The organism is Myxococcus sp. NMCA1, assembly GCF_026810205.1.
Taxonomy (GTDB): domain Bacteria; phylum Myxococcota; class Myxococcia; order Myxococcales; family Myxococcaceae; genus Myxococcus; species Myxococcus xanthus_A.
Window position 1 is genome coordinate 6,432,832 of sequence record NZ_CP113950.1, and the last position, 115,343, is coordinate 6,548,174.

Annotated in this window: 93 protein-coding genes and 1 tRNA gene (2 of these 94 only partly in view); 48 read left to right on the forward strand and 46 right to left on the reverse strand. The window is 68.4% G+C overall.

Annotation, left to right across the window (positions count from 1 at the left end; translation table 11 throughout):
• From OZ403_RS26365 to OZ403_RS26375, 3 genes are all read right to left on the reverse strand, one after another.
• A protein-coding gene (locus tag OZ403_RS26365) for an alpha/beta fold hydrolase (RefSeq protein WP_268782076.1) crosses the window boundary here: on the reverse strand, positions 1-741 show its 5' portion. Its footprint begins 132 nt before the window's first position; the window shows 741 of its 873 coding nt (coding positions 1-741); the start codon lies at positions 739-741; the stop codon falls past the left edge of the window.
• A 111-nt stretch (positions 742-852) separates the two neighbouring features.
• Entirely contained in the window at positions 853-1,419 is a 567-nt protein-coding gene (locus tag OZ403_RS26370; RefSeq protein ID WP_140794092.1) for a TetR/AcrR family transcriptional regulator, read from the reverse strand.
• A 35-nt stretch (positions 1,420-1,454) separates the two neighbouring features.
• Positions 1,455-2,213: an alpha/beta fold hydrolase gene (locus tag OZ403_RS26375; protein ID WP_268782077.1), complete on the reverse strand. Its 759-nt coding sequence runs from the start codon at positions 2,211-2,213 to the stop codon at positions 1,455-1,457.
• Positions 2,214-2,300: 87 nt separating this feature from the next.
• Here OZ403_RS26375 and OZ403_RS26380 point away from each other — a divergent pair, with 87 nt between their 5' ends.
• From OZ403_RS26380 to OZ403_RS26395, 4 genes are all read left to right on the forward strand, one after another.
• Positions 2,301-3,032, forward strand: coding sequence for a helix-turn-helix transcriptional regulator (locus tag OZ403_RS26380; RefSeq protein WP_140799381.1), 732 nt, complete (start codon positions 2,301-2,303; stop codon positions 3,030-3,032).
• A gap of 58 nt (positions 3,033-3,090) precedes the next feature.
• Positions 3,091-3,957, forward strand: coding sequence for a DMT family transporter (locus OZ403_RS26385; RefSeq protein ID WP_174258893.1), 867 nt, complete (start codon positions 3,091-3,093; stop codon positions 3,955-3,957).
• A 101-nt stretch (positions 3,958-4,058) separates the two neighbouring features.
• Positions 4,059-4,607, forward strand: coding sequence for a hypothetical protein (locus tag OZ403_RS26390; RefSeq protein WP_140794100.1), 549 nt, complete (start codon positions 4,059-4,061; stop codon positions 4,605-4,607).
• Positions 4,604-5,188, forward strand: a complete 585-nt coding sequence (locus OZ403_RS26395) for a tRNA-uridine aminocarboxypropyltransferase (RefSeq protein ID WP_140794102.1) — start codon at positions 4,604-4,606, stop codon at positions 5,186-5,188. Before OZ403_RS26390 ends, OZ403_RS26395 begins: the two co-directional genes overlap by 4 nt.
• A 93-nt stretch (positions 5,189-5,281) precedes the next feature.
• Here the strand turns inward: OZ403_RS26395 and OZ403_RS26400 are convergent, their stop codons facing one another.
• Together OZ403_RS26400 and OZ403_RS26405 are read right to left on the reverse strand one after the other, a co-directional pair.
• Entirely contained in the window at positions 5,282-6,331 is a 1,050-nt protein-coding gene (locus OZ403_RS26400; protein WP_268782078.1) for a hypothetical protein, read from the reverse strand.
• Positions 6,328-7,227, reverse strand: coding sequence for a VanW family protein (locus OZ403_RS26405; protein WP_237077419.1), 900 nt, complete (start codon positions 7,225-7,227; stop codon positions 6,328-6,330). Before OZ403_RS26405 ends, OZ403_RS26400 begins: the two co-directional genes overlap by 4 nt.
• Positions 7,228-7,377: 150 nt before the next feature.
• Here OZ403_RS26405 and OZ403_RS26410 point away from each other — a divergent pair, with 150 nt between their 5' ends.
• Both OZ403_RS26410 and OZ403_RS26415 read left to right on the forward strand, forming a co-directional pair.
• Positions 7,378-7,806 carry a thiol-disulfide oxidoreductase DCC family protein gene (locus tag OZ403_RS26410; RefSeq protein ID WP_140799384.1) on the forward strand — a complete coding sequence of 143 codons (429 nt, stop codon included), beginning with the start codon at positions 7,378-7,380 and terminating at the stop codon, positions 7,804-7,806.
• Positions 7,803-8,189: a DUF1648 domain-containing protein gene (locus tag OZ403_RS26415; protein ID WP_268782079.1), complete on the forward strand. Its 387-nt coding sequence runs from the start codon at positions 7,803-7,805 to the stop codon at positions 8,187-8,189. Before OZ403_RS26410 ends, OZ403_RS26415 begins: the two co-directional genes overlap by 4 nt.
• 119 nt (positions 8,190-8,308) lie before the next feature.
• Here OZ403_RS26415 and OZ403_RS26420 read toward each other — a convergent pair whose 3' ends face one another.
• On the reverse strand, positions 8,309-9,751 hold the full coding sequence (locus OZ403_RS26420; RefSeq protein ID WP_140794110.1) for a protein-disulfide reductase DsbD family protein: 1,443 nt from the start codon (positions 9,749-9,751) through the stop codon (positions 8,309-8,311).
• Between the two features lie 57 nt (positions 9,752-9,808).
• Positions 9,809-11,710, reverse strand: coding sequence for an SPFH domain-containing protein (locus tag OZ403_RS26425; RefSeq protein WP_268782080.1), 1,902 nt, complete (start codon positions 11,708-11,710; stop codon positions 9,809-9,811).
• A 347-nt stretch (positions 11,711-12,057) separates the two neighbouring features.
• On the opposite strand from OZ403_RS26425, the gene OZ403_RS26430 reads away from it, so the two are divergent.
• The 7 genes from OZ403_RS26430 (at position 12,058) to OZ403_RS26460 (ending at position 17,401) form a co-directional block, all read left to right on the forward strand.
• Positions 12,058-13,419 (forward strand): IscS subfamily cysteine desulfurase, encoded by a 1,362-nt coding sequence (locus OZ403_RS26430; RefSeq protein WP_237078457.1) that lies wholly within the window; start codon positions 12,058-12,060, stop codon positions 13,417-13,419.
• 96 nt (positions 13,420-13,515) lie between these two features.
• A complete protein-coding gene (gene iscU, locus OZ403_RS26435) occupies positions 13,516-13,917 on the forward strand; it encodes a Fe-S cluster assembly scaffold IscU (RefSeq protein ID WP_002634235.1) in 402 nt (133 codons plus the stop codon).
• 25 nt (positions 13,918-13,942) lie between these two features.
• Entirely contained in the window at positions 13,943-14,341 is a 399-nt protein-coding gene (locus OZ403_RS26440) for a HesB/IscA family protein (RefSeq protein WP_002634234.1), read from the forward strand.
• Between the two features lie 112 nt (positions 14,342-14,453).
• On the forward strand, positions 14,454-15,011 hold the full coding sequence (gene hscB / locus OZ403_RS26445) for a Fe-S protein assembly co-chaperone HscB (RefSeq protein WP_140856062.1): 558 nt from the start codon (positions 14,454-14,456) through the stop codon (positions 15,009-15,011).
• Entirely contained in the window at positions 15,008-16,855 is a 1,848-nt protein-coding gene (gene hscA / locus OZ403_RS26450) for a Fe-S protein assembly chaperone HscA (protein WP_140799388.1), read from the forward strand. Before hscB ends, hscA begins: the two co-directional genes overlap by 4 nt.
• 1 nt (position 16,856) lies before the next feature.
• A complete protein-coding gene (locus OZ403_RS26455; protein WP_011554983.1) occupies positions 16,857-17,234 on the forward strand; it encodes a 2Fe-2S iron-sulfur cluster-binding protein in 378 nt (125 codons plus the stop codon).
• Positions 17,235-17,317: 83 nt separating this feature from the next.
• Positions 17,318-17,401: transfer RNA gene (locus tag OZ403_RS26460), tRNA-Leu, on the forward strand.
• 56 nt (positions 17,402-17,457) lie between these two features.
• On the opposite strand, the gene OZ403_RS26465 is transcribed toward OZ403_RS26460, so the two are convergent.
• The 4 genes from OZ403_RS26465 to OZ403_RS26480 form a co-directional block, all read right to left on the reverse strand.
• Positions 17,458-18,546 carry a lysylphosphatidylglycerol synthase transmembrane domain-containing protein gene (locus OZ403_RS26465; RefSeq protein WP_140794121.1) on the reverse strand — a complete coding sequence of 363 codons (1,089 nt, stop codon included), beginning with the start codon at positions 18,544-18,546 and terminating at the stop codon, positions 17,458-17,460.
• Positions 18,543-20,105: an alkaline phosphatase family protein gene (locus tag OZ403_RS26470; RefSeq protein WP_174259430.1), complete on the reverse strand. Its 1,563-nt coding sequence runs from the start codon at positions 20,103-20,105 to the stop codon at positions 18,543-18,545. Before OZ403_RS26470 ends, OZ403_RS26465 begins: the two co-directional genes overlap by 4 nt.
• Positions 20,106-20,416: 311 nt before the next feature.
• Positions 20,417-22,105, reverse strand: a complete 1,689-nt coding sequence (locus tag OZ403_RS26475) for an FG-GAP-like repeat-containing protein (RefSeq protein WP_268782081.1) — start codon at positions 22,103-22,105, stop codon at positions 20,417-20,419.
• A 110-nt stretch (positions 22,106-22,215) separates the two neighbouring features.
• Positions 22,216-23,625, reverse strand: coding sequence for a trypsin-like serine peptidase (locus tag OZ403_RS26480; RefSeq protein ID WP_268782082.1), 1,410 nt, complete (start codon positions 23,623-23,625; stop codon positions 22,216-22,218).
• Between the two features lie 484 nt (positions 23,626-24,109).
• On the opposite strand from OZ403_RS26480, the gene OZ403_RS26485 reads away from it, so the two are divergent.
• Both OZ403_RS26485 and OZ403_RS26490 read left to right on the forward strand, forming a co-directional pair.
• Entirely contained in the window at positions 24,110-24,610 is a 501-nt protein-coding gene (locus OZ403_RS26485; protein ID WP_268782083.1) for a hypothetical protein, read from the forward strand.
• The gene (locus OZ403_RS26490; protein WP_268782084.1) at positions 24,544-26,379 is read left to right on the forward strand and encodes a pyridoxal phosphate-dependent decarboxylase family protein; all 1,836 of its coding nucleotides are present in this window, start codon (positions 24,544-24,546) and stop codon (positions 26,377-26,379) included. The genes OZ403_RS26485 and OZ403_RS26490 overlap by 67 nt, the downstream gene beginning before the upstream one ends.
• A gap of 160 nt (positions 26,380-26,539) precedes the next feature.
• On the opposite strand, the gene OZ403_RS26495 is transcribed toward OZ403_RS26490, so the two are convergent.
• The 8 genes from OZ403_RS26495 to fni all read right to left on the reverse strand — a co-directional run bounded on the left by OZ403_RS26495 (position 26,540) and on the right by fni (position 34,223).
• Entirely contained in the window at positions 26,540-27,139 is a 600-nt protein-coding gene (locus OZ403_RS26495; RefSeq protein ID WP_268782085.1) for a hypothetical protein, read from the reverse strand.
• A gap of 96 nt (positions 27,140-27,235) precedes the next feature.
• Positions 27,236-27,490: a hypothetical protein gene (locus tag OZ403_RS26500; RefSeq protein WP_268782086.1), complete on the reverse strand. Its 255-nt coding sequence runs from the start codon at positions 27,488-27,490 to the stop codon at positions 27,236-27,238.
• Between the two features lie 556 nt (positions 27,491-28,046).
• A complete protein-coding gene (locus OZ403_RS26505; protein ID WP_140794127.1) occupies positions 28,047-28,436 on the reverse strand; it encodes a hypothetical protein in 390 nt (129 codons plus the stop codon).
• 355 nt (positions 28,437-28,791) lie between these two features.
• Positions 28,792-29,871, reverse strand: a complete 1,080-nt coding sequence (locus OZ403_RS26510) for a mevalonate kinase family protein (protein WP_268782087.1) — start codon at positions 29,869-29,871, stop codon at positions 28,792-28,794.
• Entirely contained in the window at positions 29,871-30,857 is a 987-nt protein-coding gene (gene mvaD / locus OZ403_RS26515; protein ID WP_140794131.1) for a diphosphomevalonate decarboxylase, read from the reverse strand. The genes OZ403_RS26510 and mvaD overlap by 1 nt, the downstream gene beginning before the upstream one ends.
• Before the next feature lie 8 nt (positions 30,858-30,865).
• On the reverse strand, positions 30,866-31,798 hold the full coding sequence (gene mvk / locus OZ403_RS26520) for a mevalonate kinase (RefSeq protein WP_140794133.1): 933 nt from the start codon (positions 31,796-31,798) through the stop codon (positions 30,866-30,868).
• Between the two features lie 4 nt (positions 31,799-31,802).
• A complete protein-coding gene (locus OZ403_RS26525; protein WP_140799393.1) occupies positions 31,803-33,131 on the reverse strand; it encodes a hydroxymethylglutaryl-CoA reductase, degradative in 1,329 nt (442 codons plus the stop codon).
• A gap of 33 nt (positions 33,132-33,164) precedes the next feature.
• Positions 33,165-34,223 (reverse strand): type 2 isopentenyl-diphosphate Delta-isomerase, encoded by a 1,059-nt coding sequence (gene fni, locus OZ403_RS26530; protein WP_268782088.1) that lies wholly within the window; start codon positions 34,221-34,223, stop codon positions 33,165-33,167.
• Positions 34,224-34,405: 182 nt separating this feature from the next.
• Here fni and OZ403_RS26535 point away from each other — a divergent pair, with 182 nt between their 5' ends.
• A complete protein-coding gene (locus OZ403_RS26535; protein WP_011554998.1) occupies positions 34,406-34,792 on the forward strand; it encodes a hypothetical protein in 387 nt (128 codons plus the stop codon).
• A 33-nt stretch (positions 34,793-34,825) separates the two neighbouring features.
• On the opposite strand, the gene OZ403_RS26540 is transcribed toward OZ403_RS26535, so the two are convergent.
• Positions 34,826-37,228, reverse strand: coding sequence for a TonB-dependent receptor family protein (locus tag OZ403_RS26540; RefSeq protein WP_268782089.1), 2,403 nt, complete (start codon positions 37,226-37,228; stop codon positions 34,826-34,828).
• A gap of 125 nt (positions 37,229-37,353) precedes the next feature.
• Positions 37,354-38,832: a hypothetical protein gene (locus OZ403_RS26545; protein WP_268782090.1), complete on the reverse strand. Its 1,479-nt coding sequence runs from the start codon at positions 38,830-38,832 to the stop codon at positions 37,354-37,356.
• Between the two features lie 188 nt (positions 38,833-39,020).
• On the opposite strand from OZ403_RS26545, the gene OZ403_RS26550 reads away from it, so the two are divergent.
• The 4 genes from OZ403_RS26550 to OZ403_RS26565 all read left to right on the forward strand — a co-directional run bounded on the left by OZ403_RS26550 (position 39,021) and on the right by OZ403_RS26565 (position 44,201).
• Positions 39,021-40,259, forward strand: a complete 1,239-nt coding sequence (locus OZ403_RS26550) for an imelysin family protein (RefSeq protein ID WP_268782091.1) — start codon at positions 39,021-39,023, stop codon at positions 40,257-40,259.
• The gene (locus OZ403_RS26555) at positions 40,252-41,706 is read left to right on the forward strand and encodes an HTTM domain-containing protein (protein WP_140799396.1); all 1,455 of its coding nucleotides are present in this window, start codon (positions 40,252-40,254) and stop codon (positions 41,704-41,706) included. Before OZ403_RS26550 ends, OZ403_RS26555 begins: the two co-directional genes overlap by 8 nt.
• Positions 41,707-42,031: 325 nt before the next feature.
• Positions 42,032-43,015 carry a zinc metalloprotease HtpX gene (locus tag OZ403_RS26560; RefSeq protein WP_140794149.1) on the forward strand — a complete coding sequence of 328 codons (984 nt, stop codon included), beginning with the start codon at positions 42,032-42,034 and terminating at the stop codon, positions 43,013-43,015.
• A gap of 151 nt (positions 43,016-43,166) precedes the next feature.
• Positions 43,167-44,201, forward strand: coding sequence for a cell envelope biogenesis protein TolA (locus tag OZ403_RS26565; protein WP_140794151.1), 1,035 nt, complete (start codon positions 43,167-43,169; stop codon positions 44,199-44,201).
• A gap of 81 nt (positions 44,202-44,282) precedes the next feature.
• On the opposite strand, the gene OZ403_RS26570 is transcribed toward OZ403_RS26565, so the two are convergent.
• Positions 44,283-44,738 carry a MarR family winged helix-turn-helix transcriptional regulator gene (locus tag OZ403_RS26570; RefSeq protein ID WP_140794153.1) on the reverse strand — a complete coding sequence of 152 codons (456 nt, stop codon included), beginning with the start codon at positions 44,736-44,738 and terminating at the stop codon, positions 44,283-44,285.
• Between the two features lie 119 nt (positions 44,739-44,857).
• On the opposite strand from OZ403_RS26570, the gene OZ403_RS26575 reads away from it, so the two are divergent.
• Genes OZ403_RS26575 through OZ403_RS26585 form a run of 3 tightly spaced genes read left to right on the forward strand, consistent with a single transcriptional unit; the run spans position 44,858 to position 50,563 of the window.
• Positions 44,858-46,246, forward strand: a complete 1,389-nt coding sequence (locus OZ403_RS26575) for a TolC family protein (RefSeq protein ID WP_140794155.1) — start codon at positions 44,858-44,860, stop codon at positions 46,244-46,246.
• A gap of 5 nt (positions 46,247-46,251) precedes the next feature.
• Positions 46,252-47,394, forward strand: a complete 1,143-nt coding sequence (locus OZ403_RS26580; RefSeq protein WP_237077426.1) for an efflux RND transporter periplasmic adaptor subunit — start codon at positions 46,252-46,254, stop codon at positions 47,392-47,394.
• Between the two features lie 22 nt (positions 47,395-47,416).
• Positions 47,417-50,563, forward strand: coding sequence for an efflux RND transporter permease subunit (locus OZ403_RS26585; protein ID WP_268782093.1), 3,147 nt, complete (start codon positions 47,417-47,419; stop codon positions 50,561-50,563).
• A gap of 81 nt (positions 50,564-50,644) precedes the next feature.
• Here the strand turns inward: OZ403_RS26585 and OZ403_RS26590 are convergent, their stop codons facing one another.
• Positions 50,645-51,127, reverse strand: coding sequence for a hypothetical protein (locus tag OZ403_RS26590; RefSeq protein ID WP_268782094.1), 483 nt, complete (start codon positions 51,125-51,127; stop codon positions 50,645-50,647).
• Between the two features lie 590 nt (positions 51,128-51,717).
• Here OZ403_RS26590 and OZ403_RS26595 point away from each other — a divergent pair.
• Together OZ403_RS26595 and OZ403_RS26600 are read left to right on the forward strand one after the other, a co-directional pair.
• Complete coding sequence (locus tag OZ403_RS26595) at positions 51,718-53,265, forward strand: sensor histidine kinase (protein ID WP_268782095.1); 1,548 nt, start codon at positions 51,718-51,720, stop codon at positions 53,263-53,265.
• Positions 53,262-54,593 (forward strand): M16 family metallopeptidase, encoded by a 1,332-nt coding sequence (locus tag OZ403_RS26600; protein WP_140794165.1) that lies wholly within the window; start codon positions 53,262-53,264, stop codon positions 54,591-54,593. The genes OZ403_RS26595 and OZ403_RS26600 overlap by 4 nt, the downstream gene beginning before the upstream one ends.
• On the opposite strand, the gene OZ403_RS26605 is transcribed toward OZ403_RS26600, so the two are convergent.
• Entirely contained in the window at positions 54,574-55,899 is a 1,326-nt protein-coding gene (locus OZ403_RS26605) for a tetratricopeptide repeat protein (RefSeq protein ID WP_140794167.1), read from the reverse strand. The two genes, OZ403_RS26600 and OZ403_RS26605, sit on opposite strands and share 20 nt — an antisense overlap.
• Before the next feature lie 40 nt (positions 55,900-55,939).
• Here OZ403_RS26605 and OZ403_RS26610 point away from each other — a divergent pair, with 40 nt between their 5' ends.
• A complete protein-coding gene (locus tag OZ403_RS26610) occupies positions 55,940-56,284 on the forward strand; it encodes a hypothetical protein (protein ID WP_011555013.1) in 345 nt (114 codons plus the stop codon).
• A gap of 337 nt (positions 56,285-56,621) precedes the next feature.
• Here OZ403_RS26610 and OZ403_RS26615 read toward each other — a convergent pair whose 3' ends face one another.
• From OZ403_RS26615 to OZ403_RS26625, 3 genes are all read right to left on the reverse strand, one after another.
• Positions 56,622-57,059: a DUF779 domain-containing protein gene (locus tag OZ403_RS26615; RefSeq protein WP_140856088.1), complete on the reverse strand. Its 438-nt coding sequence runs from the start codon at positions 57,057-57,059 to the stop codon at positions 56,622-56,624.
• Positions 57,059-58,579 (reverse strand): aldehyde dehydrogenase, encoded by a 1,521-nt coding sequence (adh, locus tag OZ403_RS26620; RefSeq protein WP_140856090.1) that lies wholly within the window; start codon positions 58,577-58,579, stop codon positions 57,059-57,061. The genes OZ403_RS26615 and adh overlap by 1 nt, the downstream gene beginning before the upstream one ends.
• Positions 58,580-58,755: 176 nt before the next feature.
• Positions 58,756-60,903: a sigma-54-dependent Fis family transcriptional regulator gene (locus OZ403_RS26625; RefSeq protein ID WP_268782096.1), complete on the reverse strand. Its 2,148-nt coding sequence runs from the start codon at positions 60,901-60,903 to the stop codon at positions 58,756-58,758.
• 355 nt (positions 60,904-61,258) lie between these two features.
• On the opposite strand from OZ403_RS26625, the gene OZ403_RS26630 reads away from it, so the two are divergent.
• The 3 genes from OZ403_RS26630 to OZ403_RS26640 all read left to right on the forward strand — a co-directional run bounded on the left by OZ403_RS26630 (position 61,259) and on the right by OZ403_RS26640 (position 71,012).
• On the forward strand, positions 61,259-63,100 hold the full coding sequence (locus OZ403_RS26630) for an OmpA family protein (RefSeq protein WP_268782097.1): 1,842 nt from the start codon (positions 61,259-61,261) through the stop codon (positions 63,098-63,100).
• 20 nt (positions 63,101-63,120) lie between these two features.
• The gene (locus tag OZ403_RS26635) at positions 63,121-67,218 is read left to right on the forward strand and encodes a DUF4215 domain-containing protein (protein WP_268782098.1); all 4,098 of its coding nucleotides are present in this window, start codon (positions 63,121-63,123) and stop codon (positions 67,216-67,218) included.
• 122 nt (positions 67,219-67,340) lie between these two features.
• On the forward strand, positions 67,341-71,012 hold the full coding sequence (locus OZ403_RS26640; protein WP_268782099.1) for a serine/threonine-protein kinase: 3,672 nt from the start codon (positions 67,341-67,343) through the stop codon (positions 71,010-71,012).
• A gap of 5 nt (positions 71,013-71,017) precedes the next feature.
• Here the strand turns inward: OZ403_RS26640 and OZ403_RS26645 are convergent, their stop codons facing one another.
• From OZ403_RS26645 to OZ403_RS26655, 3 genes are all read right to left on the reverse strand, one after another.
• A complete protein-coding gene (locus OZ403_RS26645) occupies positions 71,018-71,368 on the reverse strand; it encodes a hypothetical protein (protein WP_237077430.1) in 351 nt (116 codons plus the stop codon).
• A 184-nt stretch (positions 71,369-71,552) separates the two neighbouring features.
• A complete protein-coding gene (locus OZ403_RS26650) occupies positions 71,553-71,900 on the reverse strand; it encodes a hypothetical protein (protein WP_140794183.1) in 348 nt (115 codons plus the stop codon).
• Positions 71,901-72,085: 185 nt separating this feature from the next.
• Entirely contained in the window at positions 72,086-73,699 is a 1,614-nt protein-coding gene (locus OZ403_RS26655) for a sigma 54-interacting transcriptional regulator (protein ID WP_140799404.1), read from the reverse strand.
• Positions 73,700-73,867: 168 nt separating this feature from the next.
• On the opposite strand from OZ403_RS26655, the gene OZ403_RS26660 reads away from it, so the two are divergent.
• The 3 genes from OZ403_RS26660 to OZ403_RS26670 are packed head-to-tail and all read left to right on the forward strand — an operon-like array spanning position 73,868 to position 75,774.
• Positions 73,868-74,641: an alpha/beta hydrolase gene (locus tag OZ403_RS26660; protein WP_268782100.1), complete on the forward strand. Its 774-nt coding sequence runs from the start codon at positions 73,868-73,870 to the stop codon at positions 74,639-74,641.
• A 50-nt stretch (positions 74,642-74,691) separates the two neighbouring features.
• Entirely contained in the window at positions 74,692-75,219 is a 528-nt protein-coding gene (locus OZ403_RS26665; RefSeq protein WP_268782101.1) for an SHOCT domain-containing protein, read from the forward strand.
• A 21-nt stretch (positions 75,220-75,240) separates the two neighbouring features.
• Positions 75,241-75,774, forward strand: coding sequence for an SHOCT domain-containing protein (locus OZ403_RS26670; protein WP_140794189.1), 534 nt, complete (start codon positions 75,241-75,243; stop codon positions 75,772-75,774).
• 12 nt (positions 75,775-75,786) lie between these two features.
• Here OZ403_RS26670 and OZ403_RS26675 read toward each other — a convergent pair whose 3' ends face one another.
• Genes OZ403_RS26675 through OZ403_RS26690 form a run of 4 tightly spaced genes read right to left on the reverse strand, consistent with a single transcriptional unit; the run spans position 75,787 to position 86,178 of the window.
• Positions 75,787-77,286, reverse strand: coding sequence for a DUF4388 domain-containing protein (locus tag OZ403_RS26675; RefSeq protein ID WP_268782102.1), 1,500 nt, complete (start codon positions 77,284-77,286; stop codon positions 75,787-75,789).
• Between the two features lie 19 nt (positions 77,287-77,305).
• Positions 77,306-79,156: a GGDEF domain-containing response regulator gene (locus OZ403_RS26680; RefSeq protein ID WP_140794192.1), complete on the reverse strand. Its 1,851-nt coding sequence runs from the start codon at positions 79,154-79,156 to the stop codon at positions 77,306-77,308.
• 38 nt (positions 79,157-79,194) lie between these two features.
• A complete protein-coding gene (gene dapF / locus OZ403_RS26685) occupies positions 79,195-80,046 on the reverse strand; it encodes a diaminopimelate epimerase (protein ID WP_140794193.1) in 852 nt (283 codons plus the stop codon).
• Between the two features lie 24 nt (positions 80,047-80,070).
• Positions 80,071-86,178, reverse strand: coding sequence for a methyltransferase domain-containing protein (locus OZ403_RS26690; protein WP_268782103.1), 6,108 nt, complete (start codon positions 86,176-86,178; stop codon positions 80,071-80,073).
• Here OZ403_RS26690 and OZ403_RS26695 point away from each other — a divergent pair.
• The 4 genes from OZ403_RS26695 (at position 86,166) to OZ403_RS26710 (ending at position 94,304) form a co-directional block, all read left to right on the forward strand.
• The gene (locus OZ403_RS26695; protein ID WP_140794195.1) at positions 86,166-87,119 is read left to right on the forward strand and encodes an IF-2 protein; all 954 of its coding nucleotides are present in this window, start codon (positions 86,166-86,168) and stop codon (positions 87,117-87,119) included. The genes OZ403_RS26690 and OZ403_RS26695 overlap by 13 nt on opposite strands.
• Before the next feature lie 438 nt (positions 87,120-87,557).
• The gene (locus OZ403_RS26700; RefSeq protein ID WP_268782104.1) at positions 87,558-90,074 is read left to right on the forward strand and encodes a ribonucleoside-diphosphate reductase subunit alpha; all 2,517 of its coding nucleotides are present in this window, start codon (positions 87,558-87,560) and stop codon (positions 90,072-90,074) included.
• A 76-nt stretch (positions 90,075-90,150) separates the two neighbouring features.
• Positions 90,151-91,161, forward strand: a complete 1,011-nt coding sequence (locus tag OZ403_RS26705; protein ID WP_268782105.1) for a ribonucleotide-diphosphate reductase subunit beta — start codon at positions 90,151-90,153, stop codon at positions 91,159-91,161.
• A gap of 2,222 nt (positions 91,162-93,383) precedes the next feature.
• Positions 93,384-94,304, forward strand: coding sequence for a YecA family protein (locus tag OZ403_RS26710; protein ID WP_268782106.1), 921 nt, complete (start codon positions 93,384-93,386; stop codon positions 94,302-94,304).
• A 71-nt stretch (positions 94,305-94,375) separates the two neighbouring features.
• On the opposite strand, the gene OZ403_RS26715 is transcribed toward OZ403_RS26710, so the two are convergent.
• From OZ403_RS26715 to OZ403_RS26745, 7 genes are all read right to left on the reverse strand, one after another.
• On the reverse strand, positions 94,376-95,428 hold the full coding sequence (locus OZ403_RS26715) for a hypothetical protein (protein ID WP_268782107.1): 1,053 nt from the start codon (positions 95,426-95,428) through the stop codon (positions 94,376-94,378).
• 128 nt (positions 95,429-95,556) lie between these two features.
• Entirely contained in the window at positions 95,557-96,267 is a 711-nt protein-coding gene (locus OZ403_RS26720) for an SMI1/KNR4 family protein (RefSeq protein ID WP_268782108.1), read from the reverse strand.
• Between the two features lie 8 nt (positions 96,268-96,275).
• The gene (locus tag OZ403_RS26725) at positions 96,276-97,436 is read right to left on the reverse strand and encodes a PAAR-like domain-containing protein (protein WP_268782109.1); all 1,161 of its coding nucleotides are present in this window, start codon (positions 97,434-97,436) and stop codon (positions 96,276-96,278) included.
• A gap of 11 nt (positions 97,437-97,447) precedes the next feature.
• Entirely contained in the window at positions 97,448-98,497 is a 1,050-nt protein-coding gene (locus OZ403_RS26730; protein WP_268782110.1) for a hypothetical protein, read from the reverse strand.
• Positions 98,494-99,504 (reverse strand): DUF2169 family type VI secretion system accessory protein, encoded by a 1,011-nt coding sequence (locus OZ403_RS26735; protein WP_268782111.1) that lies wholly within the window; start codon positions 99,502-99,504, stop codon positions 98,494-98,496. The genes OZ403_RS26730 and OZ403_RS26735 overlap by 4 nt, the downstream gene beginning before the upstream one ends.
• Before the next feature lie 6 nt (positions 99,505-99,510).
• Positions 99,511-100,803, reverse strand: coding sequence for a TIGR02270 family protein (locus OZ403_RS26740; RefSeq protein WP_268782112.1), 1,293 nt, complete (start codon positions 100,801-100,803; stop codon positions 99,511-99,513).
• Between the two features lie 424 nt (positions 100,804-101,227).
• Entirely contained in the window at positions 101,228-102,403 is a 1,176-nt protein-coding gene (locus OZ403_RS26745) for an IS256 family transposase (protein WP_268782113.1), read from the reverse strand.
• A gap of 346 nt (positions 102,404-102,749) precedes the next feature.
• Between OZ403_RS26745 and OZ403_RS26750 the strand changes: the two genes are divergently transcribed.
• A complete protein-coding gene (locus tag OZ403_RS26750; protein WP_268782114.1) occupies positions 102,750-103,397 on the forward strand; it encodes a hypothetical protein in 648 nt (215 codons plus the stop codon).
• Positions 103,398-103,400: 3 nt separating this feature from the next.
• Here the strand turns inward: OZ403_RS26750 and OZ403_RS26755 are convergent, their stop codons facing one another.
• The 5 genes from OZ403_RS26755 to OZ403_RS26775 form a co-directional block, all read right to left on the reverse strand.
• The gene (locus OZ403_RS26755; protein ID WP_140876475.1) at positions 103,401-104,036 is read right to left on the reverse strand and encodes a LysE family translocator; all 636 of its coding nucleotides are present in this window, start codon (positions 104,034-104,036) and stop codon (positions 103,401-103,403) included.
• A gap of 83 nt (positions 104,037-104,119) precedes the next feature.
• A complete protein-coding gene (aqpZ, locus tag OZ403_RS26760; protein WP_140799416.1) occupies positions 104,120-104,956 on the reverse strand; it encodes an aquaporin Z in 837 nt (278 codons plus the stop codon).
• 372 nt (positions 104,957-105,328) lie between these two features.
• Complete coding sequence (hpt, locus tag OZ403_RS26765) at positions 105,329-105,862, reverse strand: hypoxanthine phosphoribosyltransferase (protein WP_011555045.1); 534 nt, start codon at positions 105,860-105,862, stop codon at positions 105,329-105,331.
• An 11-nt stretch (positions 105,863-105,873) separates the two neighbouring features.
• Complete coding sequence (locus OZ403_RS26770) at positions 105,874-106,689, reverse strand: uracil phosphoribosyltransferase (protein ID WP_140794211.1); 816 nt, start codon at positions 106,687-106,689, stop codon at positions 105,874-105,876.
• A gap of 15 nt (positions 106,690-106,704) precedes the next feature.
• Positions 106,705-107,304 (reverse strand): thymidine kinase, encoded by a 600-nt coding sequence (locus OZ403_RS26775; RefSeq protein WP_140794212.1) that lies wholly within the window; start codon positions 107,302-107,304, stop codon positions 106,705-106,707.
• A 194-nt stretch (positions 107,305-107,498) separates the two neighbouring features.
• Here OZ403_RS26775 and OZ403_RS26780 point away from each other — a divergent pair, with 194 nt between their 5' ends.
• The 11 genes from OZ403_RS26780 to OZ403_RS26830 form a co-directional block, all read left to right on the forward strand.
• Positions 107,499-107,879 (forward strand): DUF5658 family protein, encoded by a 381-nt coding sequence (locus OZ403_RS26780; RefSeq protein ID WP_174258895.1) that lies wholly within the window; start codon positions 107,499-107,501, stop codon positions 107,877-107,879.
• A gap of 134 nt (positions 107,880-108,013) precedes the next feature.
• Complete coding sequence (gene spoVG, locus OZ403_RS26785) at positions 108,014-108,313, forward strand: septation regulator SpoVG (protein WP_002634160.1); 300 nt, start codon at positions 108,014-108,016, stop codon at positions 108,311-108,313.
• A gap of 47 nt (positions 108,314-108,360) precedes the next feature.
• Entirely contained in the window at positions 108,361-109,311 is a 951-nt protein-coding gene (locus tag OZ403_RS26790) for a ribose-phosphate pyrophosphokinase (RefSeq protein WP_002634159.1), read from the forward strand.
• Positions 109,312-109,484: 173 nt separating this feature from the next.
• Positions 109,485-110,147, forward strand: a complete 663-nt coding sequence (locus tag OZ403_RS26795; protein ID WP_140794214.1) for a 50S ribosomal protein L25/general stress protein Ctc — start codon at positions 109,485-109,487, stop codon at positions 110,145-110,147.
• A gap of 81 nt (positions 110,148-110,228) precedes the next feature.
• The gene (pth, locus tag OZ403_RS26800; RefSeq protein WP_140794215.1) at positions 110,229-110,804 is read left to right on the forward strand and encodes an aminoacyl-tRNA hydrolase; all 576 of its coding nucleotides are present in this window, start codon (positions 110,229-110,231) and stop codon (positions 110,802-110,804) included.
• A 271-nt stretch (positions 110,805-111,075) separates the two neighbouring features.
• Complete coding sequence (rpsF, locus tag OZ403_RS26805; protein WP_140794216.1) at positions 111,076-111,552, forward strand: 30S ribosomal protein S6; 477 nt, start codon at positions 111,076-111,078, stop codon at positions 111,550-111,552.
• 51 nt (positions 111,553-111,603) lie between these two features.
• The gene (gene rpsR, locus OZ403_RS26810) at positions 111,604-111,999 is read left to right on the forward strand and encodes a 30S ribosomal protein S18 (protein ID WP_090491552.1); all 396 of its coding nucleotides are present in this window, start codon (positions 111,604-111,606) and stop codon (positions 111,997-111,999) included.
• Between the two features lie 27 nt (positions 112,000-112,026).
• Positions 112,027-112,470, forward strand: a complete 444-nt coding sequence (gene rplI / locus OZ403_RS26815) for a 50S ribosomal protein L9 (RefSeq protein WP_140794217.1) — start codon at positions 112,027-112,029, stop codon at positions 112,468-112,470.
• A 173-nt stretch (positions 112,471-112,643) separates the two neighbouring features.
• Positions 112,644-113,807 carry an acyltransferase family protein gene (locus OZ403_RS26820; RefSeq protein ID WP_268782115.1) on the forward strand — a complete coding sequence of 388 codons (1,164 nt, stop codon included), beginning with the start codon at positions 112,644-112,646 and terminating at the stop codon, positions 113,805-113,807.
• A gap of 8 nt (positions 113,808-113,815) precedes the next feature.
• A complete protein-coding gene (locus OZ403_RS26825) occupies positions 113,816-114,931 on the forward strand; it encodes a sensor histidine kinase (RefSeq protein WP_268782116.1) in 1,116 nt (371 codons plus the stop codon).
• Positions 114,928-115,343, forward strand: partial view of a LytR/AlgR family response regulator transcription factor gene (locus tag OZ403_RS26830; protein WP_268782117.1) — the 5' portion only. It continues 355 nt past the right edge of the window; the window shows 416 of its 771 coding nt (coding positions 1-416); it begins with the start codon at positions 114,928-114,930; the stop codon falls past the right edge of the window. Before OZ403_RS26825 ends, OZ403_RS26830 begins: the two co-directional genes overlap by 4 nt.

The window sequence follows — 115,343 nt, forward strand, 5'->3', positions numbered from 1 at the left end:
ACGGCTCAAGGCCACGCCATGCGCATGGTCGATGACCGGGTCCACAGAGCCGTGGATGACCAGCAGCGGCGCTTCAATCTCACGAGTCCGGCCGTACCACTCCAGGCCACCGGACAGCCCCGCGTGGTTCAATGCACATTGAGGCGCGAGCGCGCGCCGGTAGTCCTGGACTGCTCGCGCCCGCACCCGGGCCTCGTCGAACGACCTCCGCGCACGGCCCACGCACAACCGTGAGAGTTCGACCTGGAAGCCGATGGCCTCCGCCTCGTCGGCCCAGTTCAGCGTGGCGGCCCGCTGGAAGTGCGCGAGCACTGCCGGGTCCATGCCCGGGTCCTCGAAGTCCGGCTCCGAGAAAATCTGGGCGCTGATGAGCGTCAGCGAGCGGACTCGCTTCGGGTACTTCAACGCCGCCATCTGGCAGAGCAGGCCCCCCAATGACATTCCCACGAGGTGCGCGCGCTCGATGCCATATCCATCCAGCACGGAGATGGCATCGGAGGCGAGGTCGTCCAGCGTGTAGGGCGTGGCGCCTGGCACACCGTGCGAGGAGCGCCCCGTGTCGCGGTGGTCGTAGCGGATGACGAAGTGACCCGTCCGCGCGAGTTGCTCCATGAGCCCGTCGGGCCACCCCAGCATCGAGCTGGCCGCCCCCATCAACATCAGCACGGGGGCGTCGCCCTCGCGTCCGAAGTGCTCGGTGCAGAGCCGAATGTCGCCCGATTCGATGATGCGCTCGGACATCCAGGAACCCCTTTCGACGGCCAGGAACTGGCGTGGATGACGAGTTAATAACCGACGCGTCGGTTATATTCAACCCGCACCTTTCGGGTGCCCCTCCAGGCGACACAACCTTCAGTCGAAGGACTCTCGTGGAAACACGCACCCGAGCAACGTGCGCAAGCGAGCGAGGACGTACTCCGTCAACGGCGGCGTCCGCTCCACCAACCACTGCATCGTCGCACCCGCGATGACGTCTTGAAGCAGGGCGGACACCGCGCCACGGTCGACGCTGGGAGGAAGCCGGACGGCGATGGCGTCGCGCACGAGCAGATTCCGCTCATGCGCCATCCGCCTCAACGTGGGGTCTCTCACGTCCTCCCAGGCCAGGAGCAGGTGTGCGTCGAGCGCCTCACCCTCCCCCATCACCGAGACCAGCGTCTTCAGGAAACGCCAGAGGCCCTGTGCTCCGACTTCCACGGGCAGACCGGCGAAGTACTCGCGCTTCTGCTCGGCGGTCCGCTCCATGAGCCGGAAGTAGAGGTGCTCCTTGTTCTTGAAGCGCTGGATGAGCGCCGCGCGGGACATGCCCACCGCGACGGCCACGTCATTCAGCGTGAATGCGCCCGGCCCGCTCCGAAGCAACACGGACATGGCGGCGTCGAGGATGGCTTCGTCGCTGTGCAGCTTGGGCCGGGGCACGGGCCGTAGATAACACGCGCGGCGAACGCGCGCGCTCAGCGCACCGTGGCGAGAAAGCCGTCCAGCAGCCGATTCACCTCGTCCGGAGCGTCGAGTTGCACCCAGTGCCCCGTGCCCTCCACCTTCGCGTGCGGCAGCTCTGGCACCAGGTGGTGATACGAGCCCGGTTCCTCGTTGAAGGCCGTCACGACCGACAGACGCGGCCCCGAGTAGCGCCGCAGCGGCGTCACGGGGTCGAAGTCCAACAGGGCTCCCAGTCCGCCCCGGACACCCTCTTGGGACGTGGCGCGCATCTCGGAGAGCACCCGCTCGCGGACCTCCGGCCGGGACGGCGCCAACATGGGGCCCCAGGCCTCCTCCACCACCGCGCTCCAGGCCTCGGTCGCCAGCACCGACATCAAGCCCTGGGCCTGCTCCGCTGGCATCGAGCGTCCATCCGAGGCCGGGTCGAGGAGGAACAGCCCCGCGACGCGGTCCGGATGCGCCCCCGCGTAGGCCACGCAGACGGCCCCGCCCAGGCTGTGCCCCACCAGCACGAAGCGCTGAAGCCCCAGCCCCTCCACCACCGTCCCCACGTCCCGGACGAAGTCCTCCACGGTGAAGCCGCCGTCCCGTGGCAGCTCGGACTTCCCGTGGCCTCGCAGGTCCAGTGCCACGGCACGCCGGTGCTCGCGCAGGTACGACAGTTGCGCGGCCCAGTGCGTGGTGTTGCCGGCACTCGAATGGACGAACACCACCGGCAGTCCACCCACGCCCCCATCGTCGACATTCAGCATTCCCTTGGAACCCATCATGACGGCCTCCTCTGGCCTCGAAGCGCGCGGTCATGCGCGACCTGATGCTTGTGGAGTACGGCCCATCCCTGACAGAAACTGTCAGCAATGGCTCGAGTCGACCGGGTGATGCGGCTGCTGGACTTCCTGCGGGGCAGGGACGGGACGACGGTGGCGGAGATCGCCGAGGCGCTCGACGTGAGCGCACGAACCGTCCACCGGGACCTGGCCACGCTGCGGGAACAGGGCCTTCCCCTGAGCAGTGACACAGGCCCTGGGGGCGGCGTCCGGCTGGAGCGGGACCGGGGCGTGGCGGCCGTCCACCTGTCGCAGGAGGAGGTGGTGGCGCTCTGGCTGGCCGCGAACCTGTCCGCGACGGGCAGCACGTTGCCCTGGGGCAGCGCGGCGCGCTCGGGGCTCCAGAAGCTCTTCGCCAGCGTCCCCAAGGAGCGGGGTCGGGGCATGCGTGAGCTCTGCCGCCGCGTGGTGGTGGGACGGCCGGCGAGCGCCCGCGTGCTGGCGGACGTCGGAACCCCGCCGGAGGAACTGCTCGCCGTCTTCGAGCGGGCCTTTCGCGAGCAGGTCTGCCTGTCCTTCGAATACCGCGACCGGCACGGCAAGGCGACCCGCCGCATCGTGGAGCCGCACGGGCTGCTGGTCGAATCGCCCGTCTGGTACGTGCTGGCCCGGGACGTGGAGAAGGCCGCCGCGCGCATGTTCCGCATGGACCGCATCCGCCGGGCTCGCCTCGTCCCCGACCGCCCCTTCACGCCCGACATGGAGGGACTGCGAGCCCAGGCCGAGGCCCAGCGCGCGGACGGTGCGCGCGCCTCTAGCTGAGGTAGGCTGCGCGCCCGCCGGAGCCGGAGTGCGCGCCGGAGTCACCAGGAGTCACACGGTGCGGTACTTCGCCATGGTCGCGGCCGGGGCCACCCTCTGGGGGTGCTGGGCGCTCTTCTTCCGTCCAGCGGGGCTCGCCGGGCCGCAGAACGCATTCCTCGTGCTCCTGGCCATGTCGCTCCCGGCGCCCTTCCTGTTCCGGCGCGAAGCCCTGCGCGACCGCCGAGCCACCCTGGCGATGCTCGTCGTGGCGCTGGCGGACGCGGCGAACACGGCCCTCTTCTTCGCCGCCATGGAGCGAGGGCCGGTGTCCATCGCCGTGCTGACGCACTACCTGGCGCCCTTGCTGCTGGCGCTGCTGGCCCCCTGGGTGCTGGGCGAGGAGCGCTCCACCCGGGCCCTGATAGGCGGCCCCGTGACGCTGGTGGGCCTGGCCCTGCTCATCGGCCGGCCCGACGGTGACTTCTCGGGGCTGACGGCGCTGCTGGGCGCGGGCAGTGCCTGCTTCTACGCCATCATCGTCCTGGCCGCGAAGCAGGCGGCGCGGGCCTATTCACCCATGGCCGTGACATCACTGCATGCCCCCATCTCCGCGGGCGTGCTGCTGCTCTGTTTCGGAGACCGGGTACTGCCACCCACGGTGGATGGAGGCACGCTCCTCGTGCTCGTGGGCGGCATCGTTTGCGGCCTCATTGGAAACATCCTCTTCCATACCGGTCTGCGGCACGTTCCCACCGCGGCCACGGCGGCGCTCACGTACCTGGAGCCGCTCACCGCTTCGCTGGTGGGCTGGGCCTTCTTCTCGGAGACGCTGACGCCCGTCGCCCTGGGCGGAGGCCTGTTGGTGCTGGTGACGGGCGCATGGGTGGCGGCCGAGCGACGCGCCACCCTCCAGGCCGTGCCGCTGCGCGCCGCGCCACGCTGAACGCGTGCGCCAAATCACCGCTTGCATGCTTGGGGAGTCCTTTGGTCCTCTTGGGCCCCCGCACACACTCTTCCCTCCGTTCCTGGCGACGCCGTATGCCTATGGAAACCGCAGCCGACAGCCGTGAGTATCGCGTCGTCTTCTTCTGCCCCGCGTCGAGCGCCCGGCTCGAGCGGCTGGAAGTGCCCGTGCGACGGCTGCTCTCGCGTATCCACGCGCCGCCCGCGGAGCTGGCGCCGCTCCAGGAAGCGGGCGCGCTCACCGAGGCTGGCTGGCAGGTGTTCCTGGTCCGCTCGCTGACGGAGCGCTCCGCGGCGCAGGCCATGGCGGCCTACGTCAGCGAGGCCACGTGCGCGCTGGCCGCGGAGCTGGACGCGGAGGTGCTGGGGCTCTACGTGGACGTGTCCGGTGACTCGGCGCGCATCTGCCGCTGCGGTCCCGAGGACGGTCCGGAGACATTCGCGGGCCGCCGTCAGGCCGCGCTCAACCGCACCGCCGAATGGTTGGAAGTGACGCCCGTCAGCCTCTCCGCCCTCTTCCACCTCGACCTGCCCGACGCAGAGTACGAGCCGGACGCGGATGACCGCTTCGTCGAGGAGAAGCTCCGCGAGGCCCGGACCCTCATGGAGCGATACCGCCAGGGCAAATGAGGTCTCGAACGCCCGAGGACCTCGCGGGTCGCTGCCCGCGCTGCTTCCTCCCCATTGCCCTGTGTCTCTGCGCCGAGGTGCCGTGCGTCTCCACGCGCACGGAGTTGCTCATCGTCCGGCACCACAAAGAGACGCTCAAATCCACCAACACCGCGCGCATGGCGGCGCTCGCCATTCCCCGGTGCAGCATCGTCTCCTATGGCTCGCCGGGCGTCCCCTTCGACGCCTCCGTCCTGGAGGGCGATGACACGTGGCTGCTGTTCCCGGACGCGCACCAAGAGCCCGAGCCCGGTGCGGCCTTGCCCAGCAGGCTCATCATCCTGGATGGGAGCTGGGGACAAGCACGCCGCATGGTGCAGCGAGTCCCCGCGCTGCGGCGACTGCCCGGCTTGAAGCTGCCACCGCCCGCTCCGGACTCGCGGCGCCTGCGTCGCCCGCCCCACCCGGATGGCATGTCCACGCTGGAGGCCATCGCCGGTGCGCTTGCGTACCTGGAGGGCGAACACGTCGCCCAACCGCTCCACGCGCTGCACGAGCAGATGATTGACCGCGTCCTCGCGAGCCGGGGACGGCACACCTAGCGCGCTCGACTGCAAGGGGCCGCCCCGGCCGGCGCTTCGCGCTGAGCACGACCAGTCCACTCAGGATGGGGTTGGCGCCAACACGCGTGGGCTTCAGCGCGCGGTCAGCGCGTCCAGTTCGGCGATGAGGGCGGGCACATCGCCGCGAGGAATCGCCCGACAGGGCCAGAAGCCCGCGGCGCGGTCCGTGGCGATGATGGGGATGCCTTGCTCCCGTGCCTGCGCCAGCTCGCTCAGATGGCTCTCACACCACGCTGGCGCGAGCACCACGTCCACCTGATGGAGCGTGCGCTGGACCTGAGCCGTCACCTTCCGCACTCGCGGGTGGTTCAGGTGTCGTGGGTCCGTGCCCTCGGCGGGGCGCACCCAGAGGCTCCACTGGGGCCGTTCGTCGAGCACCGCCAAGGCTTCTCGCAATCCGCCGCGCGCGAGAGCGGGCCCGGCGAGGAGGGCCACGTGCGGGCCGTGGTGCTGGGGCAGACGGGGCGCCTGGGGCGGTTCGCGGTCCGATGGAAAGTGCAGCCTGCGGAGCTTCTCCGGAGCGTGTCCGGCCAGCCGCAACCGCTCGAGGGCGAGCTCGCCTCGCACCCAGATTTCATCCGCGAGGACTCGCTCCGCCTCCTGCCGCGCGACGTCCTCCGCGGAGGCGCGGTGGTTGCGAAGGAAGGCCTCCTCCGGGTGTCTCGCGGCCGCGGCGTCCAGGTCCGCGTGCAGTGCCCTCAACGAGGGCAGGTCCTCCACCAGCACGCAGCGCGCGCCCCGGCGGCGGGCCACCGCGAAGACCTCCCGGGCACCGAGCGCTGGCGCGAGCACCGTCTCAACCGACGCCGGAAGCAGCGCAGAGGCAGCCTGCGCCCATCGCTTGCGAAGGGTGAAGCGGGCCTGCAGTGTCGCCGCCGTCGAGCGCGCCGCGACGCGCATCCCCGCCTCCACGGCCCCCCAGCCTGGCAGACCCCAGACGCGGAAGCCCTCGGGCACCGGTAGCGTCCGGCGGGTCCAGGCGTGGCGCAGGCGGGTGGGAAGGGGGCCCCAATCGGGCAGTCTCGGCAGCGCCCAGGGGGCCAGCACCTCTGCCTCGCGCGTGAGCAGCGATGCGAGGTGGGAGAGCCAGGGGGCGGGCTCCGGTGCGAGAACCAGGTTCATGGCGCCCGGGCCTCCGACCGTGGGACTTCGACACGGGCGTGGCATGCGGTCTCCCCGCACGTCAGGCACGTCCGCTTCCGCGCCTCGGGGTTCAGCAGGCGTCGCCGGTTCTCGGCGATGGTGCGCTCCTCGAGCACGGCGCCAGAACCGGTGTCTTCGACTCGGCGCACGACGCGGTTGATGCGCAGGGTTCCCTCGGGAAGCTCGAGAAGGGACTCGTCCTCGGACCACAGCCGTGAGCGTGTCCGGGGGGCGTCCGCCCCATGGATGGAGAGCCGCAGCTTCCCGTCCGAGACGCGGGCACCGAGCCGCACCGGTCCCTCACGAGGCGCCACCACCAGGTCCACATAGGGCCAGGCCACCGTGGCATCCATTCCCCACAGCGCGCCTGGCGGCGGGGGCACCGCCTCCATCGTGTGCCCCCAGCGCTCCAGGATGTGCCAGCCCTGGCGTGCGGCGAACTCGAAGAGCGCATTGGCCAGAAGGCAGATGCCGCCCCCGATGGACGGGGTGAGACAGCCACCGCTCAGCGCCAGCCCATGCCGGTAACCCTTGCGCTCCGTCAGCCGGCCAAGCGTGCGCCAGAAAGAGAGGGGCCTGTCCGGAGCGAGGAGGAGGCCATCGAAGGCCGGTGCCGCCAGACGTACGTTGTGCTGCTTGCCCGCTTCGAGCACAGGGTCCGCGTCCGAGTCCGCGCGCTCCAGATTCACGGTGTGCGAGCCGAGGAGCACGCCCTTCTCGTGAGTGGGCGCCAGGAGCGGGCGCGGCCAGCGCTCGGGTGTCGCGGACCACCGCACCAACCGGTTCGCCTGGAGCATCAACTGCTTGCTTCGCCTCCACAGCAGGGCGTGGGCGGATAACTCCAGGAGTCGGGGAGCGATGGGAGGCGAGGGCATGTCCGAACATTCTGCAAGGGCGGCGCCAGGGAAGGAAACACCGGGGTCTGACACCACTCATGCACGGGCGCGGCTGCAGGGACACCCGCCTGGAATTCCCCCGCCTCTTCGGCGTCACCCGACGGTGTGGGCTGTTAGACTTGCCGCATCATGACCCGCGCCCAGCCCTCGGACACCGTGGTCCTCTTCGACGGCGTGTGCAACCTGTGCAACGGCACGGTCCTCTTCATCATCGACCGGGACCCGGACGCGCGCATCCGCTTCACGGCGCTGCAGTCCCAGCGGGCCGCCGCGCTGCTGGCGCCTCATGGCGTCGTGCCCAAGGAGGAACCGGACAGCTTCGTCCTCCTGCAGGACGGCAAGCTGTACGAGCGGTCCACGGCCGCGCTCCGCGTCGCGCGGATGCTGAAGGGGCCGTGGCGATTTCTCTACGCCTTCATCGTGGTGCCCCGGCCGCTGCGCGACCTCGTCTACCGAATCATCGCGCGCAACCGCTATCGCTGGTTCGGCCGGGAGGCGCAGTGCCGCATCCCCACGCCCGAGCTGCGAGCCCGCTTCCTTCCGGAGACCGCGCCATGAAGACCCGCATCGCCCACGTGGTGAATGCCGTCACCATTGTCGCCGCCGTGGGAATCGCCGGAGCGCTCTACTCGAAGCTGCCGGACCCGGTGCCCACCCACTGGAACTTCCAGGGCCAACCGGATGGGTTCACGCCCAAGCCGCTCGGCGCGTTCCTGGGGCCCGCGGTGATGACCGGTGTGTGGCTCCTGTCCCTCTTCACGTCGCGAGCATCCGCCCGAGCCGCCACGCGCCGGGGCCCCGCGGTGCTGGTGCACGCGCTGGTCATCGTCATCATCGGCGTCGTGAGCTCCGCCTCGCTGCTGGCCGCGGTGAAGCAGTCCGCTCCGGAAGGCTCGCTGGTCCGGGCCCATGGCATGAAGGACGTGTCGGAAGAGGACTGACGCGCGCCAACGCACAGCAGGCGTTGGCGTCGGTAAAGCAGGCCGCGCCGAAAGGACCTCGGGTCCAGGCGTCGGCGAAGAGGCACCCTCCAGCGAAAATCTCGCGAGCGCCTCCGCCCTCAGCAAGCGTTGACGTCGGTGCAGCGCGCCTTCTTCATCTCCGTGGCGAAGGGGCTGGGCGCCAGGAAGCCGGTAACACGTGGCTGGGTGAGCACCTTGCCCTCCGGCGAGATGAACGCCACGGTGGGCAAGCCCTCCACACCAAAGCGCTCCAGCAACGCGTCCAGCGAGTCCTCGCTGTTCGTCGCGTCAATCTTGATGTTGAGGAAGCGCCCCTCGTCGGACTCGGAGATGACCTGCTGCGCGGGGTACGTGTCGCGGTCCAGCTCCTTGCAGGCCGCACACCAGTCCGCGAAGAAGTCGATGAGCACCGGCCGGCCCTCCGCCTTCGCCTGTGCGAGCACCTGGTCGAAGGCCTCCGGGGAGAAGGTGGCCTGCTTCGCCGGCATGACGTGGTGCCACTGCCAGGACGGTGCGCGCGGCGGCTCGGCGAGCCCCAGGCTCACCCACAACGTGCCCACCGGGCCCGCGTCCAGCGCACCGCCGCGCAGCACCAGCGCCGCGACGACGAGCGCCACGCCCAGCGCCTTGAACGAGAACTCCCGCGCGCCTTCCTTGAACGAGCGATGCACCGCGCCCAGGGCCACGCCCACCACCACCAGCAGCGCGGCGATGACGGCTCCTGGCACCCGGCCGACCTGAAGGCCCAGCCCCTTCACCACGTCCCGCGCCCAGGGGAAGGCGTCCTTGAGATAGCTGAAGGCCAGGGCCACCAGCATGATGCCCAGCACGCTCTTCACCCACTCCATCCACACGCCGCCGCGCGGCAGCCGGACGGTGAAGACGCCGATGAGGAAGAACGGCACGCCGATGCCCAGCGCGTAGACGAACAGCAGCGACGCGCCCAGCGTGGTGTTGGCCGACTTCGCCACGAAGGCCAAGAGGCCTGTCAGCACCGGGCCGGTGCACGGCGCCGCCAGGAAGCCGGACACGCTGCCCATCAGGAACGCGCCCGCCACACCCGCGCCGCCCACGGCGTTGAGCTTCGTCTGGAACGACGACGGCAGCGCCAGCTCGAACGCGCCGAACATGGACGTGGCCAGCAGCAGCAGGAACACCGCCAGGCCCGTCACCACCGCCGGGTGCCCCAGCATCGACCCGAACGCCTGGCCCGTCTTCGCCGCCAACACGCCCAGCGCGCTGAACACCACGCCCATGCCCACGATGTAGGAGGACGTCAGGAGCAGCGCGCGGCCCCGGCCCTCCGTCTTGCGCGCGCCGAAGACGGACACGGTGATGGGGATGAGCGGATAGACACACGGCGTCAGCGCGGTGAGCAACCCACCCGCGAACACCACCGCCGCGCCCACCGCGAGGCTGCCGGATTCGAGGAACCGGGCCGCATCCAGGTTGGCATTGGGGCCCGTGGGCAGCAGCCATGGCACCACGGCCACCGCCACTCCGGCCAGCACCGCCATCACTCCGAGCTTCTTCGCATCCATGCGCGCGTGACTCCGTGGTCCCAGGCCCCCTTGTATACGCAGGCCCGGGGCCCCGGGCTACTGCGCAGGAGGAGCAAGCGGGGAAGCAGGCGTCTTCAGTCCGGCGGAGCGTGCCAGCCCCATGACGCCCTCCACCGCCGCGGCGATGTAACCAAACGGATTGGCCCCATCCACCGCGGTGACGTGCACCTCGCCCATCTTCTGCTGGAAGGCCGCGGCCACCTGGGGGAGCTGCTGCGCCAGGGTCATCTGGATGACCTCCGGGCTGACGCTGTTCTCGATGTCGCGCAGCGCGCGCGCCTTGCCCAAGTCCAGCTCCTGCTGCGCCTGGTCCTTGCGCACACTCAGCTCGGCGATGGCCACCTCCGTCTCCACGATGAACCGCCGGGCCTGCACCACCTGGAGCTCCGCGTGGAGCCGTTCGGCCTCCTGCTGGTGCGCGGCCATCTGCACCTCGTGCCACGCGGTGGCCTGTTCGTGCTCACGGCGCAGACGCTCCAGCTCCAGCTGGGCCTTCGCGCCGGCCTCCTCCTGTTCGCGGCGCAGCTTCGCCAGCTCCACCTCCTGCTCGTGCCGCTGGCGTGACAGCTCCAGTTCCTGCTCACGCTGCTGCCGCGCCAGCTCCATCTGCGCCTTGGCGTTCTCCGCCTCCTGCGCGCGCTGGAGCCGCACCAGCTCGATTTTCGCCTGCGCGGCCTCGGACTCCTGCGCCAGCTTCAGCTTCTCCAGCTCCAGCTTCGCGCGCCCGGCCTCCGTGTCCTGCTCGCGCTTGAGCTTCTCCAGGGCCACGCGCTGGCGCGCGACCTCCGCGTCCTGTTCTCGCTGGAGCTTCTCCATCTCCACCTGCGCGCGGCTGACGGCCAGCGCCCGCTCGGAGACGATTTTTGCGTCGGCCAGACGGGACTCCGCGGACAGCGCGTCCAGCTTCGCCTGTTCGTCGGCCACCTGCTTCTTCTGGCGCACCTCCTGCTCGGCGGCCATCTTGGCCAGCGCGACCTCGCGCTCTACGGTGGCCTGCTCCTGCTTCAGCGTGCGCTCCTGGGCGAGCTTCGCCTCGGCCACGCGCGCCTCCACCGCCAGCGCCTCCAGCCGGGCCTGCTCCTCCGCCGTCTGCTTCGTCTGGCGCACCTCCTCCTCGGCCGCCAGCCGCTGGAGGCTCAACTGACGCTCGGCTTCCGTCTCCTCGCGGTGGACGAAGCGCTCCTTGGCCAGCTCCGCCTCGCGCGCCTGCCGCTCCTGCTCATGGCGGAAGCGCGCCTGCATGTTGGCGAAGACGGTGGAGGACAGGACGCGCACGTCCTGGATTTCAATCGTGTCCAGGATGACGCCCCAGCCCGCGTCCGTCTGGTCCTCCAGGCGCCCCCGGCCCGACAGCACCGGCGCGATCTCCCGCACCAGCTCCGCGGCGATGCCCTCCTTGCGCTTGGAGAGGCACTCCTCCACGGACATGTTCGCCACCAGCCGCCGCGCGGCGCCGACGAACATCTCCCGCAGCAGCTCCGCCAGCTTCTCCTGCGCGCGCTCCGGGAAGGAGAAGTTGAGCATGCGGAAGGCCACCAGCGGGTCCGAGATTCGGTACACCGCCAGACCCGTCACCTGCACGCCCACCTTCTCGTGCGTCACCTGGTCCGCGGTGAACTGGAGTCGCTGGATGCTGGTGGGGACAATGGCCACCGAGTCCCCCGGCAGCTTGAAGCAGCTGGCGCCCTGGCCGCTGACCTCCCGCACCCGGCCGCGCCGCATGTGGACCAGGAACTCACTGGGCCGCGCGGTGACGAGCCCCCAGCGCTTCATCTTCTCCGGATCCTCCGCGGGCTTGCCGGCACGCCACCCGTCCACGTAGCGCGGCTGTTCCAGCTTGCCTCCACCCCCTCCGTCCATCCGGGCCAGGTGGGTCCTCCCGCCGCCCTCCCCCGTCTCCTGCGCCTCCTTCGTGCGGGCCGTCTGCTTCGCGCTCATGTGCGTGCCTCCCTGTGGTGGCCCCCACCCGTGCAGGCGGCCGGCCAGGGAGGGGCTCGCCGGGAAATCAAGAGGTTGGCCGGAGGGCGTGCGCCATTCTGGGGCACCTCGTCCCAGGACGGCGCGCCCGGACTGATCCACGACGGCGCGGCGTTGACTTAAGACGTCCTATTGGGAGCACGCACCCACACCCGCAGCGCTCCTGATGTTCGCTTGACCCGAAGGCGCCCCTTTTTATATTTGACCAGTCCGGTCCACATTCAGGTGTGACGGTGTAGGCTCCCCTGCGGCAAAGGCGCTCCGAGGCGCCGGTCGACGTCCCCTCCAGGAAGGTGTTGGAAGCAATGGTGAAGCTGCCGATCTACATGGACAACCACGCCACCACCCCGCTGGACCCGCGGGTGCTGGAGGCGATGCTGCCCTACCTGCGAGAGGACTTCGGTAACGCGGCCAGCCGTAATCACGTGTTCGGCTGGAAGGCCGAAGCGGCGGTGAACAAGGCCCGGCAGCAGGTGGCCGAGCTCATCGGCGCGGCCGAGCAGGAGATCGTCTTCACCTCGGGCGCCACCGAGTCCGACAACCTGGCCATCAAGGGCGTCATCGAGTTCTACAAGTCCAAGGGTGACCACATCATCACCCTCAAGACGGAGCACAAGGCCATCCTGGACACCTGCAAGCGCCTGGAGCGCGTGCGGCAGGAGCGGCTGGACGAGCTGAAGCTGCTGCGGCTGGCGCAGCTGGCGGGCCAGGACGTCACCGAGGACAACCAGTCGGAGCTGCTGGCGAAGTACGACGTGGACTCCGACGAGACGTACCGGAAGTGGGCCGAGCTGCCCACCGGCGGCGCGCGCGTCACCTACCTGGACGTGGAGCCCGACGGCCGGGTGAGCCTGGAGAAGCTGGCTGCGGCGATGACGCCGAAGACGGTCCTGGTCTCCATCATGTTCGCCAACAACGAGATTGGCGTGGTCCAGCCCGTCGCGGAGATTGGCGCGCTGTGCCGCTCCAAGGGCGTGCTCTTCCACTGCGACGCGGTGCAGGGCATCGGCAAGGTGCCCTTCGACGTGGAGGCCATGAAGGTGGACCTCGCCTCCATCACCTCGCACAAGATGTACGGCCCCAAGGGCATTGGCGCGCTGTACGTGCGCCGCCGGCCGCGCGTGCGCATCGCGCCCATCATCGACGGCGGCGGTCACGAGCGCGGCATGCGCTCCGGCACGCTGAACGTGTCGGCCATCGTCGGCTTTGGCATGGCGGCCGAGCTGGCTCGCAAGGAGCTGCCCGAGGAGTCGGCGCGCATCCTTCGCCTGCGTGAGAAGCTGCGCAAGGGCCTCACGGACGCGCTGGACATGACCATCATCAACGGCTCGATGGAGCACCGGCTGCCGGGCAACCTCAACATCTCCTTCGCCCACGCGGAGGGTGAGTCCCTGATGATGGGCATCAAGGACGTGGCGGTGTCCTCCGGCTCGGCGTGTACGTCCGCCTCCCTGGAGCCCTCCTACGTGCTGCGCGCGCTGGGCGTGGACGAGGAGCTGGCGCACAGCTCCATCCGCTTCGGCCTGGGCCGCTTCACCACGGAGGAGGAAGTCGACTACGTGGTGAACCTCGTAGTGGACAAGGTCCGCAAGCTGCGCGACATGAGCCCGCTCTACGAGATGGCCAAGGAAGGCATCGACCTCAAGAGCATCGAGTGGACGGCGCACTAGCGCCTTCCCAGGTAGACAGGGGGGCCCAGGCCCCCTCGCCCGGAGGGCGTTGCCCGCCGGAACCTTTGGTGAGAAGCATCCGTTGAAGGAGCAGGCATGGCTTACAGCGACAAGGTCATCGAGCACTACGAGAACCCCCGGAACGTCGGGACGCTCGACAAGGAAGACCCGAACGTGGGCACCGGCCTGGTGGGCGCGCCCGCCTGCGGCGACGTGATGCGCCTGCAGCTCAAGATTTCCGAGGACGGGCTCATCGAGGACGCCCGCTTCAAGACGTTCGGCTGCGGGTCGGCCATTGCCTCGTCGTCGCTCGTCACCGAATGGGTGAAGGGCAAGACGGTGGACCAGGCGATGACCATCTCCAACAAGGACGTGGCCCGCGAGCTGTCGCTGCCGCCGGTGAAGATTCACTGCTCCGTGCTGGCCGAGGACGCCATCAAGGCGGCCATCGAGGACTTCAAGAAGAAGCGCGCCGCGCGTCAGGCCAAGGCGTCCTGACGTTCGGGAAAGGGAGAGGCGAACCATGAGCGAGCAGGCGACCCAGGAGACGACGCAGCGCCAGGCGCCTGCCACCGCGCCCGTGGCCAAGCCCCCCAAGGGCATCACCATTGCCGACAGCGCGGTGGCTCGGCTGAAGGAGTTGCTGGAGCAGCGGCAGACCCCCGAAGCCGGCCTCCGGCTGGCCGTGAAGGGTGGCGGCTGCTCGGGCCTCCAGTACTCCATGGAGTGGTCGGAGAAGTCCCGCGAGCGCGACAAGATTTTCGAGAAGGACGGCGTGCGCGTCTTCGTGGACCCGAAGAGCTACCTGTACCTCATCGGCACCGAGCTGGTGTTCGAGCAGACGCTCATGGCCTCCGGCTTCAAGCTGAACAACCCCAACATCAAGGCGGCCTGCGGCTGCGGAGAGAGCTTCTCCGTCTGACGCGGCACCACGCGCTCCGCCCCCCTCGCCGGGGTGGAGCCGCCGCCACGCGGGCCCGGCCAGCCGCCGGGCCCTTTTCGTTTGTCCCCTCCCTGCATTGGAGAGCCCCCCTTTGAGGACCCACTTCGACGTCTTCGGCCTGAAGCGCGCCTATGACGTGGACGTGCCGGCGCTGGAGAAGCAGTACCGCGAGCTGTCGTTGCAGCTCCATCCGGACCGCGTGGCACAGGCCAGCGCGCGCGAGCGCCTGCAGGCCCTGGAGGGCACCACCGCCCTCAATGAGGCCTTCAAGACGTTGAAGGACCCGGTGCGCCGCGCCTTCTACCTGCTCAAGCTGCACGGCATCGACCTGGACCGCGAGGACGCGGGCGCGCAGAAGGACATGCCCCTGGCCTTCCTGGAGGAGGTCATGGACCTGCGCGAGTCGCTGGACACCGCCATGGCGAAGAAGGACCTGGGCCGCGCCCGGGCCATGGCGGACGACGTGGAGGCCCGGAAGAAGGCGGCCCTCACCGAGGCGGCGGAGTCGCTTCGCACCCTGGAGGCCGACGCGCCAGGGGCCGGCGGGCAGGAACTGGTGAGAAAGGCATCGCACGCGCTGGGGCGGGTGCGCTACTTCACGCGCTTCCTCGAGCAGGTGGACGCGTTCGAGGAGGAGATTCAGGCGTGAGCAAGAACGGCTACCTTCAGATTCACGACCCGCTGAAGCCCAAGGGGCAGGCGGTGGGCATCGACCTGGGCACGACGAACTCGCTGGTGGCGGCGGTGGTGAAGGACCAGCCCGTCTGCGTCCCAGTGGACGAGGGCGACGCGCTGTTCCTCCCCTCCGTGGTGCACTACGCGAAGGACGGCGGCGTGGTGGTGGGCGCCCGGGCCCGGAAGCTGGCGTCCGAGCACCCCACCGACACCATCGCCTCCGTGAAGCGCTTCATGGGGCGCAGCCCGGACGACGCGGAGACGCGGAAGCTGGGGCACTACAAGTTCGCGCCCGGCGCCAAGGTGGTGCGCTTCGACGTGGCGGGCGGCACGCCGGTCACGCCCATCGAAGTCTCCGGTGAGGTGCTGCGCGCCCTCAAGCGCCGCGCGGAGGCCCACTTCTCCACCAAGGTGGAGCAGGCCGTCATCACCGTGCCCGCCTACTTCGACGACGCCCAGCGGCAGGCCACCAAGGACGCCGGCCGGCTGGCCGGTCTTGAAGTGCTGCGGCTGCTCAACGAGCCCACCGCCGCCGCGCTGGCCTACGGCCTGGACAAGGGCAGCCAGGGCACCTTCGCCGTCTACGATTTGGGCGGCGGCACCTTCGACATCTCCATCCTCAAGCTGGTGGACGGGGTGTTCGAGGTGAAGTCCACCGGCGGCGACTCCGCGCTGGGTGGCGATGACTTCGACCGGGCGATTGCTCAGCGTGTACTGGAGACGCTGGGCGCGTCCGAGGCGCCGGCTCCCGCCTTGGTGGCGGAGGTGCTGGCGGCCTCGCGCAAGGCCAAGGAAGCGCTCACCGACGCTTCGTCGGTGGAGTTCACCGCGGGTGGGCAGACGCACTCGGTGAAGCGCGAGGACTTCGACGCCTGGGTTCAGCCCTACGTGCAGAAGACGGGCACGGTGTGCCGGCGGGCGATGAAGGACGCGGGCGTCACGGCCGGGGAGCTGGACGGCGTCATCCTGGTCGGCGGCGCCACGCGCGTGCCAGCGGTGCGCCGCTACGTGGCGGAGCTGTTCGGCCGCGAGCCGCTGGGCGACATCGACCCGGACCAGGTGGTGGCGCTGGGCGCGGCGGTGCTGGCCAACCTGCTCACCACGGCGGACCGTCAGGACGACGTGCTGTTGCTGGACGTGATTCCCCTCTCCCTGGGCCTGGAGACGATGGGCGGCATCGTGGAGAAGCTGATTCAGCGCAACTCCACCATCCCCACCACCGCGGGCCAGGTGTTCACCACCTTCAAGGACGGGCAGACGGGCCTGGACGTCCACGTGCTCCAGGGCGAGCGCGAGCTGGTGGAGGACAACCGCAGCCTGGCGCGCTTCACCCTGTCCGGCATTCCGCCCCTGGCCGCGGGCATGGCCCGGGTGGAGGTCCGCTTCCAGGTGGACGCGGACGGCATCCTCTCCGTCAGCGCCCAGGAGCAGAGCACCGGCGTCAGCCAGTCGATTACGGTGAAGCCCAGCCACGGCCTCACGGATGAGGAGATCGAGCAGATGCTGCTCGACTCCATCGACTACGCCGAGGACGACATCCAGGCCCGGCAGGTCCGTGAGCAGCGGGTGGACGCCGAGCGCGTCCTGGCCGAGGCGGACCGGCAGTTGGGCGAGCACGGCTCGCTGCTCCAGGAGGGGGAGCGCGCCGTCATCGATTCCGCCATCGCCCGCGTGCGCGAGCTGATGAAGGGCGAGGACCACCTGAAGCTGAAGGAGGCCGTGCACGCGCTGGACGAGGCGTCCCGCCCCTTCATCGAGCGGGTGATGAATCAGGCCATCACCCAGGTGGTGGCTGGCCACTCCGTGGAGGACTACTGACGTGCCCAAGGTGACTTTCAAGAGCCCCCTGGCCGAGGTCAGCGCCGACGTGCCCACCGGCACCACCCTGCTGGACGCCGCCGAGGCCTGCGGCGCCCAGGTGGGGCATAGCTGTGGCGGGGTCTGCGGCTGCTCCACCTGCCATATCTGGGTCCGCAAGGGCCTCGACTCGCTGAGCGAGCAGACGGACGCGGAGGCGGACCGCCTGGACATGGGCTTCGACGTCCGCCCCTATTCCCGGTTGAGCTGCCAGACGGAGCTGGGCGCCGAGGACATCCTGGTCGAAATCACCGAGGAGTCCCTCACCGCCTTCATGGACGAGAACCCCGTCCTGCGCCGTTCGCTCGAGGCCGAGGGAAAATGGCCGCTGAAGAAGTGAGGTTGTTACGTAGTGCTTGACGGGGCGGGGCAGTGGCTCTATACGTCCGGCCCATCGCAGCGCCGCACCGCGATGCCCCACCTGCCCAGGTGGTGGAATTGGTAGACACACTAGATTCAGGGTCTAGCGCCTGCAAGGGCATGGAGGTTCGAGTCCTCTCCTGGGCACAAAGTTGAGAAGGGGCCCCGGTTTCAAACCGGGGCCCCTTTTCGCTTTTCAGGGGTCAGGAACGCGCGGGCTCCACGGCATCGTGCGCCACGTGGTTCGCGGCCTCCCGCGCGAGGCTCCCGCCCTTGCGCAAGTCGCGGATGCGAATCTTCCGCAGGTGGACGGAGACGGCCCCCACCGCGACCTGGCTGATGACGGTGCCCAGGTGCGTGAGCGTGGAGAAGGCCGCCGCGTCCTCCGGCGAGGCCCCCAGGCTGCGAGCCGCCCAGCTCGTCACGAAGTAATAGATGCCCATGCCCGCGGGGACGCCCGGGAGCGACTGCCCCAGGGAGATGGCCCCCAGCACCACCGCCCCGGCGAAGAGTCCGCCGGAGATGCCGATGCCGTGCAGCGCCAGGCCATAGGCCAAGGCGGAGGCCAGCACTGGCGCCACCGAGAAGACGAACACCTTCGCCATGCCGGTGAAGGAGCGCGCGGTGCCCAGGCCCTCGCTGACGTGATGGAGGAAGCCCTCCACCCGGGGGAGCTTGTGGCGGCGGTGCAGCGCGAAGGCGAGCGGGCCGGACCAGTGCGCCAGCAACACCACCAGCGCGACCAGTCCCACGCAAAGTGACACGGCCACCTTCAGCTCCCCTTGGAAGCGGGACAGCGTCTGGCCGAAGGGGCCGAGCAGCGACAGCGTGACGAGCAGCATCAGCGCCGCGAACTCCATCAGCTTGCAGACGCCCACGGTGCCCAGACACCGGAGAAAGGGGATGCGCTGCGTCCTCGACAGGAGGAAGGAGCGCATGACGTCGCCCAGCTTTCCCGGCAGCGCGTTGTGGACGAAGGCGCCGATGGCCACCAGGTGGTAGCGCTCCTTGAAGGGCACCGGCCGGCGGAGGGTGCGCTGCCACTGCACCGCGCGCAGCGGGATGATGGAGGCCTGGAGCAGCATGAAGGGCACCAGCCACACGAGGTGACCGGGCAAGTCCCTCACGAAGTCCCCCAGCGGGAAGCGTGGCTGGAGCAGCGGCCCCGTGCCGCTCAAGTTCCACTTGAAGAAGGCAGTGGACAGCAGGACGACGGACAGCACGAGCCCGAAGACGGCGAGCAGCGCCTTGATCAACGCCCGGCCTCCGGCGTGCCTCGCCCTCCCCTTCACGGCACCAACCGGAGTCGTGGGGTGTTTTCGAGATAGGCCGCCGCGAGCCGCTCATGGAGCTGTACGCAGTGCGAAAGGCCGGACAGGTCCACGGGAGCCTTCGCGGGCCAGCACACCAGGCTGTTGGCCTCCGTGCGCGTCAGTCCACCGTGCGAGCCGAACTCCCAGGCGAAGCCCACGGTGCCTCCGCGCTTCACGGCTTCGCCGAAGAGGACCATGTCCCCCGCGGTGGACATGGTTGGGAGTACGCGGAGGAAGTCCGCCACCGCGCGCTTGCTGAACTCGGTGGACAGTGGGGCCCGGTCCAACGTGTCCAAGGTGTAGACGCCGTCGCGTACGAGCGCGACCGCGCTATTGCCCCGTCGCAGCGCAACAAGGCCGATGTCCGGGCTCCGCGTCACCCGGGCGAGGACATCGGGGTGGCGCGCGAGCAGGGACATGGCTTCCAGCGGCTTGGGCTCGCCGGACAAGTACACATGGGCGAAGTTGCCGCAATCGACAGCCACCGGCGTGAATGGCGCTCGCGGCTGAGTGTCCGGCTCCGGTCGAGTCCTTCCGTCGCAGAGTCCGCGGACCACGTCGTCGGAGAGGGGTCCGTCACCGTGGGGCGCCATCAACCACTGCTCCAGAGGTTGGCCCCTCCGCTGCTCCCAGGGCAGACAGTCCACGTGCCCGTGGTCGGAGAGGAAGACGACGTCGTAGGGCTGCTCCACCGCGCCCGCCACGGCGTACAACTCCGCGAGGTACGCATCCACGCGGTACAGCTCGGCGCGGGATTGTTCGGAGCGCGGCCCCCGACGGTGGGCCACCTCATCGTAGTTACCGTAGACCAGATAGATGACGGGCACACCCCGCGCCATGTCCACCAAGGACTTGGTGAAGGCGAAGCTCCAACCCAGCCGCTGGAGGAAGACGTGGCTGAAGAGGAACGCCGGCTCGTGGCGCCAGTCGTGGAGCCCACGAGCCCAGTGGACGACTTCGCGCGCCGCGGCCCAGGTGTCCATGCCCAGGGAGCGCAGGTAGTCCCAGATGCCGCGCGTGCGCGCGCTGAGCAGCCCCAGCATCTCGTATGAGAACGAGCGAGACATCTGCTCGAAGCTGGCCAGCGTGCTCATGCTCAGCGCGTTCTCGGCCCCCGCGCGGAACAGGGAGAAGTACCCGTGTCCCCCACCGTCGAGCAGGCTGGTGCGGCCCGCGCCGCGCAGACGCTGATCAATGGCCAGCGCATCCGCCGGGGTGTTCATCTGGACCTTGCGGCCCAGCTCGCGGTCGAACCACGAGTACGCCGGCAGGTTGGAGTGGCGCATGCCGTAGAGCAGGCCCGCCTGGAAGTAAGGCGTGGACGTGGGCGCTCCCCAGAAGGCCTCGTCCAGATGAAAGGCCCCCGAGCGGACGAGCCGCGACAGGAAGGGCATCCGCCCCGCGACGAGCGCTTCATCCAGCAGGCTCTTGGGGACGCCATCCAGGTGGACGAGGAGCAGCTTCCTCGCCCTGCGTCCTGGCGAGGGCGGGACCGTCTCCTGGACCTGGCGCACGAGGCCGTGGGCCCATAGGTGCATCGCTGGTGGAAGCACAGCGCTCACGGGTGTCGCCTCCCCTCCTCCGGCAGCCAAGATGGGCACTTGAGAGGACAGCCGCCCCAGGGTGTGAGCCGCCTTCCAGGAGAGCGGGCGGGCAACCGCCGACGTTTCCTGGGAGAGGCCGACCCTGGACAAGAACGGAAGCAAGCGGGCGGGCGCCGTGAGCCACCTCCCCCCCTACTGTCGCGTCAACCTACACGCGGCAGCCACCCGGCCATGGTTGTGACTGGACGGGTGGCGCAGCGCCGCATTCCCCGCGTCAGGAGCACAAAGCACGCGGCTCATCTGGCTCAGCGCAGCTTCACGTACTCACCCAGGTCGCCAAAACCGATGAGGTCGGCTCGGCCATCGTTGTTGATGTCCACGGCGAAGCGAGGGTGCCTGTTCACACGCCAGTCTCCGACGCCGTAGACAAAATCCGGCGACATGAGCGTGGACGCAGAGAAGCTGGAGCCCGTCGACAGGGCGGCGCGGGTCTCACTCTCTCCAAACCCAACAATGTCGGCCCTGCCATCACCATCGACGTCCGCGACGGTGCGCACATGGCGATCCACACGCCATCCCTGGTCCCAGGTGAACTCAGAAGTCCATTGCTGGGTTGGATTGAAGCCAGTGCCCGTGTTGTTGGCCAGCGCGACGTATACGCCACTCTTGGAGAAGCCAACGATGTCCGCCCTACCATCGCCATTGACGTCCGCGACGGCGCGCACGGAATTGGGCACAAACCACTGCTGGTTTACGCCAAAATCTCCCAACCAGAGCCTGGAAGCACCGAACGAAGAGCCCGTGGAAAGAGAAACATATACACCCGCATCACCAAACCCAACGACATCTGCCTTACCATCACCATTGACGTCCGCGACGGTGCGCACATGGCTCTCCACTCGCCATTGACCGGCATTGTAGCCAAAATCCCCCACCCAGAACTGGGGCGCACCAAAGCCGAGGCCATTCGACAGCGCGACGTGTACGCCAGCGTCATGGAAGCCAATGAGATCCGCCTTGCCATCGCCATTGACGTCCGCGACGGTACGTGGGTGCCGGTCCACGCGCCAGTTCTGAGCATAGCCGAAAGCTTGAAGATGGAGCAGCGAGGGAGCGAAGTAACCGGCATCTAGAGATGGGGGCACGTACACGGTCCGGGAGACAAACACGCCCGAATAGCCGAAGCCGACGATGTCGGGGAGTCCATCACCAGTGACATCCCCCATGACACGCTCGTGGTGGCCCACCTCCCACCCTCCAGCGCTCTGGTCAGCGCCAAACTGGCGCCCCCACATCGAGTCACCGTAGAGCAGGGCGGCGCCCTTGATGTCATACTGACTCAACCGACCGCCCCGACGCCAGCGACTGTCGCCACACTCATACATGACCGAATCGAAATCGACGTCTTCCCCGAACACCGTATCGGCGTCGTCAGCCCCCCTCCCCCGACAACTGGACGAACTGATTCTCGCCTCCTCATTGGCGAAGCCGAGCGCATGACCGAATTCGTGGACCGCCATGGCACGGATGCAGCGCTCCCGCGTGTCCTGACAGTCCTGCATCCAATGCTGGAAAGAGAGGTTGAGCACCATGGCGCCATAGAGCGCCTCATTGAGCCACCCCAAGCCATTCGTAAAGGAGCCATCGGAGGTATCTTCAATGAGGATGCGGATGCTCCCCGGATTCCCGAGACACGCCCCCCAGCCAGTGAAGTCGAGCGGCGTGACCAGGCCCCAGGTGCCCTCGACCGCGCTCCGCACCCATTCTCGTTCGACATCGCCAGCGGCCGATGGGTTCTCCCAGCAGACGGAGATGGTTCGAGAATCCCAAATGTATGTCGAGGCAGCGTAAAGCCCTGCCGAGTCAGCATCGATGGTCGCCTCCTGATCGAACGATGTCAGCGCATCGTCGGATCCACCACAACCCGTGACGAGGAGGCCTCCCACGAACGTCAGGATGAGAGGCAGAGCATGGAAGGTCAGGGTTCGCCGCACGAGGCTCTCACTTGTCTGGACGGGAACCGTCCGGCTCCGGAATGGGGGTATCAACGGCGGAAACAATGCATTGAAGCGCGAAGGATGGACACACACCTGCTGCTCAACCCCTAACGGATGATATACGACACCCTGCCAGCACAGGCGCTGTCCCGAGCACAGCCAACGCGAATCCGGTACGTACCCGCGACCTTCGCCGTGTACCGGATGTGGGAGAGGCTGTCATAGGCATCGTCGTTGCTCGCGACCCCGGTATACGTATTGGTGCTGGTCTCGTATCGATCCAGGTGCAAGTACGTGTCCCCCCTGGCGGTGGCGTACATCACCATGGCTGTCCCCACATAGAGGGTCTCTCCCGCCGACAACGAGACGTTCTGGGCGACAGTGTTACGCGTCGCATTGTTGGTGCCGCTGGTCGCGAAATCAAACGTCACCGGTGTCGCTGGCCCTTGAGCAGGACACAGCCGCGTGTTGGTCGCCACAGCGCAATACGCATCGATGGCGGGCCGCACGTAGTTGATGGATTCAGCGTTGCAATTGGCATCCGTGCAACTACCAATGGACGTGACGACATTGACGGCATAGCATTCGCCCGCCGGTCCGACGCGCTTGACGTAGTCCTTGTTGCCACGCACGAGGATACCAGCCAGCAAATAGCTGCCGTCGATTTTCGCATAGACGCCCGACCCTGAGTTGCCTCCGAAGGTATCCGTGTCGCCGAAGAAAAAGTCCAACGTGGAAGCACGCGAGGCAAGCACCTTGCCCCCCGAATCAATCTTGAAGGGGATGCCGCTACCCGAGCCGATCACAGCCAACTGGGTCGTCGTCGACAGCGCCACGCTGTCCATGCGAACAGGTGCTGGAACAGCACGCAATGCACTGACAGGGCGGTCCAACTGGACGATGGCATAGTCCAACTGACGGCCACCCACCGTGGATGCGTTGCGCACGACGACGCGACTGCACCTGAAGACGTCTTCCGACGTCACCGGCTCCAGGGTGGTCGCTCCCGTTCGGTAATATTTGAAGACGAAGCGCGTGGATGCACACGACAGCGGCCCCTTCACACAGTGGCCCGCCGTGAGCACCAGGTCGTTATCAATGAGCGTGCCTGAACAAAAAGCAGCCGTCGGGTCATTCAAGAACCTCTGGTCGGAACAAAGGCCCTGGGCTTCCTGTAGCGTCTGCGAGAAGAAGCCGATGCTCGAGGGGTTGCTCGTGTCGAGGTCCGCGACGTCCACCAACGCCACGGTCGATTCCCGGGTGAACTTCTTCAGAGTCGCATCGGAGTGCGCGTAATAGTCCTTGCGGTCATCAACGCCGTAAACCACGCGCTGCCGCAGCGCGTCCGTGGGGGCGGACGTGTCGCCTCCCTTTGTCATGGGGCCAGAGTCCTGCACGCACGCCACTGAAAGGGAACAGAGCAGCACGCCGAAGAGCTTCCGTCGCACGTGAGTGAGAATGACCTGCATGGAGGGCGGCCCCTGCTGGAGTTGAGAACCTGGAATGTCGAGCAGCAAACATTCCAGGAACTACCAGTATTTATCGAAAGTCCGCAAGCATCTTTGAACGAATTTCAGCATGAACCTGGACCTAATTCGAGCTGCGGCACGCGGGCATCCATGATTCGAAAAGAAGACAACTTGACACACGGAGCCCCCATGCCCCGTACGCCATCAGCGTCCGTTCGACGAAATGTGCGCTGCGCCAGAAGTCGGCGCACGGAAAGATGCACGTAGAGTCATTGCATCTGGCTAGCAGCCGTTCCAGCAATGACGGTTGGCCGTCATCGAAGCGCGCGGATTTCTGGCCATGACCGGCCAGACGTTCCCAATGAGCGCAATTGCGGCCTGCCGACCCTGAAGGGCAGGAAGCTGCCATCTACAGACAAAAGCGCAACATATCAAAAGGGGTTGCAAACGCATCATGTATATCTGATCGCCCCGTGGCTGAATACGTCCCCCGCGCCCGGCCATGGTCCGTCCCCGCCGCAAGGAGCCCCACATGGCCCACAAGTCCCAGCCGGACTACTCCAGTCATGCCCTTGATGGATTGAAGCAAGCTTTGCGCGAGTGCCTGAAGACCAACCAACTCGCGCACAGAGAGTTGCTGTGGGAGTCAACCCACGGCAGGGAGGCACCGCTTGAGAACGAGCGGGACGTCGAGGCCTGGTTCCTGGGCCCCCGCGCGGAGAACGCGGACATCTTCGAGCAACTGGTGCTGGAGGCCCTGAGAGACCACTCCTTCTGGCGCCGGAACTTCCACCCGATGGACCCACCGGCCATCACCCAGAGCATCAAGAGAGACCCGGGCTACCTCCGGGCGCTCGACACACTGCACACCGAGTTCGACAACCTCCTGGCCGAACTGAAGAAGTCCGCGCCGTTCTTCAGCATGCGCTACCAGGGCCACAGACATGGGAGCAGACGCTCCCGGGCATGGCCGGCTACTTCGCGGCCATGCTCTACAACCAGAACAACGTCGCGCTGGAGGCCTCACCGCTGACGACGGTGCTGGAGGTCCGGGCTGGCGAGGACCTGTGCCGGATGGTGGGCTACACCCAGCAGAACGGCATCCGGCCCTGGAGCCATCTGACCAGCGGTGGAACCACCGCCAACATCGAGGCGATGTGGGCCTCGCGAAACTTGAAGTTCTATCCCCTGTCCCTGCGCGAGGCCATTCAGCGGGAGTCCACGCTTTCCGCCGCGAAGGCCCTCAAGGTAACGCTGCCCTCGGGAACCCAGGCACGTCTGGTTGACCTGGATGTGTGGCAAGCGTTGCACCTGGATGTGGACGAGGTGCTGGGCCTCCCCACCCGCATCCATGAGCAGTTCAAAATCCCGCCGGAGACCCTGACGGCGAACGTGAGCAACTACATGCTCCAGGATCTGGGGCTCGTGGAGTTCACCCGCCGCTACCTGGGAGACCTCCCTGCGCCCGTGTTCATGGTCCCCGGCTCGAAGCACTACTCGCTGCCCAAGGCGGCGGCGATTCTGGGCATCGGCGCGGACCACATGTCCAGCATCCCTCTGGATGAAGAGGGGTGCATGGACGTGTCGGCCCTGGAGGCGCGGCTGGACCAATGCATGAAGGACAAGCAGCCCGTCATCGCGGTGACGGCGATGATGGGGACGACGGAGGAGGGGTTGGTGGACCCGCTCGCGTCCGTGCTGGCGCTTCGCCGGCAGAAGTACCATCCGCAGGGGATGTCATTCTGCGTGCACGCCGACGCGGCCTGGGGCGGGTACTTCGCCTCACTCCTCCGCGCGCCGCCGAGTTCAAACAAGCGCCTCGCGGGGCCTCCCGCCCCCGTGCTGTCACTGAGCCGCTATGTCACGGAGCAGTTCGAGGCCCTCCCGGAGGCGGACACCATCACCGTGGACCCGCACAAGACGGGCCACCTGCCCTACCCCGCCGGTGCGCTGTGCTACCGCAATCAGTCCATGCGCAGCCTGGTGGCCTTCGAGGCGCCCTACATCAACACAGCGGGGAGCCAGGAGGACCTCACCGTGGGCAAGTACGGCATAGAGGGCTCCAAGCCCGGTGCCGCAGCGGCGGGCGTGTACCTCAGTCATGCCGTCGTGCCACCCGACCAACGTGGCTACGGGAAGATCCTCGGAAGGGCGCTCTACAACTGCAAGCTCTTCCATGCCCGGCTACTGACGATGAACACCGTGGCGAGCGACTTCGTCGTGGTACCGGGACCGCGATTCAAGCTCTCCGACTCCCTCAAGCGCAAGTACGGCGGAGAGAAGCAGGCGCTGGAATTCCTGCTTCAGCAAATCCAGGGCATGCGTCAGGAGCAGCTCCTTATCGCCTCGGGTGAGGAGGAACTGGAGCTGCTGCGCGAAACGGGCGCGGACCTCAACATCCTCACCTACGCCTTCAACTTCAAGACCGAGAAGGGACTCAACGCGAGCCTGGAGGAGGCAAACACCTTCAACCGGAAGATCTACGAGCGCCTGGGTGTCAAAGCCGATGGCCGCGACATCTACGGCTACCGGCTGCTGGTGAGCACCACGGACTTCATCGAGGAGGACTACGGCAATAAGTTCTTCGACGACTACAAGACGCGCTTGTTGGGGAGCGGCGCGGCGTCGGGACGTGGTGAGGAGGGCCGCATCACCGTGCTGCGCTCCGTCATCATGGACCCCTGGATTACCGAAGACCTCCAGGGGCGGCCGTTCCTCGACACCATCATCGAGGAGCTGCGAGCGGCCGTGATGGACGCGCTCAACGAGATGCGCGGCACCTCATCGAAGCGCTCGCGCTAACGCGCTTCAGGGAGCTCGGTCAGCGGCGAGGTTGTTGAGCCCGTGAGGCATTGGATTTCTCAAGGCCCGGCAGCCTCGTCGTCTTCGGAAAACCTCGTCTGCATCCGCGAGAGCGGGGCGCTGGTGCTCAGCACGCACCGGCTTCAGTCACGGACTTCCCTTACCGCCTGATGCGCAGCGTGACGGAGGTGAACACCTCGATGCGCTGTCCGCCTTCCTGGATGAAGCGGCTGGTGTAGCTCACCGGCTTGATGAAGATTCCGAACGCATCATGCTCGGTGTTGGATTTGACGCTGAACCACGCCATCTGAAGCGCCCCCATGCATGCGCCCGTGCAGCCCACGCCCTTGGCGCTGCGGTGCACGAACACCGTGCCTCCCTCAATCTGGTTCGAGTTGTTGGTGCGCGGCTTCGGCACGGAGATGAACAGTCGCCGCCCGGTGCTAGGATCTTCCCAGACGGCGCCCAGCAGGAGACCGCCGGTGCTGTCGGCGTTGGTGCCCATGGGGCGGAGCGTGACGTCAATGGAGCCACCGTTGTCGATGGCCGAGTTGACCTGGACGAGTTCCTCCTTCGTGGTCCACCCCAACCAGTGGAGTTGCGGGAGGCTGTAGTTGCCTGACGGACTGATGCCCATGTACGTGCTCGTGTCGCCAGAGGTGTCGTGCTTGCCGGTTACAGGGGCTCGCCGGTCGCCATGCGCGAGACCGAGAACGTGCCCCGCCTCGTGGGCGTAGTCCCGGAACAGATTTCCTTTCATGTAGATGCGCCGCCCCGCGAAATGCGGGGATCTGCACATCCCGCTGGGCAGCACATACACGGTCATGAACGCGTTCGAATTGGACTTCTGGATGGCCTACCGTTTGGCCTTTCCGCAATCGGCGGTCGTCACATGCACCGCCTGCGAACCGATGAGCTCCAGGTCCACCTGGTTCCGAGACGCGATGGAGTAGAAGTCGCGCAGATTTCGGATGTCGTTTTGGATGGCCGCCATCGGCTGTGCGCGCAGCGAGGACCAATTGGCCGCCGTGCAGCCATCAGACTGCACCGCTTCAAGGAAGACACCATCCTCGAGCTCCGGGTGCTCGAAGGTCTCGCACGTCGCCCACATCTCACTCCAGTGCGCCCAATCGCAGTGACGTACGTCTCGACACAGGAGAGCGCCACATCGAGGGCCGGAGAGACGACCGCTTGGCCCGAGGACTCGACGGACGCCGCGATATCGGGGCCGCCCGACTGCTCGGAGGTGGGCGGCTCCTCTTCTCCTCCATTGCATCCTGACACGAGTGTTCCGCACAGCATCACGAGAGTAATTGACAGCTTTGGCATACGCCCCCACCGCGCAGCCCTTGGCTGCGTACCACTGCACAGCATGTGCAATGGAAGGACTGTCGTAATTCAATCAATGGACCAATCCATGGGTGTGCCATCGGGACTGGATTGTTAGTGGGTTACGTGGCCGGCGCTCTCCTGGTGCGAATGGCTTTACGCGTTTGCCCGCAAATTACGACTCACAATGCGAAGAGCTTTACACGCCGAGCACCACAACCATCAGGTGCTGAGAATATGATTCTCCCTGGGGCGTCGAACCAGCCCTGCCATGTCCGGCAGAAAGAGCAAGGCATTTGCTGAAGCACTGCAAATCATTGCCAATCACCCCACGTCTCTCACCCGGGCCAAGAAGCCTTCATCACGAACTCAGCGAGGATCTCGCGCGCCTCGATGACGCTGGTATCCCTCGGATCGATCGCCGCGACTGTATCGTTGTATGGGTCGAGGGAGAGATAGACCATGCCCGACGGCTGAACGAGCGCCTTGTACCCAGAAACGAAATAGAACTCCTGTTCCTCAGACCATCGGAAGTCGATCCGAGTCGCACCCGTAAAGCGGATGCGCAACTCTGACACGGGGCTGTCCGGCCGTGGGGAGCACACGAGTTCCAGTAGCACTCCGCCGCGCTCTGCGACACGCGCCGCTATCGACAGAATCCTCCCGTCGTGCAGCGCCCACCGTCTTGCAATCTCATCAAGCGCTCGCGCACCCTCGAAAGTACTCATTCACTCCCCGTGAGTCACCCAAGTCCGGCCAACTCCTGCATCCTCACAGAAGTTTTGCCCGCTCAGGCGTCCGGAGGCGCCAAAGGCGGCTCAGTAGGGGAGGGTTTTTCACCAGCCGCGGGCGCGTCCACCGCATATCGGCCGGCTCCCGGGTGGAGTAGGCCCCCTTCAAGGCAACTCGTCCAGGCATCCTATTCCTGGGGGTCTCCATTTCATGACAACAAGACCCTTGCCAGCTCAGCCCCCAATAACAAAGTGGTCGTCCGCGCCGAGCATCTTCACCGCCAAGTCAACTGTTCCCACCTTGGGCTGCAAGGCAGATGGCCAGAGCCGGCGGGTCACTGAAGAGGCGCGCTCAGGTTAGAGCGTCGACCCAGGTCCGCAGCCGGGGAGCCACCTGAGCCTCGCCACGCACGCCGGGTTCGGCATCCAGGAGGAGCGTGTGGAAGCCTCGGGCTTCCAATCCCTTGCACATCTCCGCACGGACCTGCGCATCCGGCGTGAACAGGATGCAGCCGTCCCCTCCGCCCGCGCCGGACAGCTTGCCCGCGGCGCCGTACGTGGCCGCCAGCGCCAGCACGCGGCGCATGCCTTCCGTCTCCAGCGGCCCCAGCTCCAACAGAAGCGCGTGCTGCGCCTTCACTGCCTCTGAAAAGGCCCGGAAGTCACCGCCGCTCAGCCCGTCCTCAATCGCATGGCCCAGCGTGTCCGAGCGCGCCACGAAGCTCCGGCGGCCTGACTCCTCCAGACGCGCTTCCACCTGGCCAATCAACACCCGCGTCGAGGCGCTCTCACCCGTGAAGGCATACGCCATGGACACCCGAGGCGAAGGCAGCCGCCACACGTCCACCGACGGCGACTCTGCCAGCGCCGCGCGCAGTCGCCCGGCGTTGCTCGCCTCAATCAGCGGCGCTACGTCGTAGCGCCGGTAGCGCAGCACGCCTCCGGCGAAGCTCGTCGCCACGTCCCCGCCACTGCCCTTGCCGCCCTGCCCCAGCGTGTGCGACAGCAGCGCCAGCTTCAGCGCGTCGTAACGCTCCTCCAGCACATAGCGCGCGCCTTCCGCCGCCAGCACCGTCGCGCACGCACTGCCGCCCATGCCCAGCTTCTGCCCGTTCGGGCCCACCGCGGACGGCGCCACCGCCAGGTCGAAACCCTGACTCGCGCGGCCATGTGCCCGCAGCGCCTCGTCCAGCGCCCGCGCAACGAAGGCGAACCCCGCCGGGACTTCACGCTCCCAGCGCACCCCCAGCGGCGTGGTGCTCCCCGCCAGCGTCCCCTCTTCCAGGCACACGTGCACGCGGGCATCCGCGCGGCGGCGGACATACGCGGCGGTGCGTGGCGCCACCGCGGCCAGGCGCGCCACGCCGCCCCACAGCACGGCGTACTCCCCGGAGAGGAACAGCTTGCCCGGCGCGGAGAGGGCGCGCTCCATCAGAAGAGGTGCTCCGCCTTCAGCTCCGCGTCACCACCGGGCACGCAGCGAATCACATCCACCGCGCCGCACGCGCGGGCCAGCGCCTCCGCGGCCACCTCGTGCGCGGCGTCCGTCAGCAGCACCGGGTTCGGCCCCGCGTCCAGCGTGAACCACACCGGGATGCCCTTCTTGCGCTGCTCCTTCAGGTGCTGGATGAGCGCCAGCGTGCCAGGGCTCATGTAGCTCAGCGGCGGATTCGCGGCGAAGGACGTCGCGTGCATCCGCCACGCGTTCCGCTCACACAGCTCACCCAGGGCCTGCAGGTCACGCCGGGCGATGTGCTCGCGCACCTGGACCACCTCCGCCTCCGCGTCCTTCACCCACGCCGGGTAGTACGGGCTGGTGTCCACCGTGTGCTTCATCCCGTCCCGCGACTTCACCTCTTTCTCGCCGCGGTCGAGAATCGCCACCACCATGCGAACGTCCGGCCAGTGGGCCGCGTCGAAGCGCTGCACCGCGAAGCTGTCCTCACCATCCGGACGCTCGCCGCGCTGCCACTCGCAGAACCCACCCTGCACGCTCCGACACGCCGAGCCGCTGCCCATGCGCGCCAGGATGCTCGCCGCGCGTGGCTCCGCGGGCAGACCCGCCGCAGCGCGCCCCGCCACCGCCAACGCCGCGAAGCCCGCCGCGCTGCTGGCCAACCCGGCCGCCATGGGGAAGTCCCCGCGCGACACCACCTTCGCGGGGCCCAGGTCGGCCTTCGCCTGGGCACGCACCAACTCCAGCAGCCGCAACACGCGGTCGCGCTCGCTGCCCTTCGCGGTGTGCCCGTTGAGCTCCACCTGGTCGCTCGCGGCGCCGAACTCCACCGTGGTCGTCACCGACAACGGCGACAGCGTGAGGGACAGGCTGGACTGGTGCGGAAGAATCAGCGCGTCGTCCCGCTTCCCCCAGTACTTCACCAGGGCGATGTTGGGATGCGCCAGAGCTGTGGCTTTCATGGGAAGACTCACGACGCCCGCGGACCCGCGAGCTGGCTGCTGAAGCAGCGCACGCCCATCCGGGTGAGCTTCGTCACCACGGGCTTGGGCTCCAGGAACAGGCCAATGACGGCCCCACCATCTCCACCGGCCCCGGTCAGCTTGGCGCCCAGCGCCCCCAGCTCCCGCAACCGGTAGATCATCTCTTCCAACTGCGGCGACGACAGGCCTAGCGCCGCGAGCAGGCCCTGGTTGACGTTCATCGCGTCGCCCAGCGCCTCCAAATCTCCCGCCGCCACCGCCTTCGCGCCCTCCGAGGACACCCGTCCAATCTCCGTGAACAGGCGCTCGTAGCGCGACGGCCAGCGAGCCTGCCGCTCCCGCAGCGCGCCCACCGTCTTCTTCGTGGGGCTGCGCTCACCCGCGAGCGTCACCACCACGTGCAAGGGCTTGGGGCACTCCACCACCTGCCCCGTCCCCTTGGCGGCCCCCGGCTTGCGCCGATAGAGGACCAGTTGCTCCGCCGCGCTCGTGGTGTGGTCCACCCCGGACGGCGTGCCGTGGAACTCCTGCTCCATCGCCCACGCCACGCGCGCCGCGTCCTTCGGCGTGGCCACCTTCCCCGCCGCCTGGAGAAGCAACCGCGCGCACGCCACCGACAGCGCCGCCGAGCTTCCCAAGCCCACCGCCAGCGGCAGGTCCGCCTCCAGCGACACCTTCACCGGCGGCGCGCCCGTCACCTCCGCTGCACGGGCGAACGCCGCCGTGAGCTGCGCCCGCTGCGGGCGGCTGAGCGTGGAGGGCAACGCGAGTTGACACGCCTTCGCGGGCACGGCGCGCGCCGTCACGCCCTGCGACAACGGACCGGCCAGGGCCGGGTGCCCATACACGACGCTGTGCTCACCCAACAGGATGACCTTGCCGGCGCCAAAGGCCGACAAGGATTCAGGACGAGGAGCCACGGCGTCAGACCGTGGTGCCGGTCGCGGCCGCGGCATCCTCGGCGGGGAGGCTGGCCAGCAGCTCGCGGGCCTTCTCCACCTTCACGTGGCCCGCCTTCACCAGCAGGTTGGCGATCTTCTCCACCCAGTCGCCCCGCGCGCCCGCCGTCACCGCCACGCAGCGCGCGTGCATCGCCATGTGGCCCTTCTGGATGCCCACGCTGCCCAGCGCCCGGAGCGCCGCGAAGTTCTGCGCCAGGCCCACCGCCGCGAACACCATGGCGAGCTCTCGCACCGACGTGGTCTGCATCAGCTTGAGCGCCATCTGCACGCCCGGGTGGATCTTGATGGGCCCGCCCACCGTCCCCAGCGCCATGGGCAGCTCGATGCGGCCCACCAGGTGGCCCTCTTCCAGGTACCAGGTGGACAGCGGCCGGTACTGCCCATTGCGGCAGGCGAACGCGTGCGCGCCCGCTTCAATGGCGCGCCAGTCCTGCCCCGTGGCGATGGCCACCGCGTCAATGCCGTTCATCACACCCTTGTTGTGCGTGGCCGCGCGGTACGGGTCCGCCTCCGCGAAGCGGCTTGCCTGGGCGATGCCCTCGGCGATCTCCTCGGCCGGCATCTCAAAGTCCGCCAGCAGCGGGATGGGGATACGGCACATGGCGCGCGCCAGACGGCGGTCCGCCAGGTTGGAGAGGATGCGCAGGTACACCTTGCCGTCGGTGATCTGCTCGATGAGCGGCGCCACGCCCTCCGCCATGGTGTTGATGAGGTTGGCCCCCATCGCCTCCTGGGCGTCGATGATGAGGTGGACGATGAGCAACGGCTCGCCGCGCGGTCCCTCGGGGGCCGGCAGCACGCGAACCTCGACGTCCTTCGCCCCGCCACCACGCGCCACCATGGCCGGGTGGAAGCTGTTGGCCAGCGCGAGAATCTGCTCCTTGTGCTCCAGGATGCGCTCGGTGGCCACCGTCGGGTCGCCGTAGCGCGACACCTGCACCTGGCCAATCATCAGCGACGGGTCGGCCTCGCCGATGAACCCGCCCGACTCCCGGACGATCTTCGCCGCGAAGGACACCGCCGCCACGACGGACGGCTCCTCCACCGCCATGGGCACCAGGTAGTCCCGCCCGTTGACCTGGAGGTTGAGGCCCAGGCCCAGCGGCAGGGAGAACGTCCCCACCGCGTTCTCAATCATCTGGTTCGCCAGGACAGGCTGGAGCGCCTCCGAGCCCAGCAGCTGCTGCAGGTCCTCGGGCGTGAGCCGGAACATGCGGGAGAGGTGCGCGTGGCGCTCCTCCATCGGCAGCTTGTGGAACCCGGGAAGCCGGGACGTCACGGTGTCAGACATGTTCTTCCTTCCAGACTTCGGCGCGGCCACCCTCTACAGCGCCGCCAACCAATCCTTCAACTCTCCGGTGACCACTCGGGGCCGCTGTCTCAGTTCAGCGCAGCTTCTGCTACCCGTCAGGACGAGCGCCTGCCGCAGGCTGGCCAGGATGACCTCCAGCGCCGCCTCCGCCGCCTCGAGGCCGCCCACCTGCTGCGCGCGGAACAACGGCAGCGCCATGCCTGCCAGGTTCGCGCCCAGCGCCAGCACCTTGGCGGCATCCAGTCCCGTGCGGAGGCCGCCGCTCGCCACCAGGTGGACGTCCGGGCCCACGGCACGGCGCACGGTGGCCAACGCGGCCGCCGTGGGAATGCCCCACGCGCTGAATTCCGCTCCCAGCTGTGCCTGTACGCCCGACGCGCGAAGTTGTTCCACGCGCACCCAGGACGTCCCGCCAAGGCCGGACACGTCGATGTTCCGCACGCCCAGGTCCACCAGCCGCCGCGCGACGTCCGGGCCGATGCCGCAGCCCGTCTCCTTCACCAGCAGCCGGTCGCCAAAGGCCCGCACCAGCAGCTCCACCACGCGGTAGCCGCCCTGGAAGTCCCGGTCGCCTTCCGGCTGCGTCAGCTCCTGGCCCGCGTTGAGGTGCAGCGCCAGCCCGTCCGCGCAAATGCCGTCCACCAGCCGGCGCGTTCCATCCACGCCCAGCCGGATGGCCTGGAACATGCCGATGTTGCCCAGCAGCGCCACCGTGGGCGCCACCTGCCGCACCTGGAAGGACGCGGCCCGCGAGGCGTCCTCCGACATGGCGCGCTGGCTGCCCACACCGAAGGCCAGGCCGTGGCGCTCGGCGAGCAGCGCCAGGTCGCGATTCACCGCGCCCGCACGCTCCGTCCCACCCGTCATGCCGGTGACGAGCAGCGGGTAGCGCAGCCGCTTGCCCAGGAACGCCGTGGACAGGTCCACGTCCTCCACGGACATCTCCGGCATCGCGCAGTGGACCAGCTTGACGCACTCCAGCAGGGTGCTGTTTCCGCTGGGTTCGACGTCGCCCGTCGCGCAAAGGTCGAGATGCGCGTCCTTGCGTCTGGCTGTGATGTCGTCGCCCATCTCGATGAAGTCCGGTCCGCCCAGGTGCCACGGCGCGTAAGTGCCCGAATGACCGGGGTTTCCTAGCAAGCACGGCGGCCAAGGCGCAAGCCAAAGGGCCCGGGCGGTCAGTCTCGGCGTGTGGGTGGACGCTGGCGCCTTGTGGGCGGTATGAGCGCCGCGTGAGCGCCACCCCGACCCACGTGGTTGTCTTCCTGCACAGCGGCGACTACGACCGCGTGCATCAAGGCCTGTCCATCGCCGCCGCTGCCGTGGCGTCTGGCCGCAAGGCGGAGGTTTACCTCTTCTGGTGGGCCCTGGAGCGCTTCCTCGATGGGGCGCTCGACGACCCAGACTTCATGGGTCGCGATGACGTCACCAACCGCTTCGAGTCGCGTGGGATGCCCACGTTGCGCGCCCTCCTCACACACCTGACCGATTCAGGACGCTTCACGCTGGCCGGGTGCACGGGCTCGCTGGGAGCCCTGGGGGCGGAGGCGCGGGCGGATGCCAGTGGCATCGCCCTGTGGCTGGGCTGGAGCGCCATCCTGCAGCGCACCGCGGGCGTGACGGACCGCTTCTACCTCTAGAAGCGAGACGCCGCCCGCGGTGGGGGCCGGGCTTCAGATGGACAGCTTGGCGCCCAGGATGATGGTCCGGGGCGCGTTGGGCCGGGCTCCGTAGGGGCGGCGCGACACGATGACCTGCTCGTCCAGGATGTTGCGCGCGCTCAGGTACAACTGCCCCCAGCGAGAGAAGTTCCAGTTCGCGTTGACGTCGAACGTCAGCAGCGCGCCCGTCAGCTCGCCTGGAGGTGCCTCGCCCTGCCCCGCCCGCTCGCGCATGGCATCCACGTAGAAAGCGCTCAGTGCCAGGCCGCCCCAGGACGACTCCACGCCCGCGGTGGCGTAGATCTGGTGCCGCGGAACGTAGGGCAGTTCGTCTCCCGCTCGCACGTTGCCGAACTGCGGGTCCGCGGACTGGAAGTCCTCGCGCAGCCGCGTGCGGGTGAAGGTGTACGCCAGCGAGACGGGGAACGTCAGGCCGCCACCCGGACGGAAGGTCTTCTCGCCGAAGATCTCCAGGCCATAGATGAACGCCTTGCCCGCGTCCGTCTGCCGGTCGAGGTCGTCATTGAGGCATCCGCTGGAGAACGTGCAGATGTCGGTGAGGTTCGAGTAGTCGTTGAAGAAGCCCAAGGCCTCGAAACGCTCTCCGCGGCGTGTCCACCGCGCGCCGCCCTCGTAGTTGATGCTCTTCTCCGGAAGCACCGCGGAGGGCTGTCCGGGCGCGGGGGGCGAGAAGCCGCGATAGGCGCCCGCGAACAGGCCCAACTCTCGCGTCAACGCACCGTAGACACCCATGCCCGGCATGAGCACTTCCAGCGCGCCGCTCGACGCTGTCCCCACCAGCCGGTTCACGGAGTTGGAACGGATGATCTCCAGGCGGACACCCGGCGTCAGCACCAGGGGCCCCCACGCAATGGCGTCCGTCGCGTGCAGGGCAACGGCGTGCGTGGAGTCCCTGTTGTTGGCCGTCGTGTACGTGGGCTCGTTGGTACGCACGAGCTGGCCGCCCTGCATGAGGTAGGCATCCTCGGTGTGAAGGCGGTCGATGCTGTCGTAGTGGAAGCGGGCGCCGAGCTCGACGTTGTGACTCAGCGGCCCCGTGACGGCGGACCACCGGGCAATGCTCTGGAGGCCCTGAGACACGAACGTCCGATCATTGGGACCGATGAGCAGCGCGTCCTGGGTCGACGACGTGTCGACCGTTCCGGTAAGCACGCCGTAGTAGATGGAGTTGCGCGCGCTCGTCGGGTCCGCGAGCACGCTGGCGATGGATGCGCCCCGAAAGCGGTTCACCTTCCTCCAGGCCCGGCTCAGGTCATGCCGGTAGACGGATGTCGTCACCGCCAGCCCGCCGGCCTCGAGTTCGTGGCTCAGAACGACCTGAGTGCGGTGCCACTTCATGTGGTCCAGGGCGCTCGCGATGTAGCGCCGCAGCGGCGCAGCGGCGAAGTCCGCGTCGCTCAAGCCCAGGTACGTCTCGTTGGCGTCCTCGTCGGAGTAGCCCAGCTTGACCTGGAGCGTCTGGCGGACGGGCCCCTCGGGAACGAGCAGGTAGCGGCCCTTGGCCATCCACTCGTTGCGGGTGAAGCCCGTGTTACCGCCCACGGTGTCCAGTTCCTTGAAGCCGTCACTGCGCAGGTGGAGACCTTCCAGCAGGAAGCCCGCACGCTCGGTGCTCGCGCCGAAGACGCCATGGACCTTGCCGTAGAGGTACCCGCCACCCGCCACGTCCAGCCAGATGGACTCCGCCGCGGGGATGTCTCGGGTGAGGAAATCCACGGAGCCGCCCACCGTCTGCGGTCCCTGCTGGATGGCCGAAGGGCCCTTGAGTACGCGGATGCTCTGCATGCGCGTGGCCAGCGGGAAGTAATAGGCCGCCGGCGCGGAGTACGGCGCGGGGCCGAAGAGGATGCCGTCCTCGAGCAGGGTGACCTTCTTGCTGCGGTCCGGATTGACGCCGCGCAGGCCCACGTTCGGCCGCAAGCCGAAGCCGTCCTCGCCTCGTGCATACACACCGGGAACCGTCTGGAGGATGGCCGCCGGGTCATCGCGCTCGAAACGCTCGAGCTGCGCGGGCTTCAGCACGTGGATGGAGCCGCTGGTGCGCGCCTCCGACGTACCCACCACCACGCTCTCGAACTTCTTCTCGACGGCCTCGGGCGCAGGCTCCAGGACGAGCGGCTCGCTCGCGGGAACTTCGGAGGCCAGCGGCGCGTCGCCCATGGGGGACGGCTCGGGCTGTGCCAACGGCTCGGCCGGAGGCGACTCGGGAGCGGCGGCGGTGTCCGGTGCCAGGGGCGGCTCGGGTGCCACCTGCTCCCGCGACGGCTCGGGGACCACGGCGGCGGCGTCCTGGGGCGGCTCGGACTGCGCCGCGGCCGGGGAGGCCCATGCCAGCAAGAGCGCCGGAAGTGTCCAGCTCCGCGCCCACATCAGCTTCTGCTCGAACAGTGCCATCTGAAGCGTTTCGACCTTGTCTCGACCGGGATGTCCGACGACTCAAGAAGCCAGGAGCCGGGGATGGAGGCCCGCCCGCGCGCGGACCACCCTCCCCGGCTCCTGCTTCTACACTGCGCCAGCGACTACTGCTTCTCGATAGGACCGCCGATGACGATCTTTCCATCCGTCTGGATGGCGATGCCGCGAGCGGACTCCTCGGTGGCCGCGGTCGCGACGTTGATCTTCGCGATGCCGCCGGTGCCGAAGGTCGGGTCGAGGTTGCCATCGGTGGTGAAGCGCGCCACCACCATCTGGTTGTCGCCACCCTCGGTCACGAAGCCCGCCGCGTAGATGCGGTTGGTCGCGTCGAAGGCAACGGACCAGAAGCGGTCGTTCTCCGTCGCGGAGATCGGCGTGGCCTTGATGATGACCTCCTCCGCCGTGCCATTCGTCGGGATGATGGCCAGGATGCCGTCGTCGTTCCCGCTGCCGCCGGCACGGTAACCCACCGCGGCCGCCCAGTTGCCGTCCGCCGACTTGGCCACGCCGAAGAAGGCCTGCTCCGGGCGCTCCAAGCCGTAGGTCTTGTAGCCTTCCGGCGCGAAGGTCGTGTCCGGCTGGCCGTCCGGCGTCTGCATCAGGAGGAGGGCCTGGATGTTCTGCGCGCTCGGCGTGCCGCTGCCCACGTGCAGGACGCGGTCGTCGTTCAGGACCACCAGGTTGCGGCCACGGTCATTGTCACCGGCCAGGTCCAGCACCACGGAGCCACCCGTGCCCCACGTCGGGTCGAGCGCGCCCGTGGCGGTGTAGCGGAAGGACACCAGGTCCACCGTGCCGGAGGACGCGGAGCGGCCGTAGCCGGTCGTCACGTAGCTGCCGTTGGACTGCATACCCGCGGCGTAGGCCTCGGCCATGCCCCACTCGGGGTTGGTCTCGCTCTGGGCCTGGAACGGCGCGGACGTCACGACGCCCTTCCAGCCGAAGGCATCATCCGCCGTGCCGTTGTCGTTCAGGCGCTGCAGCACGATGCGGTTGGCCGCCTGCGCACCCACGCCCGTGGGCATGGACGTGTAGCCGGACGTCATGATCTTCCCGTCCGGCTGGATGAAGCCGTAGCGCATGCCGTCGTTCAGGTTGGACAGGTTGAGGACGCTGAACCCGTTGGGCGTCCCGGCTGAGCCGAACGTCGTGTCCAGCGCGCCCGTCGCCGTCAGGCGGGCCACCACGCGGTCGGTGTCCGCACGCGTGCCGTCCGCGCGCTTGTTGCCGAACAGCACGATGCGGTCCGTGGCGTCCACGCGCACGTCCCACAGCGAGTCACGCGTGCCGTCGCGGCCGGTGCCGAAGTCCACGTGCGTGATGCCGCCCGCACCGAACGTCGTGTCGTGCGTACCGTCCTCGTTGAAGCGGACCACCGCGATGTCGCTGTCCAGCGCGCCGGTGCCCGCGTCGGGCGTCGGGTTCGTGCCCGCGTCCGTACCGGCGTCCGTGTTGGTGCCCGCGTCAGGCGTCGGGGTCGGCGTGGGCTCGTCGTCGTCGCCACAACCCGTCATGCACGCCAGCGTGAGCGCCAGCGCGGCTCCACGCACCAGGAAGCTGCGGTGCTTCACCGTCTTCAACATGATGTCTTCCCCTCCTCGGGATTTCGTCGAACTGCAAACGATAATCGTTATCAGTTTCTTCGCGTCCGCCTCGTACTCCGGAAGACCGCGACCGGTCAACAGCCAACCTGTGGGAACCCACACGTTTCTCCGGGCAAACTTTGAAGTTGATTGTCATTAACAACATCGGCGTGTTAGCGAGCCCGGCCATGAACACCGAGTCATCGCGCCCCCTCTACGTCCTGCGTGCGCGCGCCATCGCGCTCGCGGTGCCCGCCCTCCTCTCGCTGTCCGCGTGCAAGTCGGACAAGGTGACTCCGGCGGACGCCGGCCCGGACAATCCCGACAACACGGTGGCCGCGACGCGCGCCGCGCTGCTGGAGGCATCCGGAGCTTGTGTGCTGCAGACGGCACGTGAGTTCCAGACGGTGGCCACCGCGATGGAGAGCGCTGTCGCGGCCCACGCCGCCACGCCGGATGCCACCACGCGAGACGCCGCGCGCGCGGCCTACCACCAGGCCATGGACGCGTGGCAGGTGGCGGAGGTGATGCAGTTCGGTCCCGCCGCGCCCCGCAGCCTCCCGGGCGGCGCGGAGATTCGTGACAACATCTACTCGTGGCCCCTGGTCAGCCGGTGTGCCATCGAGGAGCAGATCGTCAACCGCGGCTACGAGTCGGCGAGCTTCGACAGCTCGCTGGTGAGCCGCCGCGGCCTGTACGCGCTGGAGTACCTGCTCTTCTTCGAGGGCAACGACACCGCCTGCCCCGGCACCTCCGTCATCGTGTCCCAGGGCACGTGGGCGGCGCTGTCCGCGGACGAGCGGGCCGCGCGCAAGCGGGCGTACGCCGCAGTGGTGGCCGCCGACGTCCACCGCCGCGCGGACGCGCTGGTGAACGCGTGGGCCCCGGACGGGCAGAATTTCAGCAGGACGCTGACGACGGCGGGCTCCGGCAATGCCGTGTATCCCTCCACGCAAGCTGCGCTGAACTCCGTGAGCGACGCCATCTTCTATTTCGAGCGCGAGGTGAAGGACCTCAAGGTGGCACGGCCGCTGGCGCTGCGTGACTGCTCCACGTCGACGTGCCCCGAACACCTGGAGTCACAGTTCGCCGCGCGCTCGAAGGCGAACATCCGGGCCAACCTGGTGGGCTACCGGCGCATGACGGAAGGCTGTGGCGAGAACTTCTCCGGCACGGGCTTCGACGACCTGCTCGAGGCGTCGGGCGCCGACGCGCTGGCGGCGAAGCTGCGCGAGCGCAACGCGGCGGCGGCGGCGGGCATCGACGCCGTTCCGGGTGAAGACCTGGCGGCGGTCCTGGCTCAGGACAAGGCCTCGATGCGTACAATGTACGACGCCATCAAGGGCGTGACGGACGTGCTCAAGACGGAGCTCGTCACCGTTCTGGACCTGGAGCTGCCCCAGTCCGTCGAGGGGGACAATGACTGAGGTGGCGTCCGGCAAGCGCCCCGCGTCCGGGCGCCTCTGGCAGGTGCTGCTGGCGCCGCGAGACATCGCGGCGCTGGTGGCGTTCCGCGTGGCGCTCGGACTGCTCATCTTCGTATCGGCGGTCCGGTTCCTCGCCTACGGCTGGGTGGACGTGCTGTTCACCGGCCCCCGCTTCCACTTCACCTACTGGGGCTTCGGCTGGGTGCCCGCGCTGCCGGCGCCGTGGATGCACGCCGTCTTCGGGGTGCTCGCGGTGCTCGGGCTCTGCATGGCGGTTGGCCTTTTCTACCGCGTGACGGTGGGCCTGCTGTTCGTCGCCTTCACCTACGTCCAGCTCGTGGACGTCAGCAACTACCTCAATCACTACTACCTGGTGAGCCTGCTCCTCGGGCTGATGCTCCTCGTGCCGGCGCACCGGGCCTTCTCGGTGGATGCCTGGCGCAAGCCCGCGCTGCGCAGTGACTGGCTGCCCTCGTGGTGCACGCTCCTGCTGCGATTCCAGGTGGGGGTGGTGTACGTCTTCGCGGGGCTGGCGAAGCTGACCGGTGACTGGCTGCTCCATGCCCAGCCCCTCAGCATCTGGCTGTCGGCTCGGACGAGCCTCCCTCTCGTCGGCCCCATGCTCGACGAGCCCTGGGTCGCCTACGTCGCGGCCTGGTCGGGATTCCTCTTCGACACCACCATCGTCGCCTTCCTCCTCACCCGGAAGCTGCGGCCCTTCGCCTATGTGGTGGTGCTCGGGTTCCACGCGGCCACCTCCGCGCTGTTCCCCATTGGCATGTTCCCCGTCATCATGGTCACCGGGGCCCTGGTCTTCTTCGAAGCCTCCTGGCCACGGCGGCTGTTCCGCGGACTGCGCGCCCGCCTTGCCCGGTCGTCCGTCGCGAAATCGGCCGCCCCTGCAATGCCCGCGACGCTGGCCCTGAGCGCTCCCGGCTGGATGGGACAGGTGGCGCTCGGACTGGCCCTGACCTACGCCGTCGTGCAAATCGCCGTGCCCCTCCGCACACACCTCTACGGTGGCAACGTCCTGTGGCACGAACAGGGCATGCGCTTCTCGTGGCGGGTGATGGCGCGCGAGAAGAACGGCAGCGTGACGTTCATCGTCCGCGACCCGGCGTCGGACCGGGAGTGGCACGTCGCGCCCAGCCAGTACCTCACCCGCCTCCAGGAGCGGGAGATGTCGGTGCAGCCGGACCTCATCCTCCAGTTGGCGCGGCATATCGCCCGGGACTTCGAGGCGCAGGGCAAGGGGCCGGTGCAGGTTCACGCCGAAGCGCACGTGTCCCTCAACGGGCGTCCCGCGGAGCTACTGGTGGACCCCGACGTGGACCTCGCCCGGGAGGTGGACAACCTCGCGCCCAAGCGGTGGATTCGCCCCGCCCCGGAGTCACCGCCCATCCGCTTGCGCTCTCCGCTGCGCAGCGCGACGGCCGAGCGCCCCTAGGCGCGTGCTTTTTGGGAGGGACGAGGGGCTGGGTAACGGGCTCTCCGTTGCAGTCAGGCATCCTGCCCCGCTTCCCCGGGGGGCCGGCGGTGGACGGAACGTTCGTTCCACGGCCGCCCTCTGAGGGGGAGCTCCTCGCCCATTCCCTGTTCCCCCGGAAGTGGCATCGCCGTTGGGGCGCGGGCAACCCACCTCGTGGCCCGTTCCGGGAGCGGTTCCGGGGCAAGCGCGGCGGCCATCCAGGCGCCGTCTCCGCCGTTGCCGAGCCCTGACGCTTGTTTACGTTTCCAGAGGGCTCCGCACGGGGCCCGGAAACGAGACGGCCATGGCGCTCCACCCTTCCCACGACACGGGCCGCGCTGGTGCGGACCGGCCAGCGCTCCACGGTGGCGGCGGTTGGCACCGGCTGGGCAATGCGCTCAAGACCACCGTACTGCTGGCCGGGCTCACGGCCCTGGTGCTCGTCATCGGCGACCGCTTGGGCGGCCCGCGGGGCCTGCTCTTCGCCGGCCTCTTCGCGGTGGTGATGAACTTCGGCTCCTACTGGTTCAGCGACCGGATTGCCTTGGCCATCCACGGCGCCAAGCCGTTGCCCTACGAGCAGGCGCCCTGGCTGCACGACATGGTGGCGCGGCTGGCCTCCCGTGCGGGCATGCCGAAGCCCAAGGTCTACATCCTCCCCACGGCGGCGCCCAACGCGTTCGCCACGGGCCGCAACCCGAGCCACGCCGCCATCGCGGTGACGGCGGGGCTGATGGAACTGCTCGACCGGCGCGAGCTGGAGGGCGTGCTGGCCCATGAACTGGGGCACGTGCGCAACCGGGACACCCTCATCGGCACGGTGGCGGCGACCCTGGCCGGCATCATCAGCTACGCCGCGCAGATGCTCTTCTGGTTCGGCGGCTCCATGCTCAGCCGGGGCGACAACGACGAGCGCGGCGGACTGGGCAGCGCCTTCGCCAACCTGGGCCTGCTGCTGGTGGCCCCCATCGCCGCCACGCTGCTCCAGCTCGCCGTCAGCCGCTCACGGGAGTACGGAGCGGACCAGACGGGCGCCGAGCTGGCGGGCGACCCGGACGCGCTCGCCAATGCCCTGCTGAAGCTGGAACGCGGCGCGGAGGCCATTCCCTACGACAGGGCCCCCGCCACCTCCCACCTCTTCATCGTCAACCCGCTCCACCATGGCGGAGTCATGGCCCTGTTCTCCACCCACCCGCCCATCCCCGAGCGGGTCCGCCGGCTGAGGGAGATGGGCGCCCGCCTGGGAGCCCGCACCGGTGGGCGCGGCGGCTGGGAGTACGCGTACTGAGGTGACGGACGGCGCCCCGGGCGCCCGCCGGGCCGCTGGCCAAGGCGACGCAGGGAGTGAACCGAAGCACGTCCAGCAGTGGACCCTTGACGCCCCGGGGGCTGACGGTAGGCTGCCCCGCTTTTTGCATTTCCCCGTGGAGGTCGTTCCCGTGCTGGTCCTGGTCCTCGCCCTTGCTGTCGGGCTCGCCATCTCGCTCTATTTCAATCTCTTCGCCGGCCCCAAGCACGCCGCGCTTCCCTCGTCGTCCACGTCGTCGTCGGCGCCCCGCGCCGAGTTGGTGACGGACACCCAGGCGCGTGCCAAGGCCGAGGCGGAGCTGCAGCGCAAGCAGAAGGAGCTGGACGAGCAGCGCACTCAACTTCAGGACGTGAAGGAGCAGCTGAAGCAGGCCAAGCGCAAGCTCTACGAGCAGAAGGAGTCCGACAAGAGCGCGCAGGACCTGGCCAAGGCGCGTGCCGAGGTGGAGCGCAACGCCTCCACGCAGCTCGAGCGGACCCGTGAGGAGCTGTCCCACGCGCTGGTGGAGAACCAGCGGCTGAAGGCGGAGGTGGAGTCCAAGGGCCGCCGCCCGCAGCCCGCGCCGGCCGCGCCCGCCCCCATCGCCGCGCCCGCCACGCAGGTCGCCGCGCCCGCCCAGGAGGGTGAGGCCGTCATCGCCGCGGTGGTGCCGGTGGTGCCCACGGCGACGGAGACGGTGCCGCAGGAGCGTGGCCAGCGCCGCTACCGCGAGCTGACTGACGCCGACCGCGAGAAGATGGAGCGGCTGGAGCAGGCGGCGAACAAGGACCGCCTCCGCGCGGTGGAGCTGGAGAAGGAACTGCGCCGGGTGAAGGGCCGCAACGAGACGCAGCAGCGCGTCTATGCCGCCACCAAGCACGACCTGGACCTGAGCCGCGACAAGTACAAGGCCCTGGAGAAGCGCCTCAACCGCACGCTCCTGGAGCGCGACCTGATTCGCCGGGCCATCAAGGACCTGGAGAAGAAGACGGGCATGCTCGCCGACCGCACGGAGCTGACGCCCGAGGAGGTCGCCGCCAGCGACCAGCGCACCGAGGAGACGTCGCGCGTGCGCGCCGAGGCCGAGGCCCAGGCCACCCCCAAGACGGAGGCCCCGGCCGACACCGAGCAGCAGGCGCCCGAGAGCGCTCCGGCCGACGCGGAGTCCAAGCCCGCGCAGGCCTGACGCACCCGCCCTCACATGGGCACCTTGAAGGGCTCGGCATCCTGGAGGACCTCCAGGGCCGGGCCCTTCGTCATTTCCACATCAGGAGTCGGACGAGCCGCAGCCGCCTTCCAGCGGCACCGGCCCCCGGGCCTGGAGAAGGCCCGTCAGGAGCTTGACTGTGAGGCGCTTGAACTCCGCCATCTCCTGCGCCGTGAGGTAGCGAAGCAGCTCCGCGTCCGTCCATAGGAGCGCGTCGCGCAGCAGGTTCAGCTCCGTCTGACCGGCCGGGGAAAGCTCCAGGCGCGCGCACCGGCGATCTTCCGCGGTGCTTCGCTTCACCAGGCCGTCCTCCTCCAGGCGCGCGACGAGCCGGCTCACCGCGGGTGCGTCCACGAGCAGCCGCTCCGCGATGGCGGCCTGGCTGCGCACACCGTCAGCGATGGATTTCAGCGCCAACAACTGCATGAAGGGTCTGCTGGTCTGCTCGCCCAGTCGCTCGGTGAGGAGGCGACGGATGGCGCGCCGCAGCGAGGCCATTTGCTCCGGGACAGTCATCTCCCCCCAAAGATGGTTGCAGACTACAACCATTGTCAATTACATCGACGCGACGCGTTTGGTCACAACGGGGGGAAGTTTTCAGCCCACACGCAGTTCCCTCATTTCCTCCTCCTGGTATGGCATCCCCTTCCGTCATTCTTCTGGCGCTCTTCGCGGCGTCGACGCTGACCGAGCCGTCACCGTCCATTCCTGCGCCCGTCCCCTTCCAGCCGAAGGTGGAGGACGCGATGCTCACCCCCGTTGCCCCCGCACAGCGGCAGGTGACGACCTGGGACGAGGCGCTCGCGCTCGTCCGGGAACGTTCCACCGACCTCCGAAGCGCCGAAGCCGGCGTGGAGCGCGCCGCTGGCCGCTCCCGGCAGGCCCTGGCCGCGCTGCTACCCAATGCGCGTCTGTCATCCAGTGTCGGTGTGGACCTCCTCAACCCCGACCTCCCCGTGGGCGCTGGCGGTACACCACTGGTGGGCATAGGTGGCGGCGACACCCGCGGTCCCTCCACGCCGCTGATCACCGCCACGGCGAACGTGACGCAATCCCTGGTGGACGTCAGCGCCTGGCGCGGGCGCGCCTCGGCCGTGGCCGCCGAGAAAGGCGCGGCGGCGACGCTGGGCGAGACGCGGCGGCTGCTCACGCGGGGGCTGGCCCAGGTGCTGGTGTCCACGGTGGCGGCGGAGCGGGCGGCGGAGATCAACCGCGTGGGCCTGCGGCAGGCATTGGAGCGCTTCGCGCTCGCGCAGCGCACCTATGAACTGGGCGCGGGCAACCAGTTGGACGTGGTGCGCGTGGAGCAGGACGTGGCGGTGGCCCGTGGCGCCCTCGTCGCGGGAGACGAGCAACTGCGGCGCAGCCGTGAGGCCCTGGGTCTGGCGGTGGGCTTCGGCAACGCCGTTGGCGTCAGCCGGGACTTCAACCTCCAGGGACTGGTGAACGAGACGCAGCGGGCCTGCACGCCCTTGAAGGACATGAACGAGCGGACGGACCTCGTGGCCTCGCGCGCGCAGCTGGAGTCCGCGCGCGACAGCCGCCAGCAAGCCACCGCCGGCTACCTGCCCACGCTGGGCCTGTCGAGCACCGCCATTGGCCTCACCACGGACCCCGGCTTCGGCCGCGTGGCCATCTGGAGTGTGTCCGCGGTGCTCTCCGTCCCCATCTGGGAAGGCGGCCTGCGCGGCGGCTTGATTCGCGAGCGCGAGGGGCTCGAGCGCCAGGCAGCGGAGACGCTGGAGAGCACCCGCCGCGACGTGTCGATTCAGGTGGCCCAGGCCCGGCGCTCCGTGGAGGTGGCCGAGGCCCTGGTGGCGACGGCGGTGGCGTCCCGCGACCTCGCGGACCGGACCGACCGCCTCACCCGCCGTTCTTTTGAAGTGGGCCGCGGCAGCAGCCTCGAGCTGGTGCAAAGCGGAGCGGCCCTGCGCCAGGCGGAGCTGACCCTGGTGCTGCGTGAATTCGAGCTCGTCCAGGCGCGCCTGGACTCATTCCTGACGGAGGCGCGGTGCGACTGGTGAATCGGATGAAGGCAATGTGGGGTGCCACCCTGCTGGCGGTGGTGGCGGGCTGTTCGGGGCAGAAGGCCGCCCCACCGGCCCCTCCGCCCCGCGAGGTGGAAGTCGTGACGCTCACCCCGCGCGAGGTGCGCGAAACGGGGGAGTACCTGGGCTCGCTGATGTCGCGGCAGAACGTCAGCGTGCTGCCCCAGGTCGCGGGCTACGTGCGCAAGATTCACGTGCGTCCCGGTGAGAAGGTGGAGGCCGGCGCGGCGCTCATCGAGGTGGACTCGCGCGAAGGCACCGCCGCGCTCGACAGCGCGCAGGCGCAGCTCAGCTCCACCCAGGTGAGCCTGGAGCTGGCGCGCCGCACGCTGGAGCGCACCGAGGCGCTCTACAAGGAAGGGCTCGCGAGCGCGCAGGAGCTGGAGCAGGGCCGCGCGCAGGTGGAGGCGGCCCAGGCCGCGGCGCGTTCTTCCGCCGCGCAGGTGACGCAGCGCCAGGTGCAGCTCCAGTACCACGTGGTGCGCGCGCCCTTCGCAGGCACGATGGGCGACGTGCTGGTGCGGCTGGGTGACTACGTGGGCATGACGACGCCGCTCACCAGCGTGGCGCAGGCGGACGTGCTCGAGGTGAGCGTGTCGGTGCCGTCGCCGCGCGCCCGGTCGATGAAGCCCGACACCGCGCTCGAAATCCTCGACGGCACGGGCAAGGTGCTGCTCACCAGCAACGTCTTCTACATCGCGCCCCAGGCGGACCCGCGTACCCAGTTGGTGGAGGTGAAGGCCGCCTTCCGCAACACCGTGGGCCTGCGGCCCAGCGAGCTGGTGCGCGCGCGGCTCGTGTACTCGGCCCGGGATGCGCTGCAGATTCCCGCGCTCGCCATCGTGCGGCAGAGCGGTCAGCCCTTCGCGCTGGTGGTCCTGGCGAAGGACGGGAAGACGGTGGTGGAGCGCCGCCCCATCACGCTCGGCGCGCTGGGCGAGATGGCCTACGTGGTGGAGAGCGGGCTCCAGTCGGGCGACCAAGTCGCCGTGTCCTCGCTGCAAGCGCTGCGGGATGGCATGGCGGTGAAACCCAAGCAGGCCAACGCCCCCAACGCCCCCACTGACAGCGGCCCGCCCCGGGCCTCTGGCAATGGTGGCGGCACTGTCGGCGGGAGCCGCTGAACGAAGGGCCGGATAAAGCACCATGTTCGTCGATTTCTTCATCCGTAGGCCCGTCTTCGCCATCGTCTGCTCCATCCTGCTGACGCTGGTGGGCCTGATTGCCATCCCCACGCTGCCCATCTCCCAGTACCCGGACCTGGCGCCGCCACAAGTCACCGTGACGAGCACCTACGTGGGTGCGAGCGCCGAGGTGGTGGAGAGCGCCGTCACCATCCCGCTGGAGCAGGAGCTCAACGGCGTGGAGGGCATGCGCTACATCACCTCCACCAGCAGCAACGACGGCACCAGCCAGATCACCATCACCTTCGAGGCCACGCGCGACATCGAGGTGGCCGCCGTCGACGTGCAGAACCGCGTCAGCCGCGCCGCGGCGCGCCTGCCCTCGCAGGTGAACCAGACGGGCATCGTCGTCAACAAGGCCTCCAGCCAGATGCTGCTGACGGTGGGCCTGTTCAGCGAGGACAACCGCTACGACGCCAAGTTCCTCAGCAACTACGCCGACGTGAGCCTGAAGGACGCCATCAAGCGCGTGCCCGGCGTGGGTGACGTCCGCATCTTCGGCGAGCGCAAGTTCTCCATGCGCCTGTGGCTGGACCCCACGGAACTGGCGCGCCGCAAGCTCACGCCCCAGGACGTGACGCGCGCGCTCCAGGAGCAGAACCTCCAGGTGGCCGCGGGTCAGATTGGCCAGCCGCCGTCCACCGATGACCAGCCCTACCAGATCGCGGTGCGAGCCCGGGGCCGGCTGGTGGAGCCGGCGGAGTTCGGCGACATCGTCCTGATGCGGAACACGGATGGCACGAGCATCCGGGTGAAGGACGTGGGCCGCGTGGAGCTGGGCGCGGAGAACTACGGCACCGTCCTGCGCTTCAACGGCAAGACGGGCGTGGGCCTGGGCATCTTCCAGCTGCCCACCGCCAACGCGCTGGACGTGCGCGACGGCGTGTACGCGGAGCTCGAGCGGCTGTCGAAGCAGTTCCCGCCCGGCATGCAGTTCCAGACGGGCACCGACACCACCCTGGCCGTCCGCGCCTCCATCAACGAGGTCATCAAGACGCTGGTGGAAGCCATCGTCCTCGTCATCCTCGTCATCTTCCTGTTCCTGCACGGCTGGCGCAGCGTGCTCATCACCGCCTTCACCCTCCCCGTCTCGCTCATCGGCACCTTCGCCTTCGTCCACCTGATGGGCTTCTCCATCAACACCCTCACCCTCTTCGGCCTCACGCTGGCCACGGGCCTGGTGGTGGACGACGCCATCGTCGTCATCGAGAACATCGAGCGGTTGATGGTGGAGCGGCGCCTGTCCCCCGTGCAGGCCGCGCGCGAGGGCATGAAGGAGGTGACCGGCGCGGTCATCGCCATCTCCATCGTGCTGGTGGCGGTGTTCGTCCCGGTGGCGCTCTTCCCGGGCACCACCGGCGCCATCTACCGGCAGTTCGCGCTGACCATCGCCGCCTCCGTGGCGCTGTCCACCTTCTGCGCCCTCACCCTCACCCCGGCGCTCAGCGCGAAGATGCTGAGGCACCACGAGGGACCGAAGTGGGTCTTCTTCCGCTGGGTGGACAAGGTGCTGGACGGCACGAAGGCCGTCTACGGGCGGAGCCTGCGCAAGTTGCTGAAGTATCCGGTCCTGGTCCTGCTCGCCTTCCTGGCGTGCATCGGCGGCACGGCGCTGCTGTTCCGCGCCGCGCCCACGGGCTTCATCCCCGACGAGGACCAGGGCTACCTCATCATCTCCATTCAGGGCCCCGAGGGCATGTCGCTCGCCCAGACGGAGAAGGTGCTGGCAGAGGCGGAGGCGATTCTGCAGGCGCAGCCCGAGGTGCGCGCCATGTTCGCCATCGGCGGCTTCTCCATGCAAGGCAGCGGCCCCAACATGGCCACCATCTTCTCGTCGCTGAGCCCCTGGGAGGAGCGCAAGGGCAAGGGCCAGTCGGTGGCCGCGCTGGTGGAGCGGCTGCGCGGCCCGCTGAGCGGCATCGGCGGCGCGCGCGTGCTGCCCTTCCAGCCGCCCGCCATCCGAGGCGTCGGCAGCGTGGGCGGCTTCCAGTACATCGTCGAGGACGTCGACGGCACCAGCTCGCTGGATGACCTGGCCGCGGCCACGCAAATGCTGGTGGCGAAGGCCAACGAGCAGGGCCAACTGCGCGGCGCCTTCAGCACCTTCAACGCGGACACGCCGCTGCTCGACGTGGAGGTGGACCGGCAGAAGGCGAAGGCGCTCGGCGTGCCGATTGAGCAGGTGTTCGGCACCATGCAGGTCTACATGGGCAGCCAGTACGTCAACGACTTCAACTACGCCAACCGCACCTACCGCGTGTACGTCCAGGCGGAGCAGCAGTTCCGCGACAGCCCGTCGGACATCGGCGCCTTCTACGTGCGCAGCGACACCGGGGACATGATTCCGCTGGAGTCGCTGGTGAAGGTGGAGCCCACCGTGTCCGCCCAGGTCATCCGCCACTACAACCTGTTCCGCTCGGCGGAGATCAACGGGCAGCCGGCGCCGGACGTGTCTTCCGGCCAGGCGCTGGAGGCCATGGAAGCGCTGGCCGCGCAGTACCTGCCCCAGGGCATGAGCGCGGAGTGGACGGGCATCAGCCTGGAGCAGAAGGAGAGCGGCGGTCAGACGGCCATCATCTTCGCGCTGGGTCTGCTCTTCGTCTTCCTGGTGCTCGCGGCGCAGTACGAGAGCTTCAGCCTGCCGCTGGTCATCATCTTCTCCGTGCCCCTGGCCATCATGGGCGCGCTGGGGTTGCAGCTGGCGCGCGGGTTCGCCAACGACGTGTTCTGCCAGGTGGGACTGGTGATGCTGGTCGGCCTGGCCAGCAAGAACGCCATCCTCATCGTGGAGTTCGCCGAGCAGCTCCGGGAGGGCGGGAAGAGTGCCGTCGACGCGGTGGTGGAGGCAGCGGAAGTCCGCCTGCGCCCCATCCTGATGACGTCCATCGCCTTCCTCCTGGGCGTGGTGCCGCTGATGACGGCCTCTGGCGCCGGCGCGGCGTCCCGCAACTCGCTGGGGACGGCGGTGTTTGGCGGCATGCTGGTGTCCACGGTGGTGAACTTCGTGTTCATCCCCGGGCTCTACGTGCTGATGCAGAAGCTTCGCGGCGATGCGAAGCGGGCCACGGATGAGGACGAAGCGGTGCCCACGCCCGCCGCGTCCCACTAAAATCCGCGACAAGCCTGAACGAACTACGGCCCGGCTCCTCACATGAGGGGCCGGGCCTTGTGCTGTCTGGCCTGTCAGCGATTAGAACGGAATGCCGTTTCCGCCGCAGCCGCAGATGTAGCGGCTGGTCTGGATGTACTCGGTGCACGTCTGGCCCACCGGGTTGGAGCAAACGCGGTACTGGTTACGGGCCTGGTACTGCGTACCCCTCGTGTACCACTCACAGTCGCCCGGCCGCTCGGGATTGCAGACGCGCTGCTTGCACGTGAGGTCGTCGGGGTCGCAGGCCGAGATGGCACCGCAATCCACGACAGCCGACCAGCCCGTACACGCGCCGTACCCGGCGGCGACACAGGCGCCTTCGGGCGTGGTACCGCACGCCGTCTGCAGCGCCTGCAGCATCTCCGCGTCCGGCACCGGAATCGAAGACTGGAGCTTCTCCAGCTCCTCCGGCGAGAGCGTGGACGCCTGCGCGCCCTCATCGACGGACGACTCCTCCAGCGGCCCGCAAGCCGTCATCAGCGCCATCACCACGGCACCCACCAGCGCCTTCAGCTTCATCATGGTTCTCCTCTGACGTCTCCCACCGATGGGAGACATTCTGGCCTGCGCCCACAAGGAATCGCAGGCTCGCCTCGCCATACGTAAGGAATGAGGAAACCTGGTTCAACAAACGCAAATCCGAGACAAGACAACCGCACCCAACGCGGCACCGCATCGGCACGTCTCATCCACACAGGACATTTACAAGGTCACCACAGAGCCACCATCCTCTGCAGGCTCCTTGAAGCCGCGCTCCCGAAACGCATTGGGCGACCAATCTCCGACATCCTTTCTATTTTCCAGGCCGCCGCAAGGCGCCCCCTCATTGGCAGACAATTCCACCCGTTTCAGACAGCCCATTGGCGCGCGAACCCGATAGGGTTCAAACGACTCCAGCGCCAACAGCGCCCCTCGTCCTTCCGGTCCAGGAAGCGGCGCGCACGGGGGCAACATCCACGAGTCTCCGTGCGTCAAAGACGGTTATCGGGGAAGCCCCTGGAGTACGCTGAGACCCACTGGAGGTAGCCCCTCCCCCTCGGCGGCCCCCGAGCAGGCGCCTGCGCCCCCTGGAGACGAGACTTGCGGTTGGACGGCCCGCCACGTAGCGAGGAATGCCCGTGAAGCTCTCCCTCGCGACACGCATCTTCCTGGGCTACGCCGTGGTGCTCGGCACCTTCGGGCTGGTGTCCCTGTTCAGCGTGACGGAGCTCCACCGCAACCGGCTGGAAATCCGGCTCGTGAGCCAGGGCTACCTCCAGCTCTCCCAGGACGCCGCGGAACTGGAGACATTCCACGCCACCCAGGAGAAGGACACCGAGCGCCTGATTCAAGAGGGCAACGTCGAAATCCGCCGCGCGTTCATCCGCCTGGCCCGGACCTACAACTCGCCCCTCATGACCCAGCGGCTCGCCGCCGCCCAGGCCAAGGCGCACGAGGTGCTGGCCTCCGCCCCCGACAGCGAGGGGCCCTTCATCCGGGGCCTGGAGGACCGCTTCGGCGAGCTCCAGGCCCGCTACCGCGACTACGGCCGCGCCGCCGAGGCCGTCTTCACCGCCCTGGCCACGGAGAATCCGGACCGGGAACAGGTCGCCGTCGCCACCGCCACACTGCGGCAAGAGGAGAACTCCATCGGCCGCGAGATTCGCGTGCTGCGCGCTGCCCTGTCCAACCGCATCCGCGAACGCGTGGATGGCGCCGAGGAGCGCGAGCGCACCACCGGCCTCTTCATCATCGGCTTCTCCGTGGCCGCCATCGCCGTGGGCGTGGGCGCCACCGCCTGGTCCGCCCGCACGCTGCGCCCCATGCGCAACCTCATCCGAGGCGTGTCCCGCATCGGCCGCGGTGACTACAACGCCCAGCTCGGCGTGCGCGGCGACGACGAGGTGGCCGTCCTGGCCCGGGAGTTCGACCAGATGGCCCGCTCGCTCCAGGCGCGCGAGGCCCAGCTCAAGGCCCAGGCCGAGGCCCTCATGCGCGCGGAGCAACTGGCCGCCGTGGGCCGCATCTCCGCGCAAATCGTCCATGAGGTGCGCAACCCCCTGTCCTCCATTGGCCTCAACGTGGAGTTGCTCCAGGACGGCTTGGAAACCGCCCGCTTCGCCACCCCCGAGGACGCGGCCGAGGTGAAGGACCTCATCGCCGCCGTCACCCAGGAAGTGGACCGCCTGGCGGACGTCACCGAGCAGTACCTGCGCATGGCCCGCCCGCCCCGGCCCGACCTGGACCCCCGCGACGTCACCGCGGTGTTGGACACCGTGCTCGACTTCACCCGCGAGGAGCTGGAGCGCGCCGGCGTGGACGTGGTGCGCGACTTCGCCCTGGATACCCCGCACGTGCTCGCCGACGAGGGCCAGCTGCGGCAGGTCTTCCTCAACCTGCTGCGCAACAGCCGCGAGGCCATGCCGTCAGGCGGCCGCCTCACCATCATCACCCGTCCGGCGGAGGACGCCGTGGAGGTCACGGTGCGCGATACCGGACAAGGCATCACGGAGGATGTCCGACAGCACCTCTTCGAGCCCTTCTTCACCACCAAGGAGGGGGGCACCGGCCTGGGACTGGCCGTCAGTCAGCAAATCCTCCAGGCGCACGGTGGCTCGCTCTCCTGCCAGAGTATTCCCGGCCAGGGGACGGCCTTCGTGTTAAGGCTTCCTCGCGCATGAGCTTCACTACGTACCGGGACGTGCTGCCCTCGGGGCTGCGCGTCGTCACTGTCGAGACGCCCCACCTCCACACCGCCCTGCTCGCCGTCTACGTGCGGACGGGCAGCCGTCACGAGACGCTCGTCAGCAATGGCGTCAGTCACTACCTGGAGCACCTCTTCTTCCGCGGCAGCGAAGGCTGGCCGGACACGGTGAAGATGAACGCGGCCGTGGAGGAGGTCGGCGGAAACCTCAACGGCGTCACCACCCGGGACCACGGGTACTACTACACGCCCATCCACCCCGCGCACCTGCGCGTGGGCCTGGACATCATCGGCGACATGCTCACCCGCCCCCGCCTCACCGACATGGAGGTGGAGCGGCAGATCATCCTCGAGGAGATGCTCGACGAGGTGGACGAGAAGGGCCGGGACATCGACCTGGACAACCTGTCCAAGCACCTGCTCTTCCCCGGTCACCCGCTGGCCCTGAAGATTGCCGGCACGCGTGAGTCCGTCACCAGCCTGACGCACCCGCAGATCCTGGAGCACTTCGCCCAGCACTACGTCGCGGGGAACATCGTCGTCACCGCCGCCGGCCGGGTGAAGCACTCGGAAGTCCTGGAGATGACCGAGCGAGCCTTCGCCCGCCTCCCGCGCGGCCCGTCCAGCGTCGAGGCGCCGCCGCCCCTCACTCCGGCCGGCCCGCGCCTGCACTTCGTCAGCCATGACGAGTCGCAGACGGAGTTCCGCCTCAACTTCCGCGGCGTCCCCGAACAGCACGAGGACTACCCCGCGCTGCAGATCATCCGCCGCGTGTTGGATGACGGCCTGTCCTCGCGGCTGCCGTACGAAATCGTGGAGAAGCGCGGCCTGGCGTACTCCGTGAGCGCGTCGCTGGACGCGTACCACGACGCGGGGCTCCTCGAGATTGAGGCCGCCAGCGCTCCGGAGAGGGCCGCGACGGTCATCACCGAGGCCTTCCGCGTGCTGTCCACGCTCTGTGAGAACGAGGTGGGCGAAGAGGAACTGGCGCGCGCCAAGCGCCGGCACCGCATGCTGCTGGAGTTCTCCCAGGACTCGCCGGGCGAGCTGGCCGGCTGGTTCGGCGGCACGGAGCTGTTCCGCACGCCGGAGTCGTTTGGCCACCGCGCCGACCTGGTGGACTCGCAGTCCGCCGCGCGCGTGCGCGAGGTGGCCCGGCGCTACTTCAACCGGGAGAACCTCACGGTGGTTGCGGTGGGCCAGCGCAAGGGCCTCAAGGCCCTGGAGCGCGTGGTGGCGGACGCCCCCGGCCTTCCCGGGCCGGAGGCCGCGCCGCTGGCGGTGGTCAGCGGCGGCCGCGGATGATGACCGGGCCCGAGGACTTCTTCTTGGGCTTCGGCAGCAGCGCGTTCAGCGTCTTCTGGGTGCGGAGGTAGTCCGGGTTCTCCGGCTCCCGCTTCAGGGCCTCGTCGATGAGCTTGAGGCCCTGCGTCACCTTCGTCTGCATCCGCGCATAGAGGGCGGCGAGCTGGGCCTTCTCCTCGAAGGTGGCCTCGCTCATGCTGAGCAGCAGCTCCAGCGACGACTCCGCGTCCGTGATGCGGTCCGCATTCAGGTGGATGCGCCACATCCGGGCGTGAACGGGCGCGAAGCGGGGCTCCGCGGACAGCGCGAAGCGGTAGGCCTCCTCCGCGCCGCGCCGGTCCCCTTGCTCCTCCAGGGAGCGCCCGCGCACGTACTGCGCCCGGGCCAGCCGGGGGTTGAGCTGGAGCGCCTGGTCCACCAGGGCCTGCGCATCCGCGCGGCGGCCCTGCACCCGCACCGTCTCCGCCAGCCACGCCAGCGCATCGGCGTTCTGCGGCTGCGCCTCCACCAGATTGCGCAGGGCCTCCTCCGCGTCCGCGGCCCGGCCCAGGGCCAGCAGCACCCGTGCGCGCAGCGTCACCACCTCCGGCCGCTCCGCGTCAGCTCCCTTCACGGCGTTCAGGTCGGACTCGGCCAGGTCCGGGAAGCCGCTGACCAGGAAGTAGCGCGCGCGCAGCAGCCGCGCGGAGGCCAGCGCCGGGTCCTGGTTGAGGAGCCGGTCCATGAGGTTGGCGGCCAGGAGCTCGTCGCCCTTGAGCCAGAGCACCTCGGCCTCGACGGACTTGGCCTCGGCGTCGTCTGGGTTCTCCCGCAGGATGTTCTCCAGCGTCTTGAAGGCGGCATCAATCATGCCTTCGCGCGCCTGGATCCGGGCCAGCCGCAGCACGTCCGCGTCCGGCAGGTTGCCCGCATCCCGCATGGAGATGAGCGCCGCGAGCGCGTCCTTGGTGAGGCCCTGCTGGAGGTAGATGTCGGCCAGCTGGCGCTGGATGGTGGGGTCCGAGCCCGGCGACATGGAGGCGGCCTGCTTCAAGGCCAGGATGGCGGCGCCCTCATTGCCCGCCATGCGGTGGGCCTGCGCCATGAGCAGGTGCGGCTCCGGACTGTCAGGCGCCGCGGTGGCGGCCCTGCTCAGTGCGGCAAGCGCGGCGTTGGCCTGTCCACTGGACAGGTGGCTGCGGGCTTCAGTCAATGCTGCCTGGGCCCGCTTGGCCTGGTTCTCCGCGGCGGCAACTTCCGGCTCTTTGCAAGCAAGCAGCGGAAGGAGCGCCAGGGTCCACGGTCTGATTCGAAAAAGACGGTGCATCGCTGAGGCGCAGGGTACCGGATGTTATCCTCCTTCGTCGATGGACCCATTCGTTCGGCGCCTCGTGGAGAGGCTCCATGACCCCAGCAAGCCGCTGTCGCGCAACCGGCACTTCCACACGTTCGAGACCCCCGAGGGGCGAGCGGCGCTGAAGGTGGTCCGGCGGCTGCGCAGCCTCCAGAAGGACATCCTCGCGTGCCACGCGGAGGGGTTCCGCGCGCGAATCTTCCGCCACGCGACTGGGAAGGGCGAACACCGCATCGAGCTCCTCATGGAGCGCCTCTCCGGCCGCCGCGTCTCCATGCTCCAGTCCGACGAATTCGAGCTGCTCACCGCGCTGCCCGGCGTGCGTGACGCGCTGGAAGTGTTCGACGAAGCGGCATAGGCTCCTCGCCATGGATTCCTGTCGGCACCTGGCCCCCGTGTCCCTGCGTCGCCTGCGCGGCTGAGCGCGGCAGCAAGCGGACTGCTCCGCGCTGTTCGGACGCCGCTGCACTGCGTCCGTTCCAGGCGATGTGTGCCCTGGTAGGGCCTCCCCGGTCTCTTTGCTGCCTTCGTGCCCGCTTTCCGCGTCGCGGAAGGCCCGGGCGCGATGTGCCGCGCTCCTGTTCCTGAGCCACGGCCTCGCCTGGCGTGCGCCCCGTGCGTGACGAACCTCCGTCATGCGTGTGCGGCTTCCACGCGCGTGCGGGCTGCCGGGCGCTACCTGGCCCGTGGAACGGCTACTCCGGAGGTCCACGCCGGGGCGGCGGCGCGTTCTTCATCCGTTCGTATTCCTCGTCCGTGAAGACGCGGCTGCGGGTGAGGAAGCGCACGCCCAGCGGGGACTCCAGGCTGAAGCCCGCGCCCCGCCCCTTCACCACGTCCAGGGTGAGGTGCGTGTGCTGCCAGTACTCGAACTGCGCGCCGCCGATGTAGACGGGGCAGCCCTCCACCTCGCCCAGGAAGACGTCTCGCTGGCCCACGCGGAAGTCCCCCACGGGGTAGCACATGGGCGCGCTGCCATCGCAGCAGCCGCCCGACTGATGGAACATCAAGGGCCCGTGCGTGGCGCGGAGCTGGCGGATGACGGCGGCGGCCTCGGGCGTCACGTCCACCCGGGCCACCGCCGTGACGCCGTCCTGTCCGCCCGTGCCAGGGCCGGCACCGGCGCCACTCATCAGAAGAAGCCCATGGCCTTGGGGCTGTAGCTGACCAGCAGGTTCTTCGTCTGCTGGTAGTGGTCCAGCATCTTCCGGTGATTCTCACGCCCGATGCCGGACTGCTTGTAGCCGCCGAACGCCGCGTGCGCGGGGTAGATGTGGTAGCAGTTGGTCCACACGCGGCCCGCCTCGATGGCGCGCCCCGCGCGGTAGGCGGTGTTCCCGTCACGCGTCCACACGCCGGCGCCCAGGCCGTACAGCGTGTCGTTGGCCTGGCGGATGGCGTCGTCGAAGTCCTTGAAGGTCGCCACGCTCACCACGGGGCCGAAAATCTCCTCCTGGAAGACGCGCATGCGGTTGTGGCCCTGGAACACGGTGGGCGCCACGTAGTAGCCCTCCTTCAGGTCGCCGGACAGCGCCACGCGCTCGCCGCCGATGAGGACCTTGGCGCCCTCCTTCTTGCCGATGTCGATGTAGCTGAGGATCTTCTCCAGCTGGTCGTTGGACGCCTGGGCGCCGACCATGGTGTCGGTGTCCAGCGGGTTGCCCGGCTTCACCTTGCGGACGCGGTCGAGCGCCTTCTCCATGAACTGGCTGTAGATGCGCTCGCTGATGAGGGAGCGCGACGGGCAGGTGCAGACCTCGCCCTGGTTGAGCGCGAACATGGCGAAGCCTTCCAACGACTTGTCGAAGAAGTCGTCGTCCCGCGCCATCACATCCTCGAAGAAGATGTTGGGGCTCTTGCCGCCCAGCTCCAGCGTGACGGGGATGAGGTTCTCACTGGCGTACTGCATGATGAGCCGGCCCGTGCTCGTCTCGCCGGTGAAGGCCACCTTCGCGATGCGCGGGCTGCTGGCCAGCGGCTTGCCCGCCTCGACGCCGAAGCCGTTGACGACGTTGAGCACACCTTCGGGCAGCAGGTCCTGGATGAGCTCGGTCCACAGAAGGATGCTGGAGGGCGTCTGCTCCGCGGGCTTGAGGACCACGCAGTTGCCCGCCGCCAGCGCCGGGGCCAGCTTCCAGGCCGCCATCAGGAGCGGGAAGTTCCAGGGGATGATTTGCCCCACGACGCCCAGCGGCTCGTGGAAGTGGTAGGCGACGGTGTCGTGGTCCAGCTCGCTCACCCCGCCTTCCTGCGCGCGGATACACCCGGCGAAATAACGGAAGTGGTCGATGGCCAGCGGGATGTCCGCGGCCAGCGTCTCACGCACGGGCTTGCCGTTGTCCCACGTCTCGGCGACCGCGAGCATCTCCAGGTTCTGCTCCATCCGGTCGGCGATCTTGTTGAGGATGTTCGCTCGGACGGTCGGCGAGGTGCGGCCCCAGGAGAGCCGGGCCGCGTGGGCCGCATCCAGTGCCTTCTCGATGTCCTCGGCCGTGGAGCGGGCCACTTCACAGAAGGGCTTGCCCGTCACGGGGCTGATGTTCTCGAAGTACTGACCACGCGTGGGTTCGACCCAGCGCCCGCCAATGAAGTTCTGGTAGCGGGGCTTGAACTGCACCTTGGAGCCGGGCTGATTGGGGGCGGCGTAGATCACTGCGCTCTCCTTGGGTGGTTTGGTGAACGGGACACCCCAGAGCAGCGCGCGTGCCAGGGCCCGCGTCCGTCGACGTTGCGGCGCGTCGTGTCCCGCTCTGCGACACCTGTCCGGACACGCATGGCGCGGAGCGCGACAGGTGCGTCGCGCGATGGACACCGTCTTCCAGTGAACGTTCAGGCGCGCGAGGGCAGCGTGATGCCGAAGCGCTCCGCCATCCGGTAGAGCGTGCTCCGTGCGATGCCCAGACGCCGGGCAGCCTGCGCCACGTTGCCGCCACTGAGTGCCAGTGCTTCCTGGATGGCGCGGGCCTCCAGCTCGCGCAGCGGGCCGGCGGCGGCACCCGCGCTCGGTTGACGCGGCGCATTGGAAGCAAGCGGCACTGCGGGCTGTGGTTCTACCTGGGCCCCGGGCGAGGGCGGGCTTCCCAGGCCTGACGGCAGGGCGGCCACGTCCAACACGGGGGCGCCTCCCGCGCGAACCAGCGCCAACCGCAGCACTGTCTTCAGCTCGCGCACGTTGCCGGGCCAGTGGTGGGCTGCGAGTCGGGTGAGCGCGGCGGCGGAGATGCTCGGCGAGGCCAGGCCCTCTTCTTCCGACAACCGCCGGAGGAGTGCATGGGCCAGTTCCGGCAGGTCGGTGCGCTCGCGCAGCGGTGGCAGCCGCAGCACCGCGCCCTGGAGGCGGAAATAGAGGTCGGAGCGGAACGTGCCGTTGCGCACGGCCTCGTCCAGGTCCCTGCAGGTGGCGCCCACCAGGCGGAAGCGCGAGCGTCGCACGCGGGGCTCACCCACTCGCGAATAGGAACCGTCCTCCAGCACCCGTAGCAGCAATACCTGGAGCGCGGGCGGCATCTCCGCCAACTCATCGAGGAAGAGCGTCCCGCCGTCCGCCGCCGCCAGCTTTCCCTCCGCGCCTCCGACACGCGCGCCAGTGAAGGCGCCGGGCGCGTGGCCGAACAGCTCGCTCTCCAGCAACGCGGGCGACAGCGCGCCGCAGTTCACCGCCACGAAGGGCCCCGTGGCGACCGTGCTGGCCGCGTGCAGTGCGCGAGCGAGGAGCTCCTTGCCCGTGCCCGTCTCCGACAGCAGGAGCACCGGCAAGCTCGTGGGCGCGAACCGCTCCGCTTCTCGCAACGTGGCGCGGTGCTGCGGGTCGTTCCCCTTGAGCGCCTCCCACGGTCCAGGTGGCACTACCGTATCCGCTTGCCACAGGTCCCGAGACAGCGCTCGCGGCGCACGGCCCACGGAGGAAGGTTCCGCCACAGCCGGGCGCGAATCCGCGCGCCCAGGGGTCATGCCCACGGACTCACCACCGGACAGCGACGCCTCTCGCGGTGCATGCAGGGACCGGACACCAAAAGACTCCAGCCGCACCAGCACCGCGAGCGCCGAGCTCCCATCCCCCGTCCCCACCGCCTCCGCATGGATGCGCCAGGCCGGCCCCTGTAAAGAAAGACGCGTCTCCAGCGCCACACCTCGCAACGCGGCGTCCGTCAGCACCCGCCACGAGACTCCGAGCGCGGCCTCCACCGCCATCGGCCCCTGCCCACCGAGCAACGTGCGCGCGGCCGCATTGCAGCGGCTCACCCGCCCCATCGGCTCGACGACGAGCACCGGACCATCCTCACGCGACAGGCGCGACTCCAACCCACCCCGCGCAGCCGCGGCCACCCGGGCCCAGGCGACCTCGCGCAGCCGCGCCTCGGCGGCGTGGGCCACGCTGGCCACCGCCACCAGCACCAGCGGATCCGCCGCGCCAGCCGGCCCCGTGACGTCCAGCACGGCCACCAGCTCCCCAAAGGGGTCATGGACCGGCGCCGCGTAGCAGACCAACCCATGGTGCCGCTGCGCGTAGTGCGCCGGCCCCACCACTGCGACGGCGGAGGATTCCGCCAGGGCAGTGCCAATGGCATTCGTCCCGCGAGACGTCTCATCCCAGCAGGCCCCCTCCACCAGGCGCACATAGTCCGCGTGGTTGGTGAAGTCCCCGCCCGAGCTGCGCGTCGCCAGGATGACGCCCTCACGGTCCGCGAGCAGCGCCACCCGACCCGAAGGAAGGGGCGCCGCCGACAACATCTCCAGCATGCCGCCCAACTCCTGCCACACCGGCTCCAGCCGGGCGCGGCGCTCGACGAGCGCCAGGCTGCCCACGCTGGGACCTTCGTCCGGCTGCCCGGTGCTCGGGGCGCCCAGCGACCGTGAGCGCTGCCACCGGGGGAGGATGGAGCGCAACTCCGGGCGCAACCCCGCCTCCCCGTCGAGCGCACCCACGAGGAACTGCTCCCACAGGAGCGGTGATGCGCTGAGCGTCAGCGTCCCCAAGGAATTTGAATCTTGGTTGAATCCCGATGGGGACAACAACCTGGGAACGCCGCAATGTTTCTGTCCCAACCTGACGCGGCGCATCATGGAACTCGGGTCGCCCCCACCCCACCTTCGAAGTCCAGGGCTGGGACCTCGCCTGACACGTCATTGACGCGTCAGCCGGCGGCGCGACACGGCGCTGACACGTCAACGGCCCGCGTCCGGACCCAACCCACTTCACAGGTCCCTCTCACACACCTCTGAGGTCCCCCCCGCGACAAACGTGGCGCGTTGCGTGCAAAACACTCCGCGTCTCAAGTATGGCGGACGCCCACGTGCGCTTTTCCGGCGACACGTTGAGGGGGAGGAACTCTTGTCTTCACATCCGTATCACCCATGGCTTGGAGGTCTGGCCGTCCTCTGGGCGGTCACGGCCCAGGCCCAGGCGCAGCGCATCCCCGGCATCGAGCTGGAGCGGCTGCAACTCAATCCCGGTGCACGCGACAGCCTGGTGCTGTCCACCGGCGACCTCATGTCCCGCGGCGAGTACCGCCTCGGCTTCACCGGACACTATGAGAAGGAGCCCTTGGTGCTCGTCTCCGGTGGAGAGCAGCAAGGCGTCATCGTCTCCAACCGCGTGACGGTCCACCTCAGTGGTGCCTATGCCATCACCGACTGGCTGGAGCTCGGCGCGCAGGTGCCCATCGTGTCCCAGTGGGGACCGGACACCGCGGCGCTGGGCGTCGCCACGCCGTCCACGAGCGCGCTTGGCACGCCGTGGCTCCAGGCGCGCGCGGGAATCCTCTCCGAGCAGCGCGGCGGGCTGATGGATTTGGGCCTGCACCTCGGCGCGGCCCTGCCCATTGGCAGCACGGAGACGCTCACCCGGGACCAGGGCTTCGTCTTCTCGCCTCGGCTCGGCCTGGGCAAGCAGTTGGGCGGCACGTGGCGCGTGGGCGCCGACCTAGGCGCGTTGGTGCGGACCAAGACGTATGCGCTGTCCCCCAACACGCAGCCGTACCTCGACGAGCTGGGCACGGAGCTGAACGGCGGCGTCAACCTGTCCGCCGGCCTGCTCGGCTTCCGCCAGGAGCTGGTGGTGCGCGGCACCCTGCCCGTCGCGAACGCGCCGGAGTCGATGGAGGTGCTGCTGGGCGTGCGCGTTCCCATGCCCGCGGGCACGGAAGTCTACGCCATGGGTGGCCCTGGCTTCGGCAGCACGCCGGGCACGCCGTCGTTCCGCGTGCTCGCCGGCCTCACCTTCGGCACCCCCGCCTCCACGCCCAACGCATGTGTGGAGGGTCAGCCCCATGACCCCGCCCGCTGTCCGGACTTCGACCTGGACGGTGACGGAATCAAGAACGCCGCCGACCGCTGCCCCACCGTCGAGGGCCTGTCGGAGCTGAATGGCTGCCCGGACGGGGACGACGACGGCGACGGCCTGCCCAACCTGGCGGACCGCTGCCCGAAGGAGGCGGAGAACTTCAACGGCTTCGAGGACCAGGACGGCTGCCCGGATGACCCGGACACCGATGGGGACGGAATCTCCGACTCCAAGGACCAGTGCCCGGACCAGGCCGAGGACAAGGATGGCTTCCAGGACGAGGACGGCTGCCCCGACCCGGACAACGACAACGACGGCGTGCTCGACACCGCCGACCGCTGCCCCAACGAGGCCGGCCCCAAGGAGAACCGCGGCTGCCCCGACCAGGACCGCGACGGCGACGGCATCGTCGACCGGCTCGACAACTGCCCCACCGAGCCCGGCCCGGCGAAGAACCACGGCTGCAAGGAAAAGCAGCTCGCGCAGATTGGAGAGAATCGCATCCAGCTGCTCGAGGCCGTCTACTTCGAGAACAACAAGGACGTCATCATCGCGCGCAGCAACAAGCTGCTCGACACGGTGGCCAACATCCTCAACGCCCACCCGGAAGTGGAGAAGGTGCGCGTCGAGGGCCACACCGACAACCGCGGCAACCCTGACTACAACCTGGACCTGTCCCAGCGCCGCGCCGACGCCGTCGTGCACTACCTGGTGAGCAAGGGCGTGGCCCGGGAGCGCCTGGAGTCCAAGGGCTTCGGTCCCACCCAGCCCATCGCGGACAACAACACCACCCAGGGCCGCGCGAAGAACCGCCGCGTGGAGTTCAAGATCGTCGGCGACGCAGAGGGCGTGCAGACGCAGCAGGGCGAGCCCTCTCCCGACACCCACTGAGAACCGAGGCAGACATCCCCATGAAAACGCGTGTCCTCTTCAAGACGGCGGCGCTCTGTCTCGCGCTGCTCTCATCCCTGACCGGCTGTGATTCGGGCGGTGCCCGGACAGCCGCGGCCCCCACCGAGCCCGTGCTCGTGAGCCGGTCCGCCTCCCTCGTCGGAGACGGCCAGCTCGAGCCCGGCGAGGAATGTGACGACGGCAACACCACCAGCGGCGACGGGTGTTCCGCCACCGGCACCATCGAAGCAGGCTACCTGTGCCACGTGCCCGGGCGTCCCTGCTCGCTGGCGAGCCTGTGCGGCAACAGCGTCGTCGACTCCGGCGAGGCGTGTGACAGCAACGTCCCCGGCTCCGACTGCACGGCGACCTGTGACCTGTCCCTGTGCGGCAACGGCGTGTTCGACAACCGCGCCCACCCGTCCTACGCGCAGGAAGTCTGCGACGACGGCAACCGCTTCGAGGGCGACGGCTGCAGCCGCCTGTGCGAAGTGGAGCCTGGCTTCGCCTGCGCCGGCAGCCCCAGCCGCTGCGTGCGCGCGGGCGTGACGGTCTTCAACACCGGCGTGGATGAGAACAACCGCCGGCTGGAGGTCGGCCCGGATCCGCACTGGTTCTACTCGGGCACCAACACGGGCGCGGCCACCGGTCCACGGACCGCCAACGACTGGCCTCAGGAAATCCAGACGGCCCGCTTCATGGCGGCGCCCCTGGGAGCGCCCGTCTGCGTGTACCAGGACTTCATGGTGCCCTCGACGACCAACGTCTCGCAGTTCCGCCTGCGGCTGGCCACGTTCAACGACAACCAGTTCGACAGCGCGCGCGTCAACGGGCAGCTCTTCACGCCCACCGTCGTCAACGAGCCGGCGGGCCAGCCCTGGCAGAAGAACATCTTCCGCGAGTTCGGCACCAACGCTCCGTGGCGCGCGGGCCTCAACCGCATCGAGCTGTGCAACGAGAACGAAGCCACCGAGCCCAACGCCTTCCGCTACCTGTTCGTGGACGCGTACGACGACCGCTGCGGCGACGGCGCCGTGTCCCTGCGCGAGGAGTGCGACGACGGCAACGCCACCAACGGTGACGGCTGCTCCGCCACCTGCGGCATCGAGGCGGGCTACGGCTGCACCGGCCAGCCCAGCACCTGCGCCCAGACGTGTGGCAACGGCACGCTGAACCCGGGCGAGCAGTGCGACGACGGCAACTCCACGGCGGGCGACGGCTGCAACGCGAGCTGCCGCGTGGAGTCCGGCTATGCCTGCCCCACCCCGGGCCAGTCCTGCGTGATGACGTGCGGCAACGGCGCCATCGACCCGGGCGAGCAGTGCGATGACGGCAATGCCTACGACTCGGACGGTTGCTCCTCGGCGTGCCGCATCGAGCGCGGCTATGAGTGCCAGGGCGCTCCGTCCACCTGCGCGCCCCTGTGCGGCAACGGCCGGATGGACGCGGGTGAGCTGTGCGACGACGGCAACACCACCCTGGGTGATGGCTGCTCCAACGCCTGCACCCTGGAGCTGGGCTACGCCTGCCCCGCCCCGGGCCAGGCCTGCGTGCTCACCTGCGGCAACGGCAACGTGGACCCAGGCGAGCAGTGCGACGACGGTGACCTGGAGCCGGGGGACGGCTGCAGCACCGAGTGCCGCGTGGAGGATGGCTACGCGTGCAGCACGCCCGCGAACGGCCCGTCCGTCTGTGTCGAGAGCTGCGGCAACGGCGTCCTGGACGCGAACGAGACGTGTGACGACGGCAACACCACGGCGGGCGACGGCTGCTCGACGGGCTGCCGCGTGGAGAATGGCTATACGTGCAGCGGCGCGCCCAGTACCTGCGCCACCATCTGCGGCGACGGCATCCGTGCGGGCTCGGAGACGTGCGATGACGGCAACACCACGGCAGGCGACGGCTGCAACGCCACCTGCTCGGTGGAGCCGGGCTGGAGCTGCCCTGGCGCTGGCAACCAGTGCTTCTTCACCTGCGGCAACGGCACGATGGACAGCGGCGAGGCGTGCGACGACGGCAACACCACGGCGGGCGACGGCTGCAACGCGAGCTGCCGCGTGGAGAATGGCTATACGTGCAGCGGCGCGCCCAGCACCTGCGCCACCACCTGTGGCGACGACGTCCGCGCCGGCAGCGAGGTGTGTGACGACGGCAACCTCAACAACGGCGACGGCTGCTCCTCGCGCTGCCTCCTGGAGGACGGCCAGCCCTGCAACGCGTCTGGCGTCTGCGAGAGCGGCATCTGCAACCCCGACACCAACACCTGCATCAGCCCCAACACCTGCGGCAACGGCATCCTCGACGAAGGGGAGCTGTGCGACGACGGCAACACCACGGTGGGCGACGGCTGCTCGGCCACCTGCGCCATCGAGGACGGGTTCGGCTGCACCGGCATCCCGTCGGTGTGCGCGGTGACGTGTGGTGACGGCATCAAGGCGGACAGCGAGGCCTGCGATGACGGCAACACCGCCAACGGGGACGGATGCTCGGCCACGTGCACCGTGGAGAGCGGCGCCGCGTGCCAGACGGCGGACGTGAGCGTGTTCATCACCCGCCAGGGCAACGCGAACTGCACGCAGGTGTCGGACATCGACGCCCCCGTGCTGCCCAACGCGGCCATCCAGGCCGAACTGGGCGTGCCGGGCCGCTACCGCATCCGGTACGTGTCCGGCGCCGTGAGCTACTCGGGTGGCGCCAACTGGTACCCCGGCGTCATTGGCGTCAGCGCCAACGCGGGCACGCAGGTGCAGGGCTTCTCGCTGGGCTACACGCCCCGCGGCGGTCCGGGCTCGGCCACGCGCGCCGAGGCCATGCCGCTGGGCTTCCCCCTGTCCCGCGACTTCACGGCGGCCACGGGTGACGTGCGCATCGCGCTGGTCGACACCGACTGCGACCTGGCCAACAACTCCGACACGGCGGTGACCTACCGCGTGGACGCGCTGTCCATCTGCCAGACGGCCCCTGTCGTCACGTCCCCGACGCCGGGCGGCACCGCCGGCGAGGAGCTGGAGGGCACCGCCACGCCGGGCGCCACCGTGGACGTGTACCTGGACGGCAACCCCGCGCCGGTGTGCACCGTCATCGCCGACGCGGAGGGGAACTGGAGCTGCACGCTGCCGGATGACCTGGAGGAAGGGCCGCACACGGCCGTCGTCACCTCCACCTTCCCGGGCGCTCCGCAGACGTCCACGTCGGTGGAGTTCATCGTGGACTACTCGCCGCCGGCGCCTCCGGTCATCACCGGCCCCACGCCGGGCGCGGTGCTGGACACGCAGACGCCCGTGCTGAGCGGCACGGCGACGCCGGGCGACGAGGTGACGGTGTACGAGGGCGGCACCGTCCTCTGCACCACCACGGCCGACGCGGCGGGGAACTGGAGCTGCACGCCCACCACGCCCATGGCTGAAGGCCCGCACACGGTGACGGCCACCGCCACGCCTCCGGGTGGCAGCCCCGGCCCCACCTCCACGCCCGTCACCTTCACCATCACCCTGACCACGACGGAGCCGCCGGTCATCACCGGGCCCGCCGACGGCGCGGTGCTCAACACGTCGACGCCGCCCCTGAGCGGCACGTCGGCCCCGGGCACGGTGGTGACGGTGTACGAGGGCGACACGGTGCTCTGCACCACCACCACCAACGACGTGGGCGCGTGGAGCTGCACGCCGACCCAGCCGCTGGAGGATGGCCCGCACACGGTGACGGCCACCGCCACCGACAGCGAGGGCCGCACCAGCGAGCCCTCCGCGCCCAGCGAGTTCATCATCGACACCCAGGAGCCCGACACGTACCTGCCGCGCACGCCTCCCTCGCGCGGCGGCAACCGGACGGCGACCTTCGAGTACGACGCCTCCGAGGAGGGCGTCACCTACGAGTGCAGCTTGAACGGGGGCCCCTTCGAGCCCTGCCGGGACAGCTATGACGTGGGCGAGGGTCAGCACACCCTGCGCGTGCGGGCCACGGACCGCGCGGGCAACGTGGACAGCACCCCCGCGGCGTACTCGTGGACGGTGGAGCTCACCCGGGCCTTCGCCGGTGGCGGCTGCAGCACGGCGCCCGCCGCGTCCTGGCTGGCGCTCCTGGGCCTGCTCGGCCTCCGCCGGAGGAAGCGCGGCTAAGGGCTGACCGCTACACCTTTCCGCCGGGAGGTCCACAACCCCCTTAGAGGCCCCCTCCGCCGGCCTCGTGGACCTCCCGGCGGATTTTCCCCCCGCCACGCGCCAACCCGTATGCTGGGGCCGTGCACGTGGCGGGGCGATTGAATGAGACTTACGAGGAGGAGCTCCTCCTCGCGATGGACGAAGGACTGCTCTCCGGCGAGGAGGTGGCGGTCCTGCGTGAGGAAGCGCTTCGCCTGCGGCGTGGCCCCCTGGAGCTGCTGCGGGAGCGAGGCCGGCTGTCCGAGGACTCCCTGGTGGCGCTTCGTGGCGAGCTCGCCTCCGAGAGCACGGACCCGAGCGCTGGCCGTCCGCTCGAGGCCGCCACGCTGACGCCGGTCACCCCGGGCGTGTCCCCGCCTCCCGCCGTGGAGCCGGACGGCGCCACCTTCCCGGTGCCGGACTGGGACCGCTATCAGCCCGTGCGCTTCCTGGGCCAGGGCGGCATGGGCCGGGTGTTCCTGGCGTATGACCCGATGCTCCGCCGCAACGTGGCGCTGAAGTTCGTGCGCGGGGACGACCCGGAGCTGGCCCGGCGCTTCCTCTCCGAGGCCCGCGCGCAGGCCCGCGTCCGGCACGAGCGGGTGTGTGAGGTGTACGAGGTCGGCGAGGTGCGCGGCCGGGGCTACATCGCCATGCGCTTCGTGGACGGCCAGCCGCTGGGACAGCTGGCGCGCTCGCTTACGCTGGAGCAGAAAGTGCTGGTGCTGCGCCAGGCCGCCGAGGGCGTGCACGCCGCCCATGGCGCGGGCCTCATCCACCGCGACATCAAGCCCGGCAACATCCTGGTGGAGCGCACCGAGGACGGCGGGCTGGCCCCCTTCGTCATGGACTTCGGTCTGGCGCGTGACTGGCGCGAGGACGGCGCCACGCCCAACGCCGTGCAGGGCACCCCGCACTACATGGCCCCGGAGCAGGCGCGCGGCGAGGTGTCCCGCCTGGACCGGCGCGCGGACATCTACGCGCTGGGCGCCACGCTCTACTCGCTCCTCACCGGCCGGCCGCCCTTCACCGGCGCCACCGAGGCGGAGGTCATCACCCGGCTCCAGCACGAGGAGCCGGCGCCGCCGCGCGCGCTCGATGCCGACATCCCGTCGGACCTGGAAGCCATCGTCCTCAAGTGCCTGGAGAAGCAGCGGCCCGCCCGCTACGACTCGGCGCGGGCGCTGGCGGAGGACCTGGAGCGGTTCCTCGAAGGAGAGCCCGTCCTCGCGCGACAGGGGCTGGGCTACCGCCTGCGCCGCAAGGCCCGCAAGCACCGGGTGGCGCTGACGCTGGGCTCCGCGGCCCTGACGGTGGTGTTGCTGGCGCTCATCCAGGCGGGCATCGCCCGCGGCGAGGTGGCCGAGCGCGAACGCCTCACGCGCCGCTTCACCGAACGGGTGGAGCGCATCGAGGCCTCCGCGCGTTACTCCGCCCTGTCCCGCCTACACGACACCCGTGAAGACCGGCGCGAGCTGCGCGCCAGCATGGACGCGCTGGAGGCCGAGGTGCGCGAAGCAGGCCCCCACGCGCTGGGCCCCGGCCAGTACGCCCTGGGCCGCGCCTTGCTCGTATTGGATGAGCGGGACGCCGCACGCAAGCGCCTGGAGGCCGCGTGGGCCCAGGGATACCGCGAGCCCCGGGTGGCCTGGGCGTTGGCGCAGGTGCTGGGAGACCTCTACCAGGAGCGGCTGCTGCTGGACGTGGAGCGCCGCAGCCCGGAGCAGCGCGAGGTCCGCCGCAAGGAACTGGAGCAGAACTACCGGGACCCGGCCCTGGCCTACCTGCGCCAGGCCGAAGGCCCCGACGTCCCCGTCCCACCGCTGTACGTGAAGGCGCTGTTCGCCTTCTACGAGGGCCGCCACGAAGAGGCCCTGACCCACCTGGAAGCCATGGGCCGCGCGCAGCCCTGGTTCTACGAAGCGCCCCTGCTGCAAGGCGACGTGCTGCTGGCGCGGGCCACGCAGCGCTGGCACCAGGGCGACAAGGCCGGCTCGCAGGAGGACCTGGACGCGGGCCGCCGCGCCTATGCCTCCGCCGTCGCCACCGCGGAGAGCCAGCCCATGGGCCACTACGTCCTGGCGCGCCTGGAGCTGGCCGCGCTGGTGATGGAGCTGTACGGCGAAGGCAACGTGCTGCCCCACTATGAGCGCGGCGTGGAGGCGGCGACCCGCGCGCTCGCCGCCGCGCCGGATCACCACCGCTCGCTGGTCGTCCTCTCCCGCCTGCACCGCCGGCTCGCGGAGCAGCGCACCAGCCAGGGACGCGAGGACGCCGAGCCGCTGCTGGAGAAGTCCATCCACGCCGCGCGCGAGGCCCTGGCCCTGGCGCCGCCCAGCGACCGTGTCGCGCTGGAGCTCGCCATCACCCACCGGCTGTGGGCCCGCTACCGCCAGGAGCGCGGGCAGGACCCGAGCGAGCAGCTCCGTCTGTCTATCGAGGCCTTCGAGCGCCTGCGCCCCGAGGAGCGCGACTATGCCTTCCACGCCAACCTGGGCCTGACCTATCAGGTGTGGGCGGACGCGGAAACCGAGCGCGGCGTGGACCCGCTGGAGCACCAGGGCAAGGCGATTGACGCGTACCTGGAGGCCATCCGCGTGCGGGAGAACCAGGCCGACGCGTGGATCAACCTGGGCAACGCCCTGCGCCGCCGCGCTTCGAATCCACGCGCCACCGACGCCGCGGGAGATTTGACGCGGGCTCGTGACGCACTGGCGAAGGCGCTGGCGCTCAATCCCGGCAACGTCGTGGCCAGCTTCCGCGGCGCGGAAATCTCCGAGCAGTTGGCGCGCTGGCGCTGGAGCCATGGCGAGCCCTTCGAGGCGGACCTGGAGCAGGCGCTGGCCCTGTTCCGGCAGGGGCTGGGCATCAACGCGAAGCTCCCCCCGCTCCACAACGGGCTGGGTGCGGCGCTGCTGTGGCAGGCCGAGCAACGCTGGGAGGAAGGCGGCGCCCCCGAGCCCCTGCTCCAGCAGGCGCAGGCGGCCTTCGAGGAAGCCCGGACGCTGGCGCCCAGACAGGTGTACGCCCACAACAACCTGGGCGAGGTGTGGACCCTGAACGCCACCTTCCAGTCCGCGCGCAGGGAGAATCCAGAACCGAGTGGCCGCACCGCCGTGGAAGCCTACCGTCAGGCACTCTCGCTCCAGCCCCAGGACGCCGACCTCTGGGCCAACCTCGGCCGCGTGCAGACACTGCTGGCGACGTGGAGCGTGGAGACCGGCGGCGACCCACGGGCGGAGCTGGCGAAGGCCGAGGAGTCCCTGGCGCGGGCCACCACGCTGAATCCCCGCCAGGGCCACACGTGGCGCAACACGGGCGAGGCCCGCGCGCTCAAGGCCCGCTGGCTGGCGCACCGGGGCACCGCTCAGGAGTCGGACTTCGAGCTCGCGTCGCAGGCCTTCCAGCAAGCCCTGTCCCTGGAGCCGCGCCGGCATGACTACCGGCTGGCCACCGCGCGATTCCAGCTCGCCTGGGCCGCGTGGCGTCAGCAACGAAACGAGGACGCCGCGCCGCTGCTGAACCAGGGGCTCGCGCTCGTGGCGGAAGTCCTGGCGGACCGGCCCAGGTGGGCGCGGGCCCAGGCGCTTCGCGGCGGCGGGCTGCTCGCCCTGGCGGAGACGCGCGCCTCCTCCGAGCAACGACAGGCCTGGCGCATCGAGGGCCAGGAGGTGTTGCGGCAAGCACTGGCCCGCAACCCTCACCTGGAATCCGAATGGAGAGGCCGGCTCGGCGCGGCTCGCGAGCCGCTGGCCGGCCCTCCTACGCCCTGACTAGCTCAGTACTCCTTGGGCGGGTCCGTCGTCACGTCGAGGTTGCCGTTCTTCGTCTCCAACTCGAGCCCGTGGCGGCGCGCCTCGGGGGAGCCGCCAGTCACCACCGTGAACGGGTACGAGCCGACCGCGGCCCCGTCGGCAACGGGGTCCTCGCGCTGAGAGGCGGCCAGAGACGTGTTGTTCAAGCTGAACGACGCCGTCGAATCCAGGCACGCGGGGGGATTCACCGTCACGTCCGATGTACTGCCAACCGTGTCAATGGCGAAGCGGACCGTGTCTCCGTGTCGAACCTTGTTGTTGGGGATGTAGCTCAGGTTCCCGGACTTGTTGATGAAAACAGTGATGATGGCCATGGGCCGTGGCTCCTGTGCCCCGCTGGGGCGTGTGATGAACTGCTGCCGTCTGTGATTTGCAGGCACCATACCAGACAGGTCTGGTTCACAGCGCCCTCGAAGATTCACCACCGGAGCATGCCCTCAGCCGCAGGTGGACGCGTCAGCCCCACCCACGAGGTTCAGCATGACACGTCAGGCCGGCTCAGAGCTTCGGTGGATCCGTCGTCACATCCAGGTTGCCGTTCTTCGTCTCCGCCTCGCCTCCGAAGTGCGGCTTCTCCGGCAAGAGAGGGACCTCCACGGTGAACGAATACGTGGTGAACTCGGCCGATTCGGAGACCGGGTCCTCGTAGATGGGGGGCGCCGCGGAGGTCTGGTCCAGGGTGACGGAATTCGTTGCAACCAGGCACGCGGGCGGATTCACCGTCGCCCACACAGGACCGTTGAGCGGGTCGAGCACGAAGCGGACGGGTTGCCCCCGCCGGACCTTGTTGTTGGGCTCGTAGACCAGATCCCCCGACTTCTTGATGGTGACGGTGACAACGGTCATGGGCGCGGCTCCCGTGCCCCCAACGGGGCAATGAGAAGGATTGCTGCGGGCTGTGAGTTGCAGGCACCGTACCAGCCAGGCATGGCGCGCAGCCCCCCTCGACAATTGACACCCGAGCCACCCCCGAAAGACAAATGGACGCGTCAGCCGAACCCACCAGGTTCGGATTGACGCGTCAGCCGACGCTACCCACCACTGAGGCCCAGCTCCCGCACGCGCCGCTGGAGCGCGCGCTTGGAGACCTCCAGCCGCTGCACCATCCGGTCGAGGTCGCCCTCGCACTCGTGGAAGCAGCGCGTGATTTCCTCGGGGCTCAAGTCGCGCGCGGTGCGCAGGAGCGAGCTCTTGTCGATGAGGACGTAGACGGACGGCCGGGGAATGCCCAGCCAGTCCGCGGTGGCCTTGAGGTCCCAGGAAGAGGCGCGAAGGGCCTCCAGCAACTCCTGCTCGCCCACGTCCGCGGGCTTGCGCCGCGGTGCCTTCGCGCCCTCCCCCGCCTCGTCGCCCGTGCGCTCGGTCAACGGACGCCCGGGGACTGGCTGCGCATCCGCGTCCAGCACCTGTTCCAGCCGCGCATCGGCACGCAGCCCCGGCATGCCCCGGCTGCCAATGACGAGCTGACGGGTGACGTTGCGCAGCTGGCGGATGTTGCCGGACCACGCGTGGCGCACCAACTGGACGGCCAGGGCCGCGGGCAGCCAGGGCTCGGCGCGCGGGTCCGAAGACGTCAGTTGACCGCCCTCCCCCATGGCCTCCAGTTCCTGGCGAGCGAAGTGGTGGAAGAGCAGGCCCACGTCCTCGCGGCGCTCGCGCAGCGGAGGCACCAGGATTTCAAAACCGGCCAGCCGGTGCAGCAGCGGGGCCTTGAAGGTGCGCTCCTGGATGCGGGCCTCCAGGTGCGCGTCCGTGGCGGAGACGAGCCGCACGTCGACGGGCACCGGCGTATGGCCCCCCACCGGATAGATTTCGCCCGTCTCCAGCACACGCAGCAGCGCGGCCTGCACCTCGGGCGGCGCCTCGCCGACCTCGTCGAGGAAGAGCGTGCCGCCCTCGGCGGCGCGGAAGAAGCCCTCCCGGTCCTTGCTGGCACCCGTATAGGCCCCGCGCTGGGCGCCGAAGAGCTCCGCGGCGACCAGCTCCTTGGCGAGCGCCCCCAGGTTGACGCTGACGAAGGGACCGGCACGGCGAGGACCACTGGCGTGGATGGCGCGCGCCACCAGCTCCTTGCCCGTGCCCGTCTCGCCCCGGATGAGCACCGGCACGGTGAGGTCGGCCACCCGGATGATGTCCTCGCGCACGCGGTGGATTCCCTCACCGTGGCCGACGATGCCCAGGTCCAGCACGCCCGGCTGACGGAAGGACGAGGCCAGGTGGAGCAGCAGCACCACGCGGTCGGCCAGCACCAGGGGCACCCCGGCGGACAGCTCCTCGCGGGAGAACTCCCGGCCGCCCATGACGGGCTCGTTCGCCACGCGCACCTGGGTGCCGTCCTCCGGCACCAACATCCGGAGGCCGCCTCGTGGGCCGGGCTCGAACTCCACCGGCTTGCGGCTGAGGAATGGGTCTCCCAACGGCAGGGACATGAGCCCCCCAGGCCGGGAGAAGTCCGGCGCGTTGCGAGACAAAGCCGCCGTGCGCCCCTGCGACGCGAGCACCTCCAGCAACAGCCGCTCGCCAATGCGCTGCGGCTGGGGATGGGACACAATCGTCAAGGCGGGCACGGAGAGCGCCACCGGGCTCTGCCCGGCCTGTGCGCGGCCCGCGGTGGTCGACATGTCTGCGGCGAGTTTCTGCTGCATGAGTATTCGTGTGAGTCCTGGGATACCCGTTGAGCCTACACCTCCGGACGCCCGAGCGCTGGGTTCATCCACCGAGGAAACGACGTGAGAATCCCGTGGGTTGGGGGAACTGGCCGGTGCAGGGGGCCGCGACCTATCCTCCTCCGCAGGCTCCAACTTCCGGACCCCATGGGATACGTCCACATCCTCCGAGGCTTCGCTTCCCCGCACGAGGGACACTCACGCACTGTCCGCATCTACACACCCGATACGTATGACGCCTCACCTGACAGGTCCTTTCCTGTCCTCTACATGCAGGACGGGCAGAACGTGTTCGCCCATCCGGAGTCCGCGCGCTTCGACACCTGGTGCGCCAACCTCACGCTGGAGCGGCTGGTGGCGGAGCACCAGGTGGAGCCGTGGCTCATCGTCGCGGTGGACTCCACGCACGACAGGCTCTCCGAGTACTCGCCATGGGATGAGCCCCGCAGCAACGTGGCGGCCCGGGCCGAGCCCTACGTGCGCTTCATGGTCGAAACGCTGAAGCCATACATCGAACGCACGTACCGCGTCCGCAAAGGCCCCGAGTGGACGGCGGTGATGGGCGCCTCGCTGGGTGGCCTCATCTCGCTGCACCTGGGGCAGCGACATCCAGCGCTGTTCGGCCGCATCGGCGGGTTGTCCCCGTCGGTGATGTGGAGCTGGAACCGGATGTTCTCCGAGTGGTCGGCCCACTCTCGACGGTGGACGCGCATCTACCTGGACGCGGGCACCACGGAAACGGTGGACCCGGTGGGGTACGTCATGCGCTACGGCGAGGCGACGCGGGACTTCCACCGCCACCTCCAGTCATTGGGCTACGCGGACCACGAGCTGCGGCTGGTGCTCGAACCCGGCGGAGAGCACCACGAACGGGACTGGCAGCGGCGGCTGCCGGAGGCCATGCGTTGGCTGCTGGCGTGACATGCCGGGAATCCCGGCGTATGGCGAACCAGTGGTAGCGTGTGCGCAGCATGACGCATCTGCTTCCGGCGACTCCGACTGAAATCTTCGTCTACCTCCTCTTTAGCGGCATCTCGCTCTATGCCTCCTGGACGGTGTGGGGTGTCGTCCGCGTCATGATGGTGGAGCGGCATGTGCTCAAGCACGGAGAGGCCGCCGAGGCCACGGTGCGCGAGCTGAAGGACACGGGCTGGCGCATCAACAAGCAGCCCCTCTTCGAATTGCTCCTCGATGTCCGCCAGAGCGGACGTGCCGCCTATCAAACGAAGGTGAAGAAGAAGCTGGGACGCCACCAGAGCATCTCGACGATGGGCGTGGGGACGCGCCTCGACGTCAAGGTCGACCGGAACGACCCGCTCAAGGTCGCCATCGTCGGCGCGGCCATGACGGCGCCTGTCGGGGCCTTCATGCGACAGGGCATGCCGTCCGAGGGAGACCCGGTGAAGGCGATGCAGAACCTTCAGTCGCTGATGGACAAGGGACTCATCACCCCTGAAGAGTTCCAGGCGAAGAAGGCGCAGATTCTCGCGCGTATCTGAGAACGCGCATCGAGGTGATTGGTGCTGACCGCGGTCCTGGCGATGTTGCCCTTCCTTCTCTTCTCGCTCGTCGGCTTCGGCGTGGCGGGGTACTTCTTCTATGCGCACGCGCAGACGCAGCGCCTCCGCGAGCACGGAACCGCCGGCGAGGCCACCATCCTCCGGATGGAGCGCACGTCGATGCGGATCAACAAGAGTTACGTCTACGACTTCCTGCTGGAGTTCAAGGTGCCGGGCCTCCCCACATACAGGCGGCAGCACCGCAGCCGGGCGCATGATTGGAAGGCCTTCATCCTGGAGCCCGGCGTGCGACTCAAGGTGAAGATCGATCCGAACGACCCTCAGCGGTTCGTCGTCCTGGGGCCCGTCGATGAGCAGCGCCCCCAGAGCATCCAAGCCCTCATCGCGGGAGCCGCTGGCTTTTCCGAGTCCAGGACCGTGGCCCCCCCAGACCCGGTGAAGGCCTTGAAGGACCTCCAGTCGATGCTCGACAACGAGCTCATCACGCAGGACGAATACGCGCGGAAGAAGGCGGAGATTCTCTCGCGCCTTTGAAGCGGCTTCGCCCTACACGATGGACGCGGCGGCCCGCTGCACCTGGGGCACGCCAGGCAGCGTGGGCGCCGGGTTGAGCGCCTGGACCAGCAGCGAGCGCAGCGCGTCCGCCAGGTCATCCGCCGCGCCCAGGGCCCCCGCGGGAGCCCCCTGCAACGCCGCGGGGACTTCCGCGCCCACCACCACCACCGGCATCCGGACCTCCCAGGCCAGGTAGCGCGCGAGCCGCACGGAGGGCTCGGCCACGTCCATCAGCAGCGCGCCCATGGCGCCCGCCGTGAAGGGACGCCACAGCGGCCGCGCCGCCTCCGCGGGAGGCAGCACGCAGAAGTCCAGGCGCAGCACCTCGCTGAGCACCAGGCGCCCCAACGTGCCAAAGCCACTCTTCACCGCGGTGGGATCGGCCGACAGCGCTTCCATGCTGGGCATGCGGGAGAGAACCCGCCGGGCCGCGCTCGCGCCACTGCCGCACACGAAGATTTTCGCGGTGGCCACCTTCGCGGGGGCCCTCGTGCGGAGAATCCGGCCGCGCAGCGCGTGCACCTCCGCCGCGCCCAGCAGTTCGCCGGACGCAGCCTCCACGCCGTCCCCGTCCGCGGCCTTCGCCACGCCCCGCTGCATGAGCGTGGTGAGGACGTTGAGCACCTCCAGGTCGGTGGCCGGCGCCAGGTCAAGCACCTCGCCCAGGGCGCGCGGATGGCGGAGCAGGTCCACCACCTGCTGCGTCACCGGATGCTGGTCTCCTTGCAGGTCCGCGTCCGGCGCCAGCATCAACCGCGTGTGGCGCGGCGGCAGGCCGGGCATCAGCCGGTTCACCTCGTCCGACTGGCGCATGCCCTCCAGCAGCGCGTCATCCATGCCGCGATTGATGCGCGGCCGCGCCGTGTTCCCACCGGGCGAGAAGGTGAACGTCCCGTCCACCCACGCCAGCAGGCGGAACAGGGCCTTCTCCCCTTCCACGCGCCCCAGCTTCGCGTTCACCGGGCGGCCTTCGACAACGGAAATCTCGCCCCGGTCGTTGCCGCGCTCCAGCGTCAGCCGGCCACTGCGCCGGTTCATGCCCAGGAGCTGCATCAAATCCGGGATGCTGAGCTGGCTGAGCGAGCCTTCGATTTCCTGCTGCTCGCTCTTGAGGTCCTTGGCCGCCTCGCTGCGCCGGAAGATGTGCTCGATGCGGCTGAGCACCTCGTCCAGGTTGAAGGGCTTGCGCAGGTAGCCGTCCCGCAGGCCGCGCAGCCGGTCCGACTCGAAGCTCGCGGTGGTGAGCACCACCGGGATGTCCTCGGTGCGCGGGTTGGTGCGCAGAATCTGGATGAAGGTGCGCGCGTCCAGCAGCCTGCAACCCTCGTCGAAAAGCGTGAGGTCCGGGTGGCGCAGCACGGCCACCTCCAGGGCCCGCGAGCCATCCGGCGCGTAGTGCACCTGATAGCCCTTGGTGCGCAGCGCCCGCGACAGCGAGCGCACGGACTCGAGGTCAGGGTCGGCGATGAGGATTTTCCGGACCGGGGCCACGGTGGCGCTCCGCTTCGTGTCAGTAGGGCTGCAGGTCGTATTCGGCCTGCAGCTTGGAGATGAGCCCGTCCACCACCGCGGTGTCCGAGGTGTGGAACCCCCACGTCGCTCCGTGGCCCCGCCGCTGGATGAGCGCGTAGGCCGCGTTCTCGGAGAGCCAGAGGATGAACTCGTGCCGTGCGATGCGGTCGTCGCCTTCCAGGAACACGGGCGTCAGCGCGGGGTGTGACTCCAGGTCGACGCGGCGGCCCAGCAGGTAGATGCGCGACGCCAAATCTGGCGGCGCGGACTCCAGCCCGGCGGCGATGTTCAGGTCCGTGCGAATCTCCGGCCCGCCCACGTACAGCAGGCCGCGCGAGCCTGGGTCTCGCATCATCTCCCGGGCAATCTCCGCCTGGAGTTCGTCGAAGAGCACGTCGGACACCTTGCCCCGGCGGCTCGGCTCGGAGCGCTCGTCCACCGGCAACCGGGGGCTGTTCGGCGTGCCCAGCAGCAGGTCCACCTCGTCCCAGAAGGGCAGCCCATCCAGCATCAGCCGGCGCTGCAACGACGCGCGCCGCTCGTCCATGCGGCGGCGGCAGCGGTGCACCAGCTCGTCGAAGTCCTCGCCGTCCTTGGGGAAGGTGCTGGCCCCGCCCACCATCGCCAGCGGGAGGCGCTGGTCCACCTCCATGGCCTCGGGCTCCTCGCGCACGGCGGCCACCGCGCGGCGCACGAACATCAACGCCCCGAAGAAGTCCGTCTCCGGCAGCAGGAGGTAGAACTCCTGGTCGCTCGCCTTCGCGATGACGTCCGAGTCGCGGATGATCTTGCTGAGCGCCTTGATGATGCCGCGCACCGCCTTCTTCGCGTCCGCCGCGCCCTGGCGCACGCGCACCAGCGGCAGGTTGTCGATGGAGAAGGTCAGCAGGGAGAACGTCCGCCCGTAGCGCCGGGCCTTGTAGATCTCCTTGGACGCGTAGTCGGTGAAGTAGCTGAGGTTGTACGCCGCCGTCTCGCGGTCTCTCAGGCCCAGGCGCTGGAGCGCGAGCATCTTCCGGCCGTTCTTCAGGCCCACCGCCGCGAAGTCACCCAGCACGCGGGCATCGCGCGAATGCTCGGGCCGGAAGTCTCCCGACAACGGGTCGGAGAGCTGCGCCAACCCGACGACTTCCCCCGACGCCACCAGGGGCACGTACATCACCGACGAGCGCTCGTCGCGGGCCAGCCACGGCTGGGCCTCTCGCAGCCGTCCGGACAGCGGCCCTTCCGGGCTCATCTTCTCCGCGAGGAACTGCCGGTCCAACAGTCCGCGGTAGGCCCGCAACACCAGGTCCCCCCGGTCGTCCACCACCCACAGCGCGGCGCTCTGCGCGTCGCAGATGGCCGCCAGCTCCGAGGTGAGCCGCTCCTGGAGCCACTCCAGGTCGGGATGGGACAGGAGCTCCAGGCAGCGCTGGTGCAGGTTGTGGAAGCGAGCGAACTCCAGGTTCTCATCGCGAAGCTGCGTCCGTTCGCGGCGCAGGGACGCGCGCTCCAGCGCCCGGTCCACGGCGAGCAGCATGTCGTTGGCGTCCACCGGCTTGGTGAGACAGTCCGCCGCGCCCGAGCGCAGCGCCACCTCCGAGTTCCGGATGTCGGTGCGATGGCTGACGAGGATGACCTCCTGGTCGGGGTCCCGCTCGCGCAGGCGCGCGGTGAGGGCGAAGCCGTCCACGCCCGGCATCACCACGTCGGTGATGACCAGGTCGAACGGCGTGCGTGCCGCCTCTTCGAGCGCGAGCGTTGCGTTCTCCACGGCCACCACGCGATGCCCGTTATGCGTGAGCAAGTCGCTGGCGAGCTGACGGAAGAACAGGTCGTCGTCGACGACGAGGATGGGTCCGGCCACGGCGCGTTCTGACCTGGGGGCGAGAGGAACGCGGGAGGTTACCGGCCCGAGGGAACCGCGACAACGCCCTCGAAGACGAAGGCCACGGGTCCACGGAGGCGGATGTCGGACAGGTCGGCGGGGACGCGGATGCGCAGGTCTCCCCCTGGCAGGGTGACGCGCAGCCAGGCATCGGCGGGGAGCCGTTTGGCCAGCACGGCGGCCACGGCGGACGCGCAGGCGCCCGTCCCACAGGCCTGGGTGAGGCCGCAGCCTCGCTCCCAGACCACCACGGTGAGGCCGTCCGAGTCCACACGGACGAACTCCACGTTGGTGCGATCCGGGAAGGACGGGTGCCGCTCCAGCAGGGGCCCCAGGCGCGAGGCGTCCTCCAGCGGCTGGTCCAGGAGGACCATGTGGGGATTGCCCATGCTCACCGCGTAGGCGCGCAGGTGCGGATGACCCGGCACGAAGGCATCCAGGAAGGGCTGGCCGGTGACGCCCGAAGGCAGGTTGGGGGCGACCAGCCGGGCGGGGCCCATGGAGATGTCCACGGCCACCACGCCGCCCTCGCCGTACGAGGGGTAGCAGGTGAGCACGCCCGCCCCAGTCTCCACGTCGAGGTGGCCCGGCGTCTGGCCCGAGTCGTCCACCAGGAACTTCACCGCGCAGCGCAGGCCGTTGCCGCACATCTCCGCGATGCTGCCGTCCGCGTTGTGCACGACCATGCGGGCGACGCCACGCTCGGAGGGCAGCAGCGCCAGCACGCCGTCCCCGCCGATGCCCAGGCGCCGGTCGCACATCCACCGCGACGTGGCGGCGTCGATGTCCTCGCCGGAGCCGCGCCGGTCCAGCACGACGAAGTCATTGCCCAGGCCCTGATACTTGAAGATGCGCTCGCGAGCTTCCACGGACGCAATCCTATTCGCGAGCGGCTATTCGCGCTCGTCCGGCTTCGGGGGCGTTTTCTGGGGCGGCAGGTCCAGCGCGGGCACCGCGCCGCGGGGACGCCGAGCCGGGGCCTTGGCGCCCTGCTCCGTCCCGGCTGGGGAGACCAGCTCGTTCCGGGCCGGCTCGGGCGCGTCCAATAGGGCGAAGCTGTCCGCGCGGGACGCCGGCCGCTGCGCCGCGGCCAGTTCGGCCTCGCGGTCCGCGAGCTTCTGCTGGAGGTCTTCCACCAGGGATTGGAGGAGCTCCATCTCCGCGGCCATCTCCAGCACGTCCTCGGGCTGGGAGGACACCTTGAGGGACTCCACGGCGGACAGGAGTTCGGCGCGCTCCGCCTCCAGCGCGTCCACGCGGGCCTTCTGGGACTGGAACTGGGCGTCGAGGCCCCGGAGCTGTTCATCGAGCTGGGAGCGCTCGGTCTGGAGCAATGCGAGCTGCCCGGCAGCGCTGCCGTCGTGACTCTGGAGCTGCTGCGTGGCCACTTCGAGCGCCTGGGACAGGCGGGTGCGCTCGGCGCGCTCGGCGTCGAGGATTCGGACAGCGTCGGTGGACGCGGCTTCCAGGGCGGTGACGCGGCCTTCGAGGCGGACCCGGGCGGCGCGGGCGACGGACAGGTCGGACTGGAGGCGCTCGCGGTCGGAGTCCGCACGGGCGAGGCGCTCCTGGGCGGACTGAAGCGTGGCCGCGCGCTCCGTGGCGGCGGCCAGGTCGGCGCGGAGCACATCGAGCTGGGACGTGAGCTCGGCGACGTGGGATTCCAGGGTGGCCCTGTCGGCGTGGGCACGGTCAGCGGTGTCGGAGAGCAGGGCCGCGCGCTCGCTGGCCTCTGCCAGTTGCGCGTTGAATCGCGCTGAGGCATCGGCGAGCCGCGATTCCAGCTCCGCTTGCTGTGCTTCGAGTCGAGCGTTGAGGTCCGCCAGCCGGGTCTCCGACTCAGCGCGCTGTGCCTCGGCGTGGGCCACGGCTTCCGCGAGCCGGGCCTCCAGTTCGCCACGCTGCGCCTCGGAGCTGGCCACGGCGGCGGCCAACTGAGCCTCCAGCGCGCCTCGCTGTGCATCTGCGTGGACCGTGACTTCCGCCAGCTGGGTCTCCAGCGCCGTGCGTTCGGCCTCGGTGCGAGCAGCAGCCTCCGCGAACTGCTGCCCCGCCTCCACACGTAGAGCATCGGAACGAGAGACAGCTTCCGCGAGCTGCGCTTCGAGTTCGGAGCGCTGGGCGTTGGAACGCGCGACGGCTTCCGCGAGCTGCGCTTCAAGTTCGGCGCGCTGAGCATCAGAACGCGTGACGGCGTCCGCGAGCTTCCCTTCGAGTTGGGCGCGCTGGGCCTCCAGCTCGCTACGGGCGCGCGTCAGTCCATCGGCGGAGTCCGTGAGCTGGGCCTCCAGCGCGTTCGCCCTCGCCTGCTCCGTGGCGGCGGCCTCGGTCGCGCGGGCCAGTTCGTTTCGCAACGTCTCCAGCGCGGCACGCTCGGCTTCGAGCGAGTTCTCCATCGCGGTGGCCTTGCCCGCGAAACGTCGCGCCGTCTCGAGCTGCACCATGAGCAACTCGGCGTTTTCCCGCTGCGCCGCGAGCCGGTCCTGCGCATCCACCAACTCGGCATCGAGCCGGGCGATGTGCATGCCCCGCTCGTGCAGGGCCGCCATCGCGCGCTGGAGCTGTGCCCCCAGGCGCATGCTCTCCTGCCGCGCCGCTCCAAGATGCGCCAGCTCCTGCTGCGCCGCGGCCAAGGCCGTCCGTTCGCGGTCTCGCTCCGCCGCCAGCGCTTCGATTTCGCCCTGCTGCCGCTCCGCCCGAGCAAGCGCGTCGTCCAGCTCACGCTCGACCGAGGAGAGCCGCTCCTGCGCGGCGGCTTCCTGCCGGGTCAGCGCCTCGCGAGCCTCGGTGGCGGCCTCGCTGACACGGCCCGCCTCCGCCTCACGCTCCGCGACCTGCTCACGCAGCTGGGCGACCTGCGTCTCCAGCGCCCCGATGATTCCCGCACGCTCGGCGAGCTGGGCATCCGCCGCGCTTCGGGCCGACTCCAGGTCCGCCAGGGTCTGAGCCAACGAGACAGCACGCGCCGCGTCCGACTCCTGCGCCGCGCGCGCCTCCGAGAGCCGGGACTCCAACGCCGAGCGCTGTTCCTTCGCGGTGTCGTCCGCCCACGCCCGCTCCGACTCCAGGCGCGTCACGGTATCGCGCAGCTCCTGCTCGCGAGCCTCGGCCGCCAGGCGCTGCGCTTCGAGCGCGCGCTCCTGCTCGGCCATGACACGTTCGGCGGCAGCCAGTCGCTCCTGCCGGGCCTGGTCGCGCTCGGACGTCTCCGTGCGCAGCGATTGCAGCGCGGACTCCGCATCGGCTCGCGTGCGCTGCTCGGTTTCGAGCAACGTGCGGGCCTGCGCCAACGCGGCTTCGGCCTCGGCACGGCCCTGCTGCTCGGACTCCAGTTCCGAGCGAGTCTGTCCAAGCGCGGCACCGGTATCGGCGCGAGTCTGCTGCTCCGCTTCGAGCGTCGCACGCGACTGCGCCAGTGCCGACTCAGCCTGAGCGCGAGCCTGTTGCTCCGCGGCAAGTGCCTCACGGGCCTGGGCCAGGGCGGCCTCGATGGCCGCGCGAGCCTGCTGCTCCGCCGTGAGCGCGGACACAGTCTCGCTCCGAGCCTGCTGCTCCGCCGTGAGCGTCTCACGAGACCGCGCCAGGGCGGTCTCGAGCTCGATGAGCGTCTGCTGTTCCGCCGTCAGCGACTCACGCGACTGAGCCAGGGCCGTCTCAAGGCCGGCCCGAGCCTGTTGCTCCGCCGTCAGCGCCGCGCGAGCCTGGGCCAGAACGGACTCGGTCTCCGAGCGAGCCTGTTGCTCCACCTCAAGTGCCGCGCGAGCCTGAGCCAGAACGGACTCGGTCTCCGAGCGAGCCTGTTGCTCCGCCGCAACCGCCTCACGGGTCCGCGCCAGGGCAGACGCGGTCTCCACCCGAACCTGCTGCTCAGCCGCGAACGCCTCGCGCGACTCCGCCAGCACGGCTTCGGTCTCGGCGCGCGTCTGCTGTTCCGCCGTCAGCGCAGCACGCGCCTCGGCCAGGGACGCTTCGGCATCGGCCAGCGACTGCTGTTCCGCCCCGAGCGTCGCACGGAGTTGAGCCAGCGCGGCTTCCGCCCCCGAGCGAGCCTGCTGCTCCACCCCAAGCAGGCCCTGCACGCGAGACAGCTCGGCCTCGCCATCACCGCGCCCCTGGCGTTCGACGTCCAGGTCCGCACGAGCCTGGGCCAGCGCCTCACGCTCCGCGGCGAGCGCCTCCTGAGCCCGGGCACGCTCCTCGCGCTCGGAAGCCGCCTCGGCCTGAAGCCGGGTGACGACCTCATCCGCGCCGAAGGCCCGCTCCCGCATCGCGGTGAGCTCCGCGGCCAGCCGCTCTCGCTCCTCACGTTCGGAAGCAAGCGCCGCCTGGCCCCGAGCCTCGTGCCGAGCCAGCGACTCCTGGGCCGAAACAAGCTCCGCCTCGGCCCGTGCGCGCAGCGCCAGCGCCTCATCCAGGCGAGCCTGAACCCCGACAAGCGAATCCTCCGCCTGAGTTCGCCGCTCCGCCTCCGCCGCATGAAGGCCCTGGGCCGAAGAGAGCGCCGCCTCCAACCGCGCGCGCTCCTGCCCCTCCACTTGAAGCAGCGCCTGCGCATCCCCGAGCGCCGCTTCCCACCGCGCGCGCCGCTCCTCCTCGGAAGCAAGCGCATCCCGAACCTGGGTCAGCGTCTGGCGCGCCTCATCCAGTCCAGCCCGAGTCTCCGCGAGCGTCGCCTCGGCGTCGCTGCGCCGCGCCTGCTCGGCCTCGAGCTGCGCACGCAGCGCCTCCAATGCCCGGGCCCGCCCCTCCTGCTCGGAGTCCAGCGAGGTCCGGACCTCCGCCAGGGAGTCCTCCAGCGCCGTGCGCCGAGCAACCTCCGCATCCAACGCCTCACGGGTCCGCGAGAGCAAGGCCTCGGCGTCCGTCAGTCGCTGCGCCGCGCCCTCCAGCTTCCCACGCGCCAGCCGCAGCGCCTCTTCCACCGCGGCCCGGGCCTCACGCTCCGAATCCAGCTCCCCGCGAACGCGCCCGAGCTGCTCCTCCGACACCTGCCATTCCAGGTGCGCGGACTCCAGCTCCTCACGGGCGGCCTGAAGCGCGGACTCCAACTCCCCCGCGCGCTCCGAGGACTGCCGCCCCGTACGAGCGTGCGAGGAAGCCTCGGCCTCCAGCTCCACCACGCGCCGGACCAGGGCCGCGCGCTCCTCCGCCAGCTCCTGCCGCCGGGCCTCGACCTCCCCCTTCGCGGAGACCTCATCAAGGACCTGCTGCTCCAGCGCCGTCGCTCGCGCCCGCTCGTCCTCCAGCTCGCGCTCCAGCGACGTCAGCCGGGACTCGAGTTCGGTCCGTTCCGACTCCAGCGCCTGCCCCAGGCGCTCCTCGGCCCGAGCGCGCTCCGCTTCAAGCGCCTCCAGCCGCTGCGAGGCCTGATGAAGCGACTCCTCCCACTTCTGCGCCGTGGCCCGCGCGGAAGCCTCCGCGTGCGTCAGGGCCTCCACCTCCTGGCCCAGGCGGGACTGCGACTCGCGAGCGGCGGCCAGCTCCGTCTCCAGGCCCCGGACCTCCGCCTGAAGCGACTCCAGCCGCGACTCCGCGTCCTTCCGAGCCCCCTCCGCCGAGGCCGTCCGCTGCCGCGCGTCCACCAGCTCCCGAGCCGTGCGCGCCAGCTCCGCGTCCTTCACGGAGACGGCGGCGCCCGCGTCCCGGGACGTCTCCGCCGCCCGCGCCGCTTCGGCCTTCAGGTGCTCCACGGCCGCCAGGGCCGCCGAGTACTGCTCCGCGATGCGCAGCTCCCGCTCGCGCGCGGCCTCCGCGGCACGCCGGCGGTCCTCGGACTGCTCCACGGCGCGCTCGGCCCCCAGCCGGTCCCGCTCACGCTCGATGCGCAGCGTGGACTGCTCCTCCTGGAGATCCCGCACCTGCGTATACGCCTGCGTCAGCCGCTCGCGAGCCTCCTCTAGAGAAGCCGCCGTCTCCTCCCGGCGAGCACGCTCCAGCCGCAGGGACTCCTGCGCCGCCAACACCTGTACGCCCGCGTCCGCCTGGGCACGCTGCGCGGCCTCCACCTCCAGCCGCTGCGCCGCCAGCCGCCGGTCCGCGTCGGCCAGCCGCTCCTGCGCCACCTGGAGCTCCAGCTCGCGGCGCCGCAGCTTCCCGGACAGGTCGTCCCGCTCGCGCTGTGCCTCCTGGCTGCCCCGCGCCTGCTCCAACTGCGCGGTGAGCCGAGCCACCTCATCCCGGGCCGTCTCCAAGGAGGGACGCAGCGACGCCGCCTCCGCCTCCCGGTCCGTCAGCTCCGCGCGGAGCTTCGTCAGCGACTCCTTCAGCCGGCCGCTGCGCTCCTCCCACGACTTCGCGCGAGCCACCACCTCATCGAGCTTGCCGCGCGTGAAGGCCAGCGGCTCGGGAGGCAGCTGCACCCAGGTCGGGTCCACCACGCGCGCCGGGTCCTGCCCCGCCACCACCAGGAAGTAGGCGGCCTCGCTGTGATTCACCAGGGTGCCGTCCACCTGGAGCCCTTCGCCCCGCTCGAAGGCGAGCTGGTAGCCCAGCACCGGGGACTGCGTGGCCACCTCCACATTGGCGAAGTGGACCGACAGGGCGTCCAGCAGCTGACCATAGGTGGGCGGCACACCCTCCTCGGCCTCCAGCAACTGGGGCAACGCGAGCCCCGCGACGTTGCGCAGGCCGCCCACGAGGAAGCCCTGCTTCGTCACCAGCCGCGCCAGCTCCGCCAGCAGCTCCGGCGCCTTCACGTACGGCGCCAGGTCCGCGACCAGCACCACGTCGAAGCTGCCCGACTCGAAGTCGTCGTAGACGTTGGCCCGGAAGCGCAAGGCGGGACCGCCGTGCGCCTTTTGCGCGGCCTCGACCGCCGCTACATCCCTGTCGCACGACACGACTGCGCGCGCGCCTCTCTCCACGAGGAAGCGTGCGCTCTCGCCCCCGGTGGAGGCGACCGCATCGACTTCCAGGACCCGTCGACGGGCGAAGAGGCTCTCCGCGAAAATGTAGCGGGGCAGCAGTTCGCTGGGCCCCAAGCGGCGGAATGTGTGGTGCATCGGTGTGTTCGGGAGTGGGAGTATACCCCCGGGCAGGCGCGCCCCAAGTTAAGCGCCGGGGCTGGAAATGGGCCTCGCGCTCGCACGTCAGGAGGGCAGGCGACATGAACGGAACGGCACAACAGGGATTCGGCTATCGGGCGCGGCGTACCTTCACGCGGCTCCTCATCTTCACTCTCATCCTGGGCCTGGGCGGCGTGGTCGTCTTTCTCCTCTCCCAGCTCAACGCGCGCACCTTCACCCTGGCCCTCCATGACGGGCAGCTGGTGGTGATGAAGGGCCGCAACGCCCCCATGGGCGCGGTCCCCTACCGGACCGGGGACCCGCGGCTGGCGGACGCCTATGCGCCCGTCGCCATCGAAGGCCAGGACGTCTCGGCCCTCCTGACGCGCAAGTTCACCGACCGGGACGAGCTGGACCAGGCCCTGTTCCCCGTCCTGGAGGGACTGGCCCGCCCGCGCATCGCGTCGGACGAGCCGGCCCGGGTCGACCAGGGCCTCTACTACCTCCGGCGCGCGGAGAAGCTCTCCGGCATCACCGAGGAGCAGCGCCTGACGCTCCAGAAGCACATGGTGGACGTGGCCTACTACCAGGCCCGGCAGAAGCTGGAGGACGCCCGCCGGCTGGTCAGCGAGGCCCTCACCCAGCTCAAGCTGGCCGCGGAGAGCCAGAGCCGCCACGCGCGCAGCGCCAACCAGATGCTGTCCGCCGTGGCCCCGCCGGCCCGCGAGCTGGAGGATTCGCTGCGGCGGGCCGTGCACACCCTCAGCGGGCCCCAGGTGGCCCCCCAGACGCCGCCCCAGGCCGCGCCGCAGCCCGCCCCCACCGCGCCGCCCCCGGCCCCCACGCCGCAGCCAGAGACCACCGGGGAGGCCCTGGACGAGGCCCCCCAGGCCCCCACCGGGACGGATGCGGGCGGTGTGGTTCCAACCCCTCCGTAGGGCCCTTTCTGACCGTCCACGGTGGATTCCAGGAGGCCCACACTCCACGTTCCTGGGAGGGGTCACCGACTGTTCACCGAACGACTGCGAGATCGTCTCGGAGATCGATCATAGATTGCACGGGCCATGCCGGGCCGAGCACTAGATCTCGCGTTGACAGGTTGGGTACCCCCCCATAGCTTGTGGCTGGTCGATGGCGCCCCACCAGCCGATGTGGCTGAGAGCGGGGAAGAGGAGGGATTGTGGGTTTCTTGCACACAGCATCGGTTTGGCCCATAAATCCCTCCAGACACACCGTCGATTCCAGCCGCTAGCCCCGTCCCGCCGGAACGGGACTTACCTGAACAATTTTCCAGTAACGTGGTGGGGAACCCCGCTTCCCTGGACAGGCCTCGTGTCTGCCCGAAGCGCCCTGCTTTTGTCTGGAGTGAGCCGCTCGTGAACTTCGATACGCCCGTGAAGCCGTCCGCCAACATGTCTGTCCCGCCCGTCTCCTCCGGTCCGTCCACGCCGGCGACGACGCCCGCGCCGACGGGCGCCGCTGCCTCGGGCGCGGTTGCTTCCGAGCCCACGGCGGGCGACTTCAGCGCGACCTCCATGCGGGTGCGCAAGCGCAACGGCGGCGCGGAGACGGTGGACCTCAACAAGATTGTCCGCGCCGTGGGCCGCTCCTGCGTGGGCCTGCCCCGCGTGGACGCGATGCGCGTGGCCACGAAGACCATCTCCGGCCTGTATGACGGCGCCACCACGCGCGAGCTGGACAGCCTCTCCATCCAGACGGCCGCCGCGCTCATCGTCGAGGAGCCCGAGTACGGCCGTCTCTCCGCGCGCCTGCTGGCCACCTTCATCCAGAAGGAGGTCAGCAACCAGGACATCCACTCCTTCAGCCAGTCCGTCGCCGCGGGCCACAAGCACGGGCTGATCGCTGACCGGCTGCTCCAGTTCGTCCAGGCCAACGCGCGCAAGCTCAACGCGGCCATCGACCCGTCGCGCAACGACCTCTTCGAGTACTTCGGCCTGCGCACCGTCTACGACAGGTACCTGCTGAAGAACCCGCAGACGCGCGAGGTGCTGGAGACGCCGCAGGAGTTCTTCCTCCGCGTGGCCAGCGCGCTCAGCGGCGACAATGTGAATGAGGCCATCGAGCTGTACCGGCTGTTCAGCTCGCTGGAGTACCTGCCCAGCTCCCCTACCCTGTTCAATTCGGGCACGCGCCACGAGCAGCTTTCGAGCTGCTTCCTCTTGGACTCGCCCGCGGACGAGCTGGACGCCATCTACAAGAAGTATTCGGACATCGCGATGCTGTCGAAGTTCTCCGGCGGCATCGGCGTGGCGTACCACCGGGTGCGCGCGCGCGGCTCGCTCATCAAGTCCACCAACGGGCACTCCAACGGCATCGTGCCCTGGCTGAAGACGCTGGACGCCTCCGTCGCGGCGGTGAACCAGGGCGGCAAGCGCAAGGGCGCGTGCTGCGTGTACCTGGAGACGTGGCACGCGGACATCGAGGACTTCCTCGAGCTGCGTGAGAACACCGGCGACGACGCGCGCCGCACGCACAACCTGAACCTGGCCAACTGGGTGCCGGACCTCTTCATGAAGCGCGTGGAGGCGGACGGGGACTGGAGCCTGTTCGACCCGAAGTCCGTCCCCCACCTCACGGACCTGTACGGTGACGCCTTCGAGCAGGCCTACGCGAAGGCCGAGGCCGACGGCCTGGCCATGCGCAAGGTGAAGGCGCGTGACCTCTACGCCCGGATGATGAAGTGCCTGGCGCAGACGGGTAACGGCTGGATGACCTTCAAGGACATCAGCAACCGCAAGAGCAACCAGACGGGCAAGGCGGGCAACGTCATCCACCTGTCCAACCTGTGCACCGAAATCCTGGAGGTGACGAGCCAGGGTGAGACGGCGGTGTGCAACCTGGGCTCGTTGAACCTGAGCCGGATGCTGGTCAACGGGAAGTTCGACTTCGAGCGGCTGCGCGCCAACGCCCAGCTCGCGATGCGGCAGCTCGACCGCGTCATCGACCTGAACTACTACCCCATCCCCACGGCGGCTTCGTCCAACAAGCGCTGGCGCCCGGTGGGCCTGGGCCTGATGGGCCTCCAGGACGTCTTCTTCCAGCTCAAGCTGGCCTTCGACTCGGCGGAGGCGCGTGCGCTCTCCAAGAAGATTTCGGAGGAGATCTACTTCGCGGCGCTGACCACGTCGTGCGAGCTGGCCGAGCAGTACGGCGCCCACGAATCCTTCCAGGAGACGCGGGCGGCCAAGGGCGAGCTCCAGTTCGACCACTGGGGCGTGGTGCCCGAGGACACGGCGCGCTGGGACTCGCTGCGCCAGCGCATCATGAAGCACGGCCTGCGCAACTCGCTGATGATTGCCATCGCCCCCACGGCGACGATTGCCTCCATCGTCGGCTGCTACGAGTGCATCGAGCCGCAGGTGTCCAACCTGTTCAAGCGCGAGACGCTGTCGGGTGACTTCCTCCAGGTGAACCGCTACCTGGTGCGCGACCTCCAGGCGCTGGGGCTGTGGAACGAGAACATCCGCAACCGCATCAAGATGGCGGAAGGCAGCGTGCAGGACATTACTGAGCTGCCGGAGAACCTGCGCGCGGTGTACCGCACGGCGTGGGAGCTGCCGATGCGCTCGCTGCTGGACATGGGCGCGGACCGCGGGGCGTTCATCGACCAGAGCCAGTCGCTCAACCTCTTCGTCGAGACGCCGAACATCGGGAAGCTGTCCTCGATGTACTTCTACGCGTGGCAGAAGGGCCTGAAGACCACGTACTACCTGCGCTCGCGTCCGGCGACGCGGATTGCCAAGGCGACGGTGGGCGCGGGTGGTGGCGCCAGCATGGCGTCGGCGGCCCCTGCCCCGGTGGCGAAGGCGACCGAGGCCGAGGCAGTGGCCTGCTCGCTGGAGAACCCCGAGGCGTGCGAGGCCTGCCAGTAGGCATTGAGACGCTGACGGTTTCGCAGTTGGAAGAACGTTTGAGTTACCGCGCCGCAGCGCGAGGAGCACGGAAGCAATGCTGTTGAACCCTGGCCTGAATCTCACGCTGCGCCCGATGGCGTATCCGCAGTTCTTCGAGATGTACCGGAACGCCATCAAGAACACCTGGACCGTGGAGGAGGTCGACTTCTCCACGGACCTGGTGGACCTGCGCTCGAAGATGACGGACGCGGAGCGCCACCTCATCCACCGGCTGGTGGCGTTCTTCGCGACGGGAGACAGCATCGTCGGCAACAACCTGGTGCTGAACCTCTACAAGCACCTGAACGCGCCCGAGGCGCGGATGTACCTGTCGCGCCAGCTCTACGAGGAGGCGCTGCACGTCCAGTTCTACCTGACGCTGCTGGACACCTACGTTCCTGACCCGGCGGAGCGGGCGATGGCCTTCGCGGCCGTCGACAACATCCCTTCCATCCAGCGCAAGGCGCAGTTCTGCATGAAGTGGATGGACAGCATCCAGGGGCTGGACACGCTGCAGACGAAGGCGCACCGGCGGCAGTTCCTGCTGAACCTCATCTGCTTCGCTGGCTGCATTGAAGGTCTCTTCTTCTTCGCGGCCTTCGCCTACGTGTACTTCCTGCGCAGCAAGGGCCTGTTGAACGGCCTGGCGGCGGGCACCAACTGGGTGTTCCGGGACGAGAGCGCGCACATGGCGTTCGCGTTCGAGTCCATCCAGGTGGCGCGCAAGGAGGAGCCGGACCTCTTCGACGCGCAGATGGAGCGCGACGTGGTGGCCATGCTCCGCGAGGCCGTGGAGTGCGAGACGCAGTTCGCCCAGGACCTGCTGAGCGGCGGCGTGATGGGCCTGTCCGTCCAGGACATGCGCGGCTACCTGGAGTACGTGGCGGACCAGCGGCTCCAGATGATGGGCATGTCGCCCGTGTTCGGCACGAAGAACCCGCTGCACTTCATGGACCTGCAGGACGTGCAGGAGCTCACGAACTTCTTCGAGCGCCGCGTGTCGTCGTACCAGGTGGCCGTGGGTGTGGGCGCGGCCACGGACGTCGTGCTCGACGCGGCGTTCTGATCGGCTGTGCGCTGTGTCCCGGGGCGCGGCTTACGCGCCCCGGTTGAGGTCAGCGCGTGGACGGCTCACCGCTCTGTCGTGAAGCCCGCTCCGCAGCCTATTGCCTCATGGCCTGCGTTCCCTCCTCGGTGAGCGCGATGGTGAGCGGGCCCAACACGATGACTTCGGGTTTGGCTCCCACAGCCACGGCACCCTCGAATTTATCAAGCAGGACACTCCGGTTGACAACGCGTCGAATTGCTCACCTGTGAGCCCCCGACCGTCGAGGGGCGCTGAGCCAGTCGACTCGCCTCCATTCAAAGCGGCTCTTGGACCAGCGAGACTTCATGTGTCTCCGATCCCGTCCACTCGACGTACCGATCTGACACGGGGGCTTTCGCGTCCATGTTCGCAGCGCAAGCTGCGCCAAAAGCCTCCGAGATGTAGGCTACAAGCTTTTCGGCCTTGAGCAGCGATGCACCTTGAGGTTGAAGCTCACGCTGAATGACGTCGACCGGCCGGTCCTCATGCGCAATGAAAGTCGCGACCGCCCTGCTCACATCAACGCCGCACTGGAAGACCAGAAACAAGCGGTTTTTGAATAACCCCTGAGCCTGATGCCAAGGAGCCTTTCAAAGGGCAGCCTTGAGTTCTGGCCACTCTGTATTGTCGAGTGGGACTTCGAGGCTTATGGCCTGCTCATTGAACTGAGCAAACAGATTCGCACCCAGTGTACCCTGAAGGATCCACATCAGGTTAGCGTGATGGCGAAAAGCAGAAGAAAATCAGAGAAATAAATGCAGTTGGGCAGGCAGGTTCGCAAAAATGGGGCGACCCGGGACTGGCCTGTTCCTGAATTAGGCATTTATATTCCATGCCATGCCCTCACTTCCCTCACTTCAAGAGAACGCAGCACACAGGGAGCAAGCCGGGAGGTCGCGCATCAAGGAACTCCTTGAACGAAACGACCCAGTCTCTCTCTTTGTAACTACAGCTTCACTGATGTCGTTCTCATCGCCGGAACTATTTAGAGACGCCACACACGGAACTTCCTCTGTAAAGTCCGAGCTACTCGCATACGAACTATTTCCGCACTTCCCAGACACCCACCATCCAACCAACTCAATCCACCTCACCCCAGCCACCCCCACAGACATAAACACATGCGTCCAATCCCTCGACGAAATCTTACTAGGCCGCACATTTGTCGGCAACCTCTCCACCGACAAGACCACCCCAAATGACATTTTAATCAATATCACAAAGTCGCGCGCTGAGATTATCCGAGGAAGCGGCTACCCAGCACAAACCGAGATTCGGATATGTGAAATTCAAGGACGGTTCGACTCATGGTTCAGGCGCAGAACAGGCCTAGCACCATCGCGCGCCGTCGAACTACTCAACAAAATACTTCACACCCAAGAGGAAGCACTAAACAACATCATCCTTCCCAAAGTCCGCGAATTAGCCATCCAGGCGGAGGAAACGTGGCGCACCGCCAAGAACACTGCGACACAAGATCGCAATGAACTTCAGAACAAACTACTACAGAACTTCCAATCACCAAAGACTCCCGCTTACTTGGAGCCACGCTCCTTTACGAACTAGCCCCACAACACATTCCCGTAAACAGAGAAGCAGCAGGCGCCGAAACCATAGAGTGGGAGGCGCTCACCAACCTCATCGGATTCTCCAAGGATACGCGGTCAACTATAACTACCCCAACAGCTGTCCGACAGCGCCCCCTCTTTGTCCTGCCCGACAAGCGACTGATTCTTTTCGACATATCAAATACATTCGATGCCACATGGGACGCCTTTGAAGAACATGCACGATCAGACAAACAATTCCATGAGAGATACCAAAAACACACCGCACAATGGCTCGAAAAGCGCATCAGCAACCATCTCTCCAGATTCTTCCCCATATCCGCAATTTACAAAAACCTACACTACCCCGACCCTACCTCTTTGTCTGGCGGAACTGCCGAACTTGATGCTGCAGTCACATGGGGAGACTCGTTAGTCTTAATAGAAGCCAAAGCTCGGCAGTTCCGCCTCTCAGGGCAACTCGAACGCCCCGGCCAACTCCGAACGGATCTCAAGCTCAACGTTGAAGACGCCTTTATCCAAGCATGCCGCGCGCGACAATACATCGAAACCGCAACAAGCCCCACATTCACTGAAAAGGGCACCGGCAGAGTACTGGAGATCGCTAAGAAGCAATCCCCAAGAATCTACCTGATGACGGTCTCACTACATCAACTCACAAACCTAACTACCCAACTCAGTCAACTAGAGCCACTCGGCCTGTTCAAGTCCAACGATTACCCATACTCAGTCTCAGAGGCTGACCTGGAGATCATTTCGGAGTTCTTCCCAACCCCGGACATCTTCTTGCATTACATCGAGAAGCGGCTTGAGGTTCACAGACTAAGCGCAAGAGTCTCAGGGGACGAACTCGATCTATTTGGCGCCTACTTGGATACACGATTTGTCAACAGACAACTATGGGACGACCCCACACACAATATCAATGGATTCTTCCTTGATGGATACTCTGCTCAGTTTGACCAATGGGCGTTTGCCCGCTGGAGAAACTTGGGCCGACTGCCCGACATCCAACTCCGAGTGCCATCTGAAGCTCTCGACTTTCTGATTCAACTCAAAGACATCAACACACCCGATGCACGGAGAGCAGCAAAATCCATTCTCGAATTATCTAACTCCGCGCTTACCCTGTTCTCACAGTCGATCCAAAAGATAATACTATCTCCACCTCCTCCTGGAACGACTCGAAGCTTCTCATCGAACATAGAGGGGACTCTTGTTTGCCTTGTCTGCAGCGCCGCCCCGCCCCCTCCAGGGCTTTCAGAACAGTTGCTCTACCGAGCTTCGCTCGAAGATTATCGAATCAAGTCGAGGCGTACACTGGGGTTTGGACTGGCAATCAACGACAAAAAGACGACAATTATCGACATTTTCGTGCGTGAAGAACCTTGGAGGCAAGACCCCCAGATGGATGCATTCTTGGCAAGTGACCGCGCAAATCCTCTCCCAGGCAGCATCATGCCGAAGAGAAATGATCCTTGCTTCTGTGGTTCAGGGCTCAAACACAAAAGATGCTGCCTCTCGAGAATAAGGAGATTAAAGACTGCCGAATAAACCACCTTGGCACGGTTACTATCTGATACTCACAATCCTACTCGTTCAATTTCGGGATCAGCTCTACTCCCTCAACGGGGCATCCCGTGAAGCCACCACATCAGCGCCCCCACCACGAGTTGGCCACCGACGAACAGCGCCAGCCGCCACGGTAGGCGCACTGGCCGCCCCTGGAAATCATCGAAGCGCACCAGGGCGAACAGGGCCCAGACCAGGGTCATCACACCGCTGAGAACGAAGCCCTTCACCGGGCTCTCCACCGGCGGGGCGAAGATGAAGTGGTACAGCACCGCGGGAACCACGAAGGCCGCCAGCAGCACCAGCCCCCAGATGCGCGCTGCGGGCACCAGCGTGGCCGCCCTGCGCATCCTCCGGGCCCTCCCGAGCTTCGGCGCCATCTCGCTCACCGGCGTCGGCTTGGGCAGCACCTTCCCCTTCCACACCAGATAGTGCGTGGCCAGCAGCCGCGAGGCGCGCGTCAAGTTGAAGCCCTCCACCGGCGTCCCCGCCGCCATCGCGCTGCGGCAGTTCACCGCCCAGTCGATGTAGTGGTGGACCTCCTCCAGCGGCAGCTTGACGATGCTCCGGATGACCTCTCGCGCCACCATGGGCGCCAGCGGGTCCACGCTCCAGCCGTCCGGCCCCAGCGTGCTCAGCGCCTCGTCCTCCCGCTTCGCTCCAGTGGACACGCCCTCCTCGCCCTGGGACTCCAGTTCCCACGCCATGGTGCCCACGTCGCCCATCCACACCCGCGTGCTCTTGAAGCCCGCTTCCTTCGCCAGGCTGGCCACGCGCGTCAGGAACCCATCCTGCTCCGCCGCCTCCACCTCGCCTTCGACGACGCGCGGCGCACCGAGCACCTGCACATCGATGAGCGTCAGCGACGGCCCGAACTGGAAGACGTCCGCGACGACGATGTCGCTCCGAGGCGGCTCCCCGAACGACGTCCCCAGTGCGGCGTCCATCCACTGACGAACCCTGGACCGATCCGGGCTCCCGTGAACCCAGAGGTGATTTGCGATGCCGTAGGCCATGAGTTCCTCGGCCCGGATGCCTACCAGAGACGCACCGCCCTGCTCCAGGCCGTTGGAGCCCTCTTCCTCCATGGAGCCACCCCGGGTCATGGTCGACCGGGACGCACCGCATGAACCGGACTGGCCCAACCCTTCTGGTTCAGGATGCCCTGCGCCGCCGTCATCCGCTTCGCCTGGAGCCCACGTGGTGGGAATGGTGAACGAGCCGGGCACGAGGCCTATTTCTTCACCTGCAGTTCCACGACGCGCGCGGATGCAATCTCCCCCAGGATCCTCCGCAGGCTTCCGAGACTGGCTCCCCCGAGGTCAAATGCCCTCCTGTTCCCAGTTCCCGATCTTGGCGTCCCCCTGCACACCATGACCGCATCGGGCCGCTCATACAGCCTGCAGAACCGGCCCGTGGAAATCGGCTGCTCAAAGCCAAGGCTGCTCATCACAGGATCGAGGTTCGTCAGAAAATCAGGGGTGTTGCCCCTCAGACTGCCACTGCTGGTGTGCGCCGCCCTGTCGACCCGGAAAAGGGAGAGTGCGCCCCAAGCCAGCATCTCCCGAAGCGTCTCGAAAGAATCGGTCAGCTCCTTGCCTCGGGCTTCACGCGAGGTGACCATGGCATCATCTCTCGCGGGCGCATTGAAGTCGTAGAAGAGATGAAGCGGCATCATCTCGTCGGACTCATAGGCGATGAGCAGAAAGCGAGGATCGGGCTGGACGAGCTTCTTGCCGTAGCATGACAGTACGCGCGCAGCGGAGAAGTCCAGCGTGGGATATGCCAGGGGCCCCATGCTGTTGCCCATGCGGAGCAGGAACCAGCGATAGAACGACGGAAGCGGGCGGCCGGAAATCCGCTCGATTTTTTCGACCGTGGCAGGTTCTGCGCCACGCCACTGCTCCTTGAGCCGAGGAACGGTCCGCAGCAGCAGGCGATCCATCTGGGGCTCTATTTCTTCGTGTGATGGCATCGCGGCTCCTGTACTTCCGGGCAGATCATCATCGGGAGGAGGACACAACAAGTGCCGCACGGCGGGACCGTCTTCCCATGCTCGAATGGCCCGGCGACCACTGTACCGCTCACCTTGTCCCGGAACTTGATCTGCCCGCGGGTCGGCTTGCCCTCCGGATGGAACCATTGCTCGGTGATGCCACCAGGGAAGGCCTTGTCCTGCATTACGAGCACAAGCGCTTTCGGCGCGGCACAGCGTCCCGGCGGATAGGCTGCGGGGAGTTGCTGGTTACGACGAAATTTCTGAAACTCATTATCGGCATCCACCCAAATGTCCTCAACGGCATCCGTTCGCTCCTTGAACCGGTTCTTGAGGAACGCAAGGACCCCGTTGCGATTGGAGAAGCCGTCAGCATCGCTCCCCTCGTTCTCTTCCTGAGCTTCGCTCTTTGGGACCTGGGCGTGGTGCCATCCGAGCGCTTCCGCACTGGCACAGAAGTCATTGTCGGTCTCACCAGAGCGCTCGGCATAGTGCTTCGCCTTGCACCTGCACTGGACGACCCCGATCATCGTGGCGTTCGGGTACTCCTTCTTGGCGAGTTTCTTGGCCAGCCGTTCAGCGTTGACCTTGGTCGCCTTCGTCTCTTTGATGGAGCCCTGCTTGCCATGCGACTTCTTGCACAGCGGGCACTTGTCATCTCCGGTGACGAAGACAACGGCCCCGGCGGCCTGGACCACCCCCAACATCGTCGCCGCGTTGGCAGGGCTCCCGCTTGGTCCGCAGTTGTTGAGCATGGGGTCACCGAGCAACTGGACGTTCTTTCCGTCGAACTTCACATCCATGGCCCCAGGTCCCACGAAACTGGTAGGCCCCTCCACGTTGGCGGAGATAATCCCACCGCCGGTGCCCTTGCTGGCGATGTCCCCCATGGAGCCGAAGGTGGCGCCCTGAATTGCGACCCTCTTCCCTGCGATGGTCACCGACTTGGTGTACTTTCGTGGGTCCTGCCCGCTCTTACCGATGTTGGGCAACGGCGTCGGAACGAACGGCGCCGGAGGTCCCGGCATCTTGCATACATTGGGGAGCGTCGCCGCAGCGATGCCACTGCTCCCTTCGGTCACGGGCGTCTTGGGTGCGTTGATTGAGACCTTCGGCATGAAGTTGTCTCCTAGGACTCCCGAGGTTCCTGCAGCAACATCGCTCCACGCAGGCCGCCATCGGAGCCCGCGACCACCAGAGCCCGTGGGCCTCGCGCATACCCCCGTGCGAATGCCCGGACCGCCAGGATGCATCCTAGCGCGCCAGAGGCGGCACCGACATCGCCCCAGCAACTGCATGGGGCACTGTAGCCAGTGAATTTCCAGACGGAAGGTGTCCGCAGCACAACGAAGCCCCACTCCTCGCTTCGATAGCGCTCGCCATTGATGTCCGTGTACAGGTCGTCAACCCCTTCCTGGGGTAACTTGAGCCCCGTCACGGCGCCCTCGACTGCCTCGGTCATCCCAACACCGAGCGAACCCGTGTTGCTGTCGCGAAGCTGGCGCTCCTGAGCGGTGCGTGCTCCCCGCACGACAGCCAGCCCTGGCAGCCTCAGGCGGCGCCGCAGGCCGGCGCTCATCAGCGCGAGACAAGCAGCGCCCTCACCGGGCGTAAAGCCGCTGCGAATCCCTGGCTGCGCAAACCGACGAGCCCGCTCCAGCCATAGGAAAGTCTCCGTGTGGTGATAGCTGTCGGCACCTGCCACCAGGAACAGGTGGTCCTTGCCCTCCGCACACTCCCGCTGGGCCTGCTCCACCGCCCGGAGCGCTCCTGCGTGGCCTCTCCCAGCAAGCACGACGCGCGCGCCGGATCGTCTTGCACGATAGCGCGCGTCCACGGCGTTGAGCAGCCACCCCTCGTCGTCCTCGGAGAATCCGGGGCGGAACTCCGGACACGCCAGCAACACGCTGAGCTGGCACAGCGAGAGCACTTCAGCGCCCAGCTTGGCCTCGACCTCACCCAATGCACTCTCTAGCAGCTGAAGGACCCGCTCCCGTCCCTCCAGCTTCGGATCAAGCAGCCCGTCCGAAGCAATCACCACAGGCTCGCCTTGGGCATCGGCGAAGGGGTACTCGGCGTAGCGAGAGATGCCGGCACGAATAGCCGCCGCACTGCTCTCCGCTGTGTACCCAACGGGGGTCCGAGCGCCGACCGCAACGACTGAGAGCGAGGCGCTCATTCCCCCTCCTTCAACTCGACGATCTCCGTCTCGTCGAGGTAGTCCGCATCCGGAGCAGGCACGCACAGCGTGCCCTGCCATACCAACGAGAGTCGCATGGCGTCAGGTTCCAGGAGGACGGTGGTCAGGCGTGCTCCATGCTCCTCGCTCCGCCGTCCCACATGCGTGGTGAAGCCGAGCAGGATGCGAGGCAACTCGAAGCGAAGGACCCCTTCGGGTGTCAGGTTCACCAACTCGACCCGTTCGCCGCCGTTGAGTTGGCTGTCGAGCCGCTGGTCCTCGGGGGCGCTCAGGGCGAAGACGGGATCGTAGTCATCGGGGAGCAGGGGCTTCTTCGTGCGCGCCCACCGGGCGTCATACGTCCCCGCGAACTTACGCCGAGGCATCCAGGCCGCGTCGATGGGGCCGAACCCAGCGGGGCCTCGGGCAGCCGGGTCTCCGCCGGGATACTCGATGGTGTGGGCGGGCTTGCCCGTCAGGTGCCCATCACGTGTCGAGAAACCGCGCCCAATGGGATTCCGTTCGTCGAGCCGATGCTTCCCGGGGTCGGAGCCCGCCTGGTCGTAGCCTCCGAACGCGGCTTCATAACGAATGGGGCTCGTGGTGAAGGGCTGGGGCCTGCTCGTCGTCATCCCGAACATCCCCCGAGCGTAGGTGCGCTGCCCGTGAACGAGCAGTACCTTGTGAATCTGCCCGAGCCTCAGCGAGACCGGTACCGTCTCCGCAGGCTTGCCGCGAGGAGCATGCGCGCAAGCGTCGAGCAGCACCTCCGTGCCCGGCTTTACCGCAAGCAGGTCCGAGTCATAGCGCAAGCTCGACTGGCCAGGCTCTCCGAAGTACTCAGGCATCAGCACGGGAGGCGGCTGCTCATCCGCCAATCGGAGCCGCCCCCCAGGTATGATGTCAAAGGTCGCCTTGACCGCGACAAGCCACCAGTGGACTCCGTCCTTGTCGCGCGTCCAGTTTCGTTCTGCGGCGTATGCTGTACGATTCTGCAGTGCCCACATGGGACGTCACTCCCCAAAGGTGCGCGCCAGTGGACGTGTCGGCACAGTCGCGGCTACACGCGCTGCTCCGGCTAGTTCCGCAACCTGCCGAGCTGTGAGCGCCAGCGTCTGAACGCAGTGCGCTCCCTGAGTCCTCAACGCTAATTCCTGTGCGAGGACGTGCCGCCGACGCATGGACCCGTTCGCCAGCGCAGCCAAGAGTGCCGTGCCGCTGAACGGCTTACCGCCCAGATAGCGCGCACTCGACAAGTAATCCTGGCGAGTTCGCAGCCACCAATCAGCGACTGATGCGCGCGCCGGCACCGGCAGTTCGTCCTCATGTCTTGGGGTCAGGTCGGCGTCGAGGTCATCTTCCTCCAATGGAGGGAGCGACTCCTCTTCCTCCACCTCCACGGAATAGGTGTCGTTCAGCGTCAGTCCGGTGATCGCGCTAAAAGCCTCGCCAGCGAGCCGCGCCACCGACGGCACCTGCCCCATCAATTCCAGGCACGCTTCCGCCGCGGCAACCCGCCCTGTAAACCCCAGCGCCCACAGTACGTCCGTGCGAATGACACCGTCAGCCGTGAGTTTCACCAGATGCTCAACGTCGTTGTCATCACCACATATCGCCTGAAGAACCCGGGCCGCCGATGCGCCATCTCCGCGGCCGCGCGCCTCCTGGCGGCACGCGTCCCATGCCGCGCGCACACCCGCCATGAGGCCGTACTCGATGGCTGCCAGCCTCACCTTCGGGCGCTTGTCGTTCAGCAGTCGAGTCAGCTCCCGAAGACCGAGAGCCTTTCCCAACACGCCAAGACCTTTCAGTGCCGCCACCACCACCCGACCATCCTCATGACCTAGCAACTCCAGCGCCGCGTCCCGAGGCACGGCTCCGCGGAAGGCAAGCACTTCTAATACCAATGCCTGCATGGCTGCCTCGGATGAATTCAGCAACGGAACCAGTGCGGCCTCCAACCCAAGGCGCCTGCTGACCTCCAGCGCACGCCGCAACGAAGCCTGCACAACAGGAGACGCGACCGGCGCCAGCGCGAGGACTGCATCCAAGGTGGAAGATGGAGATTCGGCGATGGAGGCGAACACGGAGCAGAACACCTCTCCAGGCTCTTCGCCCTCCAGCGCAGGTCGCAGCAACGCCTCGGCGACGGACTCGCCACCAAGCACCAGTCCATCCAGGTGTGCCAGCAGTCGCTCCTCTAACTGCGCTGTCTCTTCCAGGTTGTAGTGCAGCCCCCGCAGCGCCCGCTCCCACTGAAAATATAGAAAGGCCGCCTCGGAAAAGTGCTCTTCGAAGACATCCATCCTCATCATGGGCATCACTTCAATTCCCCCTCGCCGAGCTGCCCTGGAGCCAATGAGTGAAATGCCGCACTTTACCTTACATGCACGGAGTCGCGCGATTGCCCTCGCGCGCGACCAACACGCGCCCCGCCGCATCAGTGTCGAGATATCAGCCCGACCGTGTGCTCTTATTGAAACCAACCAATGTCGGCTCACCCAAGCACCCATCACCCTTGACTCCCCCCTGTCAGCTCCGGCGATGCGTTTAGGTATGCCTATGCCCCGTGCAGCCGCCCCATCATTGCATTTCAGCATCCCCTGCTAAAGCAGTCGAGTACCTCAGGCGTTGGCGGCAGCAACCTGATGCCGGGAAAGGACGGTCAAGTCCCGAATCGTGTGTAGTTGGTTCGGAGGGGGTGCGGGGGAGGAAGGCTCCTTGGAGGCATCATTCAACGATGTCTGGGTTTGAAGTCAGCAGGGCCATGTCGAGGTAGCGGCGGTCATCCCAGATGCCAGTGACTTCGAGGGCGACGGCGGTGATGAGGCGCAGGGCGCTGGCGCGGTCAGGGAAGGCCCCCACGGAGCGGATGCGGCGCTTCACTTCGCCATGGAGGCGTTCGAGGCCGTTGGTGCTGCGAAGCCGCTTCCAGTGGGCCTTTGGGAAAGAGAAGAAGCAGGTGGCTGCGGCAAAGCCGTCGCGCAGGCACTCCATGGCCTCGGGGACCTGGCGGCCCAGGCCGGCCTGGAGCGCATCCAGGCGCTTCCTGGCGTCCTGGAGCGAGGGCGCCTCGAAGATGGCCGACGTGTCCTTGCCGAGCCGTCCACGCAGCCGCCAGGGGGCCTTGGCGAGGACGTTCCGGGTGAGGTGCACCGTGCAACGCTGGAGCTGGGCCTCGGGCAGCGACTGCCGGGCCGCGGCGGCCAGTCCCGCGTGTCCGTCGGCGATGACGAGCCGCACGCCCCTCAACCCTCGCTCGAGCAGTTGGCGAAGCAGCTCCAGCCAGGAATCCACCGACTCGCTGCCACCCAGAGTCACCGCCAACAGGTGCCGGTGCCCATCCTCGCCCACGCCGTAGGCCACCAGGGCCGAGACGTTCTGCACCGTGCGCGCCCACCGGGCGTCCAGGAAGGTGGCATCCAGGTACAGGTAGGGGAAGGCCTGGGTGAGGGGCTGGGTGCGCAGGCCCTCCACGTTCTCCTCGAGGGACTTCGTCACTCGACTCACCGTCGAGCGCGAAACCTCCTCGCCCATGAGGGCTCGTGTCACCCGGCCCATCTTCCTCGTGGAGACGCCCTGCACGTACGCGCTGGTAATCGCCTCGTCGAGCTCTTCGCTGCGCCGCTTGTAGCGGCCCAGCACGGCCTCCGCGGAGCCGCTCGCCCTCGTCCGGGGCACCGCCACCTCCAGGTGCCCCATGGATGTCAGCAGGCCTCGCAGGTAGCTCCCATTGCGCTGGTCCTTGCGCCCCGCCACCTGCTGCCAGCGCCCGGCTCCCACCAGGCCCCGTATCTCCTCCTCCAGCAGCATCTCGAGCGTCATGCGGATGGCTCCCAGGAAGAGCGCGCGCACGTCGGTGCGCACCTCCTCGTGCGAGGGAGGAACAAAGTCTGTATCTTCCACGTCGGGGAACTCCTCGGCCTCCTCGCCAAAGGAGGACCGTCTCGGTTGGTTTCACCGAGGAGCTTCCCTCTTTCCCGCTCGTCCCTCCTCGCCGTTTACACACTTATAGGGACACGACCGGGAAGCTCATACACTGTGTGGACGCCTCACCACTTCCCGACGCAGCGCCTGACGACATCCGTGTTGTCCTTCGACAGGCGACATCGAGTTCAGGCAGTACCTCAAAGAGGGTGAGTTCGGCAGCGCGAGGATGCCTACCTGAGACGCGGCGCCACGCTCCAGGATGATTGGTGCCCCGCCCGCTCACGGATACCACCCCGGGTCATGGTAGACAGGGACGCACCGCATGGACCGTCTGTCCCAACTCCTCTGGCTCTGGGTGCTCTTCTTCGCCGTCAACGCCCTCTGGGCGCTGGCGCAGGCCGCCGTGGCCAGCACTCTTGGGGCACGGCCCGTGTCCGTCGTCCTCGGCTACGGCCCCACCCTGCTCTCCGCCCGCCTGGGGAGCATCCTGTGGGCCTTCCGCCCCCTGGCGCTCGGCAGCGCGGTGAGCTTCGACGAGCCCGTCGAGGGCGCCCCCGCGAGGAGCCGCCTGCTCCAGCTCTCCCCGCCCCTGCACGCCGCCGTCATCCTCCTGCCCTGGGTCCTCCAGGTTGCCATCGCCATGGCCTGCCTGGGCCCCACGGAGGCCCTGCGGCAGTTCGTGAGCGGCTTCGCCGTGCCCTTCGAGCCCTCCCTGCTCCCCGGCCGCGTGGAGCGCTTCCTCGCGCTCCTCCGGGACGGCGACCTGCTGCGCGCCTGGGGCCTGATGAGCGCGAAGCTGGCCGCCCTCAACCTGCTGCCACTGCCCGCGCTCGCCGGAGGCACCTTCCTGCTCCTGCCGTGGCGCAAGGGCTACCCCGTCTGGGCCGGCCTGCTCGGAATCCTCGGACTCCTGGCCGCCGTGCCGTGGGTCCTCTACGTGCTCTACGTGGTCATCAAGGCGCTCGTCTGACACCTACGCCTGGCGCTGCAACGCCAGCCGCGCCCCCAGCACCACGAAGACGCCGCCGGTGACGCGCTTCTGCCACGCCGCCACGCGCGGGTTGCGCCGCATCCAGCCCCCAAAGGCACCCGCGAACGCAGCCAGCAGCACCAGCCACGACGTCCCCGTGACGGAGAACATCAACCCGAGCCCCAGGAACTGGAGCCCCGTCGAGCCCGCGGACGCGTCCACGAACTGCGGAAGGAAGGCCAGGAAGAACACGGCCACCTTCGGGTTCAACACGTTGGTGACGACGCCGTCGCGGAAGATGCGCCACAGGCCAGCGGGTGGCAGCGCCTGCACCGCCTCGGACGCGGTGTCCTTGCTGCGCAGCATCTGCACGCCCATCCACACCAGGTACGCCGCCCCACCCCACTTCACCACGGAGAAGGCCAGCGCCGACGTCGCGAGCAGCGTCGACAGCCCGAACGCCGCCGCGGCGATGTGGAACAGGCATCCGACGAAGATGCCCAGCGCGGAGACAATGCCCGCCTTGCGCCCCTGCCCCATGCTCCGGGCCAGCACGAACATCGTGTCCGGCCCGGGCGTCAGGATGAGCGCGAGCACCGCCAGGAAGTAGGCCGTGAGGCGCGTCGGGTCAAAGAACATGGCGGCTCCAGTGGGGGCACGACTGGCCCCGAGTGCCGGTCACCGTACCCGCCGGAGCCCGCCGAGCAAAGCGACCCGCAGCATCAGACAGGCGCGCGCGTGCCGGCCCGCTCGTCCGCGATTCGCGCCTCACGCTCGCGCCGCAGGGCCCGCTCGGCCTCCTCCGCGCTGATGGGCACGGCAGGACGGAACACCGTGCGATACACCGCCGCCGCGGTGGCGCCTCCCAAGAGCGGCGCCACGATGAACAGCCACAGCTGCCCCATGGGCACGCTCCCCGCGAACACCGCCGGCCCCAGGCTGCGCGCCGGATTCACCGACGTGTTCGTCACCGGAATCCCCACCAGGTGGATGAGCGCCAGCACCAGGCCAATAGCCAGCCCCGCGAAGCCCACCGGGGCGCGCGCATCCGTCGCGCCCAGCACCGTGAGCACGAGCAGGAAGGTGAGCGCCACCTCCGTGAGGAAGGCCGCTCCCATGTTGAAGCCGTCAGGTGAAGCAGCGCCGTACCCGTTGGTCGCGAGTCCCTCGGTCACCGCCGAGTACCCTCCGGGCATGCCCTTGGCAATCAGCAGCACCACGCCCGCGCCGAGGATGGCCCCCACGCATTGCGCCACCACGTAGCCGACCGCGTCCTTGCCCTCCATCTTCCCCGACAGCAGGAGGCCCAGCGTCACCGCCGGATTCACATGGCAACCCGAGATGGGGCCAATCACGTACACCATGGCCAGCAGCGACAGTCCAAAGGCGAGCGCTACACCTTGGAAGCCGATGTGGTCGCCCGCCAGCACGGCCGCCCCGACGCCCCCCAACACCAGGACGAACGTCCCGATGAACTCCGCAACGTACTTCCGGACGGCGTCGTTGTTGCGGGGGTTGCCCGCCCGAGCCAGCGCGGCCCTGTCCCTGGATGCATCCATGGTCAGCCTCGATTCGCGCGGTCAGACGCCGCGCTTCAGCGAATTCTTCTCAGGCACGCTGTGCATGGACCGGAAGACGACAACGCGAAGCACCGCGTCACGGCCGCTGAGCAGCCCCCGTGAGCGGCCCATGGCCCTCTGTCTCCCCTGACATACACAGACATGCCCTCTTTGACTTTCAGGCATAGGAAAGACAGCCTGGATAGGCCGTCCCCACATGGAAAGGACTCGTCGAAGGCTGCTACGCTGCTTCTCGCGGTGACGACGTGCTCCATCCAGTGCGACGGCGTGGTGCGCCGCTGCCCGTTCCGAGCATCACCTGAAGACCGGTGCGGCGCCGCGCATGAGGGCGGCGCCAGCACCCGGCCGGAACTACTTGTTCTTCATCACCCCGATGAAGGGGATGTTCCGGTACACCTCGCCGAAGTCGAGCCCGTAGCCCACGACGAAGAGGTCATCGATGACGAAGCCCTTGTAGTCGATGTCCACCTTCGTCCGGGCGCGCGAGGGCTTCTCCAGCAGCGTGCACACCTTCAGCGACGCGGGGTGCCGGGCGCGCAGGTTCTCCAGCAGGAACTGCATGGTGAGCCCGGTGTCGATGATGTCCTCGATGATGAGCAGGTGCTTGCCCGCCATCGGCTTGCTGACGTCGGTGGTGATGCGCACCTCGCCCGTGGACTCCGTGCCGCCCTGGTAGCTGGACACGCCCAGGAACTCCAACTTCACCGGCAGGTCGATGTACTTCGCCAGGTCGATGGCGAAGAACGCCGAGCCCTTCAGCACGCAGATGAGCGTCAGGTCCTTGCCCGCGTAGTCGCGCGTAATCTCCGCCGCGAGCTCGCGCACGCGCGCCTGCAACTTGTCCTCGGAAATCAGGACACCGACTTCCTGCTCATAGAACGCCAAGGATTCCTCCGCTACACGTACGCGTTGTTCATGATCTCCCCGAAGCCGCCGCCTCCGGGGACGATGTACTGCCGGTCATCCAGGCCCCGCTCCTTCTCCCAGAGCGCGCCCGGCTCGGTGCCGAACACCTCCGGCGGGGACAGGCCCCGGTCCAACCGGAGCGCGTAGATGATGACGTCCGGATGGTCCGTGGTCATCTTCCGCAGGTACTCCGGCGTGACGATGAGGTTCAGGGTGATGATGCGCCGGGGCGTCCCGGGCACCTTGTTCTTGTAGAGCGAAATCGCCGTGGACAGGCTGCCCCCCGTGGCCCCCATGGGGTCCGGGAAGAGCACGAAGGCGTCGTCCACATCGCCGCCAATCTTCGCGCCGCCAATCTCCGAGCCCACCACCGCCTCCGCGGCGTCAATCATGCGGCTCATGATGATGTGGTCCTGGCGCACCACCGTCGGGTCCAGCGTGGCGTTCATCAGGTCGTACGTCACCTGCGACGGCAGCGTGCCCGCCCGGGCGATGTTCACCGTCACCACGCGCACCTGCGGGTCGATGACCTCGCCCTGGTAGAGGCCCTGGGGGGTGGAGTCGATCATCCGCGTGGGCAGGCTCACGTTCTTCCGCGGGAACTCCGCGTTGAGCACCGTCTTCACCAGGTCGACGTACAGCGTCTCCACCAGGCGGTTGATCTGCGGCTGGATGACGCCCTTCGAACACAGCGTGGCCAGCTGGGTCAGGAGAAAGGGATTTCCCACCAGGTGGACGTGAGGCCCATAGTGGTGGGTCATCTCGTTCAGCTTGAAGGGAACGTTGGAGTACAGGGTGTCGCGCATCCGTTCAGCTCCCGCTCAGTCGAACAGTTCCAATGTCTGCGGCGGCGTGCCCTCCGCCGGTTCCGCCACGTGACACTTGCGGCAGCGCGGCTCATACGCGCCCGCCGCGCCCACCACCACCCGCTCACCACTGGACACGATGCGCTGGGAGCGGTTGGCCGGATTCCCACACACCACGCAGATGGCCAGCTCCTTCGTCACGTACTCCGACACCGCCATCAACTGGGGCATCGGTTCGAAGGGCCGCCCCTGGTAGTCCTGGTCCAGGCCCGCGCAGATGACGCGCAGGCCCTTGTTGGCCAGAGCCTCCACCACGGCGACGACTTCTGAACCGAAGAACTGCACCTCGTCGATGCCCACCACCTGGGTGTCGGGCGCGAGCCTGTAAAAAATCTCTTCAGCCCGCTCGATGGCGGTGGACATCACCTTCAGCTGCGAGTGGCTCACCACCGCGGATTCGTCGTAGCGGTTGTCGATGCGCGGCTTGAAGACCTGCACCCTCTGCTTGCCGTAGACGGCGCGCTGGACGCGGCGGATCAGCTCCTCCGTCTTGCCGGAGAACATCGAACCGCAGATGACCTCTATCCACCCGATATCTTTGGGGAATTGGTGCAAGGAACGCTCACGGGCCGGGGGCGGAAAGGGCGCGGATAGTCTGCCACGACCCCAGGAGAGTCAACTTCCCGCCACGCCCGTCCCATAGCCGAATCGTCCCTGGATGTCGCCCGCTTCCTCGCCTGCCCGTCACCAGGCCCCGCGGGCGTTGGCAAGGCTCTTGAAGAGCACTGACTACGGACTGGCGAAGGGGGATGGGCGTGGCGGCGACGATCGGACAGATGCTGGGTGGGGCGTGGGGCAACAGGGCTTCTTTCTACCTGTCACCGGCATCCGTGGCGCTATTGATGCTGAACCTGCTGGACGGGCTGTTCACCCTCTTCTTCCTGCAGCTGGGTGTGGCCGAAGAGCTCAACCCCATCATGCGGGAGGCCTATGAGCAGTCCCCGCTCTTCTTCATGTTCTCCAAGCTGGTCATCGTGAACGCGGGCCTGTGGCTGCTGTGCATCCACCGGCACCTCAACGCCAGCCGCATCGCCATCCGGCTGGGCGCGGCCGTGTATGCCGTCATCGTGGTCTACCACCTCGCCTTTCTGACCCACCTGGTCATGCACTGGCCGCAAATGCTGACCTAGCCTCCGCTCGCAGCGGCCGACTGTGGGGGCATTGAACAGTGGCGCGAATCTCCCTCGCGCCCGCGCTTGCATTTGACACCCGGTATGTCCCAGGCTTCCCTTCAGCTCCGACCTTTCGGGTTCGGGGGGGGACCATGAACATCACCGACGTCCGGGTGTTTCCGGTCGAAGAGGACAAGCTCAAGGCGTACGTCACCATCACCTTGGACCACTGCTTCGTCATTCGCGATTTGAAGGTCATTCACGGCTCGACCGGGCTCTTCATCGCGATGCCAGCCAAGAAGCGGAAGGATGGGACGTACAAGGACATTGCCCACCCGCTCAACGCGGATACGCGGAGTCAAATGGAACGCGTCATCCTGATGGAGTACGAGCGACACCTCCATCAGGCGCAAGCCGGGATGCTTGTCGCAGCGCCAGCGGACCTGGACTAACGACTTCTTTCCTTCCGTCCGCGTCCAGGTTAGTCAGCGGCCCCACCATGCAGCCGCGTGACTTCAAGGTGTTCGCCGGGAACTCGAATCCCGGCCTGGCGCATCGCATCTGCGAGTACCTCAAGCGCCCTCTGGGCAAAGCGGAGGTCGGTCGCTTCTCGGACGGGGAGATTCACGTCGAGATCGGCGAGAACGTCCGCGGCCACGACATCTTCATCCTCCAGTCGACCTGCCCGCCGGCGAACGACCACCTGATGGAGTTGCTCATCATGTGTGACGCGCTCAAGCGGGCCAGCGCCGGCTCCATCACCGCCGTCATTCCGTACTACGGGTACGCCCGTCAGGACCGGAAGGTGGCGCCGCGCACGCCGATTACGGCGAAGCTCATCGCGGACCTGCTGGAGTCCGCGGGCGCCGGGCGCGTGGTGTCCATGGACATGCACGCGGGGCAGATCCAGGGCTTCTTCAACATCCCCTCGGACCACCTCTATGGCTCGCCGGTGTTCCTGGAGGACCTGCGCAAGCGCTTCCCGGAGTCGCAGGAGCTGGTCATCGTCTCGCCGGACGCCGGCGGCGTGGAGCGCGCCCGCGCGTACTCCAAGCGGCTGAACACGGGCTTGGCCATCATCGACAAGCGCCGTCCCCGCCCCAACGCGTCGGAGGTGATGAACCTCATCGGCGACGTGAGCGGCAAGGACGCGGTGCTGGTGGACGACATGGTGGACACCGCCGGCACGCTCGCCCAGGCGGCCGCGGCGCTGAAGGCCAAGGGCGCACGGCGCGTGGTGGCGTACGCGGTCCACCCCATCCTCTCCGGCCCGGCCATCCAGCGCATCCAGGACTCGGTGCTGGAAGAGGTCGTCTTCACGGACACCGTGCCGCTGTCTCCTGCGGCGCAGGCCTGCTCGAAGATCCGCCTGCTCACCACCGAGCGCCTCTTCGGCGAGGCCATTGCCCGCATCCACCGCGCCGACTCGCTCAGCTCGCTGTTCGTCTGAGCCGGCGCGCGTCTGTCCGCCGGGCGGCTTGACTCCAGGCCCTCCGGCTGGCATGTGCACGGCCCTCCATCGGAGGCCTTCACAGGCGCCGTCTTCGGGGCCCGCCACTGGGGCGGGATGCCGAGGGCGCCAGGGCCGCCGGTGGCACCCGCAGTCCCATTCGTGAGGATTCCATGTCCGTCAATACGAGCACCCTCGAGGCCAAGCCGCGTGAGGGTTCCGGCAAGGGCGTTGCCCGCCGCCTGCGCGCCCAGGGTCTGATTCCCGCCGTCGTCTACGGAAAGCACCTGGAGAAGCCGGTGCACATCTCCGTGGACCCCAAGGCGGTCCGCCAGGCCATCAACACCCCGCACAAGTTCAACACCCTGATCCAGATCAAGGTGGAGGGCGGTGACCGCCAGGTGCTCCTGAAGGACTACCAGATGGAGCCCGTCACCCGCGCCATCCTGCACGCCGACTTCCTGGACGTGCGCGCCAACGAGCAGGTGAAGGTCAACGTGCCGCTGGTGCTCTCCGGCCGCGCGCAGGGCGTGGCGGACGGTGGTCTGCTCACCCAGGCTCGCCGTGAGATCGAGGTCTGGTCGCTGCCCGGCGCCATCCCCGAGCGCATCGAGGTGGACGTGACGCCGATGAAGATCGCCGAGGTGCTCCACATCAACGATGTGAAGCTGCCCGAGGGCGTGTCGGTGAAGACGAACGTCAACTACACCCTGGCCGTCATCAGCGCGCCGGAGGCCGTGGAGGCGGGTCCGGCGGCGGCTGCCGCGGCGGCGGCTCCGGCCAAGGACGCGAAGGCGGCTCCGGCCAAGGACGCGAAGGCCCCGGCGAAGAAGTAGTCTGTCGCCTTCAGCGGTCCTTCTGGAGCGGGGCCGGCCCGGCAAGGGGCTGGCCCCGTTTCTCGTTTCGGGAGCCACGTCATGAAGCTCATCGTCGGGCTGGGCAATCCAGGGCGCGAGTACGAGCGGCACCGGCACAACATCGGGTTCATGGTGGTGGAGGCGCTGCTGTCACGGGCGCGCGCGCAGCTGAACCAGGAGAAGTTCGCGGCCAAGGTCGGCCAGGGCACCCTGGCGGGCGAGCGCGTCCTCTTCGTGGAGCCCCAGACGTTCATGAACCTGTCGGGCCGCTCCGTCGCGGAGGCGGCGCGCTTCTTCAAGGTGCCGGTGGCGGACGTGCTCGTCATCCATGACGAGCTGGACCTGCCCCTGGGCCGGCTGCAGCTCAAGGCCGGCGGCGGCAGCGGCGGCCACAACGGCCTCAAGAGCATCGTCGCCAGCCTGGGCGACGAGGGCTTCATCCGCCTGCGCTTCGGCATTGGCAAGCCGGAGGGCCCCAACGCCCGCGAGCGCGTGTCCGGCTACGTCCTGTCCAACTTCGACGACGGCGAGCGCCGGGAGCTGGAAACACTCACCGACCGGGCCATGGACATGACGGAGATCTGGATTCGCGAAGGGCTGTCGGTGGCCATGAACCGGTTCAACCGGAAGGCCTGAGGCGGGCCCCCTGGGCCCCCCACGGGCAGGCGGACAGGGCGCCCGGCCGCTTGACTTGGCGGGGGGGGCCCCATAGAAGGCCCGTTCCCTCATCGGGGATAACCCGGTGGGATGTTCTTTTTCAGCTTCCCGTGTTGGTACACGGGACGTAGCGCGAAGGTGACGGGCGCGCGGTTTCCCGTCCCCGGCGGTGGGCCTCTCAGGTCTGCTGGCCGTTTCCCCGCTCTCTGGATTCACCGGAGGGCACTCGACCCCAAGGGGAGAGAAAACAATGGCTGAGACGCAGGCCGCGACGCGGCTTCGTGAGTACGAGACCATCTTCCTGGTCAAGCCGGACCTGACGGACGACAACGTGGACAAGCTCAAGGAGCGCGTCCGCGGCATCGTTTCCCGTGAGGGTGGCAAGGTCATCCGCTTCACGGTGTGGGGCAAGAAGAAGACCCTGTTCCCCGTGGCGAAGCAGCCCCGCGCCATCTACGTGCACACCCACTTCCTGGGCGGCGCGAAGCTGGTGGCGGAAATCGAGCGCAACCTCCGCAACCTGGACGAGGTCACCCGCTACATCTCCGTGAAGCTCGCGGACGAGGTGGACCCCGAGACGCGTCCGGTGCTCGAGGACGTGAAGCTGGCCGGCGACGTGGAGGAGACCCGTCCGGGCGCTCCCGCGGAGCGCGAGGGTGGCTTCCGCTCCGAGGGTGCCGAGGAGCAGGGCGGCGACTCCGAGGAGGAGTCGTCCGAGGAGGCCTGAGGGCCTTCTGGGTCAATTCGCTAGAGACCATTCCAGGATACGAGAACGCTCATGAGCAACGGAACGGATAGCAAGACGGCCTCTGCCCCCGCCGCCCGCAGCGGTGGTGGCTTCGGCGGTGGTGGTTCGCGCGGTGGTGACCGGGGTGACCGGGGTGACCGCGGTGGTGATCGCGGCGACCGCGGCGGCGGGCTGGGCGGCGACGACGACAAGCGCGGTGGTGGCCGCGGCTTCGGCCGCAAGAAGGTCTGCCGCTTCTGCGCGGAGAAGAACGCGTCGGTGGACTTCAAGGACCAGGCGACGCTGAAGTACTTCGTGACCGAGCGCGGCAAGATCATCCCCCGCCGCATCTCCGGCAACTGCGCCAAGCACCAGCGCGAGGTGGCGGTGGCCATCAAGCGCGCCCGTGGCATCGCGCTCCTCCCCTACAACGCGGTGGTCGGCTAGTCCGCCGGTCCGCACAGGAGACTGAACATGAAGGTCATTCTGCGTGAGGACATCGAGAACCTGGGCAAGTCCGGGGAACTCGTCACCGTGAAGGACGGCTTCGGCCGTAACTTCCTCCTGCCCCGCAAGAAGGCGGTTCTCGCCAGCGAGCAGAACCTGCGCCAGCTGGAGCACGAGAAGTCGGTCATCGCCGCTCGGAACGCCAAGCTGAAGGGCGCGGCCGAGGAGCAGGCGAAGAAGATCGGCGCCATCAAGGTCAGCATCAAGCGCCGCGTGGGCGATCAGGACAAGCTGTTCGGCTCCGTCACGGCGCTGGACATCGCGGAGGCGGTTGCCGCCGAGGGTCAGAGCATCGACCGCCGCCACATCCACCTGCCCGAGCCCATCAAGGCCCTGGGCAACTACGAGGTGGAGCTGCGCCTGCACCGCGACGTCATCGCGAAGATCAAGCTCGAGGTCCTGCCGGAGTAATCCTCCGCGGGCTTCACTGAAGTGAGAAAAGGCCGTCCGGGGCAACCCGGGCGGCCTTTTCCTTTGCGCCCCACCCCGCCCGTCCGGTTCGCGCCCTTGTGAAACCGGCTGGCGACAAGCGCGTGGAGCGCCCCGGGCGCGGTGCGTATCCCGGAGCGGAAGGAGGCTCGCCCATGAGCACCACCGTCACCGCGCACCCCACCGATGAACACCGCCCGGACCTGGACTGGCTCCGCGTGGTGGCCATCCTCCTGCTGCACCTGTTCCACACCGGGATGATGTTCAACACCTGGGACTGGCACGTGAAGAGCGTCCGGGCCCTGCCGTGGCTGGAGCCGCCCATGGAGGTGCTGCACCACCTCCGCATGCCGCTGCTGATGTGCATCTCCGGCCTGGGCACGGCGTTCGCGCTGCGGCGGCGCTCGCTGGGCACCTTCGCTGGGGACCGCACGAAGCGGCTCCTGGGTCCGGTGCTGTTCGGCATGTTCGTCGTGGTGCCGCCGCAAATCTACGTGGAGCGGCTCCAGCGAGGGACGTTCCAGGGCAGCTACGCGGACTTCTACCCGTCCGTGTTCGGCTTCGTGCCCTACCCCGCCGGCAGCTTCAGCTGGCACCACCTGTGGTTCGTCGTGTACCTCTTCGTCTACTGCATGCTCGCGCTGCCCCTCTTCGCGACGCTGCGCACGGCGAGGGGCCAGGCCTGGCTCCAGCGCGCCGAGGCGTGGCTGAGCCGGGGCTGGAACGTGGCGTGGCTGTTCCTGCCGCTCGCGCTCAACGAGGTGCTGCTGCGCCGCTTCCCCCAGACGCACGCGCTGCTCGACGACCCGCGAGCCTTCATCCACTTCGGCCTCTTCTTCCTCGGCGGACACCTGCTGGGCCAGTGTCCTCGCGCCATGGAGCACCTGGTGGCCCGGCGCAAGGCGCTGCTGGGCGCCTGCGGCCTGCTCTTCGCCGTCATGGTGCCGCCGAACGAGTACGCCTTCCCGCTGGAGACGCTGGGCCGCACGGCGCTGCAGTGGCTCTTCATCCTCACGGCCCTGGCGTGGGCGCGAGCCTGCATCCACGTCCGCCGCCCCTGGCTCCGGTACGCGCGCGAGCGGGCCTACCCGTTCTACATCCTCCACCAGACTGTCATCGTCGTCGTCGGCTTCGCCATCGTCGACTGGCCCGTGGGCCCCTGGGGCCTCTTCCTGGCGGTGCTCACGCTGACGTTCGGTCTCACCTGGGGCCTGTGTGAAGGGGTGGCCCGGGTGCCCTGGCTGCGGGCGTGCTTCGGGATGCCGGCCCGCTCGAAACAGGCCGCGCCCATCCCCGCCGCCCCGCTGCATACTGCCTGACGACGCCCATGACGCCCGCCCCGCCCCAGGCCCGCTCCGACTGGAAGTGGCCCCGCATCCGCGCGCGGCCGGCGCTGGCGCTGTTCGGCTTCTGCCTGTTCTTCGGCCTGTGGCTGGGGCTCACGCTGTGGCTCACCATCCGCGCGGACGGCGGCACCCTACCGGCTGCCCGGCCCTTCCTCTGGGAAGTCACCGGGTCGCTCGGCATCTGGGCCGTCATGCCCATCCTCTACACGGCGGTGCTCAACGCTCCGAGCCCTCGCGTGGGATGGGGGCGATTCCTGGGCATCCATGCCGTGGCCTTCGTGCTCTTCACCGGCCTGCACACCGCGCTGATGGTGGGGACGCGGCAGCTGCTGTACGCGCTGCTCGGCTGGGGCACCTACGACTATGGCGAGCTGGCCTTCCGCATCCCCATGGAGGCGCAGAAGGACCTCATCTCGTACACCGTCTCCGCCACGCTGTGGAGCTTCCTCCAGGCCTGGAAGGAGCGTCAGGCGCGGGCGCTGCGAGAGGCGGCGCTGGAAGGTGAGCTGCGCGCGGCCCAGCTCCAAGCCCTCACCGGGCAGCTCCACCCGCACTTCCTCTTCAACGCCCTGAACACCGTCAGCTCGGTGATGTACGAGGACCTCGCGCGCACGGACCGGCTGCTCAGCGACCTGGGCGGGCTGCTGCGCGCCAGCCTGGAGCGGCGCGAGGCCACGTGGACGCTGGCCGAGGAGCGCACCCAGGCCGCGCGCTTCGTGGCCCTGCTGGCCGCGCGCTTCGGCGAACGGGTGACGGTGCGCTGGGAGGTGGCTCCCGGCCTGGACGGCGCCCAGGTGCCCTGCTTCGCGCTACAAGCGCTGGTGGAGAACGCGGTGAAGCACAACCAGGACAGGACCGATCCCCTGGAGGTGCGCATCCGGGCCCGGGAGGACGGCGCCGGGTGGCGGCTGGAAGTGGAGGACACGGGGCGCGGCTTCGGCACGCCCTCGCCCGCGTCTGGTCCCGGCGTGGGGCTGGCCCACCTGGAGCGCATCCTGGCGCTGCTGCACGCGGGCCGTGCGCGGCTGGAACGAAGCCACGGCCCCGAAGGCGGCGCGCGCGTGTCGCTGTGGCTGCCCCGGGAGGCCGCGGCATGACGCGCTTCCAGGTGCTGGTGGCCGACGACGAAGCCCCCGCGCGGGCGAAGATGAAGCGCCTGCTGGCGGAGGACACGCGCTTCGCGCTCGCGGGCGAGGCGGCGGATGGGACCCAGACGTTGCGCCAGGTGAGCGCCCTGCGTCCGGACCTGCTGGTGCTCGACGTGCAGATGCCCGGCCTCACCGGCTTCGAGGTGCTGGAGGCCCTGGGCCCGGAGCATTGCCCGACCGTCATCTTCTCCACCGCGTACGACGCCTTCGCGCTGGCGGCCTTCGAGGCGCAGGCCGTGGATTACCTGCTGAAGCCCTACGACGCGGAGCGCTTCGGCCGGGCGCTCGACAAGGCCCACGCGGTGCTGCGCAGCGGGATGCCGGACACCGCGCGGCTCCAGGCCCTGCTGGCGGAGTTGGG

Bases quoted from the DNA above. Each gene is read 5' to 3' on its own strand.
- OZ403_RS26375 (WP_268782077.1), bottom strand. From the start codon at position 2,213: ATGATGGGTTCCAAGGGAATGCTGAATGTCGACGATGGGGGCGTGGGT.
- OZ403_RS26380 (WP_140799381.1), top strand. From the start codon at position 2,301: ATGGCTCGAGTCGACCGGGTGATGCGGCTGCTGGACTTCCTGCGGGGC.
- OZ403_RS26390 (WP_140794100.1), top strand. From the start codon at position 4,059: ATGGAAACCGCAGCCGACAGCCGTGAGTATCGCGTCGTCTTCTTCTGC.
- OZ403_RS26395 (WP_140794102.1), top strand. From the start codon at position 4,604: ATGAGGTCTCGAACGCCCGAGGACCTCGCGGGTCGCTGCCCGCGCTGC.
- OZ403_RS26400 (WP_268782078.1), bottom strand. From the start codon at position 6,331: ATGAACCTGGTTCTCGCACCGGAGCCCGCCCCCTGGCTCTCCCACCTC.
- OZ403_RS26405 (WP_237077419.1), bottom strand. From the start codon at position 7,227: ATGCCCTCGCCTCCCATCGCTCCCCGACTCCTGGAGTTATCCGCCCAC.
- OZ403_RS26410 (WP_140799384.1), top strand. From the start codon at position 7,378: ATGACCCGCGCCCAGCCCTCGGACACCGTGGTCCTCTTCGACGGCGTG.
- OZ403_RS26415 (WP_268782079.1), top strand. From the start codon at position 7,803: ATGAAGACCCGCATCGCCCACGTGGTGAATGCCGTCACCATTGTCGCC.
- OZ403_RS26420 (WP_140794110.1), bottom strand. From the start codon at position 9,751: ATGGATGCGAAGAAGCTCGGAGTGATGGCGGTGCTGGCCGGAGTGGCG.
- OZ403_RS26425 (WP_268782080.1), bottom strand. From the start codon at position 11,710: ATGAGCGCGAAGCAGACGGCCCGCACGAAGGAGGCGCAGGAGACGGGG.
- iscU (WP_002634235.1), top strand. From the start codon at position 13,516: ATGGCTTACAGCGACAAGGTCATCGAGCACTACGAGAACCCCCGGAAC.
- OZ403_RS26440 (WP_002634234.1), top strand. From the start codon at position 13,943: ATGAGCGAGCAGGCGACCCAGGAGACGACGCAGCGCCAGGCGCCTGCC.
- OZ403_RS26470 (WP_174259430.1), bottom strand. From the start codon at position 20,105: ATGCACCTATGGGCCCACGGCCTCGTGCGCCAGGTCCAGGAGACGGTC.
- OZ403_RS26485 (WP_268782083.1), top strand. From the start codon at position 24,110: ATGGCCCACAAGTCCCAGCCGGACTACTCCAGTCATGCCCTTGATGGA.
- OZ403_RS26490 (WP_268782084.1), top strand. From the start codon at position 24,544: ATGGCCGGCTACTTCGCGGCCATGCTCTACAACCAGAACAACGTCGCG.
- OZ403_RS26495 (WP_268782085.1), bottom strand. From the start codon at position 27,139: ATGAAAGGAAATCTGTTCCGGGACTACGCCCACGAGGCGGGGCACGTT.
- OZ403_RS26500 (WP_268782086.1), bottom strand. From the start codon at position 27,490: ATGTGGGCGACGTGCGAGACCTTCGAGCACCCGGAGCTCGAGGATGGT.
- OZ403_RS26505 (WP_140794127.1), bottom strand. From the start codon at position 28,436: ATGAGTACTTTCGAGGGTGCGCGAGCGCTTGATGAGATTGCAAGACGG.
- OZ403_RS26510 (WP_268782087.1), bottom strand. From the start codon at position 29,871: ATGGAGCGCGCCCTCTCCGCGCCGGGCAAGCTGTTCCTCTCCGGGGAG.
- mvaD (WP_140794131.1), bottom strand. From the start codon at position 30,857: ATGAAAGCCACAGCTCTGGCGCATCCCAACATCGCCCTGGTGAAGTAC.
- OZ403_RS26525 (WP_140799393.1), bottom strand. From the start codon at position 33,131: ATGTCTGACACCGTGACGTCCCGGCTTCCCGGGTTCCACAAGCTGCCG.
- fni (WP_268782088.1), bottom strand. From the start codon at position 34,223: ATGGGCGACGACATCACAGCCAGACGCAAGGACGCGCATCTCGACCTT.
- OZ403_RS26540 (WP_268782089.1), bottom strand. From the start codon at position 37,228: ATGGCACTGTTCGAGCAGAAGCTGATGTGGGCGCGGAGCTGGACACTT.
- OZ403_RS26545 (WP_268782090.1), bottom strand. From the start codon at position 38,832: ATGTTGAAGACGGTGAAGCACCGCAGCTTCCTGGTGCGTGGAGCCGCG.
- OZ403_RS26550 (WP_268782091.1), top strand. From the start codon at position 39,021: ATGAACACCGAGTCATCGCGCCCCCTCTACGTCCTGCGTGCGCGCGCC.
- OZ403_RS26555 (WP_140799396.1), top strand. From the start codon at position 40,252: ATGACTGAGGTGGCGTCCGGCAAGCGCCCCGCGTCCGGGCGCCTCTGG.
- OZ403_RS26560 (WP_140794149.1), top strand. From the start codon at position 42,032: ATGGCGCTCCACCCTTCCCACGACACGGGCCGCGCTGGTGCGGACCGG.
- OZ403_RS26570 (WP_140794153.1), bottom strand. From the start codon at position 44,738: ATGACTGTCCCGGAGCAAATGGCCTCGCTGCGGCGCGCCATCCGTCGC.
- OZ403_RS26575 (WP_140794155.1), top strand. From the start codon at position 44,858: ATGGCATCCCCTTCCGTCATTCTTCTGGCGCTCTTCGCGGCGTCGACG.
- OZ403_RS26580 (WP_237077426.1), top strand. From the start codon at position 46,252: ATGAAGGCAATGTGGGGTGCCACCCTGCTGGCGGTGGTGGCGGGCTGT.
- OZ403_RS26585 (WP_268782093.1), top strand. From the start codon at position 47,417: ATGTTCGTCGATTTCTTCATCCGTAGGCCCGTCTTCGCCATCGTCTGC.
- OZ403_RS26590 (WP_268782094.1), bottom strand. From the start codon at position 51,127: ATGATGAAGCTGAAGGCGCTGGTGGGTGCCGTGGTGATGGCGCTGATG.
- OZ403_RS26595 (WP_268782095.1), top strand. From the start codon at position 51,718: ATGCCCGTGAAGCTCTCCCTCGCGACACGCATCTTCCTGGGCTACGCC.
- OZ403_RS26600 (WP_140794165.1), top strand. From the start codon at position 53,262: ATGAGCTTCACTACGTACCGGGACGTGCTGCCCTCGGGGCTGCGCGTC.
- OZ403_RS26605 (WP_140794167.1), bottom strand. From the start codon at position 55,899: ATGCACCGTCTTTTTCGAATCAGACCGTGGACCCTGGCGCTCCTTCCG.
- OZ403_RS26610 (WP_011555013.1), top strand. From the start codon at position 55,940: ATGGACCCATTCGTTCGGCGCCTCGTGGAGAGGCTCCATGACCCCAGC.
- OZ403_RS26615 (WP_140856088.1), bottom strand. From the start codon at position 57,059: ATGAGTGGCGCCGGTGCCGGCCCTGGCACGGGCGGACAGGACGGCGTC.
- OZ403_RS26635 (WP_268782098.1), top strand. From the start codon at position 63,121: ATGAAAACGCGTGTCCTCTTCAAGACGGCGGCGCTCTGTCTCGCGCTG.
- OZ403_RS26645 (WP_237077430.1), bottom strand. From the start codon at position 71,368: ATGGCCATCATCACTGTTTTCATCAACAAGTCCGGGAACCTGAGCTAC.
- OZ403_RS26650 (WP_140794183.1), bottom strand. From the start codon at position 71,900: ATGACCGTTGTCACCGTCACCATCAAGAAGTCGGGGGATCTGGTCTAC.
- OZ403_RS26655 (WP_140799404.1), bottom strand. From the start codon at position 73,699: ATGCAGCAGAAACTCGCCGCAGACATGTCGACCACCGCGGGCCGCGCA.
- OZ403_RS26660 (WP_268782100.1), top strand. From the start codon at position 73,868: ATGGGATACGTCCACATCCTCCGAGGCTTCGCTTCCCCGCACGAGGGA.
- OZ403_RS26665 (WP_268782101.1), top strand. From the start codon at position 74,692: ATGACGCATCTGCTTCCGGCGACTCCGACTGAAATCTTCGTCTACCTC.
- OZ403_RS26695 (WP_140794195.1), top strand. From the start codon at position 86,166: ATGTGTGGTGCATCGGTGTGTTCGGGAGTGGGAGTATACCCCCGGGCA.
- OZ403_RS26690 (WP_268782103.1), bottom strand. From the start codon at position 86,178: ATGCACCACACATTCCGCCGCTTGGGGCCCAGCGAACTGCTGCCCCGC.
- OZ403_RS26705 (WP_268782105.1), top strand. From the start codon at position 90,151: ATGCTGTTGAACCCTGGCCTGAATCTCACGCTGCGCCCGATGGCGTAT.
- OZ403_RS26710 (WP_268782106.1), top strand. From the start codon at position 93,384: ATGACGGTCTCACTACATCAACTCACAAACCTAACTACCCAACTCAGT.
- OZ403_RS26715 (WP_268782107.1), bottom strand. From the start codon at position 95,428: ATGACCCGGGGTGGCTCCATGGAGGAAGAGGGCTCCAACGGCCTGGAG.
- OZ403_RS26720 (WP_268782108.1), bottom strand. From the start codon at position 96,267: ATGGATCGCCTGCTGCTGCGGACCGTTCCTCGGCTCAAGGAGCAGTGG.
- OZ403_RS26725 (WP_268782109.1), bottom strand. From the start codon at position 97,436: ATGCCGAAGGTCTCAATCAACGCACCCAAGACGCCCGTGACCGAAGGG.
- OZ403_RS26730 (WP_268782110.1), bottom strand. From the start codon at position 98,497: ATGAGCGCCTCGCTCTCAGTCGTTGCGGTCGGCGCTCGGACCCCCGTT.
- OZ403_RS26735 (WP_268782111.1), bottom strand. From the start codon at position 99,504: ATGTGGGCACTGCAGAATCGTACAGCATACGCCGCAGAACGAAACTGG.
- OZ403_RS26740 (WP_268782112.1), bottom strand. From the start codon at position 100,803: ATGGATGTCTTCGAAGAGCACTTTTCCGAGGCGGCCTTTCTATATTTT.
- OZ403_RS26750 (WP_268782114.1), top strand. From the start codon at position 102,750: ATGGACCGTCTGTCCCAACTCCTCTGGCTCTGGGTGCTCTTCTTCGCC.
- OZ403_RS26755 (WP_140876475.1), bottom strand. From the start codon at position 104,036: ATGTTCTTTGACCCGACGCGCCTCACGGCCTACTTCCTGGCGGTGCTC.
- aqpZ (WP_140799416.1), bottom strand. From the start codon at position 104,956: ATGGATGCATCCAGGGACAGGGCCGCGCTGGCTCGGGCGGGCAACCCC.
- OZ403_RS26770 (WP_140794211.1), bottom strand. From the start codon at position 106,689: ATGCGCGACACCCTGTACTCCAACGTTCCCTTCAAGCTGAACGAGATG.
- OZ403_RS26780 (WP_174258895.1), top strand. From the start codon at position 107,499: ATGGGCGTGGCGGCGACGATCGGACAGATGCTGGGTGGGGCGTGGGGC.
- spoVG (WP_002634160.1), top strand. From the start codon at position 108,014: ATGAACATCACCGACGTCCGGGTGTTTCCGGTCGAAGAGGACAAGCTC.
- OZ403_RS26790 (WP_002634159.1), top strand. From the start codon at position 108,361: ATGCAGCCGCGTGACTTCAAGGTGTTCGCCGGGAACTCGAATCCCGGC.
- OZ403_RS26795 (WP_140794214.1), top strand. From the start codon at position 109,485: ATGTCCGTCAATACGAGCACCCTCGAGGCCAAGCCGCGTGAGGGTTCC.
- pth (WP_140794215.1), top strand. From the start codon at position 110,229: ATGAAGCTCATCGTCGGGCTGGGCAATCCAGGGCGCGAGTACGAGCGG.
- rpsF (WP_140794216.1), top strand. From the start codon at position 111,076: ATGGCTGAGACGCAGGCCGCGACGCGGCTTCGTGAGTACGAGACCATC.
- rpsR (WP_090491552.1), top strand. From the start codon at position 111,604: ATGAGCAACGGAACGGATAGCAAGACGGCCTCTGCCCCCGCCGCCCGC.
- rplI (WP_140794217.1), top strand. From the start codon at position 112,027: ATGAAGGTCATTCTGCGTGAGGACATCGAGAACCTGGGCAAGTCCGGG.
- OZ403_RS26820 (WP_268782115.1), top strand. From the start codon at position 112,644: ATGAGCACCACCGTCACCGCGCACCCCACCGATGAACACCGCCCGGAC.
- OZ403_RS26825 (WP_268782116.1), top strand. From the start codon at position 113,816: ATGACGCCCGCCCCGCCCCAGGCCCGCTCCGACTGGAAGTGGCCCCGC.